Annotated in this window: 103 protein-coding genes and 1 pseudogene (1 of these 104 cut by a window edge); 53 read left to right on the top strand and 51 right to left on the bottom strand. The window is 59.7% G+C overall.

The features are described 5' to 3' along the window. The 3 genes from ACSQ8V_RS34610 to ACSQ8V_RS34600 all read left to right on the top strand — a co-directional run. Positions 1-1,128 carry the 3' portion of an NfeD family protein gene (locus ACSQ8V_RS34610; RefSeq protein WP_436209251.1) on the top strand. 327 nt of this gene lie to the left of the window's left edge, so 1,128 of the gene's 1,455 nt are visible here — the last part of the coding sequence; its start codon lies off the left edge, out of view; it ends in the stop codon at positions 1,126-1,128. A gap of 2 nt (positions 1,129-1,130) precedes the next feature. After that, positions 1,131-1,904 (top strand): slipin family protein, encoded by a 774-nt coding sequence (locus ACSQ8V_RS34605; protein WP_213763055.1) that lies wholly within the window; start codon positions 1,131-1,133, stop codon positions 1,902-1,904. 200 nt (positions 1,905-2,104) lie between these two features. Then, entirely contained in the window at positions 2,105-3,439 is a 1,335-nt protein-coding gene (locus tag ACSQ8V_RS34600; protein WP_436208825.1) for a chloride channel protein, read from the top strand. Between the two features lie 6 nt (positions 3,440-3,445). Here ACSQ8V_RS34600 and ACSQ8V_RS34595 read toward each other — a convergent pair whose 3' ends face one another. Continuing rightward, a complete protein-coding gene (locus ACSQ8V_RS34595; protein WP_213762862.1) occupies positions 3,446-3,685 on the bottom strand; it encodes a hypothetical protein in 240 nt (79 codons plus the stop codon). Here ACSQ8V_RS34595 and ACSQ8V_RS34590 point away from each other — a divergent pair. Both ACSQ8V_RS34590 and ACSQ8V_RS34585 read left to right on the top strand, forming a co-directional pair. Beyond that, a complete protein-coding gene (locus ACSQ8V_RS34590; protein WP_436209250.1) occupies positions 3,666-4,295 on the top strand; it encodes an SDR family oxidoreductase in 630 nt (209 codons plus the stop codon). The two genes, ACSQ8V_RS34595 and ACSQ8V_RS34590, sit on opposite strands and share 20 nt — an antisense overlap. Before the next feature lie 31 nt (positions 4,296-4,326). Then, a complete protein-coding gene (locus ACSQ8V_RS34585) occupies positions 4,327-5,379 on the top strand; it encodes an SDR family oxidoreductase (protein WP_436208824.1) in 1,053 nt (350 codons plus the stop codon). A gap of 289 nt (positions 5,380-5,668) precedes the next feature. On the opposite strand, the gene ACSQ8V_RS34580 is transcribed toward ACSQ8V_RS34585, so the two are convergent. Next, the gene (locus ACSQ8V_RS34580) at positions 5,669-7,030 is read right to left on the bottom strand and encodes an MFS transporter (RefSeq protein WP_213762863.1); all 1,362 of its coding nucleotides are present in this window, start codon (positions 7,028-7,030) and stop codon (positions 5,669-5,671) included. Between the two features lie 642 nt (positions 7,031-7,672). Beyond that, positions 7,673-8,827 (bottom strand): peptidyl-alpha-hydroxyglycine alpha-amidating lyase family protein, encoded by a 1,155-nt coding sequence (locus ACSQ8V_RS34575; RefSeq protein WP_436208823.1) that lies wholly within the window; start codon positions 8,825-8,827, stop codon positions 7,673-7,675. Between the two features lie 544 nt (positions 8,828-9,371). Here ACSQ8V_RS34575 and ACSQ8V_RS34570 point away from each other — a divergent pair. Continuing rightward, entirely contained in the window at positions 9,372-10,577 is a 1,206-nt protein-coding gene (locus ACSQ8V_RS34570; protein WP_436209249.1) for a multidrug effflux MFS transporter, read from the top strand. A gap of 120 nt (positions 10,578-10,697) precedes the next feature. Here ACSQ8V_RS34570 and ACSQ8V_RS34565 read toward each other — a convergent pair whose 3' ends face one another. After that, positions 10,698-11,156, bottom strand: coding sequence for a hypothetical protein (locus ACSQ8V_RS34565; RefSeq protein WP_436186210.1), 459 nt, complete (start codon positions 11,154-11,156; stop codon positions 10,698-10,700). A gap of 453 nt (positions 11,157-11,609) precedes the next feature. Between ACSQ8V_RS34565 and ACSQ8V_RS34560 the strand changes: the two genes are divergently transcribed. The 3 genes from ACSQ8V_RS34560 to ACSQ8V_RS34550 all read left to right on the top strand — a co-directional run bounded on the left by ACSQ8V_RS34560 (position 11,610) and on the right by ACSQ8V_RS34550 (position 14,536). Further along, entirely contained in the window at positions 11,610-11,771 is a 162-nt protein-coding gene (locus ACSQ8V_RS34560) for a hypothetical protein (RefSeq protein ID WP_436208822.1), read from the top strand. Between the two features lie 300 nt (positions 11,772-12,071). Beyond that, the gene (glpK, locus tag ACSQ8V_RS34555) at positions 12,072-13,571 is read left to right on the top strand and encodes a glycerol kinase GlpK (protein WP_436186208.1); all 1,500 of its coding nucleotides are present in this window, start codon (positions 12,072-12,074) and stop codon (positions 13,569-13,571) included. Between the two features lie 104 nt (positions 13,572-13,675). After that, entirely contained in the window at positions 13,676-14,536 is an 861-nt protein-coding gene (locus tag ACSQ8V_RS34550) for an MIP/aquaporin family protein (RefSeq protein ID WP_436186207.1), read from the top strand. A gap of 256 nt (positions 14,537-14,792) precedes the next feature. Here ACSQ8V_RS34550 and ACSQ8V_RS34545 read toward each other — a convergent pair whose 3' ends face one another. After that, complete coding sequence (locus ACSQ8V_RS34545; RefSeq protein WP_213762869.1) at positions 14,793-15,098, bottom strand: DUF4148 domain-containing protein; 306 nt, start codon at positions 15,096-15,098, stop codon at positions 14,793-14,795. Positions 15,099-15,845: 747 nt separating this feature from the next. Then, positions 15,846-16,553, bottom strand: coding sequence for an MgtC/SapB family protein (locus ACSQ8V_RS34540; protein WP_213762870.1), 708 nt, complete (start codon positions 16,551-16,553; stop codon positions 15,846-15,848). A gap of 366 nt (positions 16,554-16,919) precedes the next feature. Between ACSQ8V_RS34540 and trpS the strand changes: the two genes are divergently transcribed. Together trpS and ACSQ8V_RS34530 are read left to right on the top strand one after the other, a co-directional pair. Beyond that, positions 16,920-17,957 (top strand): tryptophan--tRNA ligase, encoded by a 1,038-nt coding sequence (gene trpS / locus ACSQ8V_RS34535; RefSeq protein ID WP_436209248.1) that lies wholly within the window; start codon positions 16,920-16,922, stop codon positions 17,955-17,957. Between the two features lie 238 nt (positions 17,958-18,195). Further along, complete coding sequence (locus tag ACSQ8V_RS34530) at positions 18,196-19,005, top strand: class II aldolase/adducin family protein (protein WP_213762872.1); 810 nt, start codon at positions 18,196-18,198, stop codon at positions 19,003-19,005. Positions 19,006-19,077: 72 nt separating this feature from the next. Here the strand turns inward: ACSQ8V_RS34530 and ACSQ8V_RS34525 are convergent, their stop codons facing one another. Then, positions 19,078-20,079 (bottom strand): ABC transporter substrate-binding protein, encoded by a 1,002-nt coding sequence (locus ACSQ8V_RS34525; RefSeq protein WP_436208821.1) that lies wholly within the window; start codon positions 20,077-20,079, stop codon positions 19,078-19,080. 292 nt (positions 20,080-20,371) lie between these two features. Between ACSQ8V_RS34525 and ACSQ8V_RS34520 the strand changes: the two genes are divergently transcribed. The 3 genes from ACSQ8V_RS34520 to ACSQ8V_RS34510 are packed head-to-tail and all read left to right on the top strand — an operon-like array spanning position 20,372 to position 23,227. Continuing rightward, positions 20,372-21,082, top strand: coding sequence for a PadR family transcriptional regulator (locus ACSQ8V_RS34520; protein ID WP_213762874.1), 711 nt, complete (start codon positions 20,372-20,374; stop codon positions 21,080-21,082). Positions 21,083-21,105: 23 nt separating this feature from the next. Then, the gene (locus tag ACSQ8V_RS34515) at positions 21,106-21,921 is read left to right on the top strand and encodes a siderophore-interacting protein (RefSeq protein WP_436208820.1); all 816 of its coding nucleotides are present in this window, start codon (positions 21,106-21,108) and stop codon (positions 21,919-21,921) included. A 52-nt stretch (positions 21,922-21,973) separates the two neighbouring features. Then, positions 21,974-23,227, top strand: a complete 1,254-nt coding sequence (locus tag ACSQ8V_RS34510) for an MFS transporter (protein ID WP_436186201.1) — start codon at positions 21,974-21,976, stop codon at positions 23,225-23,227. A 157-nt stretch (positions 23,228-23,384) separates the two neighbouring features. Here ACSQ8V_RS34510 and ACSQ8V_RS34505 read toward each other — a convergent pair whose 3' ends face one another. From ACSQ8V_RS34505 to ACSQ8V_RS34470, 8 genes are all read right to left on the bottom strand, one after another. Further along, the gene (locus tag ACSQ8V_RS34505) at positions 23,385-24,107 is read right to left on the bottom strand and encodes a glutamine amidotransferase (RefSeq protein WP_436208819.1); all 723 of its coding nucleotides are present in this window, start codon (positions 24,105-24,107) and stop codon (positions 23,385-23,387) included. Between the two features lie 14 nt (positions 24,108-24,121). Next, positions 24,122-25,570: an amidase gene (locus ACSQ8V_RS34500; RefSeq protein WP_436208818.1), complete on the bottom strand. Its 1,449-nt coding sequence runs from the start codon at positions 25,568-25,570 to the stop codon at positions 24,122-24,124. 68 nt (positions 25,571-25,638) lie between these two features. Further along, a complete protein-coding gene (locus ACSQ8V_RS34495) occupies positions 25,639-26,358 on the bottom strand; it encodes an ABC transporter ATP-binding protein (RefSeq protein WP_436208817.1) in 720 nt (239 codons plus the stop codon). Then, entirely contained in the window at positions 26,342-28,234 is a 1,893-nt protein-coding gene (locus ACSQ8V_RS34490; protein ID WP_436208816.1) for an ABC transporter permease subunit, read from the bottom strand. The genes ACSQ8V_RS34495 and ACSQ8V_RS34490 overlap by 17 nt, the downstream gene beginning before the upstream one ends. Before the next feature lie 20 nt (positions 28,235-28,254). Then, a complete protein-coding gene (locus ACSQ8V_RS34485; RefSeq protein WP_213762880.1) occupies positions 28,255-29,130 on the bottom strand; it encodes an ABC transporter permease subunit in 876 nt (291 codons plus the stop codon). 9 nt (positions 29,131-29,139) lie between these two features. Further along, a complete protein-coding gene (locus tag ACSQ8V_RS34480; protein WP_436208815.1) occupies positions 29,140-30,453 on the bottom strand; it encodes a transporter substrate-binding protein in 1,314 nt (437 codons plus the stop codon). 128 nt (positions 30,454-30,581) lie between these two features. Beyond that, positions 30,582-31,271, bottom strand: a complete 690-nt coding sequence (locus ACSQ8V_RS34475) for a M24 family metallopeptidase (RefSeq protein WP_213762882.1) — start codon at positions 31,269-31,271, stop codon at positions 30,582-30,584. Between the two features lie 42 nt (positions 31,272-31,313). Then, positions 31,314-32,417 carry an FAD-binding oxidoreductase gene (locus ACSQ8V_RS34470; RefSeq protein ID WP_436208814.1) on the bottom strand — a complete coding sequence of 368 codons (1,104 nt, stop codon included), beginning with the start codon at positions 32,415-32,417 and terminating at the stop codon, positions 31,314-31,316. A gap of 124 nt (positions 32,418-32,541) precedes the next feature. Here ACSQ8V_RS34470 and ACSQ8V_RS34465 point away from each other — a divergent pair, with 124 nt between their 5' ends. From ACSQ8V_RS34465 to ACSQ8V_RS34425, 9 genes are all read left to right on the top strand, one after another. Next, complete coding sequence (locus ACSQ8V_RS34465; protein WP_436208813.1) at positions 32,542-34,032, top strand: PLP-dependent aminotransferase family protein; 1,491 nt, start codon at positions 32,542-32,544, stop codon at positions 34,030-34,032. Positions 34,033-34,438: 406 nt separating this feature from the next. Next, the gene (locus ACSQ8V_RS34460; protein WP_436208812.1) at positions 34,439-35,098 is read left to right on the top strand and encodes a FadR/GntR family transcriptional regulator; all 660 of its coding nucleotides are present in this window, start codon (positions 34,439-34,441) and stop codon (positions 35,096-35,098) included. A gap of 90 nt (positions 35,099-35,188) precedes the next feature. Beyond that, positions 35,189-36,844: an ABC transporter substrate-binding protein gene (locus ACSQ8V_RS34455; protein WP_436208811.1), complete on the top strand. Its 1,656-nt coding sequence runs from the start codon at positions 35,189-35,191 to the stop codon at positions 36,842-36,844. Between the two features lie 60 nt (positions 36,845-36,904). After that, positions 36,905-37,858, top strand: coding sequence for an ABC transporter permease (locus tag ACSQ8V_RS34450; protein WP_436186191.1), 954 nt, complete (start codon positions 36,905-36,907; stop codon positions 37,856-37,858). A gap of 3 nt (positions 37,859-37,861) precedes the next feature. Beyond that, the gene (locus ACSQ8V_RS34445) at positions 37,862-38,755 is read left to right on the top strand and encodes an ABC transporter permease (protein WP_436208810.1); all 894 of its coding nucleotides are present in this window, start codon (positions 37,862-37,864) and stop codon (positions 38,753-38,755) included. After that, positions 38,755-39,816: an ABC transporter ATP-binding protein gene (locus ACSQ8V_RS34440; protein WP_436208809.1), complete on the top strand. Its 1,062-nt coding sequence runs from the start codon at positions 38,755-38,757 to the stop codon at positions 39,814-39,816. Before ACSQ8V_RS34445 ends, ACSQ8V_RS34440 begins: the two co-directional genes overlap by 1 nt. Next, a complete protein-coding gene (locus ACSQ8V_RS34435; protein WP_436186188.1) occupies positions 39,816-40,838 on the top strand; it encodes an ABC transporter ATP-binding protein in 1,023 nt (340 codons plus the stop codon). Before ACSQ8V_RS34440 ends, ACSQ8V_RS34435 begins: the two co-directional genes overlap by 1 nt. A gap of 7 nt (positions 40,839-40,845) precedes the next feature. Continuing rightward, positions 40,846-42,027: an amidase gene (locus ACSQ8V_RS34430; RefSeq protein ID WP_436208808.1), complete on the top strand. Its 1,182-nt coding sequence runs from the start codon at positions 40,846-40,848 to the stop codon at positions 42,025-42,027. Positions 42,028-42,053: 26 nt separating this feature from the next. Further along, on the top strand, positions 42,054-42,338 hold the full coding sequence (locus tag ACSQ8V_RS34425; RefSeq protein ID WP_213762891.1) for a cupin domain-containing protein: 285 nt from the start codon (positions 42,054-42,056) through the stop codon (positions 42,336-42,338). A gap of 31 nt (positions 42,339-42,369) precedes the next feature. Here ACSQ8V_RS34425 and ACSQ8V_RS34420 read toward each other — a convergent pair whose 3' ends face one another. The 4 genes from ACSQ8V_RS34420 to manD form a co-directional block, all read right to left on the bottom strand. Beyond that, positions 42,370-43,239, bottom strand: a complete 870-nt coding sequence (locus ACSQ8V_RS34420; protein WP_436208807.1) for a GntR family transcriptional regulator — start codon at positions 43,237-43,239, stop codon at positions 42,370-42,372. 1,236 nt (positions 43,240-44,475) lie between these two features. Further along, a complete protein-coding gene (locus ACSQ8V_RS34415) occupies positions 44,476-45,771 on the bottom strand; it encodes an MFS transporter (protein WP_436208806.1) in 1,296 nt (431 codons plus the stop codon). A gap of 61 nt (positions 45,772-45,832) precedes the next feature. Beyond that, positions 45,833-46,870 (bottom strand): L-idonate 5-dehydrogenase, encoded by a 1,038-nt coding sequence (locus ACSQ8V_RS34410; protein WP_436208805.1) that lies wholly within the window; start codon positions 46,868-46,870, stop codon positions 45,833-45,835. A 160-nt stretch (positions 46,871-47,030) separates the two neighbouring features. Then, positions 47,031-48,239 (bottom strand): D-mannonate dehydratase ManD, encoded by a 1,209-nt coding sequence (gene manD / locus ACSQ8V_RS34405; protein WP_436208804.1) that lies wholly within the window; start codon positions 48,237-48,239, stop codon positions 47,031-47,033. Positions 48,240-48,334: 95 nt separating this feature from the next. Here manD and ACSQ8V_RS34400 point away from each other — a divergent pair, with 95 nt between their 5' ends. After that, the gene (locus ACSQ8V_RS34400) at positions 48,335-49,828 is read left to right on the top strand and encodes a mannitol dehydrogenase family protein (protein WP_436208803.1); all 1,494 of its coding nucleotides are present in this window, start codon (positions 48,335-48,337) and stop codon (positions 49,826-49,828) included. An 83-nt stretch (positions 49,829-49,911) separates the two neighbouring features. Then, positions 49,912-51,114, top strand: coding sequence for an FAD-dependent oxidoreductase (locus ACSQ8V_RS34395; RefSeq protein WP_436208802.1), 1,203 nt, complete (start codon positions 49,912-49,914; stop codon positions 51,112-51,114). Here the strand turns inward: ACSQ8V_RS34395 and ACSQ8V_RS34390 are convergent. Continuing rightward, entirely contained in the window at positions 51,097-52,026 is a 930-nt protein-coding gene (locus ACSQ8V_RS34390; protein ID WP_436208801.1) for a DMT family transporter, read from the bottom strand. The two genes, ACSQ8V_RS34395 and ACSQ8V_RS34390, sit on opposite strands and share 18 nt — an antisense overlap. Positions 52,027-52,148: 122 nt before the next feature. On the opposite strand from ACSQ8V_RS34390, the gene ACSQ8V_RS34385 reads away from it, so the two are divergent. Next, entirely contained in the window at positions 52,149-53,069 is a 921-nt protein-coding gene (locus ACSQ8V_RS34385) for a LysR family transcriptional regulator (RefSeq protein ID WP_436208800.1), read from the top strand. Between the two features lie 67 nt (positions 53,070-53,136). On the opposite strand, the gene ACSQ8V_RS34380 is transcribed toward ACSQ8V_RS34385, so the two are convergent. After that, on the bottom strand, positions 53,137-53,787 hold the full coding sequence (locus tag ACSQ8V_RS34380) for a glutathione S-transferase family protein (RefSeq protein WP_436208799.1): 651 nt from the start codon (positions 53,785-53,787) through the stop codon (positions 53,137-53,139). Positions 53,788-54,429: 642 nt separating this feature from the next. On the opposite strand from ACSQ8V_RS34380, the gene ACSQ8V_RS34375 reads away from it, so the two are divergent. Next, positions 54,430-54,861, top strand: a complete 432-nt coding sequence (locus tag ACSQ8V_RS34375) for a GFA family protein (protein WP_436208798.1) — start codon at positions 54,430-54,432, stop codon at positions 54,859-54,861. Positions 54,862-55,063: 202 nt separating this feature from the next. Here ACSQ8V_RS34375 and rbsK read toward each other — a convergent pair whose 3' ends face one another. From rbsK to ACSQ8V_RS34350, 5 genes are all read right to left on the bottom strand, one after another. After that, positions 55,064-55,990 carry a ribokinase gene (gene rbsK / locus ACSQ8V_RS34370; RefSeq protein WP_436208797.1) on the bottom strand — a complete coding sequence of 309 codons (927 nt, stop codon included), beginning with the start codon at positions 55,988-55,990 and terminating at the stop codon, positions 55,064-55,066. 395 nt (positions 55,991-56,385) lie between these two features. Further along, positions 56,386-57,573, bottom strand: a complete 1,188-nt coding sequence (locus ACSQ8V_RS34365) for an ADP-ribosylglycohydrolase family protein (RefSeq protein WP_436208796.1) — start codon at positions 57,571-57,573, stop codon at positions 56,386-56,388. 56 nt (positions 57,574-57,629) lie between these two features. Beyond that, positions 57,630-58,931, bottom strand: coding sequence for a sugar MFS transporter (locus tag ACSQ8V_RS34360; protein WP_436208795.1), 1,302 nt, complete (start codon positions 58,929-58,931; stop codon positions 57,630-57,632). A 103-nt stretch (positions 58,932-59,034) separates the two neighbouring features. Continuing rightward, entirely contained in the window at positions 59,035-60,084 is a 1,050-nt protein-coding gene (locus ACSQ8V_RS34355) for a LacI family DNA-binding transcriptional regulator (RefSeq protein ID WP_436208794.1), read from the bottom strand. Between the two features lie 60 nt (positions 60,085-60,144). After that, a complete protein-coding gene (locus ACSQ8V_RS34350) occupies positions 60,145-61,008 on the bottom strand; it encodes a LysR family transcriptional regulator (RefSeq protein ID WP_436208793.1) in 864 nt (287 codons plus the stop codon). Positions 61,009-61,146: 138 nt separating this feature from the next. On the opposite strand from ACSQ8V_RS34350, the gene ACSQ8V_RS34345 reads away from it, so the two are divergent. Beyond that, positions 61,147-61,860 carry a haloacid dehalogenase type II gene (locus ACSQ8V_RS34345; RefSeq protein ID WP_436208792.1) on the top strand — a complete coding sequence of 238 codons (714 nt, stop codon included), beginning with the start codon at positions 61,147-61,149 and terminating at the stop codon, positions 61,858-61,860. Between the two features lie 22 nt (positions 61,861-61,882). Continuing rightward, positions 61,883-62,671 (top strand): aldolase, encoded by a 789-nt coding sequence (locus ACSQ8V_RS34340; protein WP_436208791.1) that lies wholly within the window; start codon positions 61,883-61,885, stop codon positions 62,669-62,671. A 67-nt stretch (positions 62,672-62,738) separates the two neighbouring features. On the opposite strand, the gene ACSQ8V_RS34335 is transcribed toward ACSQ8V_RS34340, so the two are convergent. The 4 genes from ACSQ8V_RS34335 to ACSQ8V_RS34320 form a co-directional block, all read right to left on the bottom strand. Next, a complete protein-coding gene (locus ACSQ8V_RS34335; protein WP_436208790.1) occupies positions 62,739-63,242 on the bottom strand; it encodes an HPP family protein in 504 nt (167 codons plus the stop codon). Positions 63,243-63,307: 65 nt separating this feature from the next. Continuing rightward, the gene (locus ACSQ8V_RS34330; protein WP_436208789.1) at positions 63,308-64,510 is read right to left on the bottom strand and encodes an NAD-dependent formate dehydrogenase; all 1,203 of its coding nucleotides are present in this window, start codon (positions 64,508-64,510) and stop codon (positions 63,308-63,310) included. A gap of 201 nt (positions 64,511-64,711) precedes the next feature. After that, on the bottom strand, positions 64,712-65,659 hold the full coding sequence (locus ACSQ8V_RS34325) for a LysR family transcriptional regulator (protein WP_213762909.1): 948 nt from the start codon (positions 65,657-65,659) through the stop codon (positions 64,712-64,714). Between the two features lie 35 nt (positions 65,660-65,694). Next, positions 65,695-66,354 carry a M24 family metallopeptidase gene (locus ACSQ8V_RS34320; protein WP_436208788.1) on the bottom strand — a complete coding sequence of 220 codons (660 nt, stop codon included), beginning with the start codon at positions 66,352-66,354 and terminating at the stop codon, positions 65,695-65,697. Positions 66,355-66,892: 538 nt separating this feature from the next. Here ACSQ8V_RS34320 and ACSQ8V_RS34315 point away from each other — a divergent pair. The 8 genes from ACSQ8V_RS34315 (at position 66,893) to ACSQ8V_RS34280 (ending at position 75,054) form a co-directional block, all read left to right on the top strand. Next, positions 66,893-67,987, top strand: a complete 1,095-nt coding sequence (locus ACSQ8V_RS34315) for an ABC transporter substrate-binding protein (RefSeq protein ID WP_436208787.1) — start codon at positions 66,893-66,895, stop codon at positions 67,985-67,987. 2 nt (positions 67,988-67,989) lie between these two features. Beyond that, the gene (locus ACSQ8V_RS34310; RefSeq protein WP_436208786.1) at positions 67,990-68,916 is read left to right on the top strand and encodes an ABC transporter permease; all 927 of its coding nucleotides are present in this window, start codon (positions 67,990-67,992) and stop codon (positions 68,914-68,916) included. Next, positions 68,913-69,782 carry an ABC transporter permease gene (locus ACSQ8V_RS34305; RefSeq protein ID WP_436208785.1) on the top strand — a complete coding sequence of 290 codons (870 nt, stop codon included), beginning with the start codon at positions 68,913-68,915 and terminating at the stop codon, positions 69,780-69,782. The genes ACSQ8V_RS34310 and ACSQ8V_RS34305 overlap by 4 nt, the downstream gene beginning before the upstream one ends. A gap of 25 nt (positions 69,783-69,807) precedes the next feature. Beyond that, on the top strand, positions 69,808-70,881 hold the full coding sequence (locus ACSQ8V_RS34300; protein WP_436208784.1) for an ABC transporter ATP-binding protein: 1,074 nt from the start codon (positions 69,808-69,810) through the stop codon (positions 70,879-70,881). Between the two features lie 547 nt (positions 70,882-71,428). After that, the gene (locus tag ACSQ8V_RS34295) at positions 71,429-72,508 is read left to right on the top strand and encodes a sugar ABC transporter substrate-binding protein (RefSeq protein ID WP_436208783.1); all 1,080 of its coding nucleotides are present in this window, start codon (positions 71,429-71,431) and stop codon (positions 72,506-72,508) included. Then, positions 72,505-73,506: an ABC transporter permease gene (locus tag ACSQ8V_RS34290; RefSeq protein ID WP_213762916.1), complete on the top strand. Its 1,002-nt coding sequence runs from the start codon at positions 72,505-72,507 to the stop codon at positions 73,504-73,506. The genes ACSQ8V_RS34295 and ACSQ8V_RS34290 overlap by 4 nt, the downstream gene beginning before the upstream one ends. Then, positions 73,506-74,306, top strand: coding sequence for an ATP-binding cassette domain-containing protein (locus ACSQ8V_RS34285; RefSeq protein WP_436208782.1), 801 nt, complete (start codon positions 73,506-73,508; stop codon positions 74,304-74,306). Before ACSQ8V_RS34290 ends, ACSQ8V_RS34285 begins: the two co-directional genes overlap by 1 nt. Before the next feature lie 364 nt (positions 74,307-74,670). Beyond that, positions 74,671-75,054 (top strand): hypothetical protein, encoded by a 384-nt coding sequence (locus tag ACSQ8V_RS34280; RefSeq protein ID WP_436208781.1) that lies wholly within the window; start codon positions 74,671-74,673, stop codon positions 75,052-75,054. Between the two features lie 149 nt (positions 75,055-75,203). Here the strand turns inward: ACSQ8V_RS34280 and ACSQ8V_RS34275 are convergent, their stop codons facing one another. The 3 genes from ACSQ8V_RS34275 to ACSQ8V_RS34265 all read right to left on the bottom strand — a co-directional run bounded on the left by ACSQ8V_RS34275 (position 75,204) and on the right by ACSQ8V_RS34265 (position 77,754). Then, positions 75,204-75,974 (bottom strand): SDR family oxidoreductase, encoded by a 771-nt coding sequence (locus ACSQ8V_RS34275; protein ID WP_213762919.1) that lies wholly within the window; start codon positions 75,972-75,974, stop codon positions 75,204-75,206. 88 nt (positions 75,975-76,062) lie between these two features. Beyond that, positions 76,063-76,917, bottom strand: a complete 855-nt coding sequence (locus ACSQ8V_RS34270) for an alpha/beta fold hydrolase (RefSeq protein ID WP_436208780.1) — start codon at positions 76,915-76,917, stop codon at positions 76,063-76,065. A gap of 135 nt (positions 76,918-77,052) precedes the next feature. Continuing rightward, positions 77,053-77,754 carry an alpha/beta fold hydrolase gene (locus ACSQ8V_RS34265; RefSeq protein ID WP_436208779.1) on the bottom strand — a complete coding sequence of 234 codons (702 nt, stop codon included), beginning with the start codon at positions 77,752-77,754 and terminating at the stop codon, positions 77,053-77,055. A gap of 169 nt (positions 77,755-77,923) precedes the next feature. Here ACSQ8V_RS34265 and ACSQ8V_RS34260 point away from each other — a divergent pair, with 169 nt between their 5' ends. Both ACSQ8V_RS34260 and ACSQ8V_RS34255 read left to right on the top strand, forming a co-directional pair. Then, positions 77,924-78,565: a CGNR zinc finger domain-containing protein gene (locus ACSQ8V_RS34260; RefSeq protein ID WP_436208778.1), complete on the top strand. Its 642-nt coding sequence runs from the start codon at positions 77,924-77,926 to the stop codon at positions 78,563-78,565. A 598-nt stretch (positions 78,566-79,163) separates the two neighbouring features. Beyond that, a complete protein-coding gene (locus tag ACSQ8V_RS34255) occupies positions 79,164-79,445 on the top strand; it encodes a hypothetical protein (protein ID WP_436208777.1) in 282 nt (93 codons plus the stop codon). A 185-nt stretch (positions 79,446-79,630) separates the two neighbouring features. Here ACSQ8V_RS34255 and ACSQ8V_RS34250 read toward each other — a convergent pair whose 3' ends face one another. Beyond that, a complete protein-coding gene (locus ACSQ8V_RS34250) occupies positions 79,631-81,205 on the bottom strand; it encodes a methyl-accepting chemotaxis protein (RefSeq protein ID WP_436208776.1) in 1,575 nt (524 codons plus the stop codon). A gap of 609 nt (positions 81,206-81,814) precedes the next feature. Here ACSQ8V_RS34250 and ACSQ8V_RS34245 point away from each other — a divergent pair. Both ACSQ8V_RS34245 and ACSQ8V_RS34240 read left to right on the top strand, forming a co-directional pair. Next, positions 81,815-83,107, top strand: a complete 1,293-nt coding sequence (locus ACSQ8V_RS34245; RefSeq protein ID WP_436208775.1) for an MFS transporter — start codon at positions 81,815-81,817, stop codon at positions 83,105-83,107. 262 nt (positions 83,108-83,369) lie between these two features. Next, on the top strand, positions 83,370-84,275 hold the full coding sequence (locus ACSQ8V_RS34240; protein ID WP_436208774.1) for a LysR family transcriptional regulator: 906 nt from the start codon (positions 83,370-83,372) through the stop codon (positions 84,273-84,275). A gap of 1,331 nt (positions 84,276-85,606) precedes the next feature. Here ACSQ8V_RS34240 and ACSQ8V_RS34235 read toward each other — a convergent pair. From ACSQ8V_RS34235 to ACSQ8V_RS34170, 14 genes and pseudogenes are all read right to left on the bottom strand, one after another. Then, a pseudogene (locus ACSQ8V_RS34235) lies at positions 85,607-85,840 on the bottom strand (ATP-binding protein); the annotation flags it as partial. A gap of 33 nt (positions 85,841-85,873) precedes the next feature. Next, positions 85,874-87,376 (bottom strand): flagellar filament capping protein FliD, encoded by a 1,503-nt coding sequence (gene fliD, locus ACSQ8V_RS34230; RefSeq protein ID WP_436186155.1) that lies wholly within the window; start codon positions 87,374-87,376, stop codon positions 85,874-85,876. Between the two features lie 691 nt (positions 87,377-88,067). Then, on the bottom strand, positions 88,068-89,018 hold the full coding sequence (locus ACSQ8V_RS34225; RefSeq protein WP_436208773.1) for a 3-hydroxyacyl-CoA dehydrogenase: 951 nt from the start codon (positions 89,016-89,018) through the stop codon (positions 88,068-88,070). A gap of 187 nt (positions 89,019-89,205) precedes the next feature. Next, a complete protein-coding gene (locus tag ACSQ8V_RS34220) occupies positions 89,206-89,856 on the bottom strand; it encodes a GntR family transcriptional regulator (RefSeq protein ID WP_436209247.1) in 651 nt (216 codons plus the stop codon). 368 nt (positions 89,857-90,224) lie between these two features. Continuing rightward, positions 90,225-90,569 carry a hypothetical protein gene (locus ACSQ8V_RS34215; protein ID WP_346730459.1) on the bottom strand — a complete coding sequence of 115 codons (345 nt, stop codon included), beginning with the start codon at positions 90,567-90,569 and terminating at the stop codon, positions 90,225-90,227. A gap of 70 nt (positions 90,570-90,639) precedes the next feature. Then, positions 90,640-91,056, bottom strand: a complete 417-nt coding sequence (locus ACSQ8V_RS34210; RefSeq protein WP_436208772.1) for a universal stress protein — start codon at positions 91,054-91,056, stop codon at positions 90,640-90,642. Positions 91,057-91,150: 94 nt separating this feature from the next. Then, entirely contained in the window at positions 91,151-91,792 is a 642-nt protein-coding gene (locus ACSQ8V_RS34205) for a lytic transglycosylase domain-containing protein (RefSeq protein ID WP_436208771.1), read from the bottom strand. Positions 91,793-91,982: 190 nt separating this feature from the next. Next, entirely contained in the window at positions 91,983-92,681 is a 699-nt protein-coding gene (gene kdpE / locus ACSQ8V_RS34200; protein ID WP_213762931.1) for a two-component system response regulator KdpE, read from the bottom strand. Beyond that, positions 92,678-95,470, bottom strand: coding sequence for a DUF4118 domain-containing protein (locus ACSQ8V_RS34195; RefSeq protein WP_436208770.1), 2,793 nt, complete (start codon positions 95,468-95,470; stop codon positions 92,678-92,680). The genes kdpE and ACSQ8V_RS34195 overlap by 4 nt, the downstream gene beginning before the upstream one ends. After that, positions 95,470-96,051: a potassium-transporting ATPase subunit KdpC gene (gene kdpC, locus ACSQ8V_RS34190; protein WP_213762935.1), complete on the bottom strand. Its 582-nt coding sequence runs from the start codon at positions 96,049-96,051 to the stop codon at positions 95,470-95,472. Before kdpC ends, ACSQ8V_RS34195 begins: the two co-directional genes overlap by 1 nt. An 86-nt stretch (positions 96,052-96,137) precedes the next feature. After that, entirely contained in the window at positions 96,138-98,195 is a 2,058-nt protein-coding gene (gene kdpB / locus ACSQ8V_RS34185; RefSeq protein ID WP_436209246.1) for a potassium-transporting ATPase subunit KdpB, read from the bottom strand. 120 nt (positions 98,196-98,315) lie between these two features. After that, positions 98,316-100,124, bottom strand: a complete 1,809-nt coding sequence (gene kdpA, locus ACSQ8V_RS34180) for a potassium-transporting ATPase subunit KdpA (RefSeq protein WP_436208769.1) — start codon at positions 100,122-100,124, stop codon at positions 98,316-98,318. After that, positions 100,121-100,216 carry a potassium-transporting ATPase subunit F gene (locus tag ACSQ8V_RS34175; protein ID WP_035566418.1) on the bottom strand — a complete coding sequence of 32 codons (96 nt, stop codon included), beginning with the start codon at positions 100,214-100,216 and terminating at the stop codon, positions 100,121-100,123. The genes kdpA and ACSQ8V_RS34175 overlap by 4 nt, the downstream gene beginning before the upstream one ends. 1,383 nt (positions 100,217-101,599) lie before the next feature. Beyond that, positions 101,600-102,592 (bottom strand): beta-propeller fold lactonase family protein, encoded by a 993-nt coding sequence (locus tag ACSQ8V_RS34170; protein WP_436209245.1) that lies wholly within the window; start codon positions 102,590-102,592, stop codon positions 101,600-101,602. Between the two features lie 191 nt (positions 102,593-102,783). Between ACSQ8V_RS34170 and ACSQ8V_RS34165 the strand changes: the two genes are divergently transcribed. From ACSQ8V_RS34165 to ACSQ8V_RS34150, 4 genes are all read left to right on the top strand, one after another. Next, positions 102,784-104,103: an Nramp family divalent metal transporter gene (locus tag ACSQ8V_RS34165; protein ID WP_436208768.1), complete on the top strand. Its 1,320-nt coding sequence runs from the start codon at positions 102,784-102,786 to the stop codon at positions 104,101-104,103. A gap of 166 nt (positions 104,104-104,269) precedes the next feature. Continuing rightward, positions 104,270-104,650: a DUF2946 domain-containing protein gene (locus ACSQ8V_RS34160; RefSeq protein WP_213762949.1), complete on the top strand. Its 381-nt coding sequence runs from the start codon at positions 104,270-104,272 to the stop codon at positions 104,648-104,650. Positions 104,651-104,767: 117 nt separating this feature from the next. Next, the gene (locus tag ACSQ8V_RS34155) at positions 104,768-105,691 is read left to right on the top strand and encodes a hypothetical protein (protein ID WP_213762950.1); all 924 of its coding nucleotides are present in this window, start codon (positions 104,768-104,770) and stop codon (positions 105,689-105,691) included. A gap of 11 nt (positions 105,692-105,702) precedes the next feature. Continuing rightward, positions 105,703-106,065: a copper resistance CopC family protein gene (locus ACSQ8V_RS34150; RefSeq protein WP_436208767.1), complete on the top strand. Its 363-nt coding sequence runs from the start codon at positions 105,703-105,705 to the stop codon at positions 106,063-106,065. A 303-nt stretch (positions 106,066-106,368) separates the two neighbouring features. On the opposite strand, the gene ACSQ8V_RS34145 is transcribed toward ACSQ8V_RS34150, so the two are convergent. Further along, positions 106,369-106,794 (bottom strand): GNAT family N-acetyltransferase, encoded by a 426-nt coding sequence (locus ACSQ8V_RS34145; protein WP_436208766.1) that lies wholly within the window; start codon positions 106,792-106,794, stop codon positions 106,369-106,371. Between the two features lie 233 nt (positions 106,795-107,027). Next, positions 107,028-107,918 (bottom strand): LysR family transcriptional regulator, encoded by an 891-nt coding sequence (locus tag ACSQ8V_RS34140; RefSeq protein ID WP_436208765.1) that lies wholly within the window; start codon positions 107,916-107,918, stop codon positions 107,028-107,030. Positions 107,919-108,099: 181 nt separating this feature from the next. Here ACSQ8V_RS34140 and ACSQ8V_RS34135 point away from each other — a divergent pair, with 181 nt between their 5' ends. The 8 genes from ACSQ8V_RS34135 to ACSQ8V_RS34100 all read left to right on the top strand — a co-directional run bounded on the left by ACSQ8V_RS34135 (position 108,100) and on the right by ACSQ8V_RS34100 (position 114,549). Further along, complete coding sequence (locus ACSQ8V_RS34135) at positions 108,100-108,963, top strand: alpha/beta fold hydrolase (RefSeq protein WP_436208764.1); 864 nt, start codon at positions 108,100-108,102, stop codon at positions 108,961-108,963. A gap of 72 nt (positions 108,964-109,035) precedes the next feature. Continuing rightward, positions 109,036-109,782 (top strand): SDR family NAD(P)-dependent oxidoreductase, encoded by a 747-nt coding sequence (locus ACSQ8V_RS34130; protein ID WP_436186141.1) that lies wholly within the window; start codon positions 109,036-109,038, stop codon positions 109,780-109,782. Positions 109,783-109,875: 93 nt separating this feature from the next. Then, the gene (locus tag ACSQ8V_RS34125; RefSeq protein ID WP_436208763.1) at positions 109,876-110,523 is read left to right on the top strand and encodes a glutathione S-transferase; all 648 of its coding nucleotides are present in this window, start codon (positions 109,876-109,878) and stop codon (positions 110,521-110,523) included. A gap of 71 nt (positions 110,524-110,594) precedes the next feature. Next, a complete protein-coding gene (locus ACSQ8V_RS34120) occupies positions 110,595-111,710 on the top strand; it encodes an alkene reductase (protein WP_436208762.1) in 1,116 nt (371 codons plus the stop codon). A 74-nt stretch (positions 111,711-111,784) separates the two neighbouring features. Then, entirely contained in the window at positions 111,785-112,774 is a 990-nt protein-coding gene (locus tag ACSQ8V_RS34115; protein WP_436208761.1) for a zinc-dependent alcohol dehydrogenase family protein, read from the top strand. Positions 112,775-112,873: 99 nt separating this feature from the next. Further along, positions 112,874-113,623, top strand: a complete 750-nt coding sequence (locus tag ACSQ8V_RS34110) for an SDR family NAD(P)-dependent oxidoreductase (protein WP_213762968.1) — start codon at positions 112,874-112,876, stop codon at positions 113,621-113,623. A gap of 28 nt (positions 113,624-113,651) precedes the next feature. Further along, positions 113,652-113,972: an NIPSNAP family protein gene (locus ACSQ8V_RS34105; protein ID WP_436208760.1), complete on the top strand. Its 321-nt coding sequence runs from the start codon at positions 113,652-113,654 to the stop codon at positions 113,970-113,972. A gap of 82 nt (positions 113,973-114,054) precedes the next feature. Then, positions 114,055-114,549, top strand: a complete 495-nt coding sequence (locus tag ACSQ8V_RS34100; protein WP_436208759.1) for a DUF3237 domain-containing protein — start codon at positions 114,055-114,057, stop codon at positions 114,547-114,549. A gap of 42 nt (positions 114,550-114,591) precedes the next feature. On the opposite strand, the gene ACSQ8V_RS34095 is transcribed toward ACSQ8V_RS34100, so the two are convergent. Then, positions 114,592-115,317: a dienelactone hydrolase family protein gene (locus ACSQ8V_RS34095; protein WP_436208758.1), complete on the bottom strand. Its 726-nt coding sequence runs from the start codon at positions 115,315-115,317 to the stop codon at positions 114,592-114,594. Positions 115,318-115,343 lie beyond the last annotated feature (26 nt).

Here is a 115,343-nt window from a genome sequence, read left to right as displayed (position 1 = left end):
TTCATTGCGCCGGGCGGGGCGCGGGCGGCCAGCGCCGGCACATACATTGTCTATGCAAGCCACATAGCCGCGATGGCGCCCGGCACCAACCTCGGCGCCGCCACGCCTATTCGTATCAGCGCAGGCGGGTCCACTGAGCCTGAGCCGGGACAGGCCAAGACAGACACGGGTGCGTCGGCGTCTGCCGGCATGAACGCGGCATCGACCGAAACCACCAAGCAAGTCCAGGATGCAGCGGCCTACATACGTGGCCTCGCGCAACTGCGCGGCCGCAATGTGCAGTGGGCCGAACGCGCGGTACGCGAAGCGGTCAGCCTGTCAGCGAGCGAAGCGCTTGCGCAGAACGTGATCGACCTGAACGCGTCCGACGTACCCGACCTGCTCGCGAAGCTGAACGGCCGGCATGTGCACACGATCACGGGCGATCATGTCCTCGCCACATCCGGCGCGGTTGTGATGACGATCCAGCCCGACTGGCGCAGCCGCTTTCTCGCGACCATTACCGATCCGAGCGTAGCGCTCATTCTCATTACGATCGGCATGTACGGCCTGTTCTTCGAGTTCGCGAATCCCGGTCTCGCGTTACCCGGTGTTGCAGGCGCAATCAGCCTGATGCTGGGCCTGTTTGCATTGCAATTGCTGCCCGTCGACTTCGCCGGGCTGGGCTTGATCCTGCTCGGCATCGCCTTTCTCATTGCCGAGATTTTCCTGCCCACGTTCGGCACGCTCGGCTTCGGCGGCATCGTCGCCTTTGCCATGGGCGCGCTCATGCTGTTCCGTACCGATGCTCCCGGCTACGGCATTCCGGTGGCGCTTGTGGCCGGCCTGACTATTGCCACCGCGCTGTTCGTGTTCGTTGTGTCGAGCATCGCGCTGCGGGCACGTCGGCGACCCGTGGTAAGCGGAGCGGAAGCAATGCTCGGCAGCATCGGCGAGATGCTGGAAGACGTGGCGCCAAGCGACAGCGGCTGGGCTCGCGTGCACGGCGAACGATGGCGTGTGTCTTGCGACGATTCTTGCCACGAACCGCCTGCACTGCTCGCACGCGGAGAGCGAGTGCGGGTGCTCGGGCGTCATGGCCTGATGCTGAGCGTGGCGCGGCTGGACGAAGTAAAACAAGGAGAATAATGATGGTCGGATTCACGTTTGGCTTCAGCGGCGTCTTGCTGGCGCTGGTCATCCTTATCGTGTTCTCGTCAATCCGCATTTTTCGCGAATACGAGCGCGGTGTCGTCTTCATGCTCGGCCGCTTCTGGAAGGTCAAGGGGCCGGGCCTTGTCCTCATCATTCCGGCGGTGCAGCAAGTCGTGAGAATGGATCTGCGCACCGTCGTCTTCGACGTGCCGCCGCAAGACGTGATCACTCGCGACAACGTGTCGGTGAAGGTGAATGCGGTGGTCTACTTTCGCGTGGTCGATCCGGAGAAGGCTGTAATCCAGGTCGCCCGTTTCTTCGAAGCAACCAGCCAGTTGTCGCAGACGACCTTGCGCGCGATCCTCGGCAAGCATGAACTCGACGAGCTGCTGGCAGAGCGCGAGCGCCTCAACATGGACATTCAAAAGGTACTTGATTCGCAGACCGATGCATGGGGCATCAAGGTATCGAATGTCGAAATCAAGGACGTCGACTTGAACGAGACCATGGTGCGCGCCATCGCACGGCAAGCTGAAGCCGAGCGCGAACGGCGCGCGAAGATCATCCATGCAGAGGGCGAATTGCAGGCGTCGGAAAAGCTGCTGCAGGCCGCGCAAATGCTCGCCCAAGCGCCGCAAGCCATGCAACTGCGCTATCTGCAAACACTGACCACCATAGCCGGTGACAAGAATTCGACCATCATTTTCCCCATGCCGATCGATCTGATCAGTTCGCTTCTTGAACGGCTCAAGGGGCCGGCGCAAAGCTGATCGTGATCAATAGGTGCACGGCAGGGGCCTCGTGAGAATCATGCGCAAACTACATTAATGAAAAAAATAAATGAATTTGACGTCTAATTCCTCAAGCGGTAGATTCGGGTTCACGCTAATTGAAGTTTTTTGATTACGCTTAACCGATGAGCGCAAGGCTGCTCAATCGATCACCCCTTTCATATCGCCAACATTCTTCGATGCTCGCTCAACCACCTCGCCCTGGCGCTCCCGGCAGCCCACTGATCCGATTCGCGGTGGTCACCGTCCTTACCGGGATCGGCGCCGGCCTGGGCGGCATGGCGTTGGCCCTCCTCCTGCATTTTCTCCAGCACATCGCATACGGCTACAGCATCACGCATCTGGTCGGGCACGAGAGCTTCTATGAGGGCGTCGTGGCGGCATCGGCTGGCCGGCGCGTCGCCGTGCTCGTGCTCTGCGGTCTCATTGCAGGCTGCGGCTGGTTCGTCATCTATCGCTATGGGCGGCCGCTGATCAGCATCAAGAAGGCCGTTGCATCCGACGACCCGCGCATGCCTCCCGTCACCACGACCGCGCATGCCCTGCTTCAGATCATCACCGTTGCGCTGGGCTCGCCGCTCGGCCGCGAAGTTGCGCCCCGCGAGATCGGCTCCTTGCTTGCAGGATGGCTGTCGCATTACGCCGGCCTCACCGTCGAGCAGACCCGCTTGATGGTGGCGTGCGGGGCAGGCGCCGGGCTCGCCGCCGTGTACAACGTTCCGTTTGGCGGAGCGATCTTTGTTCTCGAAGTATTGCTCCGGTCCTTCGAACTGCGTGTCGTGATTCCCGCGCTGGTCACCTCGGTCATCGCGGCCGTGGTCGCGTGGCTCGGCCTCGGCGACGAATCACAATACGTCGTGCCGCACTTTGGCTTGAGCGCGAACCTCGTGACGTGGTCTATTGTCACCGGTCCCGTATTTGGCGTCGCCGCATTCGCGTTCGTCCAGTTGACAACGAAAGCCCGCGCGGCCGCACCGAAGGGATGGACGCTGCCGCTTTTATCGCTCATCAACTTCCTGATCATCGGCTTGCTCGCGGTGTCGTTCCCGCAGATCCTCGGCAACGGCAAGACACCCGCGCAACTGGGCTTCAGCAATGAGCTGACCATCGGCCTTGCAGCAACGCTGCTGGTCATCAAGGTAGCCATAACCGCCAGCAGCCTGCGCGCGGGCGCCCAAGGCGGCCTGCTCACTCCCGGCATGTCTAACGGCGCGCTGCTCGCTATCGTGCTGGGCGGGATCTGGACATTGATGTGGCCGGGTACGCCCATGGGTGCTTTCGCGATTGTCGGGGCCACGGCCTTTCTCGCTTCGTCGATGAAAATGCCAATTACCGCGCTCGTTCTCATGGTCGAGTTCACACGTGTGGATCACGATTTCATCGTGCCCATGTTGTGCGCGGTGGCCGGATCGATCGCGACCAATCGCTTGCTTGAACTCAGGATGCAAGCGCAGCAGGCGCGAACTTCAAACGCGAGCTCCGAACTCAAAGGCGGCGCCATATCGCGAGGCTGAAGGGGATCAGCCCTGGCAGGCCAGCGCAAGCAACTCCGTCAGGTGCATCGCTTCACGGCGCGTGCCGTGGCGGATTTGCTCACGGCAACTGAAGCCATTGGTCAGCACGATTGTGTCTTCGCTCGCTTGTCTTATCGCCGGGAAAAGAGCCTGCTCGCCCGCGCTATCTGCAATGACGATATGCTCGGGATGAAAACCAAATGATCCCGCCAGACCGCAGCATCCGCTGTCCAGCAGCGTCACCATCGCCTCGCGCAGTCAGGAGAAGCTGGACGCCGTTGCGGCAGACATTGGCGCACATGGGCGCACCGCTGTGATCGACACAACCGACGAAGCTTCCGTGGAGGCCTTTTTCGCCAAGGCCGGACGCTTCGATCACGTTGTAATCTCTGCCGCGCAAACACCCGGCGGCCCTGTGCGCGAACTGGCGCTCAGCGATGCCTATGCCGCCATGAACAGCAAGTTCTGGGGCGCGTATCGCGTGGCGCGCGCGGTGAAGATTACCGAAGGCGGCTCACTGACACTGGTCTCCGGTTTCCTCAGCGTGCGTCCAAGCAAGAGCTCGGTGTTGCAAGGCGCGATCAACGCTGCGCTGGAAGCACTGGCCCGTGGCCTCGCGCTGGAGTTGTCGCCGGTGCGGGTGAACACGGTGTCGCCCGGGTTGATTGCGACGCCGCTTTGGTCGAGGCTCGACGAGCAGGCTCGTCAAAGCATGTTCGAGGGCGCCGCTGCCCGCTTGCCCGCGAAACGTGTTGGCCAGCCGGAAGACGTCGCTAACGCTATCGTCTATCTAGCGAGCACGCCATATGCAACGGGGTCCACCGTGCTCGTGGACGGTGGCGGCGCAATCGCGTGACTCGTCGACTGACAATACAGGAACCAACACCATGAGCACGAAATACAAAGCACTGGTCGCCGGTGGACTTGGCGTCATCGGCCTGCAACTGGTGGAACATCTGGCCACCTTGCCGGAGTGGGAAGTGATCGGCCTGTCGCGGCGCGTGCCCGGTGGCGAGACAACCGCCTCTTACATCGCGGTCGATCTGCTGGACCCCGCCGATGTCCAGGCGAAGCTGGGCGGCCTCACCGATATCACCCACATCTTCCATGCGGCTTATCAGGAAAAGCCCACGCCGCAAGCGCTGATCGATGCCAATCTGGGCATGCTGCGTCACCTCGCGAACACAGTGCAGGCCGCATCGCCAGCATTGCAGCGGGTTGTGCTGTATCAAGGTGCTAAGTACTACGGCGCGCATCTGGGCAGCTTCCCCACACCGGCGCGCGAGGACGATCCGCGTCACATGCCGCCCGATTTTTACTACGACATGCAGGACTGGCTGCTCGCCGAGACCGAGGGCAAGCGCTGGGATGCAACAGTACTGCGCCCCGACGTGGTGTGCGGGTTTGCGCTCGGCAATCCGATGAACCTTTCCATGCTGATCGCCGTGTACGCATCGATCAGCAAGGAGCTCGGCCTGCCGTTGCGCTTTCCTGGCACGGCAGAGTGCTATGGCAAGCTCGCGCAGGTCACCGACGCCGCACAGCTCGCGCGTGGATCCGTATGGGCCGCGACCGAGGCGCCCGGTGGCGAGAGCTACAACCTCACGAACAGCGATCTGTTCCGATGGAACCAGTTGTGGCCTGCCATTGCCGACTATTTCGACATGCCGCTAGCGGAACCGCAGACGCTGAACCTGAGCGCTTACATGGCCGACAAAGGCCCGCTGTGGGAGCGCATGACGGCCAAATACGGGCTCGCGCCAGTGCCGTATGAGCACGTGGCGGCATGGGGCTTTGGTGACTTCATCTTCCGCTGTGACTGGGACGTGATCACCAGCACGACGAAGATTCGCCAGGCGGGTTTCCACGACGTAGTGGACAGCACCGCAATGTTCCTTCGTCTCTTCGATGAGTTCCGAGCCCGCAAGGCGATCCCCTGATCCGTTAATCGCCCGGTCTGCTGTGGTCTGCGAAAGCGCAGGTTGTTATTTAAAACTGTTCCCGATTAATACCAATCGTTAAGCACGTTCCCGGGCAAGGCCTCTGGGACAGGTCCGTAAGGAATCGATATATGAGGAAAAACCTGTTTCAGACGGAACCGCTTATGCTTGGTTACGTCGCTGCCAGGTTCTCCTCCTCCTGGCGGCGACGCTCCGTAAGCTTTAACCCGCGCCTTCGAGAGAGGTGCGGGCTTTTTTTTCGCATGTCATCGCGAAGACTACTGCGCGACTAGTGCGAAACCGTTCCTATGTCGCTGACCTTGACGCTTGCGGATCGAGGTTGAACGGCTTGCTTGATCAGCAACGCAATGCATGCGACCACGCCGGGCACCGCCACTACAGCGAAGATGTTTTCGAAACTGAAGTGCTGCCGGGTCAGTTCAGCGACCAGGAACGAGCCCGCTATGCCGCCGAACCGGCCAATGCCGAGCATCCATGCAACGCCGGTACCGCGCCCCTGGGTCGGATAGAACGCAGCCGCCAGTGCGGGCATGGACGACTGTGCCGTGTTCATCAGTACGCCTGCTGCAAAAACGACGACTATCAGCAAGGTGATATTGCCGACCGCGTGACCAATGCAATACACGCTGATGGCGGTCAATGCATAGCATGCCCCAATGATGCGGTTCGGATTGAACCGGTCCATCAGGACGCCGCATAGAACGGCGCCCACCCCGCCAAGCGGGAACAGCGCGGAAATCAGCGTGGCGCGCTGCGGACTCAAACCCGCTTCCTTCAGCAGAATCGGCATCCAGTTGATCGATGCATAGAAGATGACGAGTCCCATGAAATAGGTCAGCCAAAGCATCACCGACCCAACGATGTACTCCCGCGACAGCACCAACCGGATACCACTTTTTCCAGGCACGGCCTGAGCCTGTTCCGTCATCACGAATGAAGCGGCGTTGGCGGCGCTGCGACCGATACGGCCAAGCGTTGCGCGAATCTTTTCAACGGGATGCGCATGGGCAACCCGGTAACGCACCGACTCCGGAAGCGCAATGAGCAGCACGACCGCCAGCAACAGCGGAGTCACGCCGCCCAACACCAGAACGCTGCGCCATCCGAAAGCGGGAATCATCCACGCCGCGAGAAACCCGCCGAACGCCGCCCCGAGCGGGAAACCGCAGAACATCAGGTTGATCAGGGTTGCGCGTCGGCGATCCGGACAGAACTCGCTCATGATCGTCACCGCATTCGGCATGGCTGCGCCTAGTCCGAGTCCCGTGATGAAGCGCAGTATCGTCAAGTGCGTCAGGTCGCCGGAGAAAGCGGAAGCCAGGCAGGCGACACCGAAGATCACGACCGATGTAATCAGAAGCACGCGCCGTCCCAGGCGGTCGGAAAGCGGACCGGCGAGGAGCGCACCGAACGCCAGTCCGAACAACGCGGCGCTCAGGACCGGAGCAAGCGCAGGCCTGCTGATATTCCACTCGGTGATCAGTGACGGGGCGATGAACCCGATAGCGGCCGTGTCGAATCCGTCCAGCAGGACGATGACAAAGCACATTACAAAAATCAGCCATTGAAACCCGCCGAACGGGTGTTCATTGATGAATGTCTGAACGTCGACTGACGGACTCCTGCTCATGTCTCTTCCTTATATGTTTTGTTACGTCGTCACCGGGCGTGCCGAACGACACGAGGTTGCTGACTGCTTGATCGCTTAGTGCACAAAAAGGCCCGGGGCTGACGAAGATTCATTAAACGACAACACCATCAGGCATGCCGCTGGCTTGGTCGAGTTACTCAGTTTAGTCCGGCATATCCGATCCTAAAAGCTCGCACTTACGTTGAAAACGCCAGGTGTTCGAAACTCGGGAAGCTGCGGTCTGTTCCCTGTTCCCCCTCCTCTTTCGTTGACATCGGGTGACGGATGACGGCCATCAGGGCGGGCTGGTTTTTGCGCGGCGGAAGAACTCCAGCTATAGCGTGCACGCGCTCTGTTGCTTGGCTCTGCGGCGGGGATACTAGTGGGGGGAGATCAGCGTCGACTATGCGGGGCAACCCCTAGGCGCAGGCGTGCGTGTCCGGCGCTTAGCCTTTGATCCGCTTGGCATAACGCTTCTCAGGCACTATCCGGGATTTGTATAGTGGATATCGCCGAGAGCGGGTTGGGTTTGCTAAAGGGCGTGCAGTTGTTTAAAGCCGCTAACGACGCCTGATAAGGCTAAAGTGGCGAGCGTCAGCCCGCCACTCCGGTGACTCAATCAAATCCGTTTTAATGCGAGCGTCACGCGTGCAGCACGAGCTTCTGTACGCGCCAGTTCAGGAGTTCGGCAACGAACAGCACGTTCTCCGATGGACAAGCCATCTGGTGAATCCAGCCGAACTGCTTCAGTTGCTTGCCCGATTCGCCGAGTACCCCCAGCACCTCGCCCTCGAGCGACAGTTTGTAGATGCGCCCGGGGAAGGCGTCGGAGCTGTACAGCACCTGGTTCGGTCCCGGCGAGATGCAGATGGCCCACGGCGAGCCGGGTGCAAACGTGCCGGCGGCTATGGCTGCCTCATCGGGCGCATAACCAATCGCCGGCCGCGCGCCGGGAGGCACCGGCACATCGATAGTGAACTGGCGCTGGAAATTGCCTTCCCCGTCGAACACCTGGATGCGCCGGTTGCTTCGGTCGGCTACATAGACGCTCCCCTTGGCATCAAGCGCGATGCTATGCGGCGTGTGGAACTGTCCGGGTCCGGTGCCGCGCTCGCCCCATGACTTCAGCCAGTTACCGTCCTTGTCGACCTTGGCCACGCGTGAGTTGATATACCCGTCGCTGATATAGCTGTTGCCGGCGGCGTCCCAGGCCACGTCGGTCACCTGGCGGAAGCGGCCCGGCTCCGCGGGCAGCGGCGGATTCGGATGCTTGAGCGGACCGGTCTCCTCATCGGCCGCCTCTTGCTTGCGGCCGAAGACCATCGCAACACGGCCATCGGGCGTGAACTTGATCACCATGTCCGAGCCCTTGTCCGTCACCCAGATATTGTCCTCGCGATCGACCTTGACCATATGCGCGAAAGACCAGGCATAGAGGTTGCGGCCAATCTCGCGGACGAACCGGCCATTCGGTGCGAACTCAAGCAACTGAGCTGCTGCGGCACCGTAGGCCGGGCCGTTCGTATTGCCCCGCGAGAGCACGAAGATATGGCCTTTGGAGTTCAGCGCGACGCCCGAGCATTCGCCGAAATAGGTGTCGCGCGGCAAATGCAGTGGATTAGGGACCGAGTCGTAGGCAATAGTCCGGGTCGTATCGGTGTCGGCGTAGGCCGAATGCGGCAGCAACGCGAGTGCCGCGGCGCCCTCGGCTGCGAGGGCCAGGAAACGGCGACGGGTCAGCACGCGGGTGGCTGGATCACCGCAGCATGGGCAGGATAGTGGATGTGCTTGAAACATTAATCTCGCTCCTTGTTGTTCGTGACGATGGCGCTGGACGCCATGTTTATTGAACGGGACCAGAAGGCAAGGTTATGCATGTCAAGGACCTTCCGGTCGTCCCCTGCGCTGGCGCATAGTCTTCTTGGTCATCCGAGCACGCCAGCGTGGATTTCACTATAGTGCACAACATGAACGGCAGATGCAGAGTTCGCGTCCGCTTAACGCCGGGATCTCATTTCAAACCCGCGCCCTGATGCGCCATTGTTTGCTTTTAGCCGCTGTACGCGCCACCGTGCCGCCTGACTCTCTTTCCCCTATAAGAAACCCACGTTGCAGCGTGGCGTCCTGGTGAATATCGGAATGGTCAAGCCGGTCGATGTCGATGTCGATTTCCCAATGCGTCGTTCGTCGTGCATATAGGGCCACGATCCGGCAATGCGCCTATGGACGCGCCGTATCGCGCCCCATTTCATTCCGGTTAATTCCCCTCAACCACGAGGAGAGCATTCTGACCCGGCATGACTTCGATTACCATGCCGCTACTCTTTCCTACCGATAAATGATGACACGACGCTTTCTTAAACTTGCCATTGTGCTGGGCCTGATTACCGCCGTAGGCCCGTTTGCCATCGACATGTACCTGCCCGCCCTGCCTTCTATCGGGGGAGCGCTGCATGCCACTCCGGCCGAGGTGCAGATGAGCCTCATGGTGTTTTTTATCACGCTCGGGGTCTGCCAGCTCGTGTACGGGCCGCTCTCGGATATCTTCGGCCGCAAGATGCCGATCTATGTCGGCCTGGCGATTTTTACCATCGGCAGCGTGGGCTGCGCCTTTGCGCCGGACGTGCACGTGCTGATCGGTTTTCGCGTGCTCCAGGCGTTGGGTGCGTGTGCCGGCATGGTCGTTCCGCGCGCCATCGTGCGTGACCTTCATACCGGTCACGATGCCACCCGGCTCATGTCGCTGCTGATGCTTGTCGTGAGCGTTTCTCCGCTATTGGCGCCGCTGACCGGCAGCTTCATCATTGCGGCGTTCGGCTGGCGCGGTGTCTTCTGGGCGCTGACCGTAGCGGGCGGACTTGCGCTCGTGCTTGCGGCTACGCAATTGAAGGAGACGCGGGAAATCCATCATCGTGCCGATAGCTCGTGGGCAAGCGCGTTCGCGGGGTATCGCAAGTTACTTAGTGATCCGACGTTCCTTGGCCTCACCTTTGTCGGCGCGTTCGGCGTGTCGTCATTTTTCATCTACCTGGCAAGCGCCTCGTTCGTGATCATCAACCACTATGGCTTGTCGCCCACCACGTTCAGCCTGTGCTTCGCGCTGAACGCGGCGGCGTTTTTCGGCTTCAGCCAGTTGACTGCGCGCCTGGCAGCCAAGTACGGTCTGCCGCGCGTCATTCGCGTAGCGGTTACCGGCTTCGCGATCTCGATGAGCATCGTAGCGGTGCTGTTTTTGGCGGGTGCCGACAGCCTCGCGCTGATGATGGTTTTCCTGTTTATCGGATATGGTTTCCTGGGGCTTGTCTTGCCCACTTCCGCGGTGTTGTCGCTTGAGAGTCATGGGACAATTGCAGGTACGGCTTCGGCGCTGATGGGTGCATTGCAGTTTGTCGTGGGCGCTGCAGTGATGGCCGTGTCCGGCCTGTTCGCCGACGGCGCGCCAAAGCCAATGGTGGTCGCAATCGCGCTCTCGGCGTTGGTGGCATTTGCCATCGCCCGCCTCACCCTGCGCACCGAAAACGCAAGGCTGCCAGCGGCGGCAGAGTAAACAACCCGCGTGGCATTGAGTGGCGATCGCAGTCCCGTGCCCCTCAATGCACTTGAGCCTTAGTGGGGCCTTAATAGGGTCTTAGGCTAGGGTCTTAGGCGCGCCTTGCGTTTTCGCCCTTCAATTGGCCTTACAAAGAATTGCCGTCATCACCGGCGTGACTTCGTGAACGATAGCGGCGCTGCCCGTTTGACGCAGGCGGTCCCTGACGTCGTCCGACGCTCCTGTCACCACCACGCCGTATGCCCAGTCCGCAACGGGATCGCCCTTGCCCGGCTTGAAGAGCGGATCGTCCTTCTCATAGCCCAGCACTACAAAGACCGGGAAATCGAACGCCGTCAGCTTCACGCCCCGCACAGGCCGGAACGCGTTGATTGAATTCTTCTCGACATGCATGGGCTTGAGTTGTATCTCGCCACTCTGCATCAGCGCGCTGATGAACACGTGACCCGTCGATTTGCAATCGAGCTGTTCTTCTATCGCACTTGCATGTGCGAATGTCGATAACAACCCGAAGGGCGCGAGCGCGACCACGACGACAACCCGAATAAGCTTGGTGACCTGTCTGGCGACCCGCATGGTTGGCCTCTATTTTTTTCGACGTTGCATCGACCGCGGCGAACTTTTTGGTCGGGGTGTTTCACTCTACCTGCATCGGTAAATTGTTGCCGGATTGCCAGATGCCGTTGAGCCCGTACAAACATCGTGATTCCGTAGCAGACGTGCAAGCCGGCACTCGGCTTGCAGCACGTGAAACCGGGCTATCAGGACGTTCAAACCTCCGCTTGCGGAATCACCCCCATTGCGGGCGCTATTGCCTGTCGTGTCCGTTCTCTTTCGAACTTTCAAACATTTTTACCGGCACCGTTTCGAGGTTTTCTACTAACTCCGATGCGCCGGCCCACACCTCCGGCGCGCGTCACAAATGCGCCTTTACATTTTCGATATTGTTCATTAGCATTCGAATTCGAACATCATCGGTTCGATAGATTTTCTTAATTGATACGAGCGACTAGCGTGAATCGAGACACAATGGCTGATGTACTGGTCATCAAACGAGATATTGACCGAGTCGGCACCGCGTGCGATATGGTGGAACCCGACCTGACGGTGTTCCTTTGCGAACAAATCGAGTTCGTTTTCCACTCGTCGGTGTCGCGCACCGGATCGATCAACGACGGCTCGCGCGGATGAAATCTGGCGATATGGCGCGATAGGGGATCGCCGCCAGGAAACCCCGCGGCACAGGCAACGCGTCCGGCATTCAATGAAATAGCGCGGTAGTCAGCGAATGAACCCACGCCTTCATCCCGCCTGTTAGGCGGCCCTTACCCAACCGCATGAAACCGCTAGCCGGATTTAACGCCGCAATCAAAATGTAATTTTTGTAGAAACTTCAGTCTCACCGAAACCGCAGTCAAAACAAGAAATCAGCAACGTCGCGAGGCATCATGCACGAAGCGGCGGTCCATTTAAAAACCAGTGGAGAAGACAATGCAGGAGCAATATATCCTCGCGCTCGACCAGGGCACGACGAGTTCACGCGCAATGGTGTTCGATCGCCAGGGCAACGTAGTGTCAGTCGCGCAAAAGGAATTTGGCCAGATCTATCCACAACCGGGCTGGGTCGAGCACGACCCGCAGGAAATCTGGTCGACCCAGGCTGGCGTAGCCGCCGAAGCCGTCACCCGCGCGGGCCTGAACGGTGCATCCATAGCCGCTATCGGCATTACCAACCAGCGCGAGACCACCATTGTCTGGGATCGCGAAACCGGCCAGCCAATCTATAACGCCATTGTCTGGCAAGACCGCCGCACCGCCGACTTCTGCGACCAGTTAAAGGCCCAGGGGCTGGAAGAAAAGGTCCGTGCCAAAACGGGCTTGCCTATTGATTCGTACTTCTCCGCGACCAAGATCCGCTGGATCCTCGACAATGTTGAAGGCGCGCGCGAGAAAGCGAAGCAAGGACGTCTTGCCTTCGGTACGGTCGATAGCTGGCTCGTCTGGAATTTCACGAAACACAGCTTGCATATCACCGACGTCACCAACGCGTCGCGCACCATGCTCTTCAATATCCACACGCTCAAGTGGGATGACGAACTGCTCGACGCGCTCGATATTCCGCGCAGCATGCTGCCCGAAGTGCGGGCCTCGTCGGAGGTGTACGGCCCGACCAAGACCACGGTATTCGCCTCGAAGATTCCCCTTTCCGGCATTGCCGGTGACCAGCACGCCGCCCTCTTCGGCCAGATGTGCACGAAGTCCGGCATGGTGAAAAACACTTACGGCACCGGTTGTTTCCTCGTCATGAACACGGGCGACAAGCCGATCGAATCGCGCAACAACCTGGTCACCACCATTGCATGGCAGATCGGCGATCAGGTCAACTATGCGCTGGAAGGCAGTATTTTTATCGGTGGCGCTGTCGTGCAATGGATTCGCGACGGACTTGGCATCATCAAGAGTGCGAATGAAATCGAAGCGCTTGCGCGCAGCGTGCCGCATAGCGACGGCGTCTATATGGTGCCCGCCTTTGCCGGCCTGGGTGCGCCCCACTGGAATGCACGCGCACGCGGCACGCTGTTCGGCGTGACACGTGGCACGACCTCCGGCCACATTGCACGGGCGGCGCTCGAAAGCATCGCCTTTCAATCAATCGATGTGTTGAGGGCCATGGAAGCCGACTCCGGCATCCGCATCGGCGAATTGCGCGTAGACGGCGGCGCGGTCGCCAATGACCTGCTGATGCAATTCCAGGCCGACATGCTGGGCGTGGACGTAGTCCGTCCGCAGGTCAGCGAGACCACTGCGCTGGGCGCGGCGTATCTGGCCGGGCTGGCAGTCGGTTACTGGAAAGACGTGAATGAACTGCAAAGCCAATGGAAGCTGGACCGTCGTTTCTCGCCGGATATTGCGGCCGACGAGGTCAAGCGCCATATGCACGGTTGGCAACGTGCGGTAAATGCCGCCAAGGCGTGGGCTGACGCTACCTGAGTTCCAGGTTGAACTCACGTTGAACCTGCGTTCAACGTGAGCCTCGGTCACGTCATCCCGGCCTTCTTTACCGCAACGCAATTATTCTTTTAGGAATCCTTCTCGTGTCATCAACTATTGCGAAACCTACCGGCAGGCAATTTGTCGGCGAACTCATATCCGAGGCCATCGCCGTCCTCATCATCATCGCGTTCGGTGATTCAGTGGCGTGCATGTATGTGCTATACGATCCCAGCCCGTATGTGAATGCTTACTGGGGTGTCTGCATGTCGTGGGGCCTGGCGGTGACGCTGGCCATCTATGTGACCGGCTCCATTTCGGGCACTCATGCCAATCCCGCGGTAACGCTCGCTCTTGCACTCTTCCGCGGTTTCTCGTGGAAGAAAGTGTTGCCCTACTGGGTAGCGCAACTCGTTGGCGGCATGCTGGGCGCCGTCATTGTTTATGCGCTGTTCGGGCCGGTGATCGACCATTACAACCTGGTTCATCATCTGTCACGGGCGGACGGCGGCGCAGCGGGCGTGTTCTTCACGCATCCGGGCCTGGCCATCACCCCCATGCACGCGTTCTCCGATGAAGTCATCCTGACGGCGTTCCTTTTGTTCGGTATTTTCGCCATCACCGAGCAGTTCAACGAAATGGCGCCCCAGGCAAATGCGGGTGCGCTCATGATCGGGTTCCTGGTGGCAATCCTCGGGTCATCGATGGGCTATCTGGAAGCCTGGGCAATGAATCCGGCCCGCGATCTTGGCCCGCGTTTATTTGCGTACTTTGCGGGCTGGGGTTCGTCCGCGCTGCCTTCACCGGACAACTACTGGTGGATTCCCGTGGTCGCTCCGTTGATAGGCGGCGTGATTGGCGGCGGCGCTTACCAACTGCTGATCCATCCTTTCCTGCCGGCGCGCGTGCGCGCATTGCAAGCGGAGGTCAATGGCGAGGACTGCGAGCAAGGACAGCGCATCTGATAGGTTGATTGACTGACTTGGCGCCAAGCCGATGCAGCGGCTAAGCGCCGGACGTTGGTTAGTCCGGCGCTTAGCCGCTCAATGCTGCGCTCAATACCGTTATCTTCGCCATTGTTTCTGTCAGCGTCCGCGCAACGTCCCTCATTCGCGCGAGTGCCCGCTTAGCGGCACTGAGCGACGGGCTATTTTCGAGCTAGGCGCACTACGGTTAACAAAGCAAAGCCGCCGGCCTGCAGTAGCTACACTACCGTACGAATCACTGACCGTTGGACACCGGCGCGACCGCAGTTCCGCTCGTCGGCGGCTGCGACATTGACGTTCCATTCTCCGTTGCTCCACCGTAACCGCTGGCGGTATCACCCGAATGCACGCGTGCTTCGGCAGTCTGGATATCATTCGGATAGGCTGCCTGCGGTGAGGTTGGGCGCCATCCCGCGCTCTCGAGCTGGATGAGATCAGCGCGCACCTCGGCACGTGTGACGGGTTGATCGGTGGTTTGGGCAAACGAGACGGCGGGAGCAGCCAGGACCAAAGCAAGTGTTGTGCAGATCAGTGCTTTCATAATGAGTAGCCTCTTTGAAAAGTGGCTTCACTCTCAATGAATGAAGCCGCGCTCCATCGTCCGGTAAGCGACGGTAAGCAACTTCATTCTGCGCGGCGGGCACTGACTCGAAGCTGACGCCCAGATGACAAGATCGTCATCTTGTACATCCCTGCATTCGAAGATAGAAACTGGTTGAAGATATCGAACGTATTGAATTGCAGTCCCTGAACGGCGTCTCGGTCATCAAGATGTCCCTGATGAAATGCCGTTGAAAGGCGGTAAGCCGGCACACGGACCGTTCGCTTTTTTTGATGCGATTCCGGGCGGCGTTCGAACGTCGCTTCGAAAAATTGCGGCGCGGCTATAAGGCGGCACTCGGCCAAGCTATTAAAAACGCCACCGGTTCCCGCTGGTGTTCAGGTTACTGCCTGGATCTATCACCCGCGTGGTCATCATGCTCTTGCGATTCCCGTCGGGAATGCTTCAATGCGTCGAATATTCCCCAGATGGCAATCGCGAATCCAGTCCCGAACCCGCAAGCCAACAACACGTAAGTACTCATCTGCGACCTTTAATGGGGTGAAGCAATGCCTGATGATGCACCCATTCGCTCATCGCGCCCGGCGGGTCGAACCCGCAGGCCATGTCGGCATGAGTCCGCGCAAGCATCGCTGTCCCGGATACTACCGATGCATCCTTTCAAAACCCATGCCATGCCTCGCGCGCGCGGACACGCGGATCATGCCGATGGGCCGTGACGCATTGTCAGTCAGGCACGGGTACGGTATCGAGCGCCGCCCAGCTAACGCTCGATACGCCCTTGTCCATACTGAGCCGGCTCGCGACGGCTTCAACCTTTGATTGATATTTCGGATGTGTTTCGAGCGTTGCGATCACTTCCACTCGCCGCGAATCGTCGTCGAGATCTGTGCTGCTAAGTCCCTGGAACGACAGCGGCGCGGACACCATAGAGTTGGTGATCAACGCCCGGATATTCACCTCATCTTCCGCGCGGCAGACTACCGTCAGTACGTATTTGCGCACGAGGTCTGCGGAAGCCACCGGCGCAGTATTGATTGCGCGCCCGATTTCACGCAGTACGGTATTCGTGAACAGGATCACCAGGGTTCCCGCGATGGCGGGTCCATAGTGCGATGCCCCGCAAAGAACGCCGACGGCCGCCGAGCACCACAAGGTGGCCGCCGTATTGATCCCCTGGATTGCGCCCTGTTCGCGCATGATGACGCCGCCGCCCAGGAATCCCACGCCGGATACCACATACGCCGCAATTTGCGTCACGGTCGTGGTTCCGTTCCCGGTCATGGCGCCAAGGATCACAAACAAGCAGGCGCCGCTGGTCACCAGGGTGATGGTGCGCAGGCCTGCGGTTCGCTGCCGCATCTGTCTTTCCAGACCGATGGCAATGCCGCACGACAAAGCCGCTATCAGGGGAAGAATGTATTCGTAGATCATAGAGCGATTGTTTGAATTGTATTGTTCGCATGCGCTGCCTGACAAAGACCGCTCAAGCACTCTCGATGGCCGCGCCGACGCAATGCCGACGCCGCTCACCGTATTGTCCGCGTGTGACAGTCCGATGACAGCAGGCCGACCACTTAGCTGGGAGTCGGGCGTTGTCAGCAATCCCTGCTCTATGGCATTCTTACGTCATGCCCGCGATCAATCCCGCTACTGCTCATACCTGGTGCCGCTCCTGAAGGAGCGGCGTTGTCACGTCTTTTTTAATGACCATGACCGCCGCAGTCCGGCCGACATGGCTTCATCTCCCGGTTCGCTCGTCCTGCGGTGGTTCTCCAAGAGAACCCGTTTATGCACGATATGCACGACACTCCGCCTTCTGCACCGCGCCTCACCGTCCTGACCGGTGACCGCCCGACCGGGCCGCTGCATCTGGGCCATTATGTTGGCTCGCTGAAAACCCGGCTCGAGCTTCAGGAAACACACACGCAATATCTCCTCGTCGCCGATACCCAGGCCATGACCGACAACGCTCATGATCCAGACAAAGTGCGTCGTAACGTACTGGAAGTGGCGCTGGATTATCTGGCTGTCGGCATTGATCCGGACAAGAGCACCATCGCCGTGCAATCAGCTCTGCCGGCCCTCGCCGAATTGACCCTGCTTTACCTGAACTTTGTCACCGTCGCGCGCCTTGAACGTAACCCGACTATCAAGGAAGAGATTCAAGCCCGCGGTTTTGGGCGCGATATTCCGGCAGGCTTTTTATGCTATCCCGTGGCGCAAGCCGCCGATATCACCGGGTTCAAAGCGCATTTCGTTCCGGTGGGAGAGGACCAGGCTCCGTTGATTGAACAGACCAACGAAATCGTTCGCCGCATCAACCGGCAAGCGGGCGTCGATGTTCTGCCGGAAGCCGAGGCATTGATCCCGGCGATGGGCCGCCTCCCCGGCGTCGACGGCAAAGCCAAGATGAGCAAATCGCAGAACAACTCGATTGCGCTTTCATCCTCGCCCGACGCCATACGCGAAGCGGTAAAACGCATGTACACCGATCCGGCCCATCTGCGCGCGTCTGATCCAGGGACCGTGGAGGGCAACATGGTCTTTACGTATCTGGACGTATTCGACGACGACCGCGCCGAGGTGGAACGCCTGAAGGCGGCGTATCGCGCAGGAGGGCTCGGCGACATGGCGCTCAAGCATCGACTGGAAGATAAGCTGCAGGCGCTGATCGCCCCCATACGGGAACGGCGGGAACGATTCGCCCAGGATCCGCAATACGTCTTTAGTGTGCTTAGGGAGGGCACGCAGCGCGCCAAGGCTGTCACGCAACAAACGCTGGATGAGGTCCGGACGGCGCTAGGGACGTTTTCGTTTGAATCGATAAGCGCTTAGGAAAAACCAAGCCTCGTTGCAGAGCGCCACCCATGCGCGATCGATATGGTTATCTTCATTTGATATTTAACCTTTGCAGGCCCGGGTGCTAGCCTTTGAGACTGTTCACTGGCATCGACCGATTGAGCCTTCTGCCGGTTCGCACCAGGGACACTCGCCGGGACTACGCCTGCCGCTCGCGGCACTAGTTCATCCGGACGACTCAGAACGCGCTTGAACGCCAAAGGACATCAAAACAATGAGCACCCTCACCGACGCGCCCGGCCTCACCCTGCACGCCACGCCCGTCCGCAAATTCTGGTTCGATGAAGTCCCGGCTCCGGCGACGCCCGCAGCCGAACGCCGGCATCGCCTGGAGCGGCTTGCCGGCGCGTTTCGCCTGTTCGCCCGCCACGGTTTCGATCAAGGCCTGGCCGGCCATATCACTGCGCGCGACCCTGAATGGCCTGATCATTTCTGGGTCAATCCGCTTGGCAAGCACTTCGCGCGCATAAGGGTTTCCGACTTGCTGCTGGTGAACAGCGCAGGCGAGATCGTGGTCGGCAAGGGTCCGGTCAATCAAGCCGCCTTTGCGATTCACGCGGCCATTCACGAAGCCCGTCCGGATATTGTCGCGGCTGCGCATACGCATTCGCTATACGGAAAAGCGTGGTCGACCCTCGGACGCAAACTCGATCCGCTTACGCAGGATTCTTGTTCATTCTATGAGGATCACGAACTATTCGATGACTTCCAGGGTGTGGTTCTCGACACCAGGGAAGGCGCGCGCATTGCCGACGCGCTGGGTTCGAGCAAGGCGGTGATCCTGAAGAATCACGGCATCCTGACCGCGGGCCCCACGGTGGAAGCGGCTGCCTGGTGGTATCTCGCGCTGGATAACGCGTGCCACACGCAACTGCTCGCCGAAGCCGCCGGTACGCCTCAGCGCATTCCGCATGACGTGGCGGCGTTGACGCATGAGCGGGTTGGCCGTCCGGGAGGCGCGCTGTTTTCGTTCGAGAGCTTGTATGAAGGCCTGGTCGAAGCCGAACCCGATCTGCTCGACTGATTTGAAACGGCGCTGAGCGAATAAGGCGATGCATCACACATCGCCTTCTTATTCGGCCGCCGTCAAGCGCCTTCAGGCCTTCCCGATCTGCGTATCGGAGATGGCACGCACATCGATCCGTCTTGGCAGGATCGCATCGCGGAAAGCGATATCCGCAACCCGCTGCAACGCGACAATATCGTTCTCGGCGACAAAGCGTTGTTTCAGCGCTGATCGTGCGGTAATGGTCCTGGCGGCATCGAAAGGAAGACGGGTGAGCGACGCGTAGACATGCGCGTACGCATCGGGATTGGCGACCGCCCAATCACCCGCGCGCTGCAAACGCTGCAACACATCTGCAATAGCGAGGCGCTTTAGCGGATCGGCCGCAGCAGCACCGGACGCCGTTACAAAGCCCAGGCCGCTATTGATCCCGGTACCATCCCGCAGCACCCGCGCACCCCGTTGAACTGCTGTCCCGAAGTACGGATCGAAGGTCGCCCAGACATCGATACTTCCCGACTCAAATGCAGTGAACGCGTCGACTGGCAATACAAACCGCACTGAAACGTCATCGCGCGAAAGGCCGGCTTCCGCCAGCGCGCCGTAGAGCTGGAACTGCGAAATGCTGCCGCGTGCCGATGAAACAAACACCGTGCGTCCCTTGAGATCCGCCACGCTGCGCAGCTTCGAATCCGCCGGAACGAGGATGCCCAACTGCGAGCCCGAGCCAACGCGTGTCGCAACGATCTTGAGTGTCGGATCGCCAACGGCCGCGGCCAGCACCGGCAAATCGCCAGCAGGAGCGAGGTCGACGGCACCCGCGCGCTGCGCTTCGAAGAGCGGCGCAGCACCCTGGAAATTAGCCCACTTGAAGGCGTACGGCGTGCCGTCGAGCACCTTGGCCGCCTCGGCCAGCGCGCGCGTGCCGCCGGCCTGATCGCCCAGCACCAGCGTGACGGAACCGAGGGCCGCGTCCGCCGCCCTCGCCTCCCGCGACCTGAATCCGCCTAGCGCAACGGCAGCCGGCGCGGCGCCCAGCAAGCGCAATACGCGCCGCCGTCCATCGAAAACATCGGAACCATCCATCTGCATAAATCCTCGCGGGCGAAATCAGCGCCCAGAGTAGCGACGCCTCGTCCCCTTGAGAATTATTCAATTCCGATATGGTTATGAGCGCCGGATACTTAAGCATTGCAGGTTTCAGCACAGCGGTTCGGAGCCCGTGGCGACGCGTGCAGGACTCGAATCGTACCGCTAGAACGCAACGCCTCGGGCCGCCCTCCACGCGCCAACGCTCCTCCTCGCATCCCTCCGAAAAATATTGACAACCTATCTTAAGATATATATCTTAAGATCTGTTTTACGATAACCACGGAGTTTTACGATGAGACATCATCGAAATCGCGAGTTCGCTCGCCCCGAAGCTGGATTTGAATCTTCAGACCGTTTTTCCATGCATGCACTGTGGCATGCAATCGGTCGCCACCACCACCGCCATGACGACGACGGCCGCTTCCCAGGCGGTCCGGGAGGATTTGGCGGCCGCGGTGACGACGGCATGCCGCGTGGCCGCAAGTTCACCTCCGACGACCTCCAGTTGCTCCTGCTCGCCCTTCTGGCCGAAGCGCCGCGCCACGGCTACGAGCTGATCAAGGCGCTCGAAGTTCGCTCGAACGGTTTTTACAGCCCGAGCCCGGGCATGGTCTATCCAGCGCTGACTTATCTGGAAGAACTGGGTTATGCAACGGTTGAAGTGGAAGGCAATCGCAAGCGTTATGCATTAGCCGAACCTGGCCGCAACTACCTGGCGACCAACCGCGAGCGCGTTGACCTGATGCTGGCCAAGCTAAGCCATTTCGCCCGCAAGATGGATTCAGTGCGCCGCGCATTTGCAGGCGAAGCAACCGACGAAAACGCAGACGCTAATGGCGACAGCAACGCTTGGTTGCCCGAATTCATCCAGGCACGCCGCGCCCTCAAGCACGCATTGCTGATCCGAACCGACGCATCCGCTAGCGAGCAACGCCGCATTGCCGCCATCCTTGCGCGTGCGACGGCCGAGATCGAAGGAAAAACCACCGGCAATCCGGCATGAATCAATACTTAAGAGAACAAACAATGCAAAACAGACCCGATCTGGCGGTCGGCCGCGTCCGCCATCAACTTAAATTCCGCCTGGCTCAAGTCAAGCGCGTTCAACCGCTTACGCCGCACCTCGTGCGCATCACGTTAAGCGGCGACGATCTCCACGACTTCGAATCCGCGTCCTTCGACGACCACATCAAGGTCTTCTTTCCCCCGCCCGGAGCCGAGAAGCCGGTCATGCCCACGGCCGGTCCGAATGGTCCGGTATTCGCGGACGGCCAGCCGCGGCCAATCGCACGCGACTTCACCCCGCGCCGATACGATCGCGAAGCGCGCGAGCTCGACATCGAGTTCGCGCTGCATGAGGCGGGACCCGCCGCGACGTGGGCGGCGCAGGCGAAGGTAGGACAGTATCTGGGAATCGGTGGCCCGCGCGGCTCCTTTACGATCCCCACGGGTTTCGACTGGCATCTGCTGATCGGCGACGAGACCGCGCTCCCTGCCATTGCACGTAGGCTGGAAGAGCTACCGCCGGGAACTCGCGTAGCCGCGCTGATTGAAGTGGAAGATCCGTCAGCACGCATCGACTTCACGACGCAGACCGACCTGTACGCCGAATGGCGCTACCGCAGCGAATCGGACTTCCCCGGCGGAGCCTTGTTGCTGGCCTTGCGCGAGATGTATCTGCCGACCGGCGAGGGCTACGTCTGGGCCGCGGGGGAAGCCACCATCATGCGCGCCGTGCGTCAGCATCTATGCACGGAACGCGGTGTCGACAAGACCCGGATTCGCGCTGCCAGCTATTGGAAACGTGGCGTTGAAGCGGTTCACGAATCCATCGACGACTGACTCGCGCTTTCTCCGTCTTAGCCACTGAAAAACATTTAATTAGGATGGCTATATGTATAGTCTGGATGCGAGTCGCGAGCGCCGCCTTCTCTGGCTGCTTGCGCTTACGCAATTCACCATCATCATGGACTTCATGGTGATGATGCCCCTTGGCCCGCAGATCATGCGGAGCTTTCAGATATCACCTGCCGCGTTCGCCACCGCTGTCTCAGCTTATTCGTGGTGTTCCGGTCTCTCGGGGCTGCTTGCCGCCACTTACATTGATCGTTTCGATCGCCGCCGTCTCATGTTAGCGGTCTATGCGCTGTTCGCGCTGTCGAACCTTGCGTGCGCCTGCGCCACCAGCTTCCCCATGCTGCTGATCGCGCGCGCTTTTGCGGGGATCACCGGCGGCGTGCTGGGATCGGTCATCATGGCTATCGTCAGCGACGTCATTCCCGCTGCCCGCCGCGGCGCCGCGACCGGCACGATCATGACGGCCTTTTCGCTCGCCGCAGTGGCGGGCGTCCCGGCCGGCGTTTTGCTAGGCGCGCACTTCGGCTGGTTCACGCCGTTCATCTTGCTCGCGGCTTTGTCGGTTGTGATCTGGCTGGCCGGAATGCAGATCGTGCCTTCGCTCACCGAACATCTACGCCGCAAGCAACCTCCGTTGGGAAGCGTGCTGCCTACGCTGTGGCGCCTGGTGTCGAACCCGCGTAACGCCAACGCATTCGCGCTTACGTTCATCGTAATGGTGTCGCAGATGCTGGTGATCCCGTTCATCTCGCCGATGCTTGTGGCTAACCACGGCGTCGCCCCGGCACAGTTGTCGTGGTTATACATGGCGGGCGGCGCCGCGACGTTCTTCACGGCACGGCTTGTCGGCCGGCTTTCCGACCGTTACGGCAGTCGTCGGATGTTCCGTCTGCTGGTGGTGCTGTCCTTGCTGCCCGTGCTGTTCATCACTCACCTGCCGAGCCTGCCGTTCATCGCAATGGTGCTGCTGTTCCCCGTGTTCATGGTGATCGTGTCCGGCCGCATGGTGCCGATGCAGGCGTTGCTGACGACCGTTCCCGAACCGTCTAACCGCGGCGCTTTCCTCAGCACGAACAGCGCACTGCAAGCACTCGGTGCCGGTTGCGGTGCGTGGCTAGGCGGACTGTTCCTGTCGTTCGATGCGCATGGCGCCATCCGGGGTTATGGCGTCAACGGCTTGTTGGCTGCCGCCCTCGTGTCGTTCGCGGCGATTTGGGTGGGCCGCGTGAAAGCGGCAACGGAAAGAGCTGTTACTCCGCCCATTGCCGGGGAGCCGCTTGGGGAAGCGTAGTCGCTTCAGCAAGATTTGGCCGGGCTTGAATAAGTTGCGCCTCGCAAGTATTCGTCGATGTTGCGCAGGCTCAACTGAAAACTAAAATGCCAGCGCACAGCGCAACTGATGACGGTACTCGCACAGTGCGAGTACCAGACTCCCCGGCGGCCTGTCTTTAGCCATCGGGGCGCTCCGTGAGGCCCGGGACCGAGTTTACCCAGGCATTAAATACCTGAGATGCCGCCTTGCCCAACGCGGCACCTGAGCGCAACGCACTTTCCCTCAACGCGGTCATAGACACGTCGTTCTGCATCAGTTCAACGCTATGACCAATCAACCATTGCTCGATTCGCGCAACGTCGGCTTCGAGATGAAATTGCAGCGCAAGCGCGCAAGCACCATATTGGAATGCCTGATTCTTGCATTGCGCCGTCGACGCCAAAACGTGGCATCCCTCAGGCATCTGAAATTCGTCGCCGTGCCAGTGCAGCACTGGAACGTCATCGCCCAGATGTCCCAAGGCCGATGCCCGGCCCTCGGGGCTCAGCGAAACACAACCAAAAGCAATTTCCTTGTGTTCCATCGGCGTGACTCGTGCTCCAAGCGCACGGGCCATGAGTTGCGCTCCCAGGCAAATGCCGAGGATCGGCCGCCCTGACAGCAGACGCTCCGAAATGACAGCAAGCTCGGTCCGAAGGAACGGATAAAGGTCATCGTCGAATACGCCGATTGGACCGCCTAGCACGACCATCAAGTCTGCCTCTTCAATCTCCGCACGCCTCGGATCATCCACGCCCATGTCGAAGTAGCGGATCTCATAGCCTCGCTCTTCAAGCACCCCTCGCAGTGTTCCCAGGTCTTCGAACAGAACATGCCGAAAGACAGCAACTGTTTTCAAGTGGATTCTCCGCTTTACGGTTGAGGATGGGCTTGAGCCCACGGCGCCGCCTGCTCGAACGCGGCTGCGGCCTTGAATACGGTCAGATCGTCGAACGGACGCCCCACGATCTGCAACCCTGTCGGAAGACCCTGGGGGCTCATGCCCGATGGCACGGAGATCGCCGGACATTGGCTCAGTAGATTGAACGGATACGTCAGTGCCCAGGCGAGATACGCATCGACCGGTTTGCCGTTGATCGTGAATCCGACGTCGTCGTTCTTGTGTTCCGCTTTGAGAGCAGGCACGGCGAGCGTTGGACACACCAGCACGTCGAACCGCTCGAACACGGCCGACAGCTTCTGCCACATTGCCGAACGCACCATTTCGGTCTGCTTGACGCGTACCGCGCTGTGACCGAAACCACGATGGATCAGACTGCGCACGAACGGGTCCATCTTGTATTGCCATTGCGGAATATGATGGCCGACGATCGTCGCGAAGAGTCCTTCCCAATGCGTTACCCAGGCATCGTAGGCACTTTCATTCCAATCGAGATTGACCTGTTCCACTACGGCGCCCGCCGCCTGCATCTTGCGGACAGCTTCCGCCGTGTTCCGGGCGACTTCGTTATCAACTTCGACGAAGCCCAGATTGCTGGAGAAAGCGACCCGCAGGCCTTGCATGCCTCCCGAGGTAGCGGTGGGAATGACGACCCGATCGCGCAGGCTTGTGATGTCGTCCGGGTGTTGGCCAGACATCACATTGAGCATCAGCGCGGCGTCACCGACGCTTCGCGTGATCGGGCCGATATGCACGATCGACTCGAACATCGTATCGAGCAGCAAGCCCGGAACGCGTCCGTAGGCGGGCTTGTAGCCGACTGTTCCGCAAGCCGAGGCGGGAATGCGCAGCGAGCCGCCACCGTCATCGCCTTCCGCCAGCGTCGTCATGCCGGTTGCCACGGCGACTGCCGATCCGCCAGAGGACCCGCCGCTGCTGAAATCGGTATCCCACGGGTTCCGGGTCACACCATAGAGGGGGCTGTGGCAATGGCCTGCATGTGCAAATTCGGGGGTCGTCGTGCGAATGTGCATGATCGCGCCGGCATCGAAAAGGCGCTGCACCGCAGGAATCGTGCGATCGGCGACCACGCCTTCGAAAACCTTCGAGCCCCAGGAAGTCGTCACCCCTTTGACCGGGTGAAGCTCCTTCACCGCAAGCGGAATGCCTTCCAGCGGACGAACCTCAACGCCTGACTGATACCGCGCTTCGGCACTCGCGGCCTGATCCAGCGCCTGCTCGTAAAACCGGTTGGTGATCGCATTGACCTTCGGATTGACGGACTCGCAGCGCGCGATGACCGCTTTCATCAGGTCTACTGGCGAAAGGCTTCGGTCGCGAAACCTTTGCAATGCTTCTTCGGCCGTGATAAAGCACAATTCCGGCTGAGACAGACGGGAGTCCTTGATTGGCTCATTCATGATGGTTCTTCCTTGGCTTGGGCAACGAATCGATATCGACGGTTAAAGAAAAAATGAGTCGGATGCCGCTAGAGCACTGCACCGAACAGCTCGCGATCCAGCGCTTTATCGTCAATCGTGTCAGTGATGGCGACCGTTCCGCTGATGCGTCCCGACTCCATCAAGTACGCACGGGATGCCAGTTGCCGGGCAAAATCCAGGTTCTGCTCGACCAGCACCACGGACAACCCGTCCCGCGATGAAACCGCTTGCAATACGCGTGAAATGTCATCAAGTAAGGATGGCTGAATACCTTCGGACGGTTCATCGAGCAACAGCAGTCTGGGTTCGGTGATCAACGCCCTGGCGAGCGCCAGCAATTGCTGTTGCCCGCCGCTGAGACTGCCCCCAAGATGCTTGAGCTTGGGCACGAGCGACGGGAAATCGACCATTAGAACTTCCATCTTCTGCTTGATACGCTTGTGATCAAAGCCCATTGCATAGGCGCCGACCAGCATGTTTTCTGCAACTGTCAGTTGAGTGAAGATCTGACGCCCTTGCGGCACACAGGCGATGCCGATCTGCGCACGCCGGTGAGCGGCCGTCGAACTGATCTCGACCTGATTCAACTGGATACCGCCTCGCTGACAAGGCAACGCGCCTGACAGGGTCCGGATCAAAGTCGTCTTGCCGACGCCATTTCGTCCGAGGACGGCAACCACTTCGCCCGCTTCGATGTTGAAATCCACGCCGCGCAGGATGGTGACGTTGCCGTACCCCGACCATAAATCACTAGTGGTGAGCAGCATGATTTCTTCCCAGGTAAGCATCGATGACGATGGGATCCGACGTGATCTCTTCAAACGTGCCCTGACGGAAAATCTTCCCTTGATGCAGCATTGAAATGGGCGCGCTCAACGCACGGATAAAGCTCATGTCGTGCTCGACCACGATCACCGTATGATCGATCGCCAGTTGCTGGATCAATGCAACCGTATTGCTCCGCTCTTGCGCGGTCATGCCTGCTGCAGGCTCGTCCAGCAAGATCACGGCCGGGTCTTGCGCAAGCACCATCGCGATTTCGAGCCATTGCTGTTCGCCATGCGCAAGCTCCGCGACGAGCGCATTCATCTTGCGGTGCAAGCCGACTGCTTGAAGCGTTCGGCGCACGAGCCGTGTGCTCCGGCTGCGTCCAGGCTCGTAATGAGCCAGGCGAAGATTCTCCTGGACGGAAAGGCCGGGAAACAGGCTCGGAACCTGAGTTTTGATGCCGAGGCCGTGACGGGCTCGCTTGAATGTCGGTGCCCGGGTGATGTCGATGTCATTAAGAACGACTTGACCATCCGTCGCTTGATGGCGGCCCGTCAACACGCCAAAGAACGTGCTCTTGCCGGCGCCGTTCGCACCGATCACCACATGAATCCCGGGACCTACGAAGTCGACACTGATTCCACGCAACACGGAGACCCCACCGAAGTTCTTCGCGATCGCATTGGCACGCATGACACCGCTCAAACGCACGCCGCTCTCGTGAACATCGGGCAACGTATCCGCCTCTCCATCGAACAGGTCGGCGGCGGCCTCAGGTCGCGACGGTTTGCTAATGAAGCGAAGCAAATAATCGATCGGCCGGCGAAGGAGCGACGCGACACCCGACGGCGCAAGCATCACCGTCACGACGAGCAGCACGCCCAAAATGAGCGGCGTCTGTTCGCTGATCACGTTTTCGGCTTCGTCGGAGATCCACTGGACGAGGACGACTCCGAGGAACGCGCCGCCCAGCGAACCGCGCCCGCCGACCATCACCCATATCACGATCAGCGCGGCCTGCGGAAGGCTGAATATCGCCGGATTGACAAACGTTCCCCATGCGGCAAAAAGTGCGCCGCCGATTCCAGCAAGTGCGCCACCGATAACAAAGGCAATCAGCTTGAGCCGGCGTGTGTCGTAGCCGAGCAGATCCATGCGAAGCTCGTTCTCGCGAAGTCCGGCGAGCATCCGGCCGAATCGCCCCGTCACAAGAAACCTGACTACGCTGTACATCAGCCCTGCCACGCAAGCAGCGAAACCGAACATGGCTGAGGGCGAAAGCTCGGAGGTGGACTCGTTACCCGGCCAGCCCAACGCGATGGACGGCAGGGAAGGAATCCCGTTGAAGCCACCCAGAAGTGCCTCGCCAATGTGATATTGCGGACCCGACGTGCTCGAAATAACCGAATACAAAACGAGCGTGATCGCGAGCGTGACGATCGCCAGGTAAACATCACCGATCTTGCCGTAGAAGAGTACGTATCCCAGCATGCCGGCAAACACCGCCGAGGCCAGTGCTGCCGCAACCAGCGCACTGCCCGTTTCATGTGTGACCGGAAACACGTTCAAGGAGAAGATTGCGTAAGCGTACGCACCCACTCCAAATAGCGCGTTCTGGCCGAAGCTGAAAATGCCGGCTCGTCCCCACAAGAAATCGAGACTCAAGGCGACGATGCCGAAGCTGAGCCAAAGCACGCCCTTCAGTTGAAGCGCGACCGACAGATGTGGCGCCACGATAAGTGCAACAACGACCAGCAAGACGGGCCAGACCAGCCCCCGATGAGCCGCTTTCCGCAGCAGGTTGGAGCGGCCCGGATGGATGGCGTCAGGCGCCTGCGCCATCAACGCATCTTGAATCTCTGGATTGGTGTTCACGAAAAATCTCCCGTCGACGCTTAGAATTTACGGCGCCAAGACGCTGATATGCCTTGGGGAAGGACTCGAACCAGGACCATTGCCGTCACGAGCAGAGCGGATACGCCCCAGAGCGTCGTCAGCCACTGCGAGACAAGGTTGGCCACGCTACCGAGTAAAGCAGATGACATCACGGTGCCAAACACAAAGGCTGGGCCGCCCGTTACCACGGTCATGAATGCCTGCGCGACATAGGTTTGTCCAAGGCCGGGGCTGACCGCAATAACCGGCGCAATCAGCCCTCCCGCCAACCCGGCCATGCCGCAACCGATCGCGAACGTGATGAGGTTGATGCGTGGCGCGAAGACGCCCAGTGCGCTCGCCATCTCGGCGTTCTGAGCCGTCGCACGCGCCAACAGTCCATAACGCGTGCGGGTGAACACCAGATAGAGTCCAAAGACCGATGCAAACGCCGCGGCCGGCAACACAAAGGACGAATAGACTGACACGGAGTAAGTGCCGATCTTCAGCGCCCCAAGCGGCGTAGAGATGCCAGCCGATGTCGTGCCGAAAATATCCACGGCGAGCTGAAAGAGGATCAGGCTCAGTCCGAACGTGACGAGGAGCGTGTCCACCAACCGCTTCTTGTATAACGGTCTGATCAGTACCACCTCGACCACAACGCCGACCGCTGCGCTGAGTAGCGGCGACGCCGCGATCGCCACGAACAGGGGAATCCCGGCGTAACGGACCAGCGTGACGGCGGTAAATGCGCCAATCATCATGAACTCGCCATGCGCCATGTTGACGACCTTCATCAGACCGAATATCAACGCGAGACCCAGTGAAACCATGACGAGGATGGAGACGCTCGTCAGGACTGACAGCGCAACTACAAGAACGGAGGACATCGACATGAGACGCTCCTAGACTTTGGGGTTGACCATCTTGTGCGCTGCTTTGTCTTTGCCGATCAGATCAATGGTTCCCGCGCCGACGATTTCACGCGAAGGCGCAACCTGCGGCAGCGACTCGATGATCTCGTAGCTGCCTTGGCTTGAGACCCGCGCAAGGTGAATGTCCTGCACATTGCGATGAGACTGGCCGTCGGTCGATACCTTGCCGCTGGGGCCAACATAGGCCTTGCCTGACTCGAGCGCGGCGACTACCTGCGCAGTGTTCGTGGTTTTTGCCTGTTCCACTGCGAGCCGCCACTGATTCCAGCCGTTCCAAACCTGCACCGGACCATCGGGAATCGGGCCCGCATTCGGGTAGAGGACCTTGAAGCCATCGAGGAACGTCTTGTTTTCTGGCGTGGCGAGTGATTCGAAATACGAGTACGCGACTACGATTCCGCTCGCCTCCTGAGGGGTAAGCACGGTTTGCTCGTTACCCAGTCCGAAGGTCGGTGAAATGATGCGGATCGACTTGTTCAGCCCGGCCGCGGCAAATTGACGATAGAACGCAATGTGATTGTTGCCAACGAGGTTCGACATGACGACCGCCGGACCCGCCGCCTGGATCTTGCGTATCGTCGAGCCGAAATCCGATACTTCGAGGGGAATGTATTCGATGCCCGCAATCGTGCCGCCGGCCTTCGCCACCAGCGATTGTGTCCAGGCCGTCGCGACGTGGCCATACACATAGTCCGCCGCAACCACGTAGATTGTCTTGCCTGCGTTCTTGACGGCCCAGTTGATCAGAGGCGCCTCCTGTTGAACGCAATCGCTGCCTTGCATGAAGGTGAACTTGTCGCACTCGCCGCCCTCGTCGATCATCGGAAAAAAGAGAATCTTTCCGTATCGGCTCAACACAGGCCGCGCAGCTTCCCGCGACGCGCCGGTAATACATCCGACGACGGCGCTGATTCGATCGTCGGCACCAATTTCCTGAGCGTAGCGGGAATATAGTTCGATCTTCGATTGCGTATCGTAGGTGTGCAGTACAACCTTGCGACCCATGACGCCGCCACCTTTATTGATCGCATCGATCGCGTACTTCGATGCGTTCATCAGCTGCACGCCGTAGATATTCAGGTTCCCGGTCAGGTCGAACATGCTCGCGACATGAAGATCCGCCCCCGGCGCATCGGCGCCCATTGCACTGAATGAGCGCCCCAGCGCCGCCGCGCCGACGCCCGCCAATGAAAGTTTGAGCAGGTTGCGGCGGGTGATAGTGGTTCGGCTTTCTTCGTGGCCGGCCGGACAGGACAGTGTGTTTTCAGGCAGATTTCTTTTCATCGCGGGGCTCTTGTTCGTTAGGGTGGGCAGACTTGGCTTGGCCGCTGCGGCGGGGGAGCGCCTTGACCAGGCTTTGGTTGTGCGAGATGCGACTCCGGGAAAACAATAAGTAGTAGACCGAATAAACCTTAGTTAAAAAAATCGTCCTCTAACAGCATGTCCTCGAAGAACGCGCCGTATGTGTGGTCAGCGTTGCGAATATGGATTTCGAGAACCCACAATTGCCGGCTCGGCTTGAAATCGACTTCGGCCATCGGACCTTCGTAAATCGCCGCGTGTGGAAAGTCGGCCAGACGATGGCCCGACAAATCCATGTTCAGCACCCATCCCCGACGCTTTGCCGCTGCGACCGCAACCTCGTAAAGCACTTTCCCGCTGTCGCTTGTTTCAAGCCAGTGCTTGCGTACTTCATGGAAGATTTCGCGTGCATCGCTTGCACACCTCGCCTTGCCGGCATCGGTCCCGGTGACGAACGTGTCGCCGCCGTCGCCCTCCCATTCCTTCCATGTCGGGCCAATGTCGATCAGGAAAATATCGTCCTGACCGAGCACCACGCCCGGATCGGAAGCTTCGCCGAAAGTCTTCGTGGTATTGCTGCCAAAGCGGACATAGACATCGTGCCAACCGCGCAGCATCCCGAGGCTGGCGAGAAGGTCCTTGGCCATTTCGACAGCGTCTTCTTCGACCATCCCGGGTTTGACCGCGCGGGAGATCTGCCGTATCGCATCCCGTGTCATATGACGCACGGTCATCATCTTCTGCGCGTCGTAATGCTGGCCAACGGCTTCAAGGGTCTGCTGAATCGCTTCTGTACTCATGGGTGATGCTCCTGTTTGGGATTTCGGTTGCAAATTGGACAACTAGAATGCGTCGCGCGGAACGCTGACACTCAGACCATTCAGTTTGGGTTCAAGGACAATCTGGCAGGCGAGCCGGTCGAACGGCCCGCTGTCCTCGATCGATTGCAACAATCGACTTTCTGTCCGCGCAGCCGGCATCAGCCTGTCGAACCAGGTTTTTTCAACCGTGACGCGGCAGGTGCCGCAAGACTGGTTGCCGCCGCACACACCCTTGACGAGGTCTGCCTCGCGCAACGCGGCGAGCAGTGTGTCGCCGGTCCAGGAGGGCAACGTTCGCGCGGGCACGTTGCCTGAGACCTGGTCAGGTACAAGGCTGGCGTTGACGTGAACAGGTGCGCGGCGCGCGTCTGCAGGCCGGCTTATCACCGACGCGACGAAAGAATCGGAGAGGAAATTGTCGGGATCGAGACCATGCATGCCAACGAGCAGGTCTCGTGCAGCCGCAATCATCGACGGCGCGCCACATGCATAGACGCGCGAGTTCGAGAGGTCCGGATGGTCGGCCGCGGCCGCGTCCTGGACGAATCCTCGTTTTCCTTGCCAATAGCCGAGGGCACCGCTCAACACAGGTACGTAATGAAAATTGCGGTGACTTGCCGCAAGACTTGCGAAACGTGCGGAGAGATACAAGTCTGCTTCAGTAGTTGCGCCCCAATACAGCCAGACCGGATTTGCGCAGCCCGATTGCAACGCGGCCTCAAGCAGCGCATTGAGCGGTGCGATGCCCGTCCCCGTCGCGAGCATGACGATCGCCGGGACCTCCGACGCAGGCGTTTGCCAGACACAAGTGCCGAACGGACCGTGAACCTTCAGGGTGTCGCCCGTTGCCAATTCATTGCGCAGCATCCGCGAGAATTTGCCGTCGCGATGCAAGCGGATATGCAATTCAATGACACGGTCGGTCGTGCTCGCCGACGCCATCGAATAAGAGCGTAGATCACCGTCCGGCAACTCGATCGACAGAAACTGGCCTTCGCTGTACTTCATCGTTTTTCCAGCGAGCGGCATCAGCCGGACCTTCATGACAGAGTCATTCAGCGGCGAGACCGACAACACTTCGGCCTCGAAGCGGTCATCGGTCGTAGGTCCCGGTAAGGTGTTCATTGCGTCACGTACCTCGTTTGCGTTTGTTAAATGCTATAGTTTTCGTGGCCCATCCGAGTGATCCAGTATTTTTGACATAGCTGGTCCAGGGACGAGTTCAGATGAAGACGGCGAGGAGCTGGCGATGTTAAGAAACTGGGAATTCACAATCAGCATCGACCGGAACTCGCCGGTGTCGCTGAGCCTTCAGATCAGCCAGGCGCTGGTTGAAAAAATCCGCTCGGGACTTCTGCGCCCGGGGAACTCGCTGGCGGGGTCCAGAGAACTGGCCACGCAGTTGGGCGTGAACCGTAAGACCATCGTGGCGGTTTATGACGAGCTGGCCGCGCAGGGCTGGCTGGTCACGCAGGGAAAGCGCGGGACTTTCGTATCGCCGGCGCTGCCTGTCGCGGAAATGGAAAGCAAGGCGGAGGAAGTCCTTAAATGGTCGGCGGGGTCGTTGCCAGGCCCTGACTATCGGCCATACGGAATCGAGAAAGAGCTGCCGGCGCCTCCAAGGGACGGCTTTATTGAATTCACCGACGGCGCCCCTGATACGCGCGTGGTGTCATTCGAGGCTTTGTCCAGGGCCTTTCGCCTTGCACTGATCGAATCCGCACGCTCCAACCGGCTGGGCTATGGCGATGCCCGTGGCCTCGCGCTACTAAGGCAAACCATCGCAGCGATGCTTCGGATAGAGCGCGGACTGAACGCGGACGAGGACACCGTGTGCATCGTGCGCGGCAGTCAGATGGGCATTTATCTGGCCGCTCGCCTCCTGGTCCGCCCAGGCGACGCGGTGGCGTTGGAACGACTCACCTACCCTCCTGCACGAGACGCGTTCCGCGCCTGCGGAGCGTCCGTCTTTAGCGTCGACCAGGACGAACACGGCATGATTCCTGAGTCGCTTGAGAGAATCTGCCGCGTCCATAAAATCCGGGCCATCTACATCACGCCTCACCATCAGTTTCCGACCACGGTGACCATGCCCGTTCATCGCCGCATGCGGCTTCTTGCCTTGGCCGAGCAGTTCGACTTCGTGATCGTGGAGGACGACTACGATCACGAATTTCATTTTTCGCACAATCCGATGTTGCCAATGGCCAGCGTCGATCGCTCGGGCAAGGTCATCTACATAGGCTCAATGAGCAAGATACTCGCCCCGGGACTCAGGATTGGTTATGTCGTGGCGCCGCCGAGCGTGATCAATCGACTGGCCAATGAAGTGATGCTCATCGACCGGCAAGGGAATGGGGTGACAGAGCGCGCAGTGGCGGAACTCATGCAGAGCGGAGAACTCAAGAGACACATAAGGCGGGCTGTGAAGATCTACGAGCAACGCTGTGACATGGCGATTGCGCTGGTGCATGAAAAGCTAAGTTCGATCGCCACAGTCTCGCCTCCTGACGGTGGCCTGGCGTTGTGGCTCACGCTCGATTCGGCAATCGATATGCAACGCCTCGAAGACGATGCCGTCCGGGAACGCGTACGCGTCCTGACCGGCACCTTGTTCTCGGATGACTATGCACCCGTCAACGCCATGCGGCTCGGATTTGGCAGCCTCAACGAGCGCGAACTGAAGCAGGGGTTCGAACGGCTGCGAAAGGTGCTCTCAAGACAAGATACGCGTCTCTGATCGATCGGGACCGGTAAGCAGTAGTCTCTCGCATCGCTCGGTTTTGTCGAATCAAGCCGCGCTGGTACAGCGGGCGTCGCAACGATACGAGCGATATTCAATGTTGCCGGAATCGCCGTTCTACTCGATGCCGTTTTGCGCAATCGTCGAGAAGATGCGGCCCTTGACCCCGGTTGCCGAGGCGTTTTTTGAATTTACTGCTGGAAGCGCATAGGTTGTGACGGTGGTAAGACCGCCCTCGTCTGCCCCGATTTCGTGCGATGCACCGAATCGATCGCAAGGAACTAGTGCATACCCTACTTCCAAAATTCCGGTCGACAACCCAAGCCATTGTTTTTAAAAGCCAACATACTCCTGGCACGGTTCACGCATAAGCACTCCGGTCCTACCGGTAGGAGTGCACTGCATGAGCATGTCGAATTTCGTTGCGCAAACCCTCCAGCAACGCATTCTTTCAGGCGTATACGCGCCCGGTGAAGTCCTGCCCGGACAGCGCGATCTAGCAGGTCAGCTCGGTGTAAGTCGCGGCGCCCTGCGCGAAGCCGTGTCCGTACTCATGACGTTAGGGTTCCTTCGCTCTGTCCCCGGCAAAGGCACGTTCGTCGCGCATCGCGGACAACGCGATACAGAGCCCGTCAGCCGTAGCGCCGAGCAAACCATGCAACTGCGCTACATCATCGAGCCCTCCGCCGCCGCGCTCGCCGCACGAACAACCGGTCCCGGCATAGCAAGCCAGTTCCGCGACATGCAAGCACGCTTCAAAGACGCGCTGCTGCGCAATGACCTCATCGACGCCGCCAATTGCGACCTCGCTTTCCATCAAGCAATCGCTGCCTGCTCCGGCAATGACATCCTCGCGGAAATCTCGCACTCGTTCGAAGACCGCATAGGTAAAAGCCAACGCTTTCCCCTCGCCAATACACCGCGCCTGATCGAGGCGTTCGAGGAACACGAACACATTGTTGCGGCGATTACCTGCGGCAACGCCATCGCCGCAATGACCGCCATGCAACGCCATCTGCGAGGCGCCGCCGAACGCGCCGGCATCGCTTTCACCATTCCGTAGATATCAGCATGACTAACTGAATGTGTACCGTTTCTGGCCACCCTCTCCGACATCCACCGAAGATCAACCACCATAAAGGACCGTACCTGCATGAACTTCATCAAATCAAGTTTGCTGACGTGGGCCTGCGCGCTGGCATGCAGCGCGGTCCTACCCGCCACCGCACAAGCGCAGGAAAAAGTGCTGAGGATCGCAATGACAGCAGGCGACATCCCTCGCACGCTGGGCCAGCCGGACCAGGGTTATGAGGGCAATCGCTTCACAGGCATAACCATGTACGACGGCCTCACGCAGTGGGATCTGAGCCACGAGAAAGGACCCAGCGAACTGATCCCCGACCTCGCCACGTCCTGGCAAGTCGATCCCAAGGACCACACCAAGTGGATCTTCAAACTGCGCCCTGGCGTGAAGTTCCACGACGGCTCGCCATTCAACGCCGACGCGGTCGTCTGGAACGTCGACAAGGTCCTCGACAAGAGCGCGTCGAACTTCGACCCAAGCCAGGTCGGCGTGACCGCATCGCGCATGCCCACGCTGCGCTCAGCACACAAGATCGATGACCTGACGGTCGAGTTGACGACCTCTGAACCCGACTCGTTCCTGCCGATCAACCTGGCAAACCTGTATATGGCCTCGCCCGTACAGTGGCAGAAAAAACTCGCCGCCATTCCCGCGACAGTGACCGATCCCGCCGAGCGCGACAAGCAGGCGTGGATCGCGTTCGCCGCCGATGCATCGGGTACCGGCCCGTTCAAGATGGCGCGCTTCGTGCCGCGCGAACGCCTGGAGATGGTCAAGAACACTGAGTACTGGGACCCGGCGCGCAGGCCGAGGATTGATCGCGTGGTACTGCTGCCGCTGCCGGAGGCCAACACGCGCACGGCCGCTCTACTGTCAGGTCAGGTCGACTGGATCGAGGCGCCCGCGCCGGATTCCATGGACGCCATCAAGTCGCGCGGCTTCAAGATCTATTCGAACCCGCAACCCCACGTGTGGCCGTGGCAACTCTCCTTCCTGCCGGGTTCCCCGTGGCTCGACAAACGCGTGCGTTACGCAGCCAACCTCTGTGTGAACCGCACCGCGCTCAAGCAGTTGCTGGGCGGCATGATGAGCGAAGCGACCGGCACCTTCGAGCCGGGCGACCCGTGGCGCGGCAATCCGACCTTCCAGATCAAGTACGACCCGGACGCAGCCCGCAAGCTGATGACCGAAGCCGGTTATTCGGCAGCGAAGCCGCTGAAGGTCAAGGTGCAGATTTCGGCTTCGGGGTCTGGCCAGATGCAGCCGCTGCCCATGAATGAATTCGTGCAACAGAACCTGAAGGCCTGCTTCATCGACGTCAGCTTTGACGTGGTCGAGTGGAACACGCTCTACACCAACTGGCGCCTCGGTGCGAAGGACCCGTCGGCGCATGGCGCCAATGCGACCAACGTGAGCTTCGCATCAATGGACCCGTTCTTCGCCATGGTCCGTTTCGTCAGCACGCAGGCCTTCCCGCCGGTATCGAATAACTGGGGGTACTACAGCAACCCGAAGATCGATGCGTTGATCCAGCAAGCTCGTACGACCTTCGACGCGAAACAGCGCGACGTGCTGCTCGCGCAGTTGCACGGAGACATTGTCGACGACGCGCCGTTCATCTGGATCGCGCACGACACAGGCCCCCGCGCGATCTCGGCCAAGGTGCACGGCGTGGTGCAACCGAAGAGCTGGTTTATAGACATCGCCACCATGTCGATGAACTGACCTGAACCCGCCGTGGTCTGGGCACTCTGCGCCCAGACCACGGCAACCGGGCCCCACCTCATGCTTTCCTATCTTCTACGGCGCGCGCTCTATGCATTGCCGATCATGCTGGGCGTTGCGTTCCTCTGCTTCATGCTGGTTCATATCGCGCCGGGCGACCCGTTGGTTTCCATCCTGCCACCCGATGCATCGGCTGACCTGCAGAAGCAGTTGATGGAACTCTACGGTTTCAACCGGCCGTTGCCGGTGCAGTTCTTTAGCTGGGTCTGGCGCGCGCTGCATGGCGACCTCGGCACCTCGATTGCTACCGGCCGCCCGGTCGCCGGCGAAGTGATCAAGGCGGTCGGCAATACGATGATGATCGCCGCGCTGGCCACGCTGATCGGATTTGCATTCGGCGCGCTGTTTGGCTTTGTAGCGGGCTACATGCGCGGCTCGTGGATTGACCGCGCGGCTTCGCTTGTCTCGGTCACCGGCGTGAGCGTGCCGCATTACTGGCTGGGCATGGTCCTCGTGATCGTGTTCTCGGTGAAGCTGATGTGGCTGCCCGCCACCGGCGCGGGACCCGACGGTTCGGCCGACTGGCATTGGGACTGGGCGCACTTCCAGTACCTCGTGTTGCCCGCAGTCACCATGTCGTTCATCCCCATGGGTATTATCTCGCGCACGGTCCGCGCGCTGGTGGCCGATACGCTGTCGCAGGAATTCATGGTCGGATTGAGGGCGCGTGGCTTGAGCGAGTTCGCCTTGTTCCGCCATGTGCTGAAGAACTGCGCGCCGACCGCGCTGGCAGTGATGGGCCTTCAACTCGGTTATCTGCTGGGCGGATCGATCCTGATCGAGACGGTGTTCTCCTGGCCGGGCACCGGTTTCCTGCTCAATGCCGCGATCTTCCAGCGGGACCTGCCGCTGCTGCAAGGCACGATCCTGGTGCTCGCACTATTCTTCGTTATCCTGAATCTCCTGGTTGACATTCTTCAAACCGTCTTCGATCCGCGTATTGAAAGGGGCTGAGCCGTGACCACGACTATCACCACCGGCGACACCGCCAAGCCCCTTGCCACGCCGTTGCGCTCGCGCGGACACGGAGCCAACGTGCTGCGGCGCCTGGTCCGCAATCCCCAGGCAATGCTCGGCGCCACCGTGATCCTCATCTTCCTGATCATGGCCGTCGCCGCGCCCCTCTTGATGCCCGCCGATCCATTCGCGGCGTCCATGTTCAATCGCCTTAAGCCGATCGGCACGCCCGGCTATTTGCTCGGCACCGACGAACTAGGCCGCGACATGCTGTCCCGCCTGATCCTGGGCGCCCGCCTGTCGCTATTCATGGGCGTGACACCGGTCCTGCTTGCGTTCGGTATTGGCGGAGCGATCGGGATCATGGCGGGTTACGCAGGCGGTGTGCTCAACGCGCTCGTGATGCGCACGATCGACGTGCTCTACGCGTTTCCGTCGGTGCTGCTGGCCATTGCGTTATCCGGTGCATTAGGTACGGGCATTGGCAACGCGCTGGTATCGCTGACCGTGGTGTTCATCCCGCAGATCGCGCGGATTGCCGAGAGCGTCACCACGCAAGTCCGCCGCAGTGATTTCGTGGACGCCGCGCGCGCGTCGGGCGCAAGCGCCTTCACGATCGTGCGCGTGCATGTGCTCGGCAACGTGATCGGACCGATCTTCGTGTTCTCCACCAGCCTCATCTCCGTCTCGATGATCCTCGCCTCCGGCCTCTCGTTCCTCGGCCTGGGCGTGACGCCGCCGAACCCGGAGTGGGGCCTGATGCTCAATACCTTGCGCACGGCAATCTATGTGCAGCCCTGGCTCGCGGCGCTGCCCGGCGTGTTTATCTTCGCGACGTCGATTGCTTTCAACGTGCTGTCCGACGGCCTGCGTGCTGCAATGGAGATCAAGTAATGGCCGAGCTCATGACAGATGACCGTGACATCGGCGGCCCGGCCCAGCCGTTGCTGAGCGTCAAGAATGTGGTCCGGCATTTTCCGCTCGGCAACAAAGGGCTGCCGTTTCTAAAGGATGCGCGCAACGTGGTCCGCGCCGTCGACGACATCTCGTTCGATGTATTGAAGGGTGAGACCCTTGGGGTTGTGGGCGAATCGGGCTGCGGCAAATCCACCATGGCGCGACTGATGATGCAATTGCTGCAGCAGGATAGCGGCGAACTTATCTTCGACGGCGAAACGGTCGGTTCCCGCGCCCTGCCCTTGCGCGAGTTTCGGCGTCAGGTGCAGATGGTGTTCCAGGACAGCTTCTCGTCGCTCAATCCACGCATGACGATCGAAGATTCAGTCGCGTTCGGCGCAACGGTTCACGGCGTCTCGCGGAAAGACGCAATAGCACGCGGACGTGACCTGCTCGCGCGCGTCGGCCTCGATCCCGTGCGGTTCGCGGGACGTTATCCGCACGAACTCTCGGGCGGTCAGCGACAGCGCGTGAATATTGCGCGGGCTTTGGCACTCGGTCCGCGCCTTGTGATTCTGGACGAGGCTGTATCGGCACTCGACAAATCGGTCGAAGCCCAGGTGCTGAATCTGCTCGCCGATCTCAAGGCGGAGTTCGGACTGACCTATGTCTTCATCAGCCACGACCTGAATGTTGTGCGCTACATCTCGGACCGGCTGGTGGTGATGTATCTGGGCGAGATCGTGGAGATCGGCACGGCGGAGGACGTGTTTTCGCACGCGTTGCATCCGTATACGCGGGCCTTACTCAACTCCATGCCGAGTGTCGATCCAACGCGCCGCACGACCGCCGCGCCGCTCTTCGGCGATCCACCCAATCCGATCGACCCGCCCAGCGGCTGCCGGTTTCATACGCGCTGTCCGCAGGCACAGGATGTATGCAGCAAACGCGCACCGGCCGTCTCTACGGTTGGTGGAGGACAAGTAACGTGCCTTGAATACGAGCCGGACAGCGGCTACGTTCCAATCTCGATTACAGCAGCGCAGGAGGTCGCGTGATGAACAAGAAGCCGGAGGTCAGCATCAGCCTGCGCGACCTGAAGGTCCGCTTTATCACGCCCGGCCGGACAATCCACGCAGTCAACGGCGTGGACCTGGAAGTGGGACGCGGCGAGGTGGTCGCTCTGCTTGGCGAATCCGGCTCGGGCAAGAGCGTCACGTTGCGCGCGATCATGCGACTGCATTCGGAGAAGACTACGCGCATGGAGGGCGGACTCGACGTTGAAGGTCAGGACGTACTAAAGCTCTCGCGCCGGCAGCTTTCTGACCTGCGCGGCAAGGTCGTATCGATGATCTTCCAGGAACCGTTGCTCGCCCTTGATCCGGTCTACACGCTCGGCGCGCAGATTGCCGAGATGGTACGGCGGCATCAGGGGGTATCGAAGGCCGAAGCGCGCAAACGAGCGCTGGCGTTATTCGAAAAGGTCCGCATTCCAAGCCCTGAACGCCGGCTGGATGCGTATCCGCACGAGATGTCGGGCGGCATGCGCCAGCGCGCGATGATCGCGCTGGCGTTGTCGTGCGAACCGCGTGTCCTGCTCGCCGACGAACCGACCACTGCTCTCGACGCGACCGTGCAGATCCAGATCTTGCTGCTTCTGCGCGACCTGCAACAGGAACTGGGTCTGTCGATTGTGTTCGTCACGCACGACATTGGAGCCGCGACCGAGGTCGCGGATCGCATCGCGGTGATGTACGCGGGCCGGATCGTCGAGCAGGGGCCGGCGCTCGCGCTGCTGACCGAACCACGGCATCCCTATACCATTGCTCTGCTCAAAGGCCGCACGCAAGGCGCCATGAAAAAAGGCGTTCGGCTGGAAACAATTGGCGGTGCGCCGCCCGACCTTTCCGCGCTGCCGCCGGGCTGCGCGTTCGCGCCGCGTTGTGCGCATGCGATCGACCGTTGCTTGCAGACACAGCCTGAAGAACGCCTGGTCGGTAACGCGCATTCGGCCCGTTGCATCCGGGTCGACGAAATCGCCATGCTGCAACCGAAGACCGACATTCTCTCCACTCACTAACAACGAAATGACACCAGACCTCGCCTCGTATCGCGCTTTCGTACCCTACCCCGATCATCCGGTACCCCATGCCCCGATTGGCCCGCTCACGGGCCTGACGTTCGGCGTAAAGGACATCTTCGATGTGGCGGGCTATCCCACCAGCTGCGGCAACCCGCACATGCTGGCCATGTCCGGCATCAAGACGACCAACGCGCCGGTTGTCGAGGCCTTGCTCGCGGCCGGCGCCACTTTCGCGGGCAAGACTTATACGGAGGAACTCGCGTTCTCGATGACCGGCAAGAACGCTCACTTCGGCGCACCGCGCAATGGCGCCGCACCGGACCGTGTGACCGGCGGATCGAGTTCGGGCTCGGCGTCGGCGGTATCGAATGGATTGTGCGATTTCGCGCTCGGCACCGACACCGGCGGTTCGGTCCGCGCGCCGGCTAGCCATTGCGGCCTGATCGGTTTGCGGCCAACCCACGCGCGCGTGTCGCTCGACGGTTGCATGCCGTTGTCACCGGGGTTCGACACTTGCGGCTGGTTCACGCGTGACATCGAAACATTTGCACGCGTGGGCAACGTGTTGCTCGGCGAAGATACGACGACGCTCCCGTCAGCGCCTCAAGCCTGCTTGCCGCGCGAGGTGCTCTCCGGGCTGCCGGAACCTGTGGTGAAGGTTTTCTTCGCGACACTCGACCGCGTCAAGGCGTGTTTCGGATCGATAGAAAGCGTCGACATCATGACGCCCTCCACCGACGCGCTCTACTGGGCGTTTCGTTACACACAGGGATTCCAGGCGTGGCAAAGTCACGGTGAATCGATCCAGCGTTTCGACTTCCAGCTCGGCCCGGGCGTGCGCGAACGTTTCGCATGGTCACGTACCGTGACACCCGCACAGAACGAGGACAGTGAGAGCGTACGCGAGCAATTCCGCGCAAATTTGTTGAGCCTGCTAGACGGCGGGCGCATTATTGTCATGCCCACGATGCCTGACGTTGCCCCGCTGTTGTCGGACACGGACGAAGCGCTGGAGTCGTACCGTAACCAGGCGATCAGGATGCTGTGCGTCTCTGGGCTCGGTGGATGCCCGCAACTCTCGCTGCCGCTGATGCAGATAGACGGTGTGCCGCTGGGCTTGTCGCTGATCGGGCCACCCGGCAGCGACAAAGGGTTGATCGAACTGGGCCGCATGCTGATGGCCTGAGGCCGTCCAACATTGGAGGAAACTGCATGAGCCGCACACCGGCAGTCCCCACGCAGCAGGTATTGAACGATCGCGCGATAGTCACCGAGTGGCGATTCGCACCGGGCGCCGAAACCGGCTGGCATGTTCATGGGCACGACTACATTGTCGTTCCGCAAACCAACGGGGAACTCCTGCTTGAAACTAAAACAGGTAACCGAGTTTCCGAACTACATGCCGGGCAGAGTTATGCCGGCTTGAAGGGCGTTGAACATAACGTCGTCAATGCTAGCGACCACGAGGTTGTGTTCGTTGAAATCGAGATCGTCTGAGAGCCGAGCGCGGTACCGGCAAGCTGGTTGGTTAATTGGTAAGGTGGACGCGCTCGCCTTCATCCGGTTCAAACCAATCCGGATTGCGCTCGGCAACCGGTTTTAGCGAGACCAGGATCTCGCGCAGATGGGCGCGCATTGCTTCTTCCGCGCCGTCGGCGTCATGCGCTTTCAGTGCGCTCACAATCCGTGCGTGCTGCTTGATCAGCAATTCAAGAGGTGAGACTTCCGGCAGGCTCAGATAACGCACGCGGTCCATCTGAGCCTTGATGTCCTGAATGGTGTCCCATGCCGCCACGCAATCGATAGATTGTGCTATCAGGAAATGGAAGCGCTCATCGAGTGCAAGGAACGACGTGGTGTCGTTCACCTTCGCAGCGGTCTTCTGGTCGCGTAGATTTTCAGCGAGGTCGGCGAGTTGCGCCGACGTGATTTCAAGCGCGGCCTTGCGGGCCACTGCGGCCTCGATTGCTTCACGGATGAACCTGCCTTCGCGAACGCGCCGCGGTGAGATCTTCTTCACGAAGGTTCCTCTTTGCGGCAGCACCTGCAGCACGCCTGACTCTACAAGCTTGATGAACGCTTCACGGACCGGTTGCCGGGAGACCTGGAACATGTCTGAAACTTCGGTCTCGGACAGTGGCGTGCCGGGCACCAGCGCACCCGAGAAAATGGCTTCACGCAGGGCACGAAAGATTTGCTTGCCGATGGGTTCGTGCGATTCGACGCGAAGCTGACCGCGCAGGTTGGGCAGCGCTACACGCGGTTCCGTTGCGCGAGTGCGGCCGCGGGGAGGTGCGGCCGGTGGCTTGGAAGAAGCCGTTGGTTCATTGCGACCGGCACCGGCTGGCGAAGACGCGTTACGTCGCAACGGCGCCGGTAAGACGTTTTTCGTGACCATGACCCACACTTGGATGAGTAGTAAAAAGAGGACGAAGATAGTGTTCGAATTTTATCTTGTCATCTACCATACTACCACGCTGTGGTGGTCGGGTTTGAGCGTCGGAGGTCAGGGGTGATCTGGATTTCTAGGTTCTGGAGTTGGGGCGGGGGCTAGGTTCTGGGTTAGTGGTCGGGGTCTATGCCGGGTTGGTGCTTTCGGCCTTAGTGGTCTGCGAGAGTCGGATTTTCTCTTTATCACTGTTAGCCACTGTGCGTGGCGGCACGTCATTTCTTTGTCCAAAGCGACAAAGAAACGAAGCAAAGAAAACGCTTTCAACCACGCTACCCTAAGTGTCCACAGCGTGCAGTTTCTATTCATAGGTGCCCCAAAAGCACGGTGCTCGCCAGAGCGAAGGATGTTTGAACCCCTCCTTCTCGCGAATCCTGACACGAACACGCTTCGCCCCGTACGCTCTCGGGCAAGCACCAGTTGCCAAGGAACCGGTACGGCCTCACGCGTTCTGCATGCTTCGTTTTTTGGTGGGTTGGCTGCTTGATCGGTTCCCTTATTTCGTAGGTCACAGCTTGATCCGTAACAGCTCGACGTGACGCGCATTTATTGCCTCAGTCTTTGGTGAGTTGGCTACGCGGCCTACACCGCTATTTTCGTCGGCTACGGCCTTAAGCATTGTTGGCGCTTTGTTACTTGATGGGTTGGCGACGTGGTTCGTCATGCGTACAAATTCGAAGGGCGGTTATCCGCGGATAGCGCGGGGTGCTCCTTGGGCAGGTTCAATCACTGGTGGCGAAGCGTGTGGGTATCGGTGTTCGGAGAAGGAGGGGTTCACACATCCTCCGCTCTGGCGAGCACCGTGCTTTTGGGGCACCTATGAATAGAAACTGCACGCTGTGGACACTTAGGGTAGCGTGTTTGAAAGCGCTTTCTTTGCTTCGTTTCTTTGTCGCTTTGGACAAAGAAATGACGTGCCGCCACGCACAGTGGCTAATAGTGATAAAGAGAAAATCCGACTCTCGCAGACCACTAAAGCTGAAAGCAGCAACCCGGCATAGACCCCGACCACTAACGCCGAAAGCAGCAACCCGGCATCAACCCCGACCGCTGACGCCGAAAGCAACAACCCGGCACTGACCCGCCCGCTAACCCCAGAACCTAGCACCCCGACACCAACCTCACCCGCTAACCCAAAAACCACCCCAACCCCAAAAACCCGTCCACCGGCGCGAGCAAAAACTCCTAGACCAGAGCGCGCCGCACCCTAAGCTTGCCGCCGCGTGGCTCGCGAATCCAGATCAGCGAACAAAGCGAACCCAACACCGCAACAGCACCGGCAAGTACAAACGCACTGCCATAGGCACCATGCGTCGCCTGCACAATAAAGCCCGTCACCGCCGGCCCAATCACGCCCGCGAGGTTCGCCAGCAGATGCACAAATCCGCCCACGCCCCCCACATTCTCACGCCGGACGGTATCCTGAATCACGGCCCAATAAACCGCGCCCGTGACATAGAGAAAGAAAATCGACACCGACATCAGCGCGACCGCTCCCTCCATGCTTTCCACTCGCCCGGCAAATCCGACACATACGGCTGCTACCCCGAGACACACCGACAAAACGATCCGCCGCGCGAGCAACGGCTTGCCCGTGACTCGCAAAATCAGGTCCGTGATGAAGCCGCCAGCGGCAAGGCCGATACTGCCGAGCAACCAGGGGATCACGGTCGCAATGCTCATGTCATGAAGCGACATGTGATGCGCTTCAGTCAGGTACGTGGGGAACCATGACAGGAAGAAGAACAGCACATAGTTATAGGCGAAAAAGGCAAATGCGGTCGCAAGAATGATCGGTTGCTTCAGGTAGAACCTCAGCCCCATCTTTTCGCCTTCGGGCGCATGCTCCATCGACGAGGCCTGCTGCTGCCCCGCGACAATCAACGCAAGCTCCTCCGGTTTCACGCGCTTGTCCTGCTGAGGCTGTTCAGTCGTGGTCAAGGTCCACACTACGAGCCATGCCAGACCGAGCACCATGATCGCGACAAACGCCCAGCGCCAGCCAAAACGGATCGCCATGTAGCCAACCACCGGTCCCGCAAGTGCGCCCCCCAGCGGCGTACCTGAACTGATCACACCAATGGCGCTGGCCACCTCGCGTCGCGGAAACCAGTTGTTGACCATCTTGCTGTTCGATGAACTGAATGGCCCCTCGCCCATGCCGAACAGAACCCGCAGCACGATCAATGAAACGAGGCTGCTTGCCAGCGCTGTCGCCCCGCAGAATAGCGACCAGATGCCCATCGATGCGCCGAATACTTTCTTCGCGCCGATCTTGTCCGACGCCACGCCGCCGATAAAATTGAACAGCGCGTAGCCGATGAAAAAGCTGCTGAACACAATGCCCATCTGCGCATGCGAAAAATCGAGATCCTTCTGGATCAGCGGAGCCGCGATCGAGAGCGCAGCACGATCGAGATAGTTGATCACACCGGCGAGGAACAGCAAACCGACCACGAACCAGCGCTGGCTTCTGAACATGAATGTCTCCTGGAATACGCCTCTTCGTGATCGGGCGTTCGGGCAAAACGGTGATAGGGATTCAATCGAACTGCAGATGCACCTTCATCGACTGGTTGCGGTCATGGGCCACTTCGAACGCATGGTTCGCGTCCGCGAGCGGAAAGACATGCGTCATCAACGGACTCAGATCGATTTTCCCGGTGGCGATTTCTTCGGCGGCGACCGCGTATTCATCGGTGAAACGGAACGATCCCTGATAACGCAACTCCTTCGCCATCACGAGATTGGCCGCGACCGGCGACTGTCCCGCCGGCAGGTTGCCCACCTGGATCACAGTGGCACCCGCGCGTGCGGCCCGAAGCGCGGTGTCGAGCCCGGCAGGGCTGCCGGATGCTTCGATCACCACGTCGAAGGTGCCGCGTGACTGAGACCATGCTTGGACCTGTGCCTGGTCGGTGGCGAGTACGGTCTGATCGGCGCCTAGCGTAGCGGCCATCTGCAACGCTTTGTCGGCGAGGTCGAGCGCGACCAGACGATGCGCCCCGGCACGCCGCGCGACCGTTAGCAAAATGCAGCCAATAGGTCCGCAGCCGATCACAAGTACCTGGGCGCCGACCAGCGATCCCGCATGCCGCAGCGCATGCAATGCGACGGCGAGCGGCTCCGCCATCGACGCCTGCGCGAAGTCGAGTGCATCAGGAACCGGCACGCATTGGCGAGCGGCAACCGCAATGTATTGGCGGAACATGCCCTGCATGTGAGGGAACGTCGAGGCGCTGCCCATGAAGCGCATATTCAGGCAATGGTTGGTCATGCCCTTCACGCAAAACCGGCACTCGCCGCAGTTCAGACCCGGGTTCACGGCAACACGCTGGCCAACGCGCAAACCGTTCACGCCCTCCCCCAGCGCGGCGATTTCACCCGCGACTTCATGACCAAGGACGAACGGTTCCCGGACCGCGAAATCGCCGCTTTTGCCCTTGAAGTAATACGACAAATCTGACCCGCAGATACCGCCCGCGCGCACGCGGATCTGAACTTGACCCAGCTGTGGTTGAGGCGCATCGACTTCGTCGATACGCAGGCGTTTCGGTTCGTGAAGGACGGCTGCAAGCATGAGAAGCTCCGTTGAATGGTGTAAGTGCCGAAGCACAGCGCGTGGCTAGAGGCGCGCCGCGAAAACAGGGGATGAATGCGATTCGCGGAGAGACGTCGCGAGTGACGGCGTACCCCAATCGTGAAGATCACCGCCAAGTGGTTCTGCCGAGCACCGCCGCTCACCAGTTCCAGAGCGTGCCGTCTTCGAGTCGCGCGACCGGCAAATAAGCCGGATCGTAGGGATAGCGCGCCGCGAGTTCTTCGTCGATATCCACGCCGTGACCGGGCGCCTCGCCGGGATGCATCGTGCCCCGCTCGAAGGTCCATGCGTGCGGGAAAACATCAAGCGCTTCCTTCGGAAAACCCATGTATTCCTGCACGCCGAAATTCGGCACCCACAAGTCGAAATGGAGCGCCGCGCCCATGCAGACCGGCGACAAATCCGACGGCCCGTGGCAACCCGTACGAACCTGATAGAGCGACGCAAAATCCGCAATGCGTTTCAGGTGCGTGATACCGCCCGCATGCGTGAGTGTGGCGCGAATGTAGTCGATCAATTGCTCTTCAATCAGTTGCTTGCAATCCCAGATGCTGTTGAATACTTCGCCTACCGCGATAGGTGTCACCGTGTGTTGGCGAATCAGGCGGAAACCGGCCTGATTCTCCGCGGGCGTGGGGTCTTCCATCCAGAACAACCGATACGGCTCGACTGATTTACCCAGGCGTGCCGCTTCTATAGGCGTGAGACGGTGATGCACGTCGTGGAGCAGATGGGTATCGAATCCGAACTTGTCGCGCACTGCTTCGAAGAGTTTCGGCACGAAGTCGAGATACTTTTCCGACGACCACGTTTGCTCTTCCACCGCGCCCTTGGTAGCTGGCTCATACATGCCCGCACCCTTCGATACCCCGTACACCGAGCGCATGTTCGGCACGCCGCATTGAATGCGGATAGCCTGATAGCCCTCTTCCACATGCTCTGCATAGCGGTCGAGGGCTTCAGGAATGTCACGTCCGGTCGCATGCCCGTAGACCATCACGCTCTCACGCGACGCGCCGCCGAGCAGCTTGTACAAAGGCAGATTCGCGACCTTGCCCAGAATGTCCCACAGCGCCACATCCACCGCGGCGATGGCGGTCATGGTCACAGGACCGCGACGCCAGTACGCACCCTTGTATAAAAACTGCCAGATGTCTTCTATGCTCCCCGGATCACGACCGATCAGCAGCGGGCACACGTGGTCCTTCAGATAAGACGCCACCGCCAGTTCGCGGCCATTGAGGGTGGCATCGCCAATACCGTGAACCCCTTCATCGGTCACCACTTTCAACGTGACGAAGTTGCGTCCCGGACAACTGACGATGACATCGGCGCGAACGATTTTCATGGGAATTTCCTTGAGGTGCGATCAATGGAATTGATGCTACCATACAAGTAGACTCAATTGTCAATCAAGGGTTTTCCCGCTCCAGGCTATTTAAAATGACCAGTGAATCCATGCTTTGCCGCAAGGCGCTTCCGTTAATCGAGGACCATCTGCTAGCGCCTGAGTGGCGCGATCCCCGCATTGGCATCGTTCATCTGGGCATCGGAAATTTTCATCGGGCGCACGAAGCGGTTTATACGGAAGAGGCCATGCTTGCCGCGGGTGGCGACTGGGCAATCTGCGGGGTCACGCTGCAAGGCGACGTGACGAAGCGCGATGCGTTGATGGCGCAGGATGGCTTGTATAGCGTCGTGGAGCGTGGGCCGCAGGGTGTGAAGACAACAGTTATTCGCGCGCTGCGTGAAGTGCTCGCGCTGCCGCATGACCGCGCGCGACTGTTCGACTTGCTCGCCGACACAAATGTGCGGATCGTCTCGTTGACGGTCACGGAGAAAGGGTATTGCCGCGATACGAAGACGGGCGACGTCGACCTCGGCCATCCCGGCATCGCACATGATCTGGAGCATCCGGGCGAGCCCGGCACGGTGCCGGGTATCCTTGTCGCCGCATTGAAGACGCGGCGCGATGCCGGCATCGCGCCGTTCACCGTGCTCTCTTGCGACAACCTCTCGCACAATGGCGCAGCATTGCGCCAGGTGGTCTGTTCCCACGCTCGCGCGCTTGACGAAGCGCTGGCAACCTGGATCGATCGCGAAGTCGCGTTCCCGTCAACGATGGTGGATCGTATCGTCCCCGCGACCACGGACGCCGACCGTGACGCCGCGGCCGCTGCGCTTGAGCTTCGCGACGAGGCGCCGGTCCCGTGCGAGCCGTTTCGTCAATGGGTGATCGAAGACCGCTTCCCTGCCGGACGACCCGCATGGGAACGCGTGGGCGCGCAACTCGTGGACGACGTGATGCCATTCGAACTCGCGAAGCTGCGCATGCTGAACGGCACACATTCGACACTTGCTTATTTGTCGATGCTGGCGGGGTTCGCGACCATCGACGAAGCAATTTCGTTCGCGCCGCTGCGCACACTGATCCATTCGATGATGACGCACGAGATCGCACCGACCTTGAGTGTTCCGGCATCGTTCGACTTGATGGCGTATCGCGATGCACTGCTCGAACGATACGCGAATCCGGCGTTGAAACATCGCTGCGCGCAGATCGCAATGGATGGCAGTCAGAAGATTCCGCCGCGCCTTCTCGCGACGATCGCGGCCCGCCTAGAGCGCGGGCAAGCAATCACGGGACTCGCGCTTGGCGTTGCAGCGTGGTTCGTTTTCTTGCGCGGACACGCCGACGACGGCACGACTTTCGTTATCAACGATCCGCTGGCCTCGCGGCTGACTGCGCTTGCGACGAACGCGGCAGACGTGGAAAACGCGCCGGAAAGCTTTGTCGATGCGATGCTCGGTTGTCGCGATGTATTCAGTCCCGAACTGGCTTCGAACGAGGTGTTCCGGCGCGCCCTGATTGAAGCGGTCACGCAGTTAGGGAGCGGCACGAGAACGGCGATCGAGAACACAGAAAAGCTCGGATAACCACCAAAGTCATCACCTGTTGACAAATCCCCGTCCCCCGGCAAATAATCCGCGTCATCAACTGATGACATACGGAGCCTACCGTGACGAAAATCGCCTCATTCCTGCGGGATAAGCATGTAGCAATCATAGGAGGCGGCCCTGCTGGCCTGACCCTGGCACGGCTTCTGCAAATGCGCGGCGCGTCTGTAAGCATCTACGAACGTGATGACTCGCCTGAGTCGAGGAACCAGGGCGGAAGCCTGGACCTGCACGAACTATCGGGACAACTCGCGCTTCGCGAGGCAGAGCTCGATCGCGATTTCCACCGTATTGGCCGGCATCAGGGCCAGCATTTCAAGGTATTCGACAAACACGGCACGCAACGCGTCGAGATGCGCGCAGAGGATGAAGACGAGATGCGGCCGGAAGTTGATCGTGGCGAGCTGCGCGATCTGCTGCTCCGTTCACTCGAACCCGGCACCGTGAATTGGGGGCACGAACTGCTCCAGGTGGTCACTGAAGACACCGGCACACAACGCCTCGACTTCTGCAACGGAGCCAGCGTTTGCGTGGATCTCGTGGTCGGTTGCGATGGAACATGGTCCCGCGTGCGGCCGTTGATATCGGCGCTGAAGCCAGCGTATTCCGGCGTTACGTTCATCGAGACACGTCTGACTGCTGTCGACACATTACATCCCGCTCTCGCCACTCTGGTCGGACCCGGCAGCATCCTCGCGCTTGGCGACAATAAGGGACTGATGGCTCAGCGCAATGGTGATGGCACCATCCGTGTGTATGTTGCGCTGAGAGTCGCGGAGAACTGGGTTGAACAGACCGGCATCGATTTTCACGAACCGCTGCAGGCGCGCAACCGTCTGCTCGACCTGTTCACGGGTTGGTCGCCTGAAATAGTCGACCTGCTCCGTGCCTCGGACGACGTTTTCCTGCCACGGCCGCTCTACACATTTCCGCCGGAGCAATCCTGGACCACGTGCCCCGGCATCACGATCCTCGGCGACGCCGCTCACGTCATGCCGCCCTTCACCGGACAAGGCGCGAACCTGGCCATGCTGGATGCGGTCGACCTGACTCGTTGCCTCACCTCGCATTCGTTCGCGGATCTGACCGAAGCCATTCGCGCATTCGAACAGACAATGCTCACGCGCATGACACCGGCTATTCACGCCACGCTGGCCTCGCAGGATCAGGTGATCGCGCATGACGCGCCCACGGCCCTGGTCGAATCCATCAACGCTCACCTGGAAGCAGTCAAGATCAACTCTGCGTCAAGGCAGAACCTCTGAAGCACGAGGCACGTTCACCGTTACCGCTTTGCGCCAGCGCACCGTCGCCAGCATGGACGCCAAGACAATCAACCCGCCGCCGACCCATGCAATAAGCGATATTTTCTCGCCCAGCCACACCCAGGCGAACAGCGCACCGAACGCGGGTTCGCTGCCCATCAGCAACGCAACGCGGGTTGGGCTACTGCGCTTGATTGCATAGTTCTGCGCGAAGAAGGCGAACAGCGTGCACGCAAAAACCAGGTAAAAAACGCTACCCCAAAACGGCTCATGCCCCGTGAACGACGGCACGTGCTGCCACTGCTGCGGCGCAAACACGAGCGCCACGGCAGCACTACCAAACGCGACCACACCCGACTGCACTGCCGTCACTGACAAAGGCGGCAGTGTCGAGTCACGCAACACGCGTTTCGTCACACAGACATTCAGCGCGCGCAGCAAAGCCGCCAGCAGGATCAGCGCATCGCCCGGATTGAAGACGAACCCACCATCACCGGCAAGCAGCCATGCGCCCAACAGCGAGAGCGTGACTGCTGCCCACTCAATCCGCCCGGGCCTGCGCTTGAGCAGCATCCACTCGACCAGCGGCGTCATCACCACACAGAGACTGATCAGAAATGCCGCATTGGCGGCGCGCGTCATCAGCACGCCAAACGTCTCGCTTAAGAAAATGCCCAACAGCAGCAAGCCTGCGATAAATACGCCGCGCAGCGTGCGCGCGTCGGCATGCCGCAAGCTTCGCAATGCAGGCGACAACATGACGAACGTAATGCCGAATCGCAGCGTCAGCAGGCCCAGTACCGGATAGAACACAAGCGCATGCTTGACGATTCCGTAACTGGTGCCCCAGACCACCGCGACCACGAGCAGCATCAGGTCGGACACTAAGAGAAGGCGGTCTTGCTTGGACATAGTCGGACCTCAGGAGAATGAGTCCGTATTGTCGAGCGTTGCACATGAGACGATAATCGGGTCGATGCGCAAAGCCTTTATGTCGCAGATGCATTAATCCTCGCCCCACTCGCGACCACCCGATGAATCCAACAGAACTTTTTGCTTTGCTGCCCGACATGGCCGTATTCGCCCGTGTCGTCGATGCCGGCAACTTTTCCGTGGCCGCGCGCCAACTCGGCAGCACGCCGTCGACGGTCAGCCGCCAGATCAAGCGTCTTGAGGAAGCGCTGGCCACGCGGCTGCTCGAACGATCGACGCGCAAGGTGAAGGTGACCGAATCGGGCGAACAGGTCGTCCGATTCTGCCGCGACATTGTGAGCGCGGCGTCGGGCGCCGTGGACGCAGCCGGTTCGCTGGTCGGCCGGCCGCAGGGAAAAGTCAGTGTGAGCGCGCCGACGGCCTTTGCGAAAACGGTGATTCACCCGCTGGTGCCGGGCTTTTTGCGCGCGTATGAGGAAGTCGATCTCCAATTGCTATACGCGGATCATGAGGTCGATCCGCTCGAGAACGATCTCGACCTCGTGATCCGGCTAACGGATCATCCGCCGCCCGGTCTGGCGGGACGGCGGCTGGGATCGGTACGCTGGGTGTTGTGTGCGTCGCCAGCGTATCTGCGGGCGCGCGGCACGCCCAAGCATCCACGCGATCTCGCGCAACACGACTGCCTCTATCTGGGCGAAACCACCGACGACAACCGCTGGCGTTTTCGCCGTGGTACCGAGACGCAGACCGTGGAGGTAAGCGGGCGATATATAGCGAATCATGCGGGCGCGCGACGCGAAGCGGCGCAGCAGGATTTCGGCATCGCGAACTTGCCGGAATTTACTGCTCGCGGAGCGTTGGAGAGCGGTGAACTCGTGCAAGTGCTCGCCGACTGGGATCTCGAAGCGCTCGCTTATGTAGGCTCGGTATGGTTGCTCTATCCGCCGAATCGCTTTCTACCGCCCAAGGTGCGGGCGTTGATTGATTATCTGGTCGAGCACATACACGACAGCAAGTGACATCGGCTTGGCGCCTGGCGTAGCCTAAGTGCTTAAGCATGCGCTCTTAAGCCGGCAAGCTTCCATGCTAGAAGTCGAGCCGCCCGAACAACTCATCGAATGGGACCATAACGTGCTCGCGGAACGCCGGGCGAAGCTGCAGCCGTTCGTACCAGGCTTCAACATTAGGAAGGTCGGGCCGCTTGATATCCAGTTCGAAATAACGATAAAGGTTAGAGCCGGCCGCAATATCGCCCAGGCTCAAACTGTCTCCCGCAATGAAGGGCCGCTCGGCCAGCACCCGGTCGAGGAGCTGAAAATACTGCGCGCAACGACCCAGGTTCTCGTCAATGCTCTTCGCATTGCGCAAAGCCTCCGGCGTCCGGTAAAAACCCCAGAACACGCCCGTTAGGAAGGCGGGCTGCAAGCTGCTCTGAGACCAGTCCATCCAGCGGTCCGCCTGCGACCGCCGACCCGCGTCTTCACTCCAGAACCGCGGGCTGCCATAACGCGCCGCCAGGTATCGCAAGATACTGTGCGACTCCCACACAATAGTGCCGTCGCTGTCTTTAATGACCGGCACACGTCCGTGCGGATTCATGGCCAGGAACTCTGCGCTCTGCGTCAGGCCGAAGCTCCCTCCGGCGGGAATATGCTCATGTGGCAAATCAAGCTCGCCGATCAGCCACATGACCTTCTGAACGTTAGACGAGTTGCGTCGTCCCCAAATCTGAAGCATGAAATGTCCCCTGAAGTTGGATGCCGCTGACCTTAGCTATTCATCGGCATCTCACCCCGTGGCTTAATGCTTACCGTGTGAAATACTGCGACGAGGTACCAGGTTCTCGACCTGGCCGATGACGAGTCATTTTGCGCTCTCAATATGACCGCGCTGCGCAAACGCTTGAAGTGGTCCTATGAAGGCGAGGCACGCGTTATTTTACAGGAGCCATCGCTATCCCACGATCCGACGTTGGTCGAGCAGAAACTGACCTTTGACCCACGTAGAATCAAAGCTGTGGTTTTCGGGTACCGCGTCGAACCGCACAAAGCTTGCTGGGCTTCAATCGATCTTGCGGTGGCGTGGTGTACCTTTGTACATGGCATACGGAGGTGTCCCGCATCAGACACTCAAGTTACGGGTGCTGGGAACTTCCTAGCTGGAAACGGTCTACACGGAGTCGCCAGCAGCGCGCCGCATTACCTTGCAAGTGAATATGCGGAGTACCAAAAAAAGAAGTTTCGTTAAGCGTCTGTTTCCGAGATACTCGACTGCCCCTTGAGGCTCGACCTGAGTCAACCGCGTCCGGCAGCGCCTGCCAGAAGCGGCCACTAAAAAAGTGGTACGTGTAGTTCATTAAATTATCGTTAGAAGAGCAATATGACCATCCCTTTCTCAGGCGGGTGTGCATGCGGAGCGATCCGCTATACAGGTGTGCGGGAGCCCATAACCATGATCAACTGCCATTGCAGAGACTGTCAGCTCTCAAGTGGAGCTCCTTTCGCGTCAGGCATCATCGTCGCGACTGCCGACCTTGCGATCCGTGGTACGCCGAAAACCTACGCAGTTCGTGCAAGCAGTGGTGGTCTCACAACTCGCAGTTTCTGCCCTGACTGTGGCACCCCCTTGTTCACGCAAAGCGACACTTATTCACAAGTCACTTCTATCCGATTTTCTTCGCTGGACGACACCTCGTACTTCAAGCCAATGCTAGACATATATACCGCTAGTGCGCAACAGTGGGCTTGCCTTGATCAAACAATTCCTCACTTCCCTCATTCGCCCCAGCAGCCCAATGAACATGATGCCTGACCTGGGTTTCTAATGAACGGCCTTAGGAACCGCCGCTTCATCCCGATCCCATGCGCTATGAGTACCTGACGGCCGGCGTCGAAACGTTCATGGATGTTCGGACAGCTTTTCGTCAGGAGTTTTCTTTTCCGAGCGTTTTTATGCGGCCAATCATTGAGCGCGCTTGCGACCGCAGCAAGCTCTTCGTTTCCGTATGATCAAATCAGTCTTCCACTTCGTCACGCGTCGGAATCGATGTTTGCCCACCGCGGCGAGTTACCGAAATCGCGGCGGCCAGTTGTCCGCGCTCGATTGACTTTGCGATCGTGTGACGAGATGCCAACTGCGCTGCAAGTACTCCGATGAATGTGTCACCAGCCGCGGTCGTGTCGACTGCTTCCACACGAGGAGCCAAAAACAGCCTGCCACCTCCCCCTTCTTGCAGCAAATAGGTGCCCCGTGCGCCGAGCGTCACGATCACATTGCAAGCGCCCTGGCGCTGCAATTGCTGCGCAGCGCGGCCCATATCGCTTTCCGATTCAAAGGGAATGTCTGACAGAATCAACGCTTCGACTTCATTGACGACCAGATAGTCTGTCAGCGACAGCCACTCTGACGGCAATGGATCAATGGCGGGCGCGGGGTTAAGTATTGTTATTTTTCCGAGTTGTCGAGCGAGCTGCAACGACGCATAGGTTGTTTCCGCCGGTGTTTCAAGCTGACAAACAACCACGTCTGCATCTCTAAACAACGCCTCCTGCCGCCACACGTCTGCGGGCTTCAATTCGCCGTTGCTACCATCAACAACGACAACGGTGTTTTGCCCCCCCTGTGACACCGTAATCAATGCAAGGCCGGTTGGCCGTTCAGGTGTAACGGTAATACCCGAGCAGTCTATCCCCTCTGCCTCGAGATCCTCCAAGCGCTGGTCGCCGTTCTCATCGTCGCCAACACGGGCGACCATCGAGACGTGCGCGCCGAATCGAGCAGCAGCGACCGCTTGATTCGCACCTTTGCCGCCGCTGGCTTGTAAGAATCGCACGCTGCCGAGCGTCTCGCCGGGAAACGGCAGATGCGTCGTCTGCGCAACAAGATCAGTATTGATACTTCCAACCACAACTACACGCCCCTGCTGTGCTTCCTTGGACACGTCAAATCTCCCATAAAATTGACAGCCACTGCTCCGTTATTTCGACGACCCGGCACGCCGCATTTTTTGACCCGCGGTTGAGAGCTGTCGATATCCGCTCAAACACGATCGCCTGGCCGTGGCCGACGAGCAGGCTTTCGTTGTAACTGGACGGCGTATTGCTTGTGCGACAACGCCGGCAGACATTAACGCCGTAACGAGTAGCGCTTTCTTCGTGTCCATCTCTGATATGTTTATTTAAATTCAGTAAAACTAATTATATTCATACCAACGAAGCTAAACGAAATCCATCTACTGCGCAGCGCAATCTTGGCGCCGCTGTACACCTCCAATCATTCCCGGGGCCTTTCGATGGGCCTGCTGTGCGTGGACTTCGACGCGCCATCGAGTGCCTTCTATCGCGCCAATTGCGCGTCCGGCGCCAATTTGTCGCGCACCCTGCTCTTCCATGCGTCGCGGGCACGATCTGCGCCGTGAATGGCACGCACCGTCTGCGTGAAACGATCAGCGGCGTTTAGCAAATTCATCCGGTTCGTTTGGTCGAGCTTGTCGCAAATGTCGGCGTCGATCACCGTGGCGCCGTGCATGGCACCCAGCACAGCGCCCGCCATCACGCCGATCGAGCCGGTGTCGCGTCCCGAATTGATGCCGTCTTCGATCGTGCGATTGAAGTCACCGTCATTGACCAACGCGAATCCCAGCGCCAAGGGCAATTCCTCGATCGAGAAGCGCCGCGACGGTCGATAGCCGTCGATCGCAACACCGGCCTTTCCCTCCGTGAGCTGCACGTCGTCGCCCATTGGCGAAAAGCGCGAGATAACCCAGTGAAATTCCGCAACGATCCTGTCGTAACGCTCGCCACGCAAACGGATTGCGACGTCAGCGATCGCGGCAATGGCGTCCCGCGTGCCATCCTTGGCCACGCCGAGCGCTGCCTCGATCACCGCCTCGATCGTCGTTCCGGGTATGAAAGCCGCAGCAATCGCACTGGCCAACACGCCCGCCGCTTCCAAACCATAGCTCTCCTGATGACCGCTGGCAAAGGCGATCGCCTCCTCATATGCACCATGCGGATCTCCCGCATTCACCACCCCCACCGGCGCGATGTACATGGCCGCGCCACAATTGACCATGTTGCCTATGCCGCCCTGACGCGGATCGCAGGAGGTGAGTTGATGACGCTGGAAAATCCACCTCTCCGGATAGAATAGCTGCTCGATGAGCATTGTTTCCCGCTGCAATTCAGGCACCCATCGCGGCGTCCAGGCAATCTGACGCACCATGCCATTTGCCATATCCCACGCGTCGAGGTGCCGGCCCGTTTCGTTGTAGACCGTCATCAGGCAAAGCACCATAAGCGTGTCATCGGTGACAATGCCGTTCCCGCGTGCGCATCCCTTACTGGCATTTTCGTTCCAATCCATCCGATGCGACTCGGTATCGAGTGAGCTGACCCGACCATAGAGCTCCCGAATTTCCTGCGCGGAAAGCGCCTCGACTGTTGATCCAAGAGCGTCGCCGTAGGCGATCCCGTACAGGAGTCCTCGAATGCGATCCTGCAATGTCTGGTGGTTGCTACTCACAAGTTTTATCCTCATGCTTGGTTTGCATCGCCGCCGTGTGCCTCACGCCGCGATAGTTAAGGGACTTTTACTGTCGGCGCACGTGTGCCCACTGTATGACCGTGCAGGCCGTAGTACACGATGTACGCGTAGCAGCAGACGGTTATCACCATGTAGACCAACTGGAAGTCGTATATTTTCTTCAGGTGTGCAAAGAGTTGCGGCATCACAGCGCCGCCAACAATACCCATAATCAGGAATGCCGCGCCTGCTTCGGTGAATCGGCCGAGCCCCTTGATCGCGAGCGGAAAGACGGCCGGCCACATCATGGCGTGGGCGAAACCGAGCGCTACGATGCATGCGATCGCCCAATAGCCATGCGAAGCGTAGCTGGCAACGCTGAGCCATACCGCCAGAAGCGCCGAGATGACCAGATAGCGCTGTTGCGATACAAACCGGGGAACGAGCGAGCGGCCGACCAGATAACCGACAAGCATCGCGAATATCGTGTAAGACGTGAAATGCTTGGCCTCGTCGATTGGCAGATTCAGACTTTGACCATAAAGGCCGATCACCCCTCCAGCCAATACCTCTGCGCCGACGTACGTGAAAATGCACACAACGCCGAGCCAAAGATGGGGAAACGAAAAGATGCTCCGGGCAGGGTCTGCGCTACGCATGGCGGCGTTGGCGGACGAGGGCATGATGTCCGGCAATGACGAGCGTGCAACGCACACGGCCATGACAACCAGGATGGCCGCCAGCGTGAGATACGGCCAATACAATCGCGACGCAAATTCGTGAAGAAGTGCCTGGGCCACGGTCGGCGTCGGCGCGCCTTCGACCCGTTTGACAAACTCCCCGAGCTCGCCCATGACCAACGCACCGAATGCGTACGGCGCCAGGACGCCCCCTGCCTTATTACAGATACCCATGGCGGCCACGCGCCGGGCGGCACTATCCATGGGCCCCAGAATGCTGATGTACAGGTTGTAGGCGGTCTGCATCAGGGCCAGGCCCGCTCCAATCGCGAGCAGGCTACCGAGTACGCCGGGGTAACTGTGCATGCCGGCGAACTGACTGAACATCAGCGCACCGATCGACATCACGCCGAGGCCTGCGGCCATGCCTCTTTTCATCCCGATCCGCTTCAGCAACAACGCGTACGGCAACGCCAGGATGAAATACGGAAGATAGAAGACAACCGTGATCAGAAGCGCTCGTACGTCATCGAGCTGAAACGCCAGTTTGACGAAGACCACTAACGGGCCGTTAAGCCAGCTTAGCGCTCCAGTCGTAAAGTACAGCATGCCGATGATCATCATCGGGCGCCGGCACGCCCCCCGAGGCGCCTCGACAACCGGTTCAATAGTGCGCATGGATCCAATCTTCTTCAACGTTTTTGGAATTTATTCTATGTTCTTGGGAACGTTCCCAAATTACGCTAAAAAAAAGCGTCCGCAATCTTTTCAGTAATCTTTACTATCCGCCGATCAACGCGATGCGCCGCTCGGATGCACCGCAAAGGTTTGCGAGCGATCCTCGTTCGATCAGCCTGCACGGTAGATAAACCCGCTTGCCCGGGTTCGCGTCGGCCTTGCCGTCGAGCAACCACGTCACTGCTTGCGCTCCAATCTGTCGGGCGGGTTTCTCGATAGTCGTCAGCCCGGGCCACGCGAATGCGCCCGCCTGAATGCCGTCGAAGCCCAGAATGGATACGTCTTCGGGGCACCGCAAGCCAGCCTCCCGCACCGCGCTCATCGCCCCGAGCGCCATCAGGTCGTTGGCGGCCATTACGCACAGGTGGCCACGGCTGCGCGCAAGCAGGCGATGCATGGCAAGGCGGCCGCCTTCGACTGTGTAGTCCGCGTTCTCAATCGATAACGCAGCCGGATCAATGTCGTGCTCGACGCAGTGTTCATGGACCGCGCGCAGGAAGCGCGCACTAGCAAGCCGTACCTTAGGCCCGAGGATCAGCCCTGGACGTTCATGCCCCATGAAGCGCAGATAGTCCATACCGAGTCCCACTCCCTGCTCAATGTCAGAACCGACCGATCTGGCATCAGGAAACTGCTCCGCGCTCGAGCCGATCAGGATGCAAGGCAGCCCGAAACGATCGAGGTCGCCGAGACTATCCGTCACTGTATTGAGGATCGCGCCGTCGACGCGCGCGCGCATCAGCGTGTTCAAATGCATCAGCTCCTTTCGCGCGCACCAGTTCGACGAAAAAACCAGAATGGACGTGTCTGCATCGGCTGCACGATCCTGCGCGCCACGCGCGACTTCCCCCCAGAAAGGATTCGCAATATCGGGCAGGACAAGTCCCAACATGCCGCTACGTCCCGAGCGCATGCTGACGGCCAGCGCATTGCGGGTATAGCCGAGCGCATCGGCCGCGCGCAGCACCTGCTGCCGCGCTGAATCGGAAATGTTTGGCGCACCAGCCAACGCTCGCGCGGCAGTGCTTTTGGAAACGCCTGCGCGCTTTGCCACGTCGATGATGGTCGGCCTGTTACCGGAAACCGTCTCCATAGTTGCTCTCGCGTCATTGGGGTAGTTAGTTTCGGGAACGATACACCAATTGCGGGGAAGCTAAGCGGGCTTAGCAAGCTTCATCTTGCCCTTGATCTCCGCACGGAGAAATTCGATCAATGCCTGCTGGACCGCATTAAGCGCGCCGCCCGCGCTCACCAATGCAAGCTCGGTTGGCGGCAAGTCGGGCAGATCTGTACAAATGCGATGCTCGGGAAGCACGGCGGTCGTCGGCAACACCGACACGCCAAGCCCCGATGAAACAGCCGCCTGAATGCCGGTCAGGCTATGACTGCCGAACGCAACGCGCCAACGCCGGCGCGCTTTGTCCAGCCCGCGGATCGCACGCTGCCGGTACACACAACCTTGCGGAAACAACGCTAGCGGGACGGGTTCGTCCGTCAGTTCAACGCCTTCTCCTTTTACCCAGACGAGCGATTCGGGCCAGGATGCAAGGCACTCGCCGCTGCCCGGCTCGCGCTTGAGCAACGCAATCTCGACCTCGCCTGCAGCCAGCTTGCGCTGGAGATCGACGCTCATGCCGCTTACCGTTTCAAGCCGCACGCCGGGTTTCATCTTCACAAATCCCGACAGCATGGCCGACATGCGGCGTGCGTCGAAATCCTCGGGCACGCCAATGCGTACCGGCTCGAGCGCTACGTCGCTGGTCAACGCATCCTGCGCCTCCGTCGACAACGCCAGCAGCCGCCGCGCATAGTGCGCGAGCAACTCTCCATGCTCGGTAGCGCTCACGTGATTGCCGGTCCGGTCGCGCAGCAGCAGCGTGCGGCCAACTGCCGCCTCCAGCTTGCGGATCTGCTGGCTCACCGTCGACTGGGTCCGATGGACGCGTTCGCCGGCGCGCGTAAAGCTGCCTTCATCGACCACGCAAACCAAGGTGTTCAACAACTCAAGATCTAGCATGAGCCACCGCCGCGTTATTTGAATTTCGACTGACGTTCAGAGTTTAATTTAATTTCCAAATATCGATCAATCCTTTTACGCTTGCGGCATGCACTCAACTCGGTCACTCAACACTTCACTTAACTAAGCGAGCAAATCATGGCTCTTAACGCGCTTGAACACAGCCGCCGGCCGCAATGGCTCACCTTCGACTGCTATGGCACCCTGATCCAATGGGATGAAGGATTGCAAGCCGCAGTCCGCAAGATCCTGTCCGCCAAGCAAACAGAGGCGATTGATCCGGCCCGGTTCATCGGCATTTACGATCGGCATGAACATGCGCTTGAGCAAACCTCCCCGCATCGGTCGTTTCGCAGCGTGAGCGCGGATGCATTACGGCTCGCACTCGATGAGCTAGGCTTGCAAAGCGACGCGGATGACGCCCATGTGCTAACAGACAGCATCTCGGCCATGCCGCCGTTTCCCGAAGTGACCGGTGCTTTGGAGCGGCTTAAGGAGGCGGGTTATCGTTTGTGCATTGTGTCGAATACGGATGACGAGATCATCGCGGGCAATGTCGCGCAGCTTGGCGGATTGATCGATCGCGTCGTCACAGCGCAGCAGGCCGGGGCTTACAAACCATCGCGGGAAATATTCGATTATGCTTTTGACTCGCTTGGCGTGACCAAAGACGACGTCGTTCATATTTGCGCCAGCCCGCACCTCGATCATGCGGCTGCGCGCGAAGTCGGCTTTCGCTGCGTATGGATCGATCGTCGTACCGGCCGCACGGTACTGCCCGATTACACACCCGACGCCACGCTTGCAACGCTAGATCAAGTACCTGTGCTATTCAATAGATTAGGCTGGTAAATTTCCAAGGCAATCAATCATCATGGCTCACTCGCTTTCAGTCGACAGCACCGCTCCTTCCTCGCGCATCGCGCGGCTTGATTCCGACGCCGTCATGCAGGCGCGCATTGAACTTGCCGCGTGCTTTCAGCTTGCAGCGCAGCGGGGTTACGAGGAAGGGGTTTGCAATCATTTCTCGGCAGTCGTGCCCGGGCACGACGATCTGTTTCTCGTCAATCCGTATGGTTATGCGTTTAGCGAGATCACCGTATCGCGTCTGCTCGTTTGCGACTTCGAAGGGCATGTGATCGCGGGTGAAGGGCAGCCGGAAGCCACGGCGTTTTATATCCACGCACGGTTGCACCGGTCGAAACCGCGAGTAAAAGCTGCTTTCCACACGCATATGCCGAATGCGACTGCGTTATGCCTGATCGAAGGGCCGCCGCTTTTGTGGCTCGGACAGACGGCGTTGAAGTTCTATGGCCGCACTGCCGTCGACGAGGATTACAACGGCCTCGCGCTGGATGAGTCGGAGGGAGACCGTATTGCTGACGCCATGGGCAACGCCGACATCCTGTTCCTGAAGAATCACGGCGTGATGGTGGCGGGCCCGAGCATCGCGGAGGCTTGGGACGATCTCTATTATCTGGAGCGCGCGGCAGAGGTTCAGCTCAAGGCCATGAGTAGCAACCAGCCGCTCAAGCCCGTGCCGCACGAAGTAGCACAGCGCACGTATGAACAAATACGCTTGGGCGATGCACAAAGTGCCCGCGCGCATCTCGACAGCTCGATTCGAATATTGCGCAATCAGGGGAACGGGTTCGAACAATAAGCGTAAGCGTGAATATGCACGCGCTTATCCGGTACCGACAACGCGTTGCCGCTACCGGGCCGCCCTGTCATGACCATCGCTCAGGCCATCGCCGGCCGCGCACGACGTTATTGAACAGCAACGCAATAACCAGCAGCAGACAAACGCCGCTAAGGACAGGAACAAAAAAGAATCCTGTCGAAGCGTTACCGCTAAGCATGATCACCAGCGGATCAGCACCCGCCGGAGGATGCACGCAACGGGCGAGTTGCATCAAACCAATAGCGAGCCCTACCGACAGTCCCATTTGCCATACCCCTGGACCGGCGAACCAATACACCGCCAATCCAACTGCAGTGGAAAGCAGATGTCCGAATACAAGGTTGCGGGGCTGCGCGAACGCACTATCGGGCGCGCCAAATAGCAGGACGCTGGACGCACCGAATGGCGCGATCAGCAACGGACTGCTCGTCAAGTGCCCGAGCAGGGAGATCACGCCAATTGCCAGAAAACCACCTAAAAAACCGAATGCCGCTTGTTTAAACGGCGCTAAAGGAACTGCGGGCGCCGCGCGGGCGATCTGTTCATTCATTGTGTTTAAAGCCTATGGAAATGCGCACGCCGCCCCTCAACAGCCGGACCAGCGTGCCCACGGCGTCAAGCCTTCTTGAAGCGGGCTGCCTCTTCCGAGCCCGAAGTCGCATTGCCTGCGCTGTATGAATGCGCGCCCACGCCGGCGAGACGTCCGCCGTCGACGATCAGATACTCTTCGCGAATGGGTTCCTTGGCGAACCAGCACTCGAGAATCTCGCGCGTACCTGCAGCGTAACGAGCCTGAGCGGAGAGCGTCGTGCCTGACGTATGCGGCGTCATGCCCTGATGCGGCATGGTCCGCCACGGATGATCGCTCGGAGCCGGCTGCGGGAACCAGACATCGCCCGCATAGCCCGCGAGTTGACCGGATTCCAGCGCACGCACAATGGCGGCGCGATCCACAATTTTCCCGCGTGCCGTGTTGATGATGTACGCACCACGCTTCATCTTGCTGATCATCTTCTCGTCGAAAAGATGCTCGGTTTCCGGGTGCAACGGACAATTGATGGTCACGATATCGCAGACACGCGCCATCGATTCAGCCGTGGGGTGCCAGGTGGCGCCAAGCTCGCGCTCGACCGCTTCCGGCAGACGATGCCGATCCGTGTAGTGCAGCTTGACGTCGAAGGGTTTGAGCCGGCGCAACACCGCCGCGCCAATCCGCCCGGCCGCCACGGTCCCAACGTTCATCCCTTCAAGATCGTACGCACGCGAAACGCAATCCGCGATATTCCAGCCGCCCTTCTTGACCCATTCATGTGACGGCAGATAATTCCGGACCTGCGACAGGATCATCATGACCACATGCTCAGCCACGCTGATGCTGTTGCAAAACGTCACTTCGGCCACCGTGATGCCGCGATCGATCGCTGCCTGCAAATCGACGTGGTCCGAGCCAATACCTGCTGTCAGCGCGAGCTTGAGCTTCGGCGCGCGGGCAATCCGCTCGGCCGTCAGATACGCCGGCCAGAACGGCTGCGAAATGACGATCTCCGCATCTTCCAGTTCACGCTCGAACGTGGAGTTGGGGCCATCCTTGTCGGACGTGACAACCAGGGTATGTCCCTGCGATTCGAGGAACTTGCGCAAGCCCAGCTCGCCGGACACGCTGCCCAGCAACTCGCCAGGCTTGAAGTCGATTGCCTTCGGTGTCGGCGCGCTTTGTCCGTCGTGATACTTCGTGATGGCGGGAATGTCGTCCCGGGCGTACTTCTTCGGCATACCGTCGACGGGGTCATCATATAAAACGCATAGAACCTTGGCCATGACTGTCTCACTCCACTCTGATTTGGATAACACCGGCGCCGATGTCCCGGCGCCGCCTTGGTCGTTACGTGGGGCTGGCACGTCGACACAGCACAGTGTCTCCAAGTACTCGCGGAGGGTCCAATCGTTTGGATGAATCAGGTGATAAGCGCTTCTTATGAAGGCGCGCAAGCATGCGCAGACAGCGGCGCATGTCGCGCCTTAAACGGTCACCGGGCCTTGCGATGCGCGCGCAGCGTCGGGCAGCAATGCGTCGAACTCCCGTTGCAGATCAAGCTGCTCTGCCGCTCTCCAGATGGCGGCAACAAGGGGCGGAGGCGGATTCCGATTGCGCGCGATAAGACCAATACCGCGCGTCAACTCCGGCAATAAAAGCGACGCACGCACACGACTGCCCGCGGGCAGGACGCTTAGAAGGCTATGCGGAAACACGCTGAACAAGCCTGCATGTTGAACGTGCGCGTAGAGAGACAAAAGAGAGTCGGTTTCGAGAACCACGGTGGGCAGCACGTTCTCGCGTCGGAACGCGGCATTGATCACTTGCCGGTTCTGCATGGTGGCGGTCAACAGACCAAGCGGCAATCCACCCACGCTGCTCCATTGCACCGTGCCCGCGTCAAACACATCGCCTGCGCTGGAGGGCGACAGAAGCAGGTAACGTTCGAAATAGAGAGGCAACACGCTGAACCCTGCCTGCACCTGGCCGTCGAGATAGGTCAGGCCGACATCGAGTTCATGCTCGTCCAGTTGACGCAGGATCGCGTCGGAGCTGAGCGAGCGAACCTCATAGTGCATATGCGGATGCTCACGCATGCACGGTGCGAGCATGCTGGCGGTCACCGGCATGACTGTCGGAATCGCGCCTATGCGAAGCGTCCCGATCAGCCTGACCTGCGCAGCGGACGCATCCTGCCGCATGTTCTGCAGCGACGCGAGCGTTTGCCTCGCCCAGCCAAGCACACGCTCACCGTCTTCCGTAAAGCCTACGAAGCGCCGCGTCCGCTCGACAATGACCAGCCCCAGTTCGGCCTCAAGCGTACGGATGGCCGACGACAGCGCAGGTTGGGAAACGTGACAGGCTTCTGCTGCTCGCGCGAAATGTTTTTCGCGCGCCAGCGTGACGAGATACTCGAGTTGCCGAATGAACATTGCGTCCTTTGTTAGCGTTTCTTCGCCGACACGACTCAGGCAAGCAGGTCCTCGTAGAACGAGCCGAACGGCCTTGCAGGATGCGCGAGCTGAATCTCCAGTATCCAGAGCCCGGCCTCCGGATGCGGCTCGAAATTCCCGAGATTGCCCGCCTTGAAGATCGCGTGCGGGAAATCGCTCACGCGATGCCCCTTGATGTCGAGGTTCAGTTTCCACCCCAGCGCCGACGCACACTCCGCCGCGTAGTCATACAACGCCTTACCACCGGCTCCCGTCGTTCGCCAATGGTGCTCGACCTCATCGAACACGGTCTTTGCCGCATCCGCGCACGCTTTCATCTCCGCGTCTGCACCGACCACGAAGGTCGCGCCCGCATCGCCTTCATGTCCTTTCCAGACCACGCCGAGATCGACAAAAAAAATGTCGTCGTCTTTCAGACGCGGGTCTTCCTCGGAACGTTGCTTGAACGTCCGCAAGGTGTTTTCTCCAAACCGGATCAGGATGGGATGCCAGATTCGCTCCATCCCTAGCTCCTGCAGAACCCGCTTGCACTCGCTCACCGCTTCAGACTCAAGCATTCCGGGTTGAATCCGGGCTGCCACCTGTTCGACGACTTCCCACGTTTTGTCGCGCGCGTAATGCATCGACTCGAGAACGAATTTCTCTCCGACCGCTTGTTGCGTGGTGTTGCTCACTCAAATCTCTCCGGCTTCGTTATATTCGGATAAATATATCGATGACCACTGGGAAAGTCCATTTCCGCACCTTGAGGGAGACGGGAACGGTCTATTTCCTGCCGACATCATGGTCATATTCTACGCAGGGTCCGTTCGCGCGCTGATTGACCGATTCCCTCCCGCATGGCCACGCTAATCGTGTAGTGGAATTTCCCGATGGTAACCACCGCGTGGAAACTCGCCCCGGCGCTAGCGGCCGGTTGATTATTGGCCGGTAGGCATGCTCCGCGTCCGGGATTACGCTTCGCCTGACCAGGCAGCACCACCGTTGCCTGATCAGCGGCCGGCCATGCACGACCGGCATACCAAGACCGGTAGAAACCAGAGATAGAGGAACGTAGCCATGCGCTTTCGTCATGGTAGACATGACGATATATCGATTGTGATGGCTATTTTGCGACCCTACATTTTTCATGCACGGACAAATGCTGGCGGGCGCGACCGCTCACCCGGCGCATAAGTCAGACATCTCACTTAACCACCCACGGAGTCGGCGATGAAAAAATTCAGCACGGGACGGCGGCAAGCCTTCAAGACGATCGGCGCAGCGCTCGCAGCGTCCACGCTGCCGGCGCCGTTTCTCAATCTCAGAGCCCAGGAACACAATTTTTCGGGCAAGACGCTACGTCTGCTGACCTGGTCAGACGATACGGGAACTGCCGCATTGCACAATATAGCGGCTACGTTCACGGCGAAAACCGGCGCGAAGGTGATCGCGGACCGCGCGGACGGCACCTCCGGCATGGTCGCCAAGGTGAAGGCCGCCGGCGACCGCCCCACCTATGACGTGATCACGCTCGCGGGCGTAGGTGCCTCGGGTCTCGGCGATGCGGGCCTGCTCGTCAAGCCCGACCTCGACAAGCTGCCGAATCTCAAGGAGGTGGCGGCGCGGTATCGAACCGGTGCAGATGGGTTTGGTGTCGGCTACCTGCTGTGGTCCGACGGGCTGATCTACAACACGTCGACGGTCAAGACGCCACCGGCGTCCTATGAAGCCCTGTGGGATCCCAAATACGCAGGCCGCATTTTCTTGCCGCCGCCCGAGTTTGCCGAGGCGGTCGATCTGGCGATCATCGCTGCAAAAATGTCGGGCGGTTCGCAGCAAAACATTGATCCGGGTTTCAAAAAGCTTGCGGAACTGAAGGACCGCGTGATGACGCTCGGCGAGAATCCGAATCAGGTCGCCGACCTGTTTCGCACGGGCTCGCTCGATATCGGCGGCATCTATTCGCCCGCGTTCTTTCCCGACCAGATCAGGAAACCCGAATACAAGATGGGCGTGACGTACGGTATGAAGGAAGGCTTTGCCACGCAGTTGATGTTCACGGTGATTCCGAAATCGCACCCTGGCGACCTCGATCTGATTCACGCGTTCATCAACCATTCGCTCGATGCCGGCGTGCAAGGCCGGATGGCCGCTGACGTGCTGAACGGCCCGGTGAATTCAAAGGCCATCATTCCTGCCGAGAGCCTCAGGTACGTGCCGAGCCCGCAGCAGATCGCTGAGAAGTCCGTACTGCACGACGACAAGTCGCTTGCCGTGGTACAGGCCGCGTGGATCAAGCGCTACACCGAGATCTTCTCGGCGTGACGATGGCGGAACTCTCTTCGCAGCGTGCCGGACCGGGGGCGCCGGACCAGCCGGTTGCCCCTGCATCGGAAGCCGCGCTCCCCCGTGCGCGGCCGTGGCTGCTGCTCGCCCCGATCCTCGCGTTTCTCGCCGTGCTCGCGGCGGCGGCCCTCGTGGTCCTGCGCATGAGTTTCGGCGCGCAGGGCGACGAGTGGCATGGGTTCACTCTGCAGAACTATGCGAACCTGGCCGATTCGTATTTCCTGAAGGCGCTGTGGCTCACGCTGCGGCTCGCGTTCCAGAGCATGGTGTGTGCGGTGCTGCTGGCGATTCCGGTCGCGCTTGCGATGGCACGCACCGAGTCGCGGCTGGCACGGCGCCTGCTTCTGGCGGGCGTGCTGTTGCCGCTGCTCGTCAATCTGTTGCTGCAAGGCTATGGCTGGCTCGTGATCCTCGGCCCGGCCGGTTTGCTCAATCACGCGTTGCTCGCAAGCGGTGTGATCCAGCGTCCGATGCAATGGCTTTATCGTGAGCATGGTGTGCTGCTTGGCCTGATCCAGACCGCGTTTCCGCTTGCCGTGCTGCCGTTGTCGAGCGCCATGCGCGCAGTGTCGATCTCGTACGAGGAAGCCGCTGCAACGCTCGGCGCAACGCGCTGGCAGACGCTGCGTCACATCATGTTGCCCCTCGCGATGCCCGGGCTTGTATCGGGCGCACTGCTCGTGTTCGCCTACAACGCAAGCGCGTTCGCGGTGCCGCTGCTGCTCGGCGGCCGGCGCGTGCCAATGCTTGCCCTGCTGGTGCATGACGAAGTCTCGCCGCTGCTGAACTGGCCGGCGGCCTCCGCCTCTGGCGTGGTGCTGATGGTCGCCACACTCACCGTCATGGCGATCTCGCAAAGCCTCGTGCGCCGCACCCAAGGTCTCAAGGTCAAGGAACCGTCCGCATGAGCACCCCATACAATCGACTTCCTTTGCGCGCGCGGCTCCTGCCCGCGACCATGCCGGGCCGGCTCAGCAGGTCCGCGGCACTGCTCGCGGCCATTGTCCTGTTCCTTGCCGCCCTGCCGATCCTGACGATGATCCTGATGTCGTTCAGCGCGTCGGACACGCTGGAATTTCCGCCACCCGGTTACAGCCTGCAGTGGTATCGCGCGGCATGGCACAGCTTTGTCTCGCCCGATGCAAGCGACGTGCTTTCCATGGGTACCGCGCTGACGACGAGCCTGATCGTCGCGGTGTCAACGATGATCATCGCGACGCTGGTCTCGGTGCCCGCCGCGTATGCGTTGAGCCGCTACCGCTTTCGAGGCAAGTCGGCCGTCGAACAGCTCGTCGCGTTGCCGCTTGTCTATCCGCTGGTGATGCTCGGGCTGTCGCTGCTGCTGGTCTTTAACGTGCTGCCCGTGGAGCTCGGCGTGTTCCGGCTCATCATTGCACACGTGATTCTCGCGCTGCCATTCACGGTGAAGAACTGCGCGGCGTCGGCGGCGTCGATCGGCCCGGAATTCGAGGAAGCCGCCTGCGTGATGGGTGCGAGCCCGCGCCGCGCGATGTTCGACGTGGTGTTGCCGCTGATGCGTCCCGGCATCCTGGCCGGCATGCTGTTCGCGTTCATCATCTCGTTCAACGAATTCACGGTGACGTTCTTCCTGTACGGCATCAACACGATGACGCTGCCGGTGTGGCTCTACAGCCGCACGGTGTCGTCGCTCGACCCGACCGTGTTTTCGTTCGCGGTCTTTATTGTTGCCATCGACTTCGCGCTGATCTGGCTGCTTGAAAAGCTGATTGGCGACAAGGGCGTCGCGCTCTGAGCACGCAAGAATCTAAGGAATCCTCATGACTCATTTAACACTTCAGGCCGTGACCAAGCGCTTCAACACGGCATACGCCGTCGACCACGTCGACCTGAGCGTCCCGGATGGCAAGCTGGTCTGCTTTCTCGGCCCGTCCGGGTGCGGCAAGACGACCTTGCTGCGCATGATCGCGGGACTTGAGACGCCGAGCTCCGGCAGCGTGACTTTTGCGGGCCGCGACATCACCCACTTGCCGGCGAACCAGCGCGATTTCGGCATGGTGTTCCAGTCGCTGGCGTTGTTTCCGCACATGAGCGTCGCCGAAAATATCGCGTACCCGCTGCGGCTTCGCAAAACGGGCAAGACCGCACAAGGGCGCCGCGTGGCCGAACTGCTTGAACTGATCCAGTTGCCGCACATGGCGAACCGGCCGGTCACGCAGCTCTCCGGCGGACAGCGTCAACGCGTGGCGATCGCGCGAGCGATTGCATCGTCGCCGAAACTGTTGCTGCTCGACGAACCACTCTCCGCACTCGACGCGAAGCTGCGCGAATCGATGCAGGTCGAAATCCGCCTGCTGCAGCAGCGCCTTGGCATCACGACGATCATGGTCACGCACGACCAGCGCGAAGCGATGACGATGGCCGACGAAATCGTCGTGATGGAAAAGGGCCGCATTGCACAGGTCGGCAAGCCACTCGACATCTACCGGAATCCGGTCAGCGAGTTTGTCGCCGACTTCATCGGGCTCGGCAACATCCTTGCGGTCACGCATGACGGACGCGGCGGCGTGAAGCTGCCGGGCGGCCAGCAGATTGTCGTGGCTAATCCCGCCCGGATGCCCGAATCCACGGTGGACATCCGCCTGCTGATCCGTCCCGAAGATGTCTGCGTGAGGCACGTCTCGACCACCAGTGGTCCTAACTGCCTCGCCGGCACGGTCACGTTTATCCGCGATGTCGGCGCCACGCTGGAAGCGACGATCGACTGCGCCGGCTTCACGCTGACAGCCGCCACCACGCAGCGAGAAACGCCCGGTCTCAGTCTTGGCATGCGGGTGCTGGCCGAATTGCCCGCGCACGCGTGCAAGCTGATTGCGGCGCGCCCGCTTCATTGAATCCGCTTCATTTAATTTACCCTGGACCGCGTCGGGCTGAGCGCGCTGGCCTGGCGATTCGACTTTCCTTTGCAAGCCGCAACTGATTACGACAACAACGTTCGATCCATATACGTAGTACTACGTATATCGAAAGTCGAGCAAGCAAGCATCTCGAATGACGCAACCTCGCCTGGAACTTGCAGCCATTCCGAAAGCGCCATCGTCAGGTGGATAAACCAAAGACAACCTGAGCACGAAGCGCGACGTTCCCAAATATTGGACTCTCCAGCACACCTCTCATTTCTTGAGCGGTCTCCAGTCGCCGTAGAACTCCCTCCGCCCTTTGACCCGCTAATCAAAATAGTCGGACTAGTTAAGGGTATACATTGATTAATTGGCCCAGTGCCTGTTCTAGCATGTCGATACGTCGTCATTCGGCCGTGCGTGCGCTTGAGCATGCGAGTTTCACGGAGCGTAGCGACGCCCGGCACCGGCGCTTTCCCGGCCCGCGCCGTCATGTGAAATGAAATGAGTTGTTCAAAAACACCGACACGGGAGAAAGGACATGGCGCAAGATCGGGAAGACCTGGGTGATGTACAAAGCGTGCGTCGCGGCTTGCTTCAAGGTGCTGGCCTGACTGCGGCGCTGGCGCTGCTAGGCGGCGCGATCACACCGGCGCAAGCCGCGGAAGCCGGCCCGTTTCCGGCACACAAGCGCTGGAAGATCGTATTCGTCAATCACGTCACGACCAACCCTTTCTTCGTTCCCACGCAATACGGCATTCAGGATGCGTCCGCCTTGCTAGGTTTCGATTACCAATGGACCGGCTCGGCCAACGCCGACGTCGGCGAGATGGTCAATGCAGTCAACGCGGCCATTGCCGCGAAAGCCGATGCAATCGCGGTTCCCATAGTGGACCCCAAGGCATTCAATACGCCGATCCAGAAAGCGCTCGACGCAGGCATCCCGGTATTTGCATACAACGCCGATGCCCCAAGCGGCAGCGCTAATCCGCGTCTCGCGTATATCGGCCAGGATCTGTATCTGTCGGGCTACCAGATGGGCGAGCGTATCGTCAGCCTGGTGGATAGCGGCCTCGTCGCACTTTTTATCGCGACACCCGGACAGCTCAACATCCAGCCGCGCCTTGACGGTGCGATCGATGCGATCAAGAAATCAGGCAAGAAAATCGATGCGCAAACCATTGCGACCGGAGCGACCGTCAACGAAGAACTCTCGAAGATCAAGTCGTTCTTCCTGGGGCACCAGGATTTGAAAGGCATGTTCGCCGTCGATGCAGGCAGCACCCAAGGCGTCGCCCAAGTCATGAAGGATTCCAACTTGCCGTCCAAGGGCGTGCACGGCGGCGGCTTCGACTTGTTGCCGCGCACGGTCGAGCTGATCCACGACGGTTTCCTCGACTTCACGATCGATCAGCAACCTTACGTGCAGGGTTTTTATACCGTGCTTGAAGCATTCATTTTCCTCTCCTCGGGCGGACTCGTCGGGCCGGCCAACATCAACACTGGCCTGAAGTTCGTTACCAAAGGCACGGTCGACCCGTACCTGACCACCGAAACGCGGTATGAAGGCAAGAGTACGAAACCTCAGATCGTGCCGCGCACGGGTGCGATCAAGGGGTGACCACTCCCGTGACGGATGCCAGTCGGCCGAGCCGGCGCCCAAGGTTATGGCCGGGCGCGCTGAAGCGATCCAGCGAGATCCGCATCCTTGCGGTCGCGCTGATCCTCAGCGCCTACTTCGAGACGGCCAACCACGACTTCCTGCTGACTAGCGCGAGTCTGGAAAACCTCTCGCAGTTCATCGCCCCGGTCGCGATCATTGCCTGCGGCGAAATCATGCTGATGATCGGCGGAGAGATCGATTTGTCCGCCGGCATGGTCTTCGCGTTCGCGCCTTTCATCATGCACTTTGCCAACGAAGCAGGCGCGCCCGCATGGCTCGCGTTGCTGGCCGGCGTGCTGGCGGCAGGTGTAGTCGGCGTGATCAACGGCGCGGTGACGGTGTACCTGCGCATCCCCTCCTTCGTCACCACGCTCGGCACGCTGTTCTTCGTAAATGGCTTAACGCTGACCCTCTCGCGAGGAACGCCGGTGTCACCGCCAGAGGGCACGCATTTTTCGGCGTTCATGGGCGAGTGGGGATACAGCGAAATCATCTGGACGATTGCGATTGCCGCGGTCATGCATGTGTTGCTTCGCCATACTCGATGGGGCTTGCATACCATCGCGGCGGGCGCGAATCAGCTAGGCGCGAGCGAAGCGGGCATTCAGGTCAGGCGCCTGAAACTCGGCAACTTTGTGATTGCTGCGCTGCTTGCCGGTTTCACCGGCATCCTGGAAGGCTTCCGGATAACGTCCATCGATCCTCAGGCAGGCGGCAACCAGATCATGTTCCTCGCTGTCGCTGCTGCCGTGATCGGCGGCACGCCGCTCGCCGGCGGCTCGGGCACGATCATCGGCGGGCTGATTGGCGCGGCAGTCCTCGGGATACTCAACGACGGGTTTACGCTCATCGGCATCAACGCGTTCACCTTCAACATGATTCTCGGCGCGGCGATCCTGGCGGCCATGATCTTCAACATCCACGTCGTCCGTCTTGCTCGCAAGGGAGACCTCTAATGGCCGACGCGTCAACAACTGCGGCGGCGGGAACAACAGGGACGGCCGCGTTGCAGGGCGAAGATATCGTCAAACGTTTTGGCGCGGTGACCGCACTCGACGGTGTGTCGTTGACGCTCAGACAAGGCGAGATACTTGGGGTGCTCGGCGACAATGGCGCGGGTAAATCGACGCTGATCAAGATCCTTACCGGGTTTCATCAGCAGACGAGCGGCAAGCTATTTATAGGCGGCGAGGAAACGCTGCTTCGCTCCGTCGATCACGCCCGGTCGCTTGGCATTGAATGCGTCTATCAGGACCTGGCGCTGGCGAATTCGCTCAGCATTTATCACAACATGTTCCTGAATCGGGAGATCGTCCGGCGCGGTCCGTTTCGCCTGTTGAATAACCGCGCCATGCGTACCCGTGCGGAGGAATGTCTGGAAGAGATCGGCGTGCATGTGCCATCGGTCGATCTGCCGGTCGAGCAACTGTCAGGCGGGCAGCGGCAGGCGATTGCCGTCGCTCGCGCCGTCAATTCGAATGCGAAGATCCTGCTCCTCGACGAACCGCTCGCGGCAATGGGCGCGCGTGAGGCGGGATTGATCATCGACCTGGTCTTGCGACTGAAGGAAAAGCAGGGACTGTCCATTGTCATGATCATGCATAACTACGCGCAGACGCTCGATATTGCGGATCGCGTCATGCTCATGCAGCGCGGCCGCGTGACTTACGAGCGGGAAGCCGCCAGCACATCGGTTGCTGAGTTGATGGATATTGTGCGGAGTGAATACCGGTCCATGCGGACGGCTGCAAGTTAGCGCGTGCGGCACCGGTCATCCCTCAATTATCTCCGTAATTACCCAATATCCGCCGCCCCCCCCCCCCGCTCGACCAATAGCACGATAATGAGGTCGGATGCCGACCTCTTACCTTCGATGCGACTAGCAAATCACCATTGGTACGGAGTTCTACACCGAAGCCCGGCTTTGGCGTTGCACGGATGTCGGCACGCGTACTGTCATCGCGGTGAAAATCAAAGACGGTTATCGTCACCCAAGCATTAGCCACTATTTTCCGACGCTGCAGAGGTGGTGTTTGAAGAGTACGATTTCGACGGCTCGTATTGCCGCCCGGTAGAGGATTGAATCCACAACCACTCCTGTCGCCAAGGACTTCACGCCAATGCCCTCTTCAATCCGCAACTCGCTTGTCTGGATATTCGAAGCATTCGAGAGCGATTCAACCTACATCGCCAAGCGGATGTTCGGCAGCGACGCCGCCTATATCGACGGCCTGTTGTGTCTGGTTGCCGCCGATCGCGACCCGCCGTGGAGCGGCTTGCTCGTGTGCACATCGCAAGAGCGTCACGCCCCGCTCATTCGTGAAATGCCCGCACTGCAGCCGCATCCAGTGCTCGGTAAATGGCTCTACGTACCGCAAGACGACCCCGCGTTTGAAAGCATAGCGAAAAGGATGACGGCACTCGTGCTCGCACGCGATCCGCGCGTGGGTGTCGAGCCTAAGCCCCGCCGGCGCGGCGGCAAATCCGCGCCACCAAAGAGATAGGGCAATCAATGAGCGATTCAAGCACGTGTGTTCCACCACGTAGGAAGTGCCCTTCAAGATTCCCGTTGAATTCCCGTTGATTTTCGGTTGCCTATAAGCCGGCCAATCAGTCCACGATCGCTTGAGCGAATGCTGATTCACTCGCCTGTTCAAATCGACTTAACCTCGCCCCCGTCCATTCGAATGGCGGAGCCAGTCATCCACCGAGCCCCCGGTGAAACCAGGAATGCCATCAGCTCCGCAATATCTTCAGGCTCGCCGTAACGTGTAATCCCCACTTCAACGGGGAATCGGGCGGTTGCTTCCTCGACCGTCATGTTGTGCAACGGCGCCCAGTGCTCAAGGTAGGAGCGCCTACGCCCGGTCATCACAGGCCCAGGCAGCACGCTATTCACCTGAACGCCGTCAGTGATCCCCCGGTCGGAAAACGCCTTCGCGAGCGCAATGATCGCCGCGTTGATCGTCCCGACCGCCGCGTACGGTGCTTTCGGAAAAAGAGCGGAATTCCCGGAGATCAAGACGACAGAGCCTTTGGACGCCTTCAAAGCGGGCCAAGCTTCAATCGTCAGGCGGCGGGCGCCGTGCAACTTCAGCGCCATGCCGGCATCCCACTGCTCGTCCGTCATGTCGAACAGATCGATTTGAGGAACAGCGCCCGCGATATTGAGCAACGCGTCGATACGCCCGAACCCGGCGAGCGTTTGTTCTACAACCTTCTTCGCCGACGACCGGTCGGACAGGTCAAGGTCAATGATGAGGGGTTCAGCACCCGCCTCCTTGACGGCCGCAGCCGTCTCCTCAAGCTTGGCGCGATTGCGGGCAACCAGTACGATCGAACCAAAATCCCGCGCGAGACGTACTGCCGTGGAAAAGCCAATGCCCTGGCTGGCTCCGGTAACAACAGCGACTGCGTTTGACATGTCAATTCTCCTAAGTTTATGAACGCGCCAGCGTTCAGTCGTGAACGACCCATAGCAGGTAAAACCCGACCCGCCGCAGGAGTTCGGTTCATCGAGAGAGGAATTCGCCGATCGCCGCAGCGATCTCCCTGGCATGCGTTTCCAGGGCAAAGTGGCCGGTATCGTAGAAGCGGATATCGGCGTCGGGGATATCCCGCTTGAACGCCTCTGCGCCCGGCGGAAGGAAGAACGGGTCGTGCTTCCCCCATACCGCAAGAAACCGTGGCTGGTGCTTGCGAAAGTACGCCTGGAACGTTGGATAGAGCGCAACGTTGCTCTTGTAATCACCGAACAGATCCAGTTGAACCTCATCGGCTCCAGGGCGCGTCAAGTAGAAGTTGTCCAGCGCGATACCGTCCGGCGAGACCGCAGCCTCGTCGGCCACGCCATGGGTGTACTGCCAGCGTGTCGTCTCCGGTGCCAGGAAGCCGCGAAGCGCCTGGCGATTCTCCTCCGACGCTTCCTCCCAATACGCACGGATGGGGTTCCATCCGTCGCTCAGGCCTTCCTCGTAGGCGTTGCCGTTCTGGGAAATGATCGCCGTGATGCGCTCGGGATGCCTGACTGCAATCCGCAAGCCGGTCGGGGCCCCGTAGTCGAACACATAGACAGCAAAACGGTCGAACCCGACCACTTCGGTAAAGCGATCGATGACCCCGGCGATGTTGTCGAAGTTGTACCTGAACTGCTCGCGTGACGGCATATCCGACCGGCCGAATCCGGGTAGATCCGGCGCGATGATGTGGAAGCGATCGGCCAGCAGCGGGATCAGGTCCCGGAACATGTGGCTGGAACTGGGGAAGCCGTGGAGCAACAACAGCTTGGGCGCTCCCACGGTCCCTGCTTCACGATAGAAGATATTGAAGCCGTCGACATCCGCACTACGGTACGTGATACCAGTCATGGTGATTCTCCTCGTTGATACCTACAGTTACGCCAGATGCCCTTGGCGATAAAGCGACTGCGTAAGGACACGAGCGCTCAGCCCATCGGGCTGAATTCATGGAATCCTGCGGCAGGCACGAAGCTCTCGGGTCTGTCAGACGTGCGCTTCACGAACTTCACGCACGGCCTGAAGAATCAGGTCAACAACGAGACCTGGCGCCGTGACACTCGGTGTGTGGTCAACCGGGTGCGCGCTCACCCGCGCGTTCATACGCTCAGCCATGAAGCGCTGAGTCTCGGCGACGATCATGTGATCCTCCTCGGCCAGCAGATACCAGCTCGGCACATCCTTCCAAAGCGGACGTCCTACGGGAACGCTGATACATGCCGGCGAGATCGGGCGCTGAACGGCGGCCAATACCGCCAATTCTTGCGCCGATGCGTTTTGGGCAAAGGCCGCGGCAAACGCCTCCTGGGGCAACCAGATCAAGCCATGGCTATCAGGACCGAGCTTTGGCGCTGCGGGGTGCGGCTCGTTTCGATAGAACACATCGGCTACCGTTTCTCCCTCGGCGGGGCCAAGCGCGGCGATGTAGACCAGCGCCTTGATCCTGGGGTTGCGTGCGGCGCCAATGACCGCGCCGGCGTAGGCGTGACCCGCCAGCACAACAGGCCCTTCAATCCGTTCCAGGGTTCGATCAAGCGCCGCGACGTCATCGTCCAACGTCGTTAACGGCACAGGGACAGTAACCGCACTAACCCCGTTTTCCTGGAGTCCATTTATCACTTTGCTCCAGCTAGAGCCGTCGGCCCAGGCTCCGGGTACGAGCACTACTTTCACATCGCTTTCAGGCATTTTCGTCTCCCATGTTCAGAGGTAAATCCAGGCGAAGGCGGACTCCGTCGCAGCGAGTTGGCCCTCCATTCGAGTAACCTTCTTAATGCATTTGAGAAGGTTATTCTATGATGTGGTAACCTGTCAACCGTCTTTTAGAAGGTTATTTTCATCCATTTTGAGGTAGCCAATGCCCCAGCAATTTCCCGCGATGTTCATAGCCGATTCGGCTGGCCTGGACTTTTTGAATTCGGTGGCCACGCCCGTCGACGTCCCGATCGACTGGATCGACGACGGCGAGGGCCTGCTGGCCTGGCTCGAGCAGTCGCAACTGGTACCTGTGGAAGTGCTGCGCACGATGCGCGAGCGCGCCATGCCGGGCGAGCTCGATCGCCTGGCGGACCAGGCGCGCAGTCTGCGTGAGTGGTTCAGGCTATTCGTCCGTGAGCACAAAGGCCGTCCGCTTGAGTCTGCGGATCTGCGGGAGCTGGAGCCTCTGAACCTGCTGCTCGCGCGTGATGAAGCCTTTGGGGAAATCGTCGCTCACGAAGCTCACGGAGCTCACGAAAAGGAGACGGTGGGTGCGCTCACGTTTGAACGTTCACGGCGCTGGAGTTCGCCGGAGTCCTTGCTTCTGCCGATCGGGGAAATCCTGGCGAAGCTTGTTTGCGAGGAGGACTTCACGCACGTGAAGGCGTGCGAAGGTCCGACATGCACATTGATGTTCGCCGATCACACTCGGGGACACGCGCGGCGCTGGTGCAGCATGGCGGCTTGCGGTAACCGGGCAAAACAAGCGGCGCACCGGAATCGGATCAAGGAACAAAGTTGAAACTGTCTGCTGAGATTTCGGCGCGGTTTCGACATGGTTGATGTGACGATCCCCGCTATTCCATGGTTTCCATGGTTCTCGACCTTCAGCCTGGACGGTTCAGCGAGCAATGGAACGGAACACCCGATCCCGTCTGTCGATCATTTTTCTTCGGAGTCTGGACGAGTTGCCAAGAACACTCGACGTTGAATATCCAGGAAACGCGATGGGCGATCCGGGGGCGGTGACGTGCTTTGTAATGTGTACGCCCTCGTCCCAGGAAACGCTGCATGGGCGAGCGGATCGCAGTTCGTGGTCGCTTTACCAATAGCGGCGCAGCAAGCGGCGAAGGCGAATGATCGCAAGGTTTTGAGGGGTGCGAGGTATTTGTAAAGCGGAGAGACTATAAATCAACTGTCCATTCTCAGAACTCGCGTGACAAGCCTCGCAGGCAAGATTTAACGGTCGGCACGGCGGCATTGCCAGTATGCCGATCTCCAACGAAAACGCCGGTGGCGCACGTCTGAAGTTCTCTCGCGGGCTCTCTTGTTCACATTGGTTTGTGAAGCAGGGATCGCTTCGTGACCGTCTTTGGAATCCGGCGACAAGGGAGATGGAAATGAAACGTTTAATGACTGTGACCTGCGCTGCATTTTCTTTGACAGCTTTCGCGCACGCCCAGAGCCCTGACGACTACGAAGAGGGAATCGCGGCAGGACAGTTGGGCACTGCGTTGTATAACCTGGCGAATCCCGATAGGCCGCTGCCGATGCCCGCAGCCGACGTATCGCAAGATTCCAAAGCTTTGCAACGAGCAGCCTCGACACCAAATTCAGCAGGGCCCGGCATCAACCCGGTCGCAGACGCTGATCGGAAAAAGATTAAGCCCTACGCGCAATGATTACCTCATGAAGGTGGGGGTTCCCGCGTGCCCGGTAAATATCACAGGGCGCAGCCGCGCTACTCCAACAGTGTTTCGCCGGGCGCGTTGCACCTTGACTCCCTGTCATCGGCCCCTTCCACTCGGCAATTCCTTTTGAGCAAAATCGCGCCTGACCGCTCGGTATTCGCGGGTTCGGACTGACCTCAATTGCTTCCCACCCTTACCCTAAAAACACCCACCGCTTCCCGCAAGCCTCTGGCCTGATCGGCCATTGCTTGCGCTGCCGCCGTTGCTTGTTCGACCAATGCGGCGTTTTGTTGCGTCACTTCGTCCATCTGGCCGACAGCGATGCTGACTTGCTCAATGCCGGTGCTTTGCTCAGACGAAGCGGCCGAGATTTCGCCCATGATGTCGGTCACCTGTTTAATCGAGTTCAACAATTCGTTCATGCTCTTGCCGGCTTCGGCTACGAGGCCTGAACCCGTGTCGACGTGATCGAGCGACTCACCAATCTGATCCTTCACTTGCTTGGCCGCGCTCGCGCAGCGTTGGGCCAGCGTACGCACTTCTCCGGCGACGACTGCGAAACCGCGCCCCTGCTCACCTGCGCGCGCAGCCTCAACCGCAGCGTTCAGCGCGAGGATATTGGTTTGAAACGCGATGCTCTCGATCAGATTGGTGATCTCGCTTACTTTCGAAGCGCTAGCGGATATATCCCGCATCTTCGTCACCACGCGCTCAACCACATGCCCGCCTGCCGTGGCTGCATCAGACGCAGTCTGGGCAAGCATGTTTGCCTGTTTCGCATTGTCAGTATTCTGCTTCACCGTGGACGTCAGCTCTTCCATGCTCGCCGCGGTCTGCTCAAGCGAAGCCGCTTGTTCCTCCGTGCGTTGCGACAGGTCGACGTTACCCTGGGCCATTTCATTGGCCGCGACGGCGATCGAATCAGCCGATGTCTTGATCCCCGCGACGATGCTGCTCAGTTGTGCGCGCATTGCCTCCAGCGACGCCATCAAACTCCCGCTTGCGCCGCGCGCGATCACGACCGGCACGGCGAGGTTTCCACCCGCGATCTCACTGGCTACGCGTTGCGCTTCGCTGGGCTCCGCGCCGAGTTGCTTAAGGATGCTGCGCGTGATCAGCAACGCGCCTATCACGCCAACGATCAGCGCGGCAAACGCCGCACCGATCATCGCGACTCTAAGCTGCGCATAGCTGCTCTCAGCCTGGTTCGCCTTGTCATGCATGGTCGTTTTCTCAAGCTCGATCAGCGATCGAAGCGTGCCTCGCCATTCAGTTTGCTTCGGAACAACGTCTTGCAATAACGCCTTGCCGGCCTGGGCTTTCTCATTTGAAAGAATGAGTTGAACGGCATTGGCCATTAGCGGCCGCGTGGTGGCTTCATCGGTTCTCAGCTTGGCTAGAAGTGTTTGCTCCGTGTCCGTTATTGCCCCACTCGACACAAAGATGTCATTCAAGGCGCGCGACGCGTCCGCATAGATGCCTTCTTCGTGCTTTATTTTTTCGACGTTGGCCTTCACGTCGGCCTCGTTATCGACCAGCATCATGTCGCGGATGGCGATGGAACGTTGGTCGAGGGAGGAGCGCATCGTCTGGGCAAGCGTCATTTCTTCCGTGCTACGGTCGACAATACTCGTCAGTGCCCCGTTAATTTTTGACATGCCGACCAAGCCGACGATAGACACTACGCCGAGAAGAACAAGTAACGCGCCGAAGGCGACAAACAGGCGGGTCACAACTTTAAACTGGCTCATCAAAATGACCTTGTAGATTAAAATTTAAAGCACGCGATTTCTGATTTAGCGAACCAAACACCGATATTAAATTCTTTCAATTTGCTGTCTTGCAAGCCATTTAAACGGTGTTCTATAGATGTGCTTGCGTCGGCCTCCGTCGACATATCGTCGACTTTTGGAGGGCTCGCGTTCCAATGGAAAGAGCGTTCGGGTGCGCAATTGGATGCAAAGGACGGGCAGTCAGGCTGTCGAATCGTCAAAGCGTGCGCCTGTGCGATCCAGCATGCCTGCCGTTCGATCGCTTGCTATATGACGGTTGGCGGAAAAGCGCAAACTTCCCCTACTTATCGGCGGATAGCGGCCGATCTTTAGCGGTGGTTGGACCACCGCACAGACTGCATCAAAACGACGAGCTTTGAAAAATGCGAAAGACGCTCGTGCCTTGAATGTATAAAACTGGACGGTACGAAAACGTGCCGGGTAGTCGCGATACCGGTATAGACAGCGGACTGGCTGCGCCATCGCTCACGCCGTACGATCCGGGTTGAAGCTCGCTCGCTTCCTCACTTCGCGCCAGACGGTTGCTCCCCGAAAACACTCAACCGCCACGCTGACCCGGACAGAACGATGGACAAACAAACGGCAAGCGTACGTTACAACGATCATCCAGAAGCGGAGGAGGAGTTCACCCACTGGCGGCGTAATCTCATCGTCTGCGTATTTGGATCATTCACGACCATCGTGGCCATGACGCTCATGTTGCCGTTCTTGCCGCTTTACGTGGAGCAACTAGGCGTCAAGGATCACGCCGCGATAGTCCAGTGGTCCGGCGTCGCTTACGGTGCAACGTTTTTCACCGCCGCACTGACCGCGCCGCTTTGGGGACGGCTTGCCGATCTCTACGGCCGCAAGCCGATGCTGATCCGCGCCAGCCTCGGCATGGCCATCATCATGTCCTTGATGGGGATGGCCCATAACGTCTGGCAACTCGTTGGCCTCAGACTTCTTGCAGGCTTGCTTGGCGGCTTTGCGTCGGGCTCCACCGTGCTGGTCGCCACCCAGACACCGAAAGACCGATGCGGCTGGGCACTCGGTGTCCTGTCTTCCGGCATCATGGCCGGCAATCTGGTCGGCCCGATTATTGGTGGATCACTGCCGCCGTTGATTGGAATACGGTCGACCTTTCTTGCCTCGGGTGCCCTTATTTTCATTACGTTTCTGGCGACCGTATTCTTCGTCAAGAACGAGCGTCACTCGGGCTTGAACAAGAAGGGGAAACGGCGTGGGAGCTGGGGTGAAATTGGAGACAAGCGGCCGACTGTCGCCATGCTGGTGACCGGCATGCTCCTGATGCTGGCAAACATGTCGATCGAGCCGATTATCACGGTGTACGTGGCGCAAATAGTCGATGTCCATCAGGTCACGTTTGTCGCGGGACTGGTGATGTCGGCGGCGGCATTGGGCAGCATTCTCTCGGCCTCGTACCTGGGCAAGCTCGCCGATCGCATAGGGCATTGGAACGTCATTATCGGCTGCCTCGCGGTGGCGGGCATCCTGCTGATCCCGCAAGCGTTTGTCACGCGGGGCTGGCAATTGGTGATTCTGCGATTCCTGATGGGTCTGGCGCTTGGCGGACTGCTGCCTTGCGTTGCCAGCGTGATCCGGCACAACGTACCGGCGTCGGTCGCAGGCAATATGCTCGGTTACTCGACGTCTGCCCAATATACCGGGCAGGTTGTCGGACCGCTTGCCGGCGGTTTCGTCGGAGGACATTTCGGCATGCGGGAAGTGTTTTTCGGCACCTCGGCGTTGATGATCGCGGGCGCGGTTTATAACTGGATTCTCAGGGCAACCGTTGTCGACAAAGCCCCTGACTCATCGCTAAGCGGTGCGGTCGAGCAAGCCGCCAAGGACCGCTGATCACAGCGCTGATTAGCCTGGCAGCCTCGGTCAACGAGTGTCCTGCGCTTCAGATCTCGAATCCACTGCGCGCCCAGAAGCGGTTCCATGCCGGCAAACGCCTTGTTTGCCGGTTAGCTCATGCCCCGTGCCACAATCATGGCCAGCGCGCTTGTGAAACGCGTGTGCCTGACCTAATCCGATGCAACCTTCCGTGCCCGTCCTTCGGAGAAATTCTGACGTATCGGCGATATCGCTCGATCTTTAACCGTTTGAGGTCTGCATGGAGCTGCGACAACTCCGCTATTTCATTGCGGTAGCCGAAGAAATGAACATCACGCGCGCGGCCGATCGTCTGCACATGACACAGCCGCCGCTTAGCCGGCAGATCCAGCAGATAGAAGAAAGTGTCGGGTTGCCGCTGTTCGAACGCGGTTCGCGGCCTTTGCGCCTGACCGAAGCGGGGCGCGTTTTCTACGCGCAGGCAAAGCGCCTGATCGATGAAAGCGACGAGCTCGTCCCGCTCACACGCAGGCTTGCGCAACTGGCGGAACGCATTGTGATCGGCTTCGTGCCGTCTACTCTTTACGGTGCGCTGCCGCAGGTCATCCGTGCATTTCGCGAGGCCGCTCCGCAGATCGAATTGTCGCTGATCGAGATGTTCACGCTCGAACAACTCGGCGCATTAAAGGGCGGACGAATTGATGTCGGCTTTGGACGACTGCGTTTCGACGATGTGCAACTGACGCGCGAAGTACTCGTCGAGGAACGGATGATTGCCGCGCTGCCGGAAGATCATCCGTTAGCGGATGCTTCTGTGGAGTTGACGCTGGAGGATATGGCCCGCGAGACGCTGATTGTGTATCCGAGTTCGCCGCGTCCGAGTTATGCGGACCAGCAGTTATCGGCACTGCGCGATCATGCGCTTGAACCTGCCGCCGTACATGACGTGCGGGAATTGCAGACAGCGCTTGGGCTCGTTGCGGCGCGAGTGGGTGTGTCGCTTGTGCCGGAGAGCGTTGATGGTTTGAGGGTGCATGGCGTCGTCTACCGGCACCTGCCCGAACCGGGCCCCACGTCGCCGATCATCATGAGCCGCCGGCTTCAGGACGAAGGGCAGACCACGGCCCTCTTCTGTTCCATTGCGCGTGATTTGTTCCGTCGCGGACAGACTTTGGGGCGTTGCTGATCGAAGCGATGTTCGCTAGTGACTAGCGCGCCTGGCAGGACCGGTACGTTAAAAAAAAGTCCCACCCGGGCGGGATGGGACTTAAGCACGACGAGGATCACCTTCGTCGCGGGACACACCCTCGGAAGGGTGATGCTAGTGTGTCTGGATTCGCGCCGAAAGGAAATAATGTCGGGGTTGATCTGACAACATTTAACGATCTGGGGGTGGAGTTTGGTCGCTAGGGGATGGGGGGCGGGGTCTATGCTGGGGTGGTCGGTTCTGGGTTAGCGGTCGGGGATGGTGCTGGGTTGGTCGGTTCTGGGGTTAGCGGTCGGGGTCAATGCCGGGTTGCTGCTTTCGGCCTTAGCGGTCTGCGAGAGTTGGATTTTCTCTTTATCACTATTAGCCACTGTGCGTGGCGGCACGTCATTTCTTTGTCCAAAGCGACAAAGAAACGAAGCAAAGAAAACGCTTTTAAACCACGCTACCCTAAGTGTCCACAGCGTGCAGTTTCTATTCATGGGTGCCCCAAAAGCACGGTGCTCGCCAGAGCCACGGATGTGTGAAACCCTCCTTCTCCGAACACCGATACCCACACGCTTCGCCACCAGTGATTGAACCTGCCCAAGGAGCACCCCGCGCTATCCGCGGACACCAACCACCAACTATGTGCGCACCTCGAACCACGTCGCTAACCCACGGAGAAACCAGGTCACGAAAATGCGTGCGGCCGTAACCGACGAAAATAGCTGTACAGAACGCGCAGCCAATTCAAAAAACGGAAGTAGTAAAAACAAACACGCATGAAGCTGTGGCCAGTGAATGCGGTCGCACAGACCAGGAGCTAACCCGTCAAAAAACCGCAGCCGTAAATACCCGTGGGGCCGTGCGGGTTCCTTAGCAAGGGTGCTTGCCCGAGAGCGTACGGGGCGAAGCGTGTTCGTGTCAGGATTCGCGAGAAGGAGGGGTTCACACATCCTTCGCTCTGGCAAGCACCGTGCTTTTGGGGCACCTATGAATCAAAACTGCACGCTGTGGACACTTAGGGTAGCGTGGTTTAAAAGCGTTTTCTTTGCTTCGTTTCTTTGTCGCTTTGGACAAAGAAATGACGTGCCGCCACGCACAGTGGCTAATAGTGATAAAGAGAAAATCCGACTCTCGCAGACCACCACGGCCGAAAGCACCAACCCGGCATTGACCCCGACCGCTAACCCAGAACCGACCACCCCGACCACTAACCCGGAACCCAACACCCCGAGACCCACCCCTAAGCCCATGCAAGCGCCCCACCGCTCGCGCAAATACCCGTAGAGAGCCTCCATTTGCCGATATCCGACTAACTTGGCCCGACCAAGCCCAAACCTGCCGGCGAGGCGGCCGCGGCTACCGTCCAGCCGATGAAACGACTCGAAGATACGTGTCCGCTCCGCAACCGGAATACCGGAGCCCTCGTCGTCCACGATCAGCGCGAGCGCGCCCACCGGCCCCAAACATGCGCTCAGCGAAATGGTGCGCTGCGCGTAGCGGGTACTGTTGCGAATCAGGTTCAACAAGGCCCTTGCAACCAGCTCTTCGCCGCACAACGAACCGCCACTCGTCGCGCGGCGCGTTCCTCGTCAACCCTTGTTTCCGGCCAGTGCGCCCGCACTGTTGGCCCCGCCGAACAATGCGGTCAGATAGTTCGCATTGCTACTCATCTGCGCCATCAGCGTGTTGAGTGCAGTGAACTGCGCGTTGTAGCTGTTCGTCAGTTGCGCAGCGAACGCGTCCAGCTTCGTGCCCTGGACCTTGATGTTCTCGAGGTCCTTGTTGAGCGACGTTGTCCTGATATCGAGCAGGCCATCTTTCTTGAGAAAGGTCGTGAGGGTCTTGTTCATCTCCGCACCGAGACCGGAGGTCGAATTGAACAACGCGTTGACCGTGCCGGGTTTGTTGGTCAGCGCGGCGTTCAGCGCGGTTTCGTCGATCTTCAACGTGCCGTCCTGTTGCAGCACGATACCGATAGACCCCAGGTTCGCCATTCCCTTGGTCTCGCCCCCTGCCGTCGGAACGCCCTTGCTGATCACGGATGCAAGCGCATTCTTGACCGTGTTCATCATCGAGTCGCCGAGCAATGGTCCGCCTTGCGAGCCCTTGGGTTGCGACTTGTCGAAAGAAGTCAGCGACGCAGCCATGTTGACGAAGTTGTTATACGCCGTGACGAAGGCCTTGATCGAGGTCTGCTGGGCGGTCGGGTCGGAGGTGACGCTCAGCGTCTGGGTCGTGCCCACGGACTCGGAGGTCAGGTTGATCGACAGCCCCGCAATCGCCGATGTCACGCTGTTGCTCGGGCTGCTGACCTCCGTGCCGGCCACCGTCAGCAACGCGTCCTTGCCAGCCGCGGTTTGCTTCCAGTTCTCCGATGTCCCGATAGTCGTGTACGGCGCCACGGTCTTGGTCGGGTCCGAGGGGTCGACAGTCGAGGTGGACGAGCTGACGTTGAGCTTCGATAACCCGGTGTTGTCGCCCGAGCCAGCCGGCGTGACCTCCACCGAGATACCGTTCGCCACGCCCGTGGTGGACGAGTGCAGCACGAGATGCGCGCCGTCCGTACCGGTGATCACGGTCGCGCTCACGCCGGGATTGCCGGAGGCTGAATTGATCGCGGCTGCAATGCCGCTCAGCGTGTTATTCGACGAATCGATCTTGATCGAAACGTCCTTGCCGCCCACCGAGAGTTTCAGCGTGCCGGTACCGAGCGTGTCCTTGGCGCCGAACGCGCCCGAAGTGATACTTTGCGATGTCGCGATGTTGGTGACCTGGATCGCATAGCTGCCCGTCGTGGCGCCCTTGCCGGCAGTAGCGGTCAGGCCCTTGCCATCGGCCTTGGCCGTGACAGCGGACAACGCGGTGCCGTCGGACAGCGACCCCAGTGAGCTTTGCAGCAGCGACAGGACCGATTTCAACGAACCGACAGCCGTCAGGAGGGAAGTGCTGGTCTTCTGTTTGGCCGAGTTGGTCGCATTCAATCCGGCAACCCGTGCGTTGACGATAGCTTCGACAAGCGCCGGAACGTCGGTATTCTTGCCCGTCGAGCCGTTGATTAGAGATTGTCCCGCGGACTTGATTGCGTCAGACATAAATAGTGGAACTCCCTTGTTAAATCCCGGGTTGGGCTGATCAACAGTCAGCCTTCACACGCGATGGCACTTTTGTGACACGAGCCGGGAAAAAGCCGTTCAAGTCGCTGGTAACCGGCTTTGAATTGCGGCTCTGATTTGCTCATTCGCGTGTTGTGTCGCCGCGCGGCATGAGCGGCAGCGCATGCAAGCCAATGCTACGATTAATTATCTATAGATTACGGTAAGCCGACTAAATACTTTAGGTAAGTTTTCAGTTTTGTCGGAAAATTTCCGAATTCCGTGGCTTGAGGGAGCGTCGAATCGGAACGGATTCAAAAGGGATAAGGGGAAGCCGCGCGCCTAGCCACCTTCATGCTGGCGACCGCATCGCGGCATCTCGCCCTGTTTCAGCCGGCGAGAAGACATTCAAAAGCGTGCGACGGATGCTCCTGGAGCGCGCGTTCAAGCACTCGACAGCACCTGCATCGAGCGTCTTTTCTACTCCAGGGAACGGATCATCATCGCGCCGTCGGCTCTTCCGCCAAGGCGTCCGCATGTCGCTGCTGTCGGCGCGGCAACGGTCGATCTCGGCGGCGGTGCTATCGAACCAGTAGGGGCGCTGCTCTTTCACATCCCACAGCGCTCCCTCGCCAAGATGATTGCTGGCATCGACGATCAGTCAGGCTTCGATCATGGCTGTCTACCGTTATCAGCCCTTGTCGTCATCGAACTTCGACGTCGCGCGACGATGCGCCAGCAAGGCCATCAGCCGCCGGTCACGCCAACGGCTACGGCTTTCTATTTCGTCGCGTGGCAACACGTCGCGGCGTTCAGCATCGAGTCTCGCGATGCTGGCAGGCGACCAGTCGAACGGCACGCTGTCCTTTGCAAAGGCGCGGTACATCGCTCCATAACGCGCGGCATAATCCGCCACGCCGCCGGGCGCGTTCAGGTCGATGGTTTCAAACGGCCCCATGAACGACCACCGCAGCCCGAGGCCGTCGCGCATCACGGTGTCAAGATCCGCGGCGCTTGCGTAGCCCCGTGCGTAGAGGCTCAATGCTTCGTCCAGAAGCACGCCTTGCAAGCGGTTCAGTAGAAAACCCGGGATCTCGCGCGCAACGGTCACGGGCTCCTGGCCCGCCCCTTCGTACAATGCACGCGCACGGGCCAATGTGTCCGGCGACGTCCACGGCGCCCCGCATAACTCGACCAGCGGCACGAGCGAAGGCGGATTCACCGGGTGCGCCACAAGGCACCGCGCGCGGCCCTCCAGTGCTTCGGTGAACGTGGAGGCAGGCAAGCCGGAGGTCGAACTGGCCAGCAGCGTGTCGGGGCGCGTCAGCTTGTCCAGTTCGGCGAACAATGTGCGCTTGACCTCCACGATCTCCGCAATGTTCTCCTGCACCAGATCGACATCGCTCACCGCGTCCGCGAGCCGTTCACATGCCGTAACACGCGACACGATCCGCTCTTCCGGCTCGTCGACGAGTCCGTACTTGCCAAGGTCCGAGACACTGCTGCGGATAGACGGAATCGCGCCGTCGAGCATCGCGCGGTCGGCGTCGTGAAGCCTGACCTCGAAACCCGCACGCGCAAACACGATCGCCCACGCCCGGCCTATCCGTCCCGATCCAATCACTGCAACGCGTCTGCTCATGGTGTAGTTCCATCGACGATCAAGCTTTTTTATCGCGCAACGTAACCACGGCAGACGGTACAACCAGCACGCGCAACCCCGCGTGCGGTTCAACATCTGTAGAACCGTCGTGCTTGTCTACGTCGTTTTTTGGGGGCAGCTCACAGGATTGGACAGCTCGGGGCACCGCTCAACTCACAGGCCCAAGTCAACCTGAGGCCCTGGCCGCTTCCCTGCTCTGCAGGCGCTCCTGCAAGTCCGCAGCGGCGCCGCCGATGTCCTCCTCTATGCCCGCCCGCGCGCCTTCTCCGTCGCCCTTCCAGAGGGCATCGACGATCTTGCGGTGCGCCGCCATCGACAACCGCATATGCGGAATGTCCGGTGCCACGAGATTCAGGAACGGGCCAATACGCATCCAGAGATTCTGGATGGTCGCGAGCGTCAGGTCGCTCGCGCCATGCGTATAGATTGCTATATGGAATTCGAAATTGCTGCGCAGGTACGCGGATACATCGCCGGCTTCCACGTGGGCATTCATGGCGTCGAACACCGCTTGCAGCGCGTTCAAATGGTCCCTGGTCATCCGCGATGCCGCCCGCTTCGCCACGCAGCCTTCAAGGGCTATCCGCACGTCGCGCAGCTCTTCGAGCAGGTCGAGCGTCATGGGCGGCACCATCAACGCGCGACCCGGTCCATCGATCAACGCGCCTTCGGCTTGCAGCCGTGTGAGCGCGGCGCGCACCGGCATGGTCGATGAACCGACGGCTTCGGCTACCCCGCGCAAGCTCAGCGCCTGACCGGGTGCAAAACGTCCCGTCATGATCGCCTCGCGCAACTGCGCGTAGACGCGGCCCGCCATGGTCTCGCGCGCCACCAGCTCAAGCGGCAGCGCGTCCGCGCTTGTTTCACGTGTTGTCAATTAAACAGCTCCTTACGATATATGTGACCTGTGATCACATAGTAGCAAGAAGTTTGGTGCCCTTGCCGCTCTTAGTCAACCTTCAAGTTCTAAGGGAAAACGCGGCTGCCGGGGCGTCCGCGCGAACGATCCGGCAAGCACACCGGCCTGCATGACCGGCGCTTTCGCCGTGGCGCCGAAAGAGGATCGAGGACCGGTTTGCGAGGACGACTCATATGCGGCGGTCGGCGTCCAGGCAGGGTCGTCGCGTGCAAGCCGATAAACGGTGAAGCGTTCACGCTCTGGGCGGGTGCAGTCAAGCAAATCGCTTAAAGTCCCACCGCGGCCGGATTCATTTCGATGTGCAAAACGACCAGCCACATCTTCGGACAATCGGGCGCTATCTTGAGCGCCGGGTTGGTCTTGTCCACGGGCGTGATACAGCCCTTCTCGCGCGCCAGCAAATACGCGCGCCGTGCGTCTGACTGCAGCCATATGCTCACGAGACCGCACGTCAGGAAACTGAACATGGTCGTGATAAGACCCGGCGCGCCCGGATCAAGCTGCTGAACCGCATACGCGAATGCCGTGGTCAGAACCTGGTTCGCCACGATAGCGACACACACCACCTTCGCCATGCCCCTGATCCGCATGGCCGTATGAAGCTTTAACACGATTGTGTACTCTTGACTGAACGCTGGTGAATGTTAGTTCGTTGATTGCCGTGCTTATCGTCGTGCTTACTTAGTGAACCATCGTCACCGGTGTTTGCATGCTGCGCCACAACTTGTTCATCACCCACCAGCGGGTAAGAAAGCCCAGGTGACTGGCATCGACCAGGACAATGTCCGAGCGTTTTTCAGCCGCGCACGCTGCAATGGTTCCAGCCACGGACCCAAACACACGTGACCAGTGATACGGAACCCCCGCGTCGTCCAGAATGGCGCGTGTTTGGCTAAGCGCGCTCAGCATCGCGCGCTTTTCCTGCAAGCGCAGCGCACCACGGGAATGAAACGCACTGGCGCGCCCCTGGTCCGGAGGCTCAAGCACCTCCATCAACTCGACCTCGGACACGCAGTGCTCGGCGAAAAGGAATGCAGCATGCCGTGCGGCCTGAAGCGCGCCGTCCTTGTTTATCACCGGTATCAGTACCCGTAACATAAGCGTCCCCGTTTCAGCTATGACTACAACTTGATTACAGCAGGTCCGGTGTTAAACGCGAGCAGAGTTTCGAGCCTGCGGCGTAAAAATTGTGTCAAGGCGACCTTACAAGCGCATCCTTGGCTGCATCGCCCGGCGGCGCGTGCAGGCCGGCCGAGAACTGCCTCATGCGAAAAGCCACGCGTTGGGCGTATCCCTTGCCGCCGCCGCTGTATCGTTTGAGGGCGACGCCCAAGTCGCCGCCTGACGCATCAAGATACTCGCGCAGGATTGAAGACCCTATTCGCACGTTCTCGCCAGGCTCGGTCAAGTCGTTGCCCGATGCAAATACCTGCGGATGAGCAGCCGGGAGGATCTGCATCAGCCCCTGCGCGCCGGCAACGCTGACCGCCTGCCGGTCGAACCCTGACTCGGTTGCAATGACCGCGAGCAATAGCACGGGTGACATTGCATATTCGTTTGCCGCGCTGATGACCGCACGCGCAATCAGCGTGGCCTCCTGCCGGGCCACCCGGAACTGCCGCCATAACACCGCCGCTACATTTGCAACCTGTGGCGATTCGCCGGATGAGGATTCAATGCTTGCCGATATCTTCCCATCCGGCACTGACCGGTCATTGGCTACATCCGTTGCATCGGCTGCGTATGCCGCGCTTGCGGCCATGAACGAAAACGCGCAGAGGGCAAGTTTCGCGCGCAACTGTCGCCTTGATTCTTTTGACTGCTTCTCATGCATCACGGCCCCTTCTCGTTTGCGTTCGGGAAGGCTACGCTGCCCGACGTATCGATCGGGATAAAAGCTGACCATGCCGTATCAAGAACCCGTCAAGACGTGAGCGTTCAGCATCGAATTGCGCCAGCGCACCATCAGACTCGCATGGGAACGCCGCTAAATAACGCATCAAACCAATGCATCAAACCAATGCCTACTGCGCACCCACCAGCCGGTAACCCACCCCAGTCTCCGTCACGATATGAACCGGCTGCGCCGGATCAAGCTCCAGCTTGTGGCGAAGGTGTCCCATATAGACACGCAGATAGTGCTGGTTCTCCACATACGCGGGTCCCCATACTTCGCGCAGCAATTGCTGATGCGTGATGACTCGCCCGGCCTGGCGTACCAGCGTAGTCAGCAGTCTGTATTCGATCGGCGTGAGGTGAATCAGCTCACCATCACGCGTGACACGCCTTTCAGACAGATCCACCGATACCGGCCCAAACCGGACCTGCGGTGTCTCCTGCTGCCCGCCGCGGTTACGCCGTCTTAGCTGCGCACGGATTCGCGCGAGCAACTCCGACACACCAAATGGCTTCGTCAGATAGTCGTCCGCTCCCGCATCCAGCGCTGCAACCTTGGCGTCTTCGTGCGTGCGTGCCGAGAGCACGATCAACGGTTGTTCGGTCCAGGTACGCAGTTCACGAATCACGTCGATACCATCGGTGTCCGGCAAGCCAAGGTCAATGACAATGAGATCAGGCAGCCGAAAGGCGGCTTCGCGCAAACCCTGCTGTCCCGTTTCGGCTTCGAACACGGTCATGCCCTGTGCTTCAAGCGTACTCCTTACGAAACGACGAATCTGCTTGTCATCTTCTATGACGACGATGGTCAACGTAGGCTCGCTCATGGAGTATCCGTATGCACGGCCGCGTCCGGCCCGTCGCCATCTTCCTCAGGAAGCGCCTCGAAGGGTGGCGCCTGATCGGCCGGCAACGTGAACCAGAACCTTGCGCCCAACACCTTCCCTTCACCATTCACCCTGTTCTCAGCGCCGATCTTCCCGCCATGCGCCTCCACGATCGCCCGGCATATAGCCAGGCCCAGACCAATCCCCGGCATGGCTGATTCCTTCTCTCCGCGCGTGAATTTATCGAAGAGCGTTTGTTGTATGCCCGGCGGCAGGCCCGGGCCGTTATCGTCGACGCAAACCCTCACGTAGCGCTCGCCCAAATGCTGTTCGGCCGCTGCGTGGATGGACAGCGATGAATCGCGCGGCGTGTATTTCGCCGCATTCTCAAACAGGTTCGCGAGCAGCCGTTCCATCAGAACCGCATCCAGTTGTATCAATGGAAGGTCGGCCGGAACGCGAACCTGTACGGCGTGCCCGGCGAGCGTACGGCGGCATACCGCCAGCGCCGCGCCAACCACCTCTTCCAGCATCAGCCACTGCCGGTTCAGACGGATGCTGCCCGCCTGGAGCCGGGCCATGTCGAGCAGATTCGTCACCAGCCCGCTCATGCGCAGTGCTTCCTCGTGGATTGCGTGAACCAGCTCGCGCGCAGTGTCGGCCGAGCCGTTGTGAATGCGCTGCTGCTCCTCCAGCACCGAAGCGAATCCGACGATCGAAGTCAGCGGCGTGCGCAGGTCGTGCGAGATGGCCGACAGCAACGAGTTGCGCATGCGCTCCGACTCCATGTTGACCAACGCATCCTGCGCGATCTCGACGTAGTGGACACGTTCAAGCGCGAGCGCGATCTGGGAAGCGAACGTGTCGATCATGCGTTGCTGTTCAGGGACCGCAAGCTCGGCTGCATGAGCGGTGATAAGTGCCAAGACCCCTCGGGTACGCATTGGCGCCTTGAGTGGCAGATAGAGCGCATTGCTGGCTGGCAGCGTGTCCGTGCCGCGTCCCGCAGGCTTTTGTTGGTCGTATACCCACTGGCCGATGTCAAGGTCGAGATCGGCGGCATCGAGTGTGAACTGCGGATTGGGATCGTCGACTTTCTGGCGGATTTTTTCCGTACTGTCGGGCAGCAGAATGGCGACCTTGGCCTGGAAGATTTCGCCTACGTGGCGCGTTCCAATTTCGATGATCTGTTCGGTCATCAACGCGCCGCCCAGTTCCCGCGTCATCGCGTACATGGCGCCCGTGCGCCGCTCGCGCAACGAAGCTACCCGCGCCTGACGCCGAAGATTCGAAGTCAGATGGCTGATCGTGAGCGAGGTCAGCAACATCACGAAGAAAGTCAGCAGGTATTGCGTATCTGAAACGGAAAAGGAAAGTTGTGGCGGAACAAAGAAGAAATCAAACGCTGCGACGCTAACGAATGAAAGCAGTACACCCGGACCTCGTCCGAGCCGGACTGCGGCAAAGACAACGCCGAGCAAATACAACATCACGAGGTTCGTGAGGTCGATATGACGCGATAGCAGGCTCGCCAGCGCCGTGATCGCGACGCCGATTGCAGCCGCATAAAAATAGGCGTTGGGCGAAGAACGGGCTTCGTTGCGGACAGTGGCGAATACCGGGATGCTTGTATCGCGCTCGCGGCCTTCCTTGGCCGCTTTCACGCCCACCAGCGTCACATCGATATCGTGCGCATGGTGCACCAGTGCTTCGGCAACGGGTCGATCAAGCAGACGCCGCCAGCCCGGTGCGTCAGACGCGCCCGCCACGATCTTGGACACGTTGCGCATGCGCGCGTATGCGACCAGCGTGGTGGCCGCGTCGGCACCGTCAAGGGTCACTGTCTCGGCGCCCAGCTCGGAGGCCAGCTTAAGCGCATCCAGCGTGCGTTTTCGCCATGCGTCAGGCAAGCGCTGCAGCTTGGGTGTTTCAACATAAACCGCGAGCCAATCCGCCTTGAGGCTCGCGGCAAGACGCGCGGCCGAGCGAACCAGCGTGGCGCTTTCAGGCCCCGGCCCGATGCAAGCGATAAGTCGCTCACGCGCCTGCCAGATCCGGCTAATGGACTGATCGGCACGATACTCTCGCATCTGCGCGTCCACGCGGTCGGCCGTTCGACGCAGCGCCAGTTCACGCAATGCAATCAGGTTGCCTTTGCGGAAAAAATTCTTGACCGCGTTTGCCGCTTGCTGCGGCATATAAACTTTTCCGTCCCTCAAGCGGTCCAGCAACTCTTCGGCTGGCAGGTCCACGAGCGTGACTTCATCGGCGAGATCGAACACGCGGTCAGGCACGGTTTCCCATACCCGGATACCCGTGATCTGCCCGACGATATCGTTCAGGCTCTCAAGATGCTGGACGTTGACGGTGGTGTACACGTCGATACCGGCGTCGAGCAACTCGTACACGTCCTGCCACCGTTTAAGGTGACGGGCGCCCTGCACGTTCGAATGCGCGAGTTCATCGACGAGAATCAGTTGCGGCTTGCGTGCAAGCGCTGCGTCGAGGTCGAATTCGGGCAGTTTCCGGCCGCGGTATTCGTACAGCGTCAGCGGCACGGCATCCAGCCCCTCCACCAGCGCAAGCGTCTCCTTGCGGCCATGTGTTTCGACAATGCCGACAACCGTATCGAACCCTTCCTCACGGCGACGATGCCCGGCTTGCAACATGGCATAGGTCTTCCCCACACCAGCCGATGCGCCGAAGAAAATCTTCAGCCTGCCACGCTGCTTTTTCTCTTCGTCGCGCTGGATCTTGTCGAGCAGCTCGTCGGGGTCGGGACGGTCCATCAGCTTGCGGGCTTCATTTCGTCAAGCGCCAGGTTCAGCTTCAGCACGTTCACGCGTGCCTCGCCAAGAATGCCGAACTGACGGCCGCTGGTTGCGCGTTGAACCAGTGCATCGACGTCGTTGTGTGACAGCTTGCGTGCCTTTGCTACACGGTCGATTTGATAAGCGGCGGCGGCCGGGCTGATCTCGGGATCAAGACCACTGCCTGACGATGTAACGAGGTCAACCGGTACCGGCGCCGTGTTCGTCGGGTCCGCGTCGTGCAAGGCGCTGATGCGTCCTTTCACCTCGTCCGCGAGCGCCGGGTTCGTCGGGCCAAGGTTCGAAGCACTCGAGCCTTGCGGGTTGTACGGGTTCGGCGAAGTAGCTGACAGGCGGCCCCAGAAATAGCCCGGTGCATCGAATTGCTGACCCAGCAGTTCCGAGCCAACCAGCTTGCCGTTCTTCTCGATCAGGCTACCGTTTGCCTGGCTCGGAAAGGCGGCATGCGAGACTGCGGTGACCACGATCGGATATACCAGCCCGGTCACAACGGTCAGTGCCGCGAACAACACGAGCACAGGACGAAGGATATTTTTCATGATGATTCAATCCAGTTAGATTGCAATGAGACCGAAGGTGGCAACGGCCGGGTATGCGACAAGCAGACCCAGCCGCCGTCTATCGGTCAGGCCCAGCCACACGCCGTAAGAATCATGTCGATGATCTTGATGAACGGGAACGGCAGCAAGATCCCGCCAAGGCCATACACCAGCAAATTGCGGCGCAGCAATGCCGCAGCGCCAAGCGGCCGATACTTCACACCCTTCAGTGCCAGCGGGATCAGGAACACGATAATCAACGCGTTGAAGATCACGGCGGACAAGATGGCAGACGACGGCGACGTCAGATGCATGATGTCGAGCACACGCAATTGCGGGTATGTCGATGCAAACGCGGCCGGGATAATGGCGAAGTACTTGGCCACGTCGTTCGCAATCGAGAACGTCGTCAGCGAGCCGCGCGTCATCAGCATCTGCTTGCCGATCTCGACAATCTCGATCAGCTTGGTCGGATTCGAATCGAGGTCGACCATGTTGCCGGCTTCCTTCGCCGCCTGCGTGCCGGTGTTCATGGCCACCGCCACGTCGGCCTGCGCCAGCGCCGGAGCGTCGTTGGTGCCGTCGCCCGTCATCGCAACCAGCCGTCCTTCCGCCTGATAACCACGGATGGTCGCCAGCTTCGCTTCGGGCGTAGCTTCCGCGAGGAAGTCGTCAACACCCGCTTCAGCCGCAATCGCCGCAGCGGTCAGGCGGTTATCACCCGTCACCATCACGGTCTTGATACCCATCTTGCGCAGCTCGGCGAAGCGCTCCTTGATGCCACCCTTGACGATGTCCTTCAACTCGATCACACCGAGGACACGCGCACCTTCTTCGCGCCGGTCGGCGACGACCAGCGGCGTGCTGCCGCGACGCGCGATTTCATCGACCGCATTCGATACTTCCTGCGGATAACGGCCGCCATGACGTTCAACGTAGGACTTGACCGCGTCGGCCGCACCCTTGCGAATCTCACGATCGGGCAAGTCGACGCCACTCATGCGCGTCTGTGCGGTGAAGCCCAGGAAGGTCGCATGCAGCGTCGCCATCTCGCGTTGGCGAATGTTGAAGCGCTGCTTGGCGAGCACGACGATACTGCGCCCTTCCGGCGTTTCGTCGGCCAGCGACGAAAGCTGGGCAGCGTCAGCCAGTTCCTGCTCCGAGAGACCCGGAGCCGGCACGAAGCTGGATGCCTGACGGTTGCCCAGCGTGATCGTGCCGGTCTTGTCGAGCAACAGCACGTCGACGTCACCCGCTGCTTCCACTGCACGGCCGGAAGTCGCAATCACGTTCGCCTGCATCATCCGGCTCATACCCGCCACACCGATAGCAGACAACAGTCCGCCGATGGTGGTCGGGATCAGGCAGACCAGCAAGGCGGCCAGCGCGGTGATCGTCACCACATGACCGGCCTTCACTGCGCTGACCGAGAACATCGAGAACGGCAGCAGCGTGGCAGTCGCGAACAGCAGCACCAGGCTCAGTGCCACGAGCAAGATGGTCAACGCGATTTCGTTAGGCGTTTTTTGACGCTTGGCGCCTTCCACCATCGCGATCATGCGGTCGAGAAACGCCTCGCCCGGGTTGACCGTCACGCGTACCACGATCCAGTCCGACAACACGCGGGTACCGCCCGTCACCGCGGTAAAGTCGCCACCCGATTCGCGGATAACCGGTGCGGACTCGCCCGTAATCGCGGACTCGTCGACTGAAGCCACGCCGTCGATTACCTCGCCGTCCGCCGGGATCACGTCACCCGTTTCGATCAGCACGATATCGCCCTTGCGCAACTCCGTTGCCGTCGTAATGCGCAACGCCGACTTCGGATTCGCCGACTCCAGCTTCTTCGCCATCACGTCGCGCTTGGCGCTTCGCAGCGACGCCGCTTGCGCTTTCGAGCGACCTTCGGCCAATGCTTCGGCGAAGTTCGCGAACAGCACCGTGAACCACAGCCATAGCGAAACGGCGAGAATAAATCCTGCCGGTGCTTCAGCCTGGCCCGAGAGGGCCGCGACCCACAACACCGAGGTCAGGATACTGCCGATGTAGACGCAGAACATCACCGGGTTCCGTAACTGGTGACGCGGACCGAGTTTCCTGAACGAGTCCGCAATCGCCGGCACGACGATGGCGGGGTCGAACATCGAACGGGCTGCCGAGCGTGAATGGCCACCCGACTCCGGCGTTTTCTCCGGTGCCTTGTTCGGCGTTTTCACTGGCGGTTTGACAATTGTGTTCATACTTTCCTCTGTATCAGTGACCGCTTATTTGCCCGAGAGCATCATCAGATGCTCGACCACGGGACCCAGCGCGAGCGCGGGTACGTACGTCAGTGCACCAACCAGCACCACAGTGCCGAGCAGCAACACGACGAACAGCGGACCGTGTGTCGGCAAGCTGCCTGCGGTCGTCGCAATACGCTTTTTAGCGGCAAGCGCACCGGCAATGGCCAGCACCGGGATGATCGAACCGAAGCGGCCGAACCACATGGCAACGCCGGTCGTGATGTTGTAGAACGGCGTGCTGACCGTGAGGCCCGCGAAGGCGCTGCCGTTGTTGTTGGCAGCAGAGCTATAGGCGTAAAGAATCTCGGAGAAGCCGTGCGGCCCGGGGTTCGATATGCCCGCTGTGCCCGCTGCCGTCAGCACGCCAATCGACGCACCAAGCAGCACCAGGAACGGCGTCAGCAACACGACGATCGCGACCATCTTCATCTCGTACGACTCGATCTTCTTACCGATGTATTCAGGTGTGCGACCGATCATCAGACCGGCGACGAACACCGCGAGCATGGCGAAGACCAGCATTCCGTATAAGCCGGACCCCACGCCGCCGAAGATCACTTCACCCAACTGGATCAACAACAGCGGTACGAAGCCACCCATTGGCGTCAGCGAGTCATGCGCGTTGTTCACGGCACCGCACGATGCAGCCGTGGTGGCGACCGTGAAGATGCCCGACTGCGCAATGCCAAAGCGTGTTTCCTTGCCCTCGGTGTTGCCGCCTGACTGCATCGCGGAAGCGCTTTGATCCACATGCAGCGACGCGAACAGCGGATTGCCGGCCTGCTCGAATGAGATCTCACCCCAGCACGCAATGGTGAACGCGATCGTCATAGCAGCCAGGATTGCGTAGCCCTGCCGCTTGTCGCCCACCATGCGTCCGAACACCACGCACAGCGCCGCCGGAATGACGAGCATCGCGATCATCTGGACGAAGTTGGAGAACGGCGTCGGATTTTCGTACGGATGGGCGGAGTTGGCGTTAAAGAACCCGCCGCCATTCGTGCCGAGCATCTTGATTGCTTCTTGCGAGGCAACCGGGCCCATCGCAATCGTCTGCTTGTCGGCCTTGTTGTCCACCATCACCGGATTGCCCTTGGCGTCCTTGACCGGGTTCCCCTGTGCGTCCGTCTTCGGCGTCTGGTAAGTCGTCACTTGAAGCGTGGCGACATCCTGGTACGACTCGAAGTTCTGGATCGCGCCCTGGCTCACGAACACCAGCGCGATAACCGTAGCGATCGGCGCAAGGATGTACAGCGTGATACGCGTGATGTCGACCCAGAAGTTGCCGATGGTCGTCGCGGTATGACGTGCGAAGCCCCGAATCAGCGCGACGACGACGGCAATGCCGGTCGCGGCCGAGAAGAAGTTCTGCACGGTCAGGCCGACCATCTGCGAGAGATAACTTGCGGTCGATTCAGGCGTGTAGTCTTGCCAGTTCGTGTTGGTCACGAAGCTGACAGCCGTGTTGAACGCGGCGTCCGGGGTCATGGGACCGAAGGCCTGCGGGTTGGACGGCAGCCACTGTTGCAAGCGCAGGAAACCGAACACGACGAGCGCGCCGAGTGCGTTGAACGCAAGCACGGCGAATGCGTAGTGCTTCCACGACATTTCAGACTTGTCGTCGACGCCCGCAAGCTTGTAAAGCAGCGCTTCGACTGGACGGCCGATGCGTCGGACAACGACTGACGAGCCATCGAGCACGGAGGTCATATATCGACCCAGCGGAATCGCGAGCGCGATCAGCACGACGATATAAAGGCCTGTTTGAAATACGGTATTGGCGTTCATTCCAGATCCTCCGCACGCAATAGTGCGTACACGAGGTACACGAACAAGAGCAGAGTCGAAGCACCTGCCAGCAACAGCATCCAGGTGGTCATGGGCGACCTCCCGGGGCGCGACGCAATTTGTCGCAACCGATGGCAAGAGCCGCGCCCACTGCCCAGAAGGCGATGATGCCGGCGATATATATCAGGTCCATTATTTTGATCTCCCGTAGCGGATTAGGACGTGCTGAAGGTTAGTTGATCGCGCGTAAACAGCCGGAAAAGAGAACTGGCGGGGATATAAAGAAAGTGTAAAGACGGGGGGAGACAGGCGGGGGGATTGAGAGGTCAGGTTTTTGAGGTAGTGGTCGGGGTTGGCGCTGGGGTTGGCGCTGGGGTGGTCGGTTCTGGGGTTAGCGGTCGGGGTCAGTGCCGGGTTGGTGCTTTCAGTGTTAGTGGTCTGCGAGAGTCGGATTTTCTCTTTATCACTGTTAGCCACTGTGCGTGGCGGCACGTCATTTCTTTGTCCAAAGCGACAAAGAAACGAAGCAAAGAAAACGCTTTAACCGCTCTACCCTAAGTGTCCACAGCGTGCAGTTTCTATTCATAGGTGCCCCAAAAGCACGGTGCTCGCCAGAGCCACGGATGTGTGAACCCCTCCTTCTCGCGAATCCTGACATGAACACGCTTCGCCCCGTACGCTCTCGGGCAAGCACAATTGCTAAGGAACCCGCACGGCCCCACGGGTATTTACGGCTGCGGTTTTTTGACAGCTTAGCCACCTTGTCTGTGCGACCGTATTCATAGGCTTCAGCTTCGTGCGTGTTTGTGTTTACTGCTTCAGTTTTTTGGAATTGGCTGCGCGTTCTGTACAGCTATTTTAGTCGGTTACGGCCGTCCGCATCTTTGCGGCCTCGTTTCCAGCAGGGTTGGCGACGTGGTTCGAGGTGTGTACAAATTCGGTGGTTGGTCGTCCGCGGATAGCGCGGGGTGCCCCTTGGGCAGGTTCAATCACTGGTGGCGAAGCGTGTGGGTATCGGTGTTCGGAGAAAGAGGGGTTCACATATCCTTCGCTCTGGCGAGCACCGTGCTTTTGGGGCACCTATGAATCAAAACTGCACGCTGTGGACACTTAGGGTAGCGTGGTTTAAAAGCGTTTTCTTTGCTTCGTTTCTTTGTCGCTTTGGACAAAGAAATGACGTGCCGCCACGCACAGTGGCTAATAGTGATAAAGAGAATATCCGACTCTCGCAGACCGCTAACGCCGAAAGCACCAACCCGGCATTGACTCCGACCGCTGGCCCCAGAGCCTAGCACCCATCACTGCCCCGACCACTACCCCACGCCCCTCTCGATCAAACAGAACCCAACGTCGACGTATAAGAGCGTCTGCAGAGTAGAAACCCCATTGTCTAACTGCACGACGATTTCAGTAATCACGGGGTTCCTCTAGCGCCAGCTGAAAATAACCCAAGCCGAATTAAACGCTGCAAACGATCAGTCCGGATTCGGCGCGTACACAGGTGCCCGGTCCGCAAAATACAACCCATGCGGCGAACGTCCTACTGCAATGGTGTCGATCAGCTTGCGGCTGTTGAGATCGATCACGCCAACATGCCGCGCAAAGCGGAACGTCACCCAAAGGGTTTTGCGATCGGCCGACAATTCCATGTCATCGGGGCCAGGCAATAACCCATCTATGTCACCGACCTTCTGCAACGTCGTGTAATCCAGGATGCTGATCGTGCTGGCCACACGATTCGACACGGCGACATGTTTACCGTCATCGAGATTACGAAAGTTGTGCGCGCCTTTGCCAGTCTGAATGCGTTTTACGACCTGCTGCTTATGCCAGTCGACGACGGCGACATCGTCTTCACCCGTCATCCCAACCAGCAAGTCGCGATCACCCGGCGTCATCCAAAGTCCCGCCGGCGTATTTCCAACCGGCATTTTCCACTTGACCGTTTGCGTGGCCAGATCGATCGCGGCAAGTTCGCCCGAATCCTGTAACGTCACGAATACCGTGCTCGCATCCGAAGAAAACGTCATATGGCTAGGCGTTTTAGCAAGTGGAACACGCTTGGCGAGCGTGAGATCGTGGCCGTCGTATCGGTAGATATCGACTCGGTCCAGCCTCAAGCCCGCGGTGACAAACCATTTGTGGTCAGGAGAAAAACCGAGCTGGTACGGATCTTCTATGTCTTCCACCCGCTTTTGTACCTTGCCGCTATGCGGATCGACAAAGATCAGATCATTCGATACCGAGTCGGCGATAATGAGCGAATTTCCATCAGGCGTCACCATCAGGTGATGCGGTTCCTTGCCTGTCGGCTCGGTACCCAGGACCTTGTGCTTGCCTTCATCTATCAAAGTAAGCTGGGCCTCACCGGAATCAAGCACGATGACTTTAGACGTAGCCGGCGTATCCGCTAGCGCGAGGTTATGGAAAAGCAAGGTAACAATGGCCGTTACCGAAAGGTTTCTGATTGCAGTGCTAAGCATATTGAAAGAAATAACAACGAGAATGCCCAAAAAGGCAAAAACTGTGCTCTGATTGCTTAACGCGCTAATTTGCTGTCGGGCTAAGCAATTAATGCACTGCATATGATGCCGCCATGATGGCCGCCAAGCCGGTCCGCGCGGACCAACCCATTATCTCTAACGTATTGAGTCAAGCAATGGATGACCGCGTCCGCGCCGAAACCAGCCGATCAATGAGCGACAGTACGACCCTCGCCATGCGTGATGTGCTGGAAGGCCGCCGCACTGGCTGGTCGGTGCTCCTGCCCTTTGCAGGACCAGCCGTCGTTGTCTCCGTCGCTTATATGGACCCGGGTAATTTCGCGACCAATATCCAGGCCGGCGCGCGATACGGGTATGGATTATTGTGGGTTGTGCTGCTGGCGAACATTATTGCCATGCTATTTCAGTCACTTTCCGCAAAACTGGGAATTGTCACTGGACGCAATCTCGCGGAGTTATGCAGGGATCATTTACCCAGGCCGCTCGTCTACATAATGTGGGGCGTCAGCGAAGTCGCGGCCATGGCCACCGACCTGGCCGAATTCCTCGGCGGTGCGATCGGCCTGAGTTTGCTTTTTCACATGCCGTTGTTGATCGGCATGATCGTCACGGCAATCGTCACATACGGCTTGTTGTTCTTCGAGAAAGCGGGATACCGGCCGCTGGAGCTGATTATTGGCGCACTGGTCGGGATCATCGGCTTGTCTTATCTCGCTGAGCTCTTCATTGCGCCGGTAGCCTGGGCCCAGGTCGGGCTGCATCTGTTCAAGCCGGACTTGCCCGACGCGCAAGCCGTGACTATCGCGGCGGGCATTATCGGGGCGACGGTCATGCCGCACGCGCTCTTTCTTCATTCGGGACTCACCCAAGGCCGCCTGCCCCCCAAGACCGAGGGCGAACGCAAAAGGTTGCTCACATTCTCAAACGTCGAAGTGATCATTGCGCTGACCATTGCGGGCATGATCAACATGGCCATGGTCATCATGGCATCCGGCGCGTTTCACTCGGGTCATCCGGAAGTGGCCGAGATTGAAACCGCCTATCACACGCTTGCGCCGCTGCTGGGCATTGCCGCCGCGGGCATTTTCCTGCTGTCGCTGATCGCGTCGGGCATTTCCAGTTCGGTCGTGGGAACCATGGCCGGTCAAATGATCATGCAGGGGTTTGTCGGCTTCCGCATCCCGCTATGGCTGCGTCGCGCGATTACGATGGTGCCGAGTTTCGTCGTGGTCTGGCTAGGCGTGAACGCTACGCAAGCGCTGGTCATGAGTCAGGTCGTGCTAAGTCTTGCGCTGCCGTTTCCCATGGCGGCACTCGTGTGGTTCACGTGTCGGACAGATGTCATGGGCTCGTACAAGAACCGGACCCTGGTGAAAATCGCGGCTATCGTTGCGGCCTTTGGAGTGCTTGCCCTTAACGCGATCCTCCTGCTGCAAACATTCGGCGTGGATATTCCCGGCTTGCCAACCGCCTGAACGCCTAATCTCCGCGTGGGGCAATACTCCCGCGGATGTACCTGTACTACGACCGCAAACGTCACTTCAAACAGCCTGATGGCGCATGACAATTATTGCGTTTTGAAGTGGATAACGCGTGGCATAATCGGCGCCATATCATCGACCGCCCGGTGTTGATCACAGCATGTTCCGCCGTCGCTTACTGAAGATCGGAAGTATCCTGGGATTGCTTGCAATCCTGATGACTTCGATCGCGCCGACGGTCTCGCACGCGCTAGCCTCGCATGATCGGCTAGGCCAGGCGCTCAGCACGTATTGCTCGGCAGACCCGGCCTTCAGCGAAGCGGGCAACAGCGACTCCTCTTCACACTCCGGGGCCCTGCATTGGCAGGCTTGCGCTTATTGCGGCCTGCTCGCTCACTTCCCCGTTCTAACCGGTTCGACGGTGGCCTTTGCCGCTGCCGTGTCGGTGACCAGTGCTCCGCTTCCCGTGGTACGCGCAGCCGTTCGCGCGGTGCCGCTCTTCATTGCCGCCCAGCCTCGCGCGCCTCCTGTCGCTTCCTGATCACTGACCCATTTCGTGCCTGTTGCTCGCACCGCTGACGGCGGCGCGATGCCGTCGCGTGCCAAACACGACGGCGCTCAATAGCGCGCTCACAACGATCATGACGAAGGAAACACGATGCGTACGCTTCTAAAGCGGCACGCGGCGCCTGCACGCGCCGCACTTATGTGGGCGGCAGGTGCCGCCTGCCTTGCGGGTTCATCCGGCACCTGGGCACACGCGGTGGTCGGCGACCGGGTCTTCCCGGCGACGATGGCCGTGGACGACCCCGGCGTCGGCGATGAATTCGACTTCCAGTACGGCCATATCAAAAGCCCGACCGACGATGGTGACAACATGAACGTCAACACCGCCTCGTTCGAATGGGACAAGCTGATTACGTCGAATCTGGCGTTCAGCATCGGCAGTGCCTACGTCACGCAGAACGCGCCCAACGGGGGCTCAGCAAAGGGCTTCGACAACGTCACACTCGGCCTGAAGTATCTGGCTTACTCCAACGCCCGCCATGAGTTCATGGCATCGGTCGGCGTGAACACGGAACTGGGCGGCACAGGCGCTCGCGCGATTGGCGATTCGTCTTCCACCATCACGCCAACGGTCTATTTCGGCAAGGGCTTCGGTGACCTTCCATCGAGTCTCGGCTTCTTGAAGCCATTCGCGATCACGGGTGAAATCGGACCTAACCTGACGACGTCTCGATCGTCACCGAACTCGCTCGACTGGGGCACGACGCTGCAGTACAGCATCCCCTATCTGCAGCAGCAGGTGAAAGACCTCGGCTTGCCGCAGCCGCTCGCCAACCTGATTCCGGTGGTCGAGTTCCCGATGAACACCTGCACCGCGGGTCCGTGTTCCGGCCATACGACCGGGACCATCAACCCCGGTTTCATCTGGCTCAACCGCTATGGTCAGCTAGGTATCGAAGCGCAGATTCCGGTCAATCGCGCGACGGGCAACCACGTCGGGATCCTGCTTCAGGCGCATCTGTATTTCGACGATATCTTTCCTAACTCTGTCGGCAAGCCACTCTTCAATCCATGAAAATCGCTCTTATGAAAAATGCTACCGTGCGCACGTTAATCGCCGCAGCCGCTCTTGCGAGTACGCAGCTCGCTCAAGCGCACGCCTATCCACAACATCAGGAACCGGGCGCGGGAGCCACCGTGTCGACATCGCAAAAGGAAGTGGCGATCGAGTTCGACGATGGACTCGAACCCGCATTCAGTTCGATCGCCGTCACCGATGCGCAGGGCAAGCCTGTCATCAGCGCAAAGTCAGTGGTTGATCCGGCGGACAAGAAACACATGTCGGTCGCGCTGAATGCGTTGACGCCCGGTGTTTATTCGGTCGCCTGGATTGCCGTCGCCGACGACGGGCATCGCACCCAGGGGCACTACAGTTTCACGGTCAAGTAGGCAAGGACCGATTGCCGTCGCGAGTCACGCAAGCGCGTGACTCGCGACGATCGAATGGGCCACGCTGCATCATGAGCACCAACCTCGGTGGAGACGTTGGCCTAAGCTTGGTTATGCCCCACGCCCTTAAAGAACGTATAGCAAAACACGCCATCGTCTTGCGTGGTTCTGTGTAGATCCCTGATACCGTCATCGAAATCTTCCGGCTTGATCAGGCCGGCCGATATAGCGAATAAAAGCACGCCTTCGATCATCGCGGTGAAGGTCTTCCGTGTGAATCCGTCCACCAGATCGGGTCGAAACCTAAAGCGCCCGCGAGAGCCGCGTTAGCGTATCAACGCGGTGCCAGCCAGCCTTTTCCCAAAAGGCCATGGCCGCCTCGTTATCAACGACGACATCCAGATGCACCCATCCCAGGTGGTGTTCCCGGAGCCGCTCGATACATCTGTCGATCATTACCCTGGCGAGGCCTTGACCGCGCGAAGCCGGTGCGACCACAACGTGCTGGAGAAATCCGCGGCGGCCATCATGGCTAGCCAGGGCGCAGCCGACCAGCTCGCGATCATTGACAGCAACGACGCTCAGACCCGGGTTCCTGGCCAGCAACCGTTCGATCCCCTCCTTGCTGTCGGTAACCGGGCGAATGTCGACACCCGGCGTACTCTTCCACAGTGCAACAACAGCGTCATAGTCAGCCAATACCATTTCTCGAATCTGTGCGCCCATCATCCATCCTGTCAAGAGCTATTGTTTAATGTTAAGTACTGCGGCTTAGTCACAGCCAAAGATGGTGTAAAGCTCGCCTCTGCGGCAAGCCACTTTAGCAACGCGCTGGAAGCAGCACCCATGGACGCCGCGCACCCTGCTGCGGCGAATGAAACAACGCTTACATTGGAACGCTATTTTAAGGGCACGGCCGAGGAGCGGCCGGGCGTGTTATGCGTTCCGCGAGTTCACCAGGATCAAGTGGGACCATGCACCATCAACTCGTCTGCTCTTGAAAGAAACAACTTCAGGACGGGCGATGCGTTTGACCTGCTGTAGCCAATAACCAGATCAATTGTCGGTGCGTCGCCTTCAAGAGGGCGGCTGACCACCGACCACGGCAAGAGATTGTTTGCATACTCCGGCATCAGCGCCAGTCCGCGCGTGGATGCGACGAGCGACATGGCCATCGCCAGATTATCGACTCCGTGTTCGGGCGTGATATTGACCCCGCTCTGCTGCAGATACCGCTCAATCACTTCGTGCAGCACCCTCGCCTTGTTCGAGGCCATGATGAACGGCTCGCCCACGAGATCCCCGGGATGGATCGCCGCTCGCTCGGTCAATGGGTGGTCGCTCGGCATGAGCACAACGAGCTTTTCACGGCTGACTACGCGATAGTCGAGATCAAACCCCGGTTCGGCACGTAAAAACGCGAGGTCGAGCTTGCCGCGTGCGAGCGCGTCGGCGAGGTCCGGCGAATAGTGGCTCGATACCGTCACGTCGATGTTCGGCAGTTCATCGCGCAGCACCTGCATGGCGCGCGGCAGCCAGGTCATTTCTTGACCGGTCAGGAAACCAAGTGCAAAGACCTGTTTCGTGGGTTGCGCAGCGCGGCGCGCCGCCTCAATAGCGGCGTCGACTTGCGTCAGCGCTAATCGCGCATGGTCAAGGAACGCCTTGCCCGCCGCCGTCAACTCGACCCCACGCGCGCTCCGGCTGAACAGTTCTGCTCCAACCTCGTCCTCCAGATCACGGATCTGCCGGCTAAGCGACGGTTGCGACGTATGCAGGCGGCGTTCAGCCGCAACGGTCAGGCTACCGGTCTCGGCGACGGCCACGAAGTACCGCAGATGTCGAAGCTCCATACACTTCCTTCAATTTAGCCATGCCTGGCAGGCATGCCCGCCAGCCTACAAAGTCTTTTTACTTTCCGCAAGACCCCACTAGATTACGCATCAGGCAGCGACGAAACGGCAACGACCTGTTCATCGCGACGACTTGGAATCTATCTCACTCCATGCCTTTCATCTATATCGGAGAATCGCCATGACCAGCCATACGCACCAAACTGCCCCGACGCAATTCGTTGATGCAAACGGTATCCACTTCGCTTATCGGCGCTTCGGCAAGACGGGCGGCGTGCCGCTCGTATTAAACATCCACTTCACCGGCACGATGGATCACTGGGACCCGGCTGTTACCAACGGACTTGCGCAGGGTCGAGAAGTGATCCTGTTCAACAATGCCGGAATCTCCAGCACGTCAGGCGAGGTACCGCAGTCGATTGAAGAAATGGCCGCCAACGCTGCCGCCTTTATCAAGGCACTCGGACTCACGCAAGTCGACGTGCTCGGTTTTTCGATGGGCGGCCTGATCGCACAAGAACTGGCGCTGGCCGAGCCGCAGCTCGTACGCCGCCTCATCCTGGTTGGCACCGGCCCGCGCAGCGGCGAAGGCATGGAATCGCTTACGCCGGAAGCGCAGGATATTTTCGGCGCGACCTACGAAGAGCCGGATCACCTGTGGCTTCGCGTGCACTTCTCGCCGTCGGATGCGAGCCAGGCAGCCGGCCGCAAGTTCCTGCAGCGCTTCCGTCTGCGCACCGAAGGCCGGGACCCCGAAGTCAACGACAAGGTCGCACCGGCGCAACTCGCCGCACTCGCCAAGTGGGGCGTGCCCCGCGAGAACCCTTTCGATTACCTGTTGGCGCTCGCTCAGCCCACGCTCGTGATCAACGGGGATAACGACGTAATCATCTACTCGATCAACTCGTGGATTCTGCAGCAGAACATTCCGAACGCGCAGTTGATCATTTACCCGGACGCCAACCACGGCTCGCTGTACCAGTATCCCGAACGCTTCGTGACGCATGTGGCGCAGTTCCTGTCCGAGAGCGACGAACGCGCCTGAGCCAACGCTCGTGTTGATGTTCATGCGCTGAATTGTCAGATGGTTTTACATTCAACCTGCAGGAGTCTGATCATGACCCACCTCACCGGAAAGACCGCGCTCGTCACGGGCGCTTCACGCGGCATCGGCCGTGCCAGCGCGCTCGCACTTGCCAAAGAAGGCGCACAAGTGCTGGTTCACTACAGCAGCGGAGAAAAGGAAGCGGACGCGGTCGTTGCCGAAATTCGTGCGGCCGGCGGCAACGCTCAAAAGGTCGCCGCGAATCTGCGCGATGCCGACGGCCCGCATACGCTCGCCAGACGTGTACGCGCTGTGGTGGGTCATCGGCTCGACATTCTGGTGGCGAACGCCGGCATTTCGAAGTCGGCGAGCATCGAGGAAACGACTGTCGAAGATTTCGATAACCTGTTCGCCGTGAATGTGCGCGCACCCTATTTTCTCGTGCAGCAATTGCTGCCGGTGTTGTGCAAAGGCAGCAGCGTTGTTCTGCTGTCGTCGCTCGCAGCGCACACGGTAGTTGGCAAGCTGCCAGCCTACGCGGCGACCAAGGGCGCGGTCGATACCCTCGTCAAGCATTTCGCCTCCGCACTGGGCGAGCGCGGTATTCGCGTGAATGCGGTCGCGCCCGGCGTGGTTGCAACCGATATGTCGAGTTTCACGAAGACTGAGGAAGGACGCGGAGTGGCGATCGGCATGCAGGCGCTAAAACGGGTCGCGCAACCCGATGACATCGGCAGCGCTGTCGCGTTTCTTGCATCGGATGCGGCGCGCTGGATTACCGGCGAAACACTGCATGTAGACGGCGGCTCGAAGCTCTAGTCAGAACGAATTCAAGCATATTTCCAGCGTGTGTGAAAAACCCTATTGATTAGGTATCCACACTTAAATTAAACACGATAAAGGATGATTCAAATGACACCCTCTGCTCCCGTACTGTACGAATCAAAAGGCTCCCCGAACGCACGCCGTGTTCGCATCTTCATCGCGGAGAAGGGAATCGATATCCCGATGAAGCCGGTCGACCTGGGCGCCAAGGAACAGTTCTCCGACTCCTACCGCGCAATCAATCCGCGCAGTCAGGTACCGGCGCTGGCTTTAGCCGATGGTCCCGTCATCACTGAAGTGCTCGCGATCTGGCGTTATCTGGAAGAGGCGTATCCACAATCCCCGCTACTGGGGACGACGGCCGAGTCGAAGGCTCTCGTCACCATGTGGGAACGCCGCGCAGAACTGGATGGCTTCGCACCGGTCATGGAGGGCGTGCGCAACGCGGTCGCCGGACTGAAGGGCCGCGCGCTCTCGGGCCCACACGCTTATGACCAGATTCCCGAACTGGTCGAGCGCAGCAAACAACGCGTGGCGAATTTTTTCTCCGACTTCAACGTTCGCCTCGAAACGGTCCGGTTCGTAGCCGGCGATGAATTCTCGGCAGCGGACATCACCACGCTGGTCACGGTCGACTTCGCAACCAACGCGCTGAAGATGCCGATTCCAGCAGAACACACCGCATTTCGTCGCTGGTACGACGAGGTCTCTGCCCGTCCGAGCGCTACCGCATAAAACCGTTGTGCCGGTCCTTGGCGACCGGCGCGTAACGAACCGAATACGCATTACCTGCTAAAGGAAAGATCATGGCTCACTTGTTCACATCGAAGAAAGTTGGCGCCTATACCCTCTCGCATCGTGTGGTCCTTGCACCGATGACCCGCCTGCGCACCATCCAGCCCGGCGACATCCCCAGCCCGATGATGGCCGACTTCTACGGCCAGCGCGCATCGAATGGCGGGCTCGAAATCATTGAAGGCGTCAGCATCTCGATCCCCGCCCGCTCGTACCTGGGCGCCGCGAGCTTCTATCACGACGGGCAGATAGAAGGCTGGAAGGCCATCGCCAATGCTGTTCACGCCAAGGGTGGCCGCGCCTTCATGCAGCTCATCCACGGCGGCCGTCAAAGTCACGTCGAGATGACCGGCGGTGTTGATCCGGTCGCACCGTCGGTCGTCCCGTTCGACGGCGTCGCGCTCACCAAGGACGGATTCGTTCCGGCTTCACCGCATCGGGCGCTTGGCATTGAAGAGATTCCGGGCATTGTCGAAGAATTTCGCGTTGCAGCACAACGCGCGCTGGATGCAGGTTTCGATGGTGTCGAGCTTCACGGTGCGAACGGCTACCTGGTAGATCAGTTCATCCAGGACGGCACCAACCAGCGCACCGACGCTTACGGCGGCGGAATCGAAAACCGCGTCCGCTTCCTGCGCGAAACCGTTGAAGCCCTCATCTCCGTGTGGGGTGCGGACCGGGTCGGCGTGCGCATCTCGCCGTCAGGCGAATGGGGCGGTATCTCCGACAGCAATCCCGAAGCAACCTTCAGCTACGTCGCGAAGGTGCTCGACGAATACAAGATCGCGTATCTGCATGTGATCGAGCCGCGCATCAAGGGCGATGAAACGCTGCATGAAGGGCAAGCGCCCGTTGCAACGAAGTATCTGCGTGCGCACTTCTCCGGTCCAATCATCGCGGCCGGCGGTTTCGACGGCGACAGCGCCGAAACGATCGTGGCATCCGGCGATGCAGACCTGGTCGCATTCGGTCGTCACTTCTCGTCGAATCCTGATTTGCCGTATCGTCTGAAGCACAAGCTGCCGCTTACACCGTATGTCCGCGCCGCATTCTGGGGCGGCGATGAAAAGCATTACTCGGATTTTCCCGCTTATTTGCCTACTGTAGAAGTCGCAGAAGCCGTGTGAACCGGATGGCGCTTCGGCGCCGCGCTTGAACCCAGCCTGGACCCAGCTTGGACCCACTTACTCTGGAGAGTCTCATGTCACGCACCATCAAGTTTGCCAAAGCCGGCGGTCCCGAAGTCCTCGAATTCGTGGAGACAACAGTACCCGCTCCCGGTCCGACCGAAGTTCGCATCAACGTCAAGGCAATCGGCATCAATCGCGCCGAGGCAATGTGGCGCGCGGACGCCTATATTGAACCCGTCAAGTTCCCGGCCGGTCTCGGATACGAAGCAGCGGGTATTGTCGATGCAGTGGGCAGCGACGTCACCGGCCTCGCGCCCGGCGACAAGGTCAGCCTGATTCCATCGTTCTCGATGAATCAGTACTTCACGTACGGCGAAGTCATCGTGGCGCCTGACTATGCAGTCGTCAAGCATCCGGAATCGCTTTCGTATGCCGAAGCGGCATCGGTCTGGATGATGTTCGTGACGGCTTACGGCGCGCTCATCGAAGATGCGAAAGTGACCAAGGGCGATTTTGTCATCATCCCGGCAGCGTCGAGCAGCGTTGGACTCGCGGCGATCCAGATTGCCAACTACGCCGGCGCGACGTCCATCGCGACAACGCGCACGGCTGAAAAGAAACAACAGTTGCTCGATGCGGGCGCGGCGCACGTCATTGTCACGGACGAGACTGACCTGGTCGAAGAGGTCAAGCGAATCACGGACGGCCAGGGTGCGCGCGTGGTGTTCGACCCAGTCGGCGGCCCGAACTTCCCGAAGCTGATTTCCGCGCTGTCGTTCCAGGGCATTGCGTACATCTATGGCGCGCTTAGCGAGGGTGTGACGCCCCTGCCCGTGCTGGACATGATCGCCAAGATGATCACCGTCAAGGCTCACAACATCTGGCTGACGAGCGGAGACGCGACACGTCGGAAGGCTGCGGTGGAGTACGTGCTGAAGGGACTTGAGAGCGGCGCGCTCAAACCGGTGATTGATCGCACTTTCACGTTCGACGAAATTGTCGACGTGCATCGCTATCTGGAAACCAACGGCCAGTTCGGCAAGATCGTGGTGACCGTATAAGCAAAAGCGCCGCCGCCCGGTCGCGGGCGCTGGCACCCGATGAAGGGCCGTGCGATCGCAGGACTTGCTTTCGCGCTGGCCGATCAAGGAGCAAACGAAATGACCAACCATCCTGTTGTACTCATCACGGGCGCGCTGACCGGCATCGGCCGCGCCGCCGCCTTTGCATTCGCCCGCGAAAACGCGCGGATTGTGGTGTCGGGCCGCCGCGTTGAAGAAGGCCGGAAGCTCGCCGCCGAACTGAACGCACTCGGCGCGGAAGCTGAATTCTTTCAGGCAGATGTCCGCTTTGAAGACGATGTGCGCAATCTGGTCGACGGCGCAGTGGCCCGCTTCGGGCGGCTCGATGTAGCGGTCAACGCTGCGGGCGCTGAAGGCGAGTCGGCGCCCGTGATGGAGCAGACGCCCGAGCGCTACGCAGCCGTCTTCGATACCAATGTGCTCGGCACGCTGCTTGGCATGAAACACGAACTGCGCGTGATGACCGCGCAAGGCAGCGGCAGTATCGTCAATATCTCGTCGACAATGGGCGCGCGCGGCGCGGCAGGCGCGTCGATCTACGTGGCCAGCAAGCACGCGGTGGAGGGTCTTACGAAGTCCGCGGCGCTGGAGGCTGCGGCGTTCGGTGTACGGGTCAATGCCGTCGCCCCCGGTCCCGTGGAGACGGCCATGCTGAATCGCCTGACGGTTAATGCGGAACGCAAGGCGGCCTTTCTCGCGGCCGTCCCGCTCAAACGCGCTGGAACGCCTGAAGAAATCGCCGACGCCATTGTGTTCGTTTCGTCCGACAAGTCGAGCTTCATGACCGGCGAAGTCCTCAGGGTCAATGGCGGACGAACCGCGTCGTAATACCTTTGATATCCCCAGGAGATAACCGATGCTTTACGAAATCAGAACCTATACCTTCAAACCGTTGCGTGCCGCCGAATGGCTTGCGTTATACAAAAGCGAAGCCCTGCCGCTTCAGAAGGAATTCCTGGGCGAACTGGTCGGCTTCTTTACCACCGAGATTGGCGACATCAGCCAGATCGTTCATATCTGGGCGTACAAGAGCCTGGACGATCGGCTCGAACGCCGCGACAGGATGGCTGCCGACAGCCGCTGGCAAGCATTCGGCAGCAAGGTGAAGGAGTTGGATATTCTCGTCAGCATGGAGTCGCGGATCATGCGGCCCACGGACTTCTCGCCGCTGAAATAGCGTAACCAATCAAAGGAACACGCAGCCTTCAGGTTCGTCATGCGGACCGGCGGCGACGCCCTACATAGCGATGGTGAACAGCATGTCTACTCCGCCTTTCGATGATCTCCCCGCATCGCTCAAGAGCGTGCAAACCCGCCCTCTGTTCGTCATGCGACTAGATGTGAAACCGATTGTGATCGTCGGTGAAACGCCGGGGCCGTTTCGTCGCGTGGGAATTGTGCCGTCGGGGACATTTGCCGGCGAACGGCTGTCCGGCAAGGTGCTGGACGGCGGCAGCGACTGGCAAACCGTTCGCGGCGACGCAAGCACGACGCTCGACGTGCGCCTGATCCTGCAAACCGACGACGGCGTGAACCTGACGATGGCGTATCGCGGCGTGCGTCACGGACCCGTTGACGTCATTCAACGACTGGAAAAAGGCGAGGAAGTCGACCCGGCAAGCTACTATTTCCGGATCAACCCCATGTTCGAAGCGCCCGCAGGAAAGTATGAGTGGCTGAACCGGATCATCGCCGTGGGGACGGGACACCGGTTCGCCTATGGGCCTGTTTACAGCGTTTTTGAAGTCCTGTAGCCGGTTCGCCGCCGGCTTCCTTCTTCCACGGAACCCGCAATGCTAGCCGGCGTGCGTTGACTGCGGCCACAGCGTGCGGCCGAAAAAGGTCAGCGTCCGGTCCCACGCCAGTTGCGACCAGACCGGATCGAACTGGGTCCGGGCAATACGGCCCGGGCCGACCGCTGTTTCGTTGGCAAACGCATGATGCGCAAGGTAGCGATGAAACTCCACGTCGACCTTGGCCTCGGTCAGCTTGCTCTCCAGTGCGTCGACCGTTTCAGCCGGGAAGAACTCGTCCTGTGTGGCCCAGTGACCAAGCACGGGTGCCTTGATCTTCGATGCATCGACGTATTCGAGCGGCGGGAAGCCGTACCAAACCGTACCGGCGGAAAGGTCGGGGACATGACACAGAGCCAGCAGCGTGAGCGCGCCGCCCATGCAATAGCCGGTCACGCCGACCCGCTCCGACTGCGCCTTGAGGTACTTCACGGCGCCCGCTATGTCCTGACCGGCGGCATCCGCGAAATCGAGTGCGCCCAGCAGATGGCTGGCCTCTTCCTCTTCGACGGTGGTTTTTCCGCGAAATAGATCGGGAACCAGCGCCAGATAACCGGATTGCGCGAAGCGGTCTGCCACGCCGCGGATCTGATCGTTCAAGCCCCACCATTCCTGAATCACGACGATGGCAGGCGCGCCCTCCAGTTTCTGCGGTTTGGCCAAATAACCCTGAACGTCTTTCCCGTCAGGGCGTTGATAGGTGATCATGGATCCTAGTGACTGTTTCATGACATGGTCCTCGATTGGGCGGAACC

Origin of the sequence: Caballeronia sp. LjRoot31, assembly GCF_964253885.1 — a bacterium.
Taxonomy (GTDB): domain Bacteria; phylum Pseudomonadota; class Gammaproteobacteria; order Burkholderiales; family Burkholderiaceae; genus Caballeronia.
The sequence above is the reverse complement of the archived record's forward strand: the minus strand, read 5'-3'. Positions and strand labels throughout refer to the sequence as shown.

Bases quoted from the DNA above. Each gene is read 5' to 3' on its own strand.
- ACSQ8V_RS34605 (WP_213763055.1), top strand. From the start codon at position 1,131: ATGGTCGGATTCACGTTTGGCTTCAGCGGCGTCTTGCTGGCGCTGGTC.
- ACSQ8V_RS34600 (WP_436208825.1), top strand. From the start codon at position 2,105: ATGCTCGCTCAACCACCTCGCCCTGGCGCTCCCGGCAGCCCACTGATC.
- ACSQ8V_RS34595 (WP_213762862.1), bottom strand. From the start codon at position 3,685: ATGGTGACGCTGCTGGACAGCGGATGCTGCGGTCTGGCGGGATCATTT.
- ACSQ8V_RS34585 (WP_436208824.1), top strand. From the start codon at position 4,327: ATGAGCACGAAATACAAAGCACTGGTCGCCGGTGGACTTGGCGTCATC.
- ACSQ8V_RS34580 (WP_213762863.1), bottom strand. From the start codon at position 7,030: ATGAGCAGGAGTCCGTCAGTCGACGTTCAGACATTCATCAATGAACAC.
- ACSQ8V_RS34575 (WP_436208823.1), bottom strand. From the start codon at position 8,827: ATGTTTCAAGCACATCCACTATCCTGCCCATGCTGCGGTGATCCAGCC.
- ACSQ8V_RS34570 (WP_436209249.1), top strand. From the start codon at position 9,372: ATGACACGACGCTTTCTTAAACTTGCCATTGTGCTGGGCCTGATTACC.
- ACSQ8V_RS34565 (WP_436186210.1), bottom strand. From the start codon at position 11,156: ATGCGGGTCGCCAGACAGGTCACCAAGCTTATTCGGGTTGTCGTCGTG.
- ACSQ8V_RS34560 (WP_436208822.1), top strand. From the start codon at position 11,610: ATGGCTGATGTACTGGTCATCAAACGAGATATTGACCGAGTCGGCACC.
- glpK (WP_436186208.1), top strand. From the start codon at position 12,072: ATGCAGGAGCAATATATCCTCGCGCTCGACCAGGGCACGACGAGTTCA.
- ACSQ8V_RS34545 (WP_213762869.1), bottom strand. From the start codon at position 15,098: ATGAAAGCACTGATCTGCACAACACTTGCTTTGGTCCTGGCTGCTCCC.
- ACSQ8V_RS34540 (WP_213762870.1), bottom strand. From the start codon at position 16,553: ATGATCTACGAATACATTCTTCCCCTGATAGCGGCTTTGTCGTGCGGC.
- trpS (WP_436209248.1), top strand. From the start codon at position 16,920: ATGCACGACACTCCGCCTTCTGCACCGCGCCTCACCGTCCTGACCGGT.
- ACSQ8V_RS34530 (WP_213762872.1), top strand. From the start codon at position 18,196: ATGAGCACCCTCACCGACGCGCCCGGCCTCACCCTGCACGCCACGCCC.
- ACSQ8V_RS34525 (WP_436208821.1), bottom strand. From the start codon at position 20,079: ATGCAGATGGATGGTTCCGATGTTTTCGATGGACGGCGGCGCGTATTG.
- ACSQ8V_RS34520 (WP_213762874.1), top strand. From the start codon at position 20,372: ATGAGACATCATCGAAATCGCGAGTTCGCTCGCCCCGAAGCTGGATTT.
- ACSQ8V_RS34515 (WP_436208820.1), top strand. From the start codon at position 21,106: ATGCAAAACAGACCCGATCTGGCGGTCGGCCGCGTCCGCCATCAACTT.
- ACSQ8V_RS34510 (WP_436186201.1), top strand. From the start codon at position 21,974: ATGTATAGTCTGGATGCGAGTCGCGAGCGCCGCCTTCTCTGGCTGCTT.
- ACSQ8V_RS34500 (WP_436208818.1), bottom strand. From the start codon at position 25,570: ATGAATGAGCCAATCAAGGACTCCCGTCTGTCTCAGCCGGAATTGTGC.
- ACSQ8V_RS34495 (WP_436208817.1), bottom strand. From the start codon at position 26,358: ATGCTGCTCACCACTAGTGATTTATGGTCGGGGTACGGCAACGTCACC.
- ACSQ8V_RS34485 (WP_213762880.1), bottom strand. From the start codon at position 29,130: ATGTCGATGTCCTCCGTTCTTGTAGTTGCGCTGTCAGTCCTGACGAGC.
- ACSQ8V_RS34480 (WP_436208815.1), bottom strand. From the start codon at position 30,453: ATGAAAAGAAATCTGCCTGAAAACACACTGTCCTGTCCGGCCGGCCAC.
- ACSQ8V_RS34475 (WP_213762882.1), bottom strand. From the start codon at position 31,271: ATGAGTACAGAAGCGATTCAGCAGACCCTTGAAGCCGTTGGCCAGCAT.
- ACSQ8V_RS34470 (WP_436208814.1), bottom strand. From the start codon at position 32,417: ATGAACACCTTACCGGGACCTACGACCGATGACCGCTTCGAGGCCGAA.
- ACSQ8V_RS34465 (WP_436208813.1), top strand. From the start codon at position 32,542: ATGTTAAGAAACTGGGAATTCACAATCAGCATCGACCGGAACTCGCCG.
- ACSQ8V_RS34460 (WP_436208812.1), top strand. From the start codon at position 34,439: ATGAGCATGTCGAATTTCGTTGCGCAAACCCTCCAGCAACGCATTCTT.
- ACSQ8V_RS34455 (WP_436208811.1), top strand. From the start codon at position 35,189: ATGAACTTCATCAAATCAAGTTTGCTGACGTGGGCCTGCGCGCTGGCA.
- ACSQ8V_RS34450 (WP_436186191.1), top strand. From the start codon at position 36,905: ATGCTTTCCTATCTTCTACGGCGCGCGCTCTATGCATTGCCGATCATG.
- ACSQ8V_RS34440 (WP_436208809.1), top strand. From the start codon at position 38,755: ATGGCCGAGCTCATGACAGATGACCGTGACATCGGCGGCCCGGCCCAG.
- ACSQ8V_RS34435 (WP_436186188.1), top strand. From the start codon at position 39,816: ATGAACAAGAAGCCGGAGGTCAGCATCAGCCTGCGCGACCTGAAGGTC.
- ACSQ8V_RS34430 (WP_436208808.1), top strand. From the start codon at position 40,846: ATGACACCAGACCTCGCCTCGTATCGCGCTTTCGTACCCTACCCCGAT.
- ACSQ8V_RS34425 (WP_213762891.1), top strand. From the start codon at position 42,054: ATGAGCCGCACACCGGCAGTCCCCACGCAGCAGGTATTGAACGATCGC.
- ACSQ8V_RS34420 (WP_436208807.1), bottom strand. From the start codon at position 43,239: ATGGTCACGAAAAACGTCTTACCGGCGCCGTTGCGACGTAACGCGTCT.
- ACSQ8V_RS34415 (WP_436208806.1), bottom strand. From the start codon at position 45,771: ATGTTCAGAAGCCAGCGCTGGTTCGTGGTCGGTTTGCTGTTCCTCGCC.
- ACSQ8V_RS34410 (WP_436208805.1), bottom strand. From the start codon at position 46,870: ATGCTTGCAGCCGTCCTTCACGAACCGAAACGCCTGCGTATCGACGAA.
- manD (WP_436208804.1), bottom strand. From the start codon at position 48,239: ATGAAAATCGTTCGCGCCGATGTCATCGTCAGTTGTCCGGGACGCAAC.
- ACSQ8V_RS34400 (WP_436208803.1), top strand. From the start codon at position 48,335: ATGACCAGTGAATCCATGCTTTGCCGCAAGGCGCTTCCGTTAATCGAG.
- ACSQ8V_RS34390 (WP_436208801.1), bottom strand. From the start codon at position 52,026: ATGTCCAAGCAAGACCGCCTTCTCTTAGTGTCCGACCTGATGCTGCTC.
- ACSQ8V_RS34385 (WP_436208800.1), top strand. From the start codon at position 52,149: ATGAATCCAACAGAACTTTTTGCTTTGCTGCCCGACATGGCCGTATTC.
- ACSQ8V_RS34380 (WP_436208799.1), bottom strand. From the start codon at position 53,787: ATGCTTCAGATTTGGGGACGACGCAACTCGTCTAACGTTCAGAAGGTC.
- ACSQ8V_RS34375 (WP_436208798.1), top strand. From the start codon at position 54,430: ATGACCATCCCTTTCTCAGGCGGGTGTGCATGCGGAGCGATCCGCTAT.
- ACSQ8V_RS34360 (WP_436208795.1), bottom strand. From the start codon at position 58,931: ATGCGCACTATTGAACCGGTTGTCGAGGCGCCTCGGGGGGCGTGCCGG.
- ACSQ8V_RS34355 (WP_436208794.1), bottom strand. From the start codon at position 60,084: ATGGAGACGGTTTCCGGTAACAGGCCGACCATCATCGACGTGGCAAAG.
- ACSQ8V_RS34350 (WP_436208793.1), bottom strand. From the start codon at position 61,008: ATGCTAGATCTTGAGTTGTTGAACACCTTGGTTTGCGTGGTCGATGAA.
- ACSQ8V_RS34345 (WP_436208792.1), top strand. From the start codon at position 61,147: ATGGCTCTTAACGCGCTTGAACACAGCCGCCGGCCGCAATGGCTCACC.
- ACSQ8V_RS34340 (WP_436208791.1), top strand. From the start codon at position 61,883: ATGGCTCACTCGCTTTCAGTCGACAGCACCGCTCCTTCCTCGCGCATC.
- ACSQ8V_RS34335 (WP_436208790.1), bottom strand. From the start codon at position 63,242: ATGAATGAACAGATCGCCCGCGCGGCGCCCGCAGTTCCTTTAGCGCCG.
- ACSQ8V_RS34330 (WP_436208789.1), bottom strand. From the start codon at position 64,510: ATGGCCAAGGTTCTATGCGTTTTATATGATGACCCCGTCGACGGTATG.
- ACSQ8V_RS34325 (WP_213762909.1), bottom strand. From the start codon at position 65,659: ATGTTCATTCGGCAACTCGAGTATCTCGTCACGCTGGCGCGCGAAAAA.
- ACSQ8V_RS34315 (WP_436208787.1), top strand. From the start codon at position 66,893: ATGAAAAAATTCAGCACGGGACGGCGGCAAGCCTTCAAGACGATCGGC.
- ACSQ8V_RS34310 (WP_436208786.1), top strand. From the start codon at position 67,990: ATGGCGGAACTCTCTTCGCAGCGTGCCGGACCGGGGGCGCCGGACCAG.
- ACSQ8V_RS34305 (WP_436208785.1), top strand. From the start codon at position 68,913: ATGAGCACCCCATACAATCGACTTCCTTTGCGCGCGCGGCTCCTGCCC.
- ACSQ8V_RS34300 (WP_436208784.1), top strand. From the start codon at position 69,808: ATGACTCATTTAACACTTCAGGCCGTGACCAAGCGCTTCAACACGGCA.
- ACSQ8V_RS34295 (WP_436208783.1), top strand. From the start codon at position 71,429: ATGGCGCAAGATCGGGAAGACCTGGGTGATGTACAAAGCGTGCGTCGC.
- ACSQ8V_RS34285 (WP_436208782.1), top strand. From the start codon at position 73,506: ATGGCCGACGCGTCAACAACTGCGGCGGCGGGAACAACAGGGACGGCC.
- ACSQ8V_RS34280 (WP_436208781.1), top strand. From the start codon at position 74,671: ATGCCCTCTTCAATCCGCAACTCGCTTGTCTGGATATTCGAAGCATTC.
- ACSQ8V_RS34275 (WP_213762919.1), bottom strand. From the start codon at position 75,974: ATGTCAAACGCAGTCGCTGTTGTTACCGGAGCCAGCCAGGGCATTGGC.
- ACSQ8V_RS34270 (WP_436208780.1), bottom strand. From the start codon at position 76,917: ATGACTGGTATCACGTACCGTAGTGCGGATGTCGACGGCTTCAATATC.
- ACSQ8V_RS34265 (WP_436208779.1), bottom strand. From the start codon at position 77,754: ATGCCTGAAAGCGATGTGAAAGTAGTGCTCGTACCCGGAGCCTGGGCC.
- ACSQ8V_RS34260 (WP_436208778.1), top strand. From the start codon at position 77,924: ATGCCCCAGCAATTTCCCGCGATGTTCATAGCCGATTCGGCTGGCCTG.
- ACSQ8V_RS34255 (WP_436208777.1), top strand. From the start codon at position 79,164: ATGAAACGTTTAATGACTGTGACCTGCGCTGCATTTTCTTTGACAGCT.
- ACSQ8V_RS34250 (WP_436208776.1), bottom strand. From the start codon at position 81,205: ATGAGCCAGTTTAAAGTTGTGACCCGCCTGTTTGTCGCCTTCGGCGCG.
- ACSQ8V_RS34245 (WP_436208775.1), top strand. From the start codon at position 81,815: ATGGACAAACAAACGGCAAGCGTACGTTACAACGATCATCCAGAAGCG.
- ACSQ8V_RS34240 (WP_436208774.1), top strand. From the start codon at position 83,370: ATGGAGCTGCGACAACTCCGCTATTTCATTGCGGTAGCCGAAGAAATG.
- fliD (WP_436186155.1), bottom strand. From the start codon at position 87,376: ATGTCTGACGCAATCAAGTCCGCGGGACAATCTCTAATCAACGGCTCG.
- ACSQ8V_RS34225 (WP_436208773.1), bottom strand. From the start codon at position 89,018: ATGAGCAGACGCGTTGCAGTGATTGGATCGGGACGGATAGGCCGGGCG.
- ACSQ8V_RS34220 (WP_436209247.1), bottom strand. From the start codon at position 89,856: ATGGCGGGCCGCGTCTACGCGCAGTTGCGCGAGGCGATCATGACGGGA.
- ACSQ8V_RS34210 (WP_436208772.1), bottom strand. From the start codon at position 91,056: ATGTTACGGGTACTGATACCGGTGATAAACAAGGACGGCGCGCTTCAG.
- ACSQ8V_RS34205 (WP_436208771.1), bottom strand. From the start codon at position 91,792: ATGCATGAGAAGCAGTCAAAAGAATCAAGGCGACAGTTGCGCGCGAAA.
- kdpE (WP_213762931.1), bottom strand. From the start codon at position 92,681: ATGAGCGAGCCTACGTTGACCATCGTCGTCATAGAAGATGACAAGCAG.
- ACSQ8V_RS34195 (WP_436208770.1), bottom strand. From the start codon at position 95,470: ATGGACCGTCCCGACCCCGACGAGCTGCTCGACAAGATCCAGCGCGAC.
- kdpC (WP_213762935.1), bottom strand. From the start codon at position 96,051: ATGAAAAATATCCTTCGTCCTGTGCTCGTGTTGTTCGCGGCACTGACC.
- kdpB (WP_436209246.1), bottom strand. From the start codon at position 98,195: ATGTTCGACCCCGCCATCGTCGTGCCGGCGATTGCGGACTCGTTCAGG.
- kdpA (WP_436208769.1), bottom strand. From the start codon at position 100,124: ATGAACGCCAATACCGTATTTCAAACAGGCCTTTATATCGTCGTGCTG.
- ACSQ8V_RS34175 (WP_035566418.1), bottom strand. From the start codon at position 100,216: ATGACCACCTGGATGCTGTTGCTGGCAGGTGCTTCGACTCTGCTCTTG.
- ACSQ8V_RS34165 (WP_436208768.1), top strand. From the start codon at position 102,784: ATGGATGACCGCGTCCGCGCCGAAACCAGCCGATCAATGAGCGACAGT.
- ACSQ8V_RS34160 (WP_213762949.1), top strand. From the start codon at position 104,270: ATGTTCCGCCGTCGCTTACTGAAGATCGGAAGTATCCTGGGATTGCTT.
- ACSQ8V_RS34155 (WP_213762950.1), top strand. From the start codon at position 104,768: ATGCGTACGCTTCTAAAGCGGCACGCGGCGCCTGCACGCGCCGCACTT.
- ACSQ8V_RS34150 (WP_436208767.1), top strand. From the start codon at position 105,703: ATGAAAAATGCTACCGTGCGCACGTTAATCGCCGCAGCCGCTCTTGCG.
- ACSQ8V_RS34145 (WP_436208766.1), bottom strand. From the start codon at position 106,794: ATGATGGGCGCACAGATTCGAGAAATGGTATTGGCTGACTATGACGCT.
- ACSQ8V_RS34140 (WP_436208765.1), bottom strand. From the start codon at position 107,918: ATGGAGCTTCGACATCTGCGGTACTTCGTGGCCGTCGCCGAGACCGGT.
- ACSQ8V_RS34135 (WP_436208764.1), top strand. From the start codon at position 108,100: ATGACCAGCCATACGCACCAAACTGCCCCGACGCAATTCGTTGATGCA.
- ACSQ8V_RS34130 (WP_436186141.1), top strand. From the start codon at position 109,036: ATGACCCACCTCACCGGAAAGACCGCGCTCGTCACGGGCGCTTCACGC.
- ACSQ8V_RS34125 (WP_436208763.1), top strand. From the start codon at position 109,876: ATGACACCCTCTGCTCCCGTACTGTACGAATCAAAAGGCTCCCCGAAC.
- ACSQ8V_RS34120 (WP_436208762.1), top strand. From the start codon at position 110,595: ATGGCTCACTTGTTCACATCGAAGAAAGTTGGCGCCTATACCCTCTCG.
- ACSQ8V_RS34115 (WP_436208761.1), top strand. From the start codon at position 111,785: ATGTCACGCACCATCAAGTTTGCCAAAGCCGGCGGTCCCGAAGTCCTC.
- ACSQ8V_RS34110 (WP_213762968.1), top strand. From the start codon at position 112,874: ATGACCAACCATCCTGTTGTACTCATCACGGGCGCGCTGACCGGCATC.
- ACSQ8V_RS34105 (WP_436208760.1), top strand. From the start codon at position 113,652: ATGCTTTACGAAATCAGAACCTATACCTTCAAACCGTTGCGTGCCGCC.
- ACSQ8V_RS34100 (WP_436208759.1), top strand. From the start codon at position 114,055: ATGTCTACTCCGCCTTTCGATGATCTCCCCGCATCGCTCAAGAGCGTG.
- ACSQ8V_RS34095 (WP_436208758.1), bottom strand. From the start codon at position 115,317: ATGAAACAGTCACTAGGATCCATGATCACCTATCAACGCCCTGACGGG.